At 62.4% G+C, this 83,569-nt stretch carries 81 protein-coding genes; 50 read left to right on the top strand and 31 right to left on the bottom strand.

Translation table 11 applies throughout. The annotated features are described in order from the left end of the window. Positions 1–272: 272 nt before the first annotated feature. Both A462_RS22900 and A462_RS22905 read right to left on the bottom strand, forming a co-directional pair. Positions 273–725 carry a winged helix-turn-helix domain-containing protein gene (locus A462_RS22900; RefSeq protein ID WP_008433180.1) on the bottom strand — a complete coding sequence of 151 codons (453 nt, stop codon included), beginning with the start codon at positions 723–725 and terminating at the stop codon, positions 273–275. Positions 726–797: 72 nt separating this feature from the next. Continuing rightward, positions 798–4,016: a type III effector HrpK domain-containing protein gene (locus tag A462_RS22905; protein ID WP_008433178.1), complete on the bottom strand. Its 3,219-nt coding sequence runs from the start codon at positions 4,014–4,016 to the stop codon at positions 798–800. A 563-nt stretch (positions 4,017–4,579) separates the two neighbouring features. Here A462_RS22905 and A462_RS34590 point away from each other — a divergent pair. From A462_RS34590 to A462_RS22935, 7 genes are all read left to right on the top strand, one after another. Next, complete coding sequence (locus tag A462_RS34590) at positions 4,580–4,741, top strand: hypothetical protein (RefSeq protein WP_003207273.1); 162 nt, start codon at positions 4,580–4,582, stop codon at positions 4,739–4,741. 115 nt (positions 4,742–4,856) lie between these two features. Continuing rightward, positions 4,857–5,750 carry a SctD/MshK family protein gene (locus A462_RS22910; RefSeq protein ID WP_008433176.1) on the top strand — a complete coding sequence of 298 codons (894 nt, stop codon included), beginning with the start codon at positions 4,857–4,859 and terminating at the stop codon, positions 5,748–5,750. Positions 5,751–5,778: 28 nt separating this feature from the next. After that, entirely contained in the window at positions 5,779–6,135 is a 357-nt protein-coding gene (locus A462_RS22915; RefSeq protein ID WP_008433175.1) for a hypothetical protein, read from the top strand. Next, positions 6,135–6,470, top strand: a complete 336-nt coding sequence (locus tag A462_RS22920) for a tetratricopeptide repeat protein (protein WP_003207267.1) — start codon at positions 6,135–6,137, stop codon at positions 6,468–6,470. Before A462_RS22915 ends, A462_RS22920 begins: the two co-directional genes overlap by 1 nt. Then, a complete protein-coding gene (gene sctV, locus A462_RS22925; RefSeq protein ID WP_008433174.1) occupies positions 6,467–8,605 on the top strand; it encodes a type III secretion system export apparatus subunit SctV in 2,139 nt (712 codons plus the stop codon). The genes A462_RS22920 and sctV overlap by 4 nt, the downstream gene beginning before the upstream one ends. Continuing rightward, a complete protein-coding gene (locus A462_RS22930; RefSeq protein WP_008433173.1) occupies positions 8,602–9,882 on the top strand; it encodes a type II and III secretion system protein family protein in 1,281 nt (426 codons plus the stop codon). The genes sctV and A462_RS22930 overlap by 4 nt, the downstream gene beginning before the upstream one ends. Positions 9,883–9,896: 14 nt before the next feature. Beyond that, positions 9,897–10,277 carry a hypothetical protein gene (locus A462_RS22935; RefSeq protein WP_003207261.1) on the top strand — a complete coding sequence of 127 codons (381 nt, stop codon included), beginning with the start codon at positions 9,897–9,899 and terminating at the stop codon, positions 10,275–10,277. 617 nt (positions 10,278–10,894) lie between these two features. Here the strand turns inward: A462_RS22935 and A462_RS22945 are convergent. Then, on the bottom strand, positions 10,895–11,659 hold the full coding sequence (locus A462_RS22945) for a tetratricopeptide repeat protein (RefSeq protein WP_008433171.1): 765 nt from the start codon (positions 11,657–11,659) through the stop codon (positions 10,895–10,897). Positions 11,660–11,707: 48 nt separating this feature from the next. Here A462_RS22945 and A462_RS22950 point away from each other — a divergent pair, with 48 nt between their 5' ends. The 13 genes from A462_RS22950 to A462_RS23010 all read left to right on the top strand — a co-directional run bounded on the left by A462_RS22950 (position 11,708) and on the right by A462_RS23010 (position 20,713). Beyond that, the gene (locus A462_RS22950) at positions 11,708–12,274 is read left to right on the top strand and encodes a hypothetical protein (protein ID WP_008433170.1); all 567 of its coding nucleotides are present in this window, start codon (positions 11,708–11,710) and stop codon (positions 12,272–12,274) included. A 31-nt stretch (positions 12,275–12,305) separates the two neighbouring features. Further along, on the top strand, positions 12,306–12,536 hold the full coding sequence (locus A462_RS22955) for a hypothetical protein (RefSeq protein ID WP_003208330.1): 231 nt from the start codon (positions 12,306–12,308) through the stop codon (positions 12,534–12,536). A gap of 9 nt (positions 12,537–12,545) precedes the next feature. Next, positions 12,546–12,983, top strand: a complete 438-nt coding sequence (locus tag A462_RS22960; RefSeq protein ID WP_003208328.1) for a hypothetical protein — start codon at positions 12,546–12,548, stop codon at positions 12,981–12,983. 4 nt (positions 12,984–12,987) lie between these two features. Continuing rightward, positions 12,988–13,770, top strand: a complete 783-nt coding sequence (gene sctJ, locus A462_RS22965; protein ID WP_008433168.1) for a type III secretion system inner membrane ring lipoprotein SctJ — start codon at positions 12,988–12,990, stop codon at positions 13,768–13,770. Continuing rightward, the gene (locus A462_RS22970; RefSeq protein WP_008433165.1) at positions 13,767–14,384 is read left to right on the top strand and encodes a hypothetical protein; all 618 of its coding nucleotides are present in this window, start codon (positions 13,767–13,769) and stop codon (positions 14,382–14,384) included. Before sctJ ends, A462_RS22970 begins: the two co-directional genes overlap by 4 nt. Beyond that, a complete protein-coding gene (locus tag A462_RS22975; protein WP_008433162.1) occupies positions 14,377–14,955 on the top strand; it encodes a FliH/SctL family protein in 579 nt (192 codons plus the stop codon). The genes A462_RS22970 and A462_RS22975 overlap by 8 nt, the downstream gene beginning before the upstream one ends. Beyond that, positions 14,952–16,274, top strand: coding sequence for a FliI/YscN family ATPase (locus A462_RS22980; protein ID WP_008433161.1), 1,323 nt, complete (start codon positions 14,952–14,954; stop codon positions 16,272–16,274). Before A462_RS22975 ends, A462_RS22980 begins: the two co-directional genes overlap by 4 nt. 192 nt (positions 16,275–16,466) lie before the next feature. Beyond that, positions 16,467–16,916: a hypothetical protein gene (locus A462_RS22985; protein ID WP_003208319.1), complete on the top strand. Its 450-nt coding sequence runs from the start codon at positions 16,467–16,469 to the stop codon at positions 16,914–16,916. Continuing rightward, positions 16,913–17,914 (top strand): type III secretion system cytoplasmic ring protein SctQ, encoded by a 1,002-nt coding sequence (gene sctQ, locus A462_RS22990; RefSeq protein ID WP_008433160.1) that lies wholly within the window; start codon positions 16,913–16,915, stop codon positions 17,912–17,914. The genes A462_RS22985 and sctQ overlap by 4 nt, the downstream gene beginning before the upstream one ends. Beyond that, a complete protein-coding gene (gene sctR, locus A462_RS22995) occupies positions 17,911–18,564 on the top strand; it encodes a type III secretion system export apparatus subunit SctR (protein WP_003208316.1) in 654 nt (217 codons plus the stop codon). The genes sctQ and sctR overlap by 4 nt, the downstream gene beginning before the upstream one ends. Before the next feature lie 10 nt (positions 18,565–18,574). Next, the gene (sctS, locus tag A462_RS23000) at positions 18,575–18,844 is read left to right on the top strand and encodes a type III secretion system export apparatus subunit SctS (protein ID WP_003208314.1); all 270 of its coding nucleotides are present in this window, start codon (positions 18,575–18,577) and stop codon (positions 18,842–18,844) included. A gap of 6 nt (positions 18,845–18,850) precedes the next feature. Beyond that, entirely contained in the window at positions 18,851–19,663 is an 813-nt protein-coding gene (gene sctT, locus A462_RS23005; protein ID WP_003208312.1) for a type III secretion system export apparatus subunit SctT, read from the top strand. A 3-nt stretch (positions 19,664–19,666) separates the two neighbouring features. Beyond that, complete coding sequence (locus tag A462_RS23010; RefSeq protein WP_003208311.1) at positions 19,667–20,713, top strand: EscU/YscU/HrcU family type III secretion system export apparatus switch protein; 1,047 nt, start codon at positions 19,667–19,669, stop codon at positions 20,711–20,713. A 146-nt stretch (positions 20,714–20,859) separates the two neighbouring features. Here the strand turns inward: A462_RS23010 and A462_RS23015 are convergent, their stop codons facing one another. From A462_RS23015 to A462_RS23095, 17 genes are all read right to left on the bottom strand, one after another. Next, positions 20,860–24,330 (bottom strand): hypothetical protein, encoded by a 3,471-nt coding sequence (locus tag A462_RS23015; RefSeq protein WP_008433159.1) that lies wholly within the window; start codon positions 24,328–24,330, stop codon positions 20,860–20,862. Between the two features lie 106 nt (positions 24,331–24,436). Continuing rightward, positions 24,437–25,168: a UTRA domain-containing protein gene (locus tag A462_RS23020; protein ID WP_008433158.1), complete on the bottom strand. Its 732-nt coding sequence runs from the start codon at positions 25,166–25,168 to the stop codon at positions 24,437–24,439. 82 nt (positions 25,169–25,250) lie between these two features. After that, entirely contained in the window at positions 25,251–26,624 is a 1,374-nt protein-coding gene (locus A462_RS23025; RefSeq protein WP_008433157.1) for an LLM class flavin-dependent oxidoreductase, read from the bottom strand. Between the two features lie 25 nt (positions 26,625–26,649). Beyond that, complete coding sequence (locus A462_RS23030; protein ID WP_008433156.1) at positions 26,650–27,480, bottom strand: amino acid ABC transporter permease; 831 nt, start codon at positions 27,478–27,480, stop codon at positions 26,650–26,652. Next, on the bottom strand, positions 27,477–28,295 hold the full coding sequence (locus A462_RS23035; RefSeq protein ID WP_008433155.1) for an ABC transporter substrate-binding protein: 819 nt from the start codon (positions 28,293–28,295) through the stop codon (positions 27,477–27,479). Before A462_RS23035 ends, A462_RS23030 begins: the two co-directional genes overlap by 4 nt. A gap of 139 nt (positions 28,296–28,434) precedes the next feature. Beyond that, positions 28,435–29,016 (bottom strand): nicotinamide riboside transporter PnuC, encoded by a 582-nt coding sequence (gene pnuC / locus A462_RS23040; protein ID WP_008433153.1) that lies wholly within the window; start codon positions 29,014–29,016, stop codon positions 28,435–28,437. A 15-nt stretch (positions 29,017–29,031) separates the two neighbouring features. Continuing rightward, positions 29,032–29,868, bottom strand: a complete 837-nt coding sequence (locus tag A462_RS23045) for a 5'-nucleotidase, lipoprotein e(P4) family (protein ID WP_008433151.1) — start codon at positions 29,866–29,868, stop codon at positions 29,032–29,034. 12 nt (positions 29,869–29,880) lie between these two features. Then, positions 29,881–32,028, bottom strand: a complete 2,148-nt coding sequence (locus A462_RS23050) for a TonB-dependent siderophore receptor (protein WP_008433149.1) — start codon at positions 32,026–32,028, stop codon at positions 29,881–29,883. A gap of 126 nt (positions 32,029–32,154) precedes the next feature. Continuing rightward, entirely contained in the window at positions 32,155–33,027 is an 873-nt protein-coding gene (locus A462_RS23055) for a sulfurtransferase (RefSeq protein WP_008433147.1), read from the bottom strand. Further along, entirely contained in the window at positions 33,024–34,142 is a 1,119-nt protein-coding gene (locus A462_RS23060) for a phosphotransferase (protein WP_008433145.1), read from the bottom strand. Before A462_RS23060 ends, A462_RS23055 begins: the two co-directional genes overlap by 4 nt. After that, positions 34,139–35,059 (bottom strand): ABC transporter substrate-binding protein, encoded by a 921-nt coding sequence (locus A462_RS23065; RefSeq protein ID WP_008433142.1) that lies wholly within the window; start codon positions 35,057–35,059, stop codon positions 34,139–34,141. The genes A462_RS23060 and A462_RS23065 overlap by 4 nt, the downstream gene beginning before the upstream one ends. Before the next feature lie 147 nt (positions 35,060–35,206). Then, positions 35,207–35,599 carry a Rid family hydrolase gene (locus A462_RS23070; protein WP_003208292.1) on the bottom strand — a complete coding sequence of 131 codons (393 nt, stop codon included), beginning with the start codon at positions 35,597–35,599 and terminating at the stop codon, positions 35,207–35,209. Positions 35,600–35,607: 8 nt separating this feature from the next. Next, on the bottom strand, positions 35,608–36,957 hold the full coding sequence (locus A462_RS23075) for an MFS transporter (RefSeq protein WP_008433139.1): 1,350 nt from the start codon (positions 36,955–36,957) through the stop codon (positions 35,608–35,610). Positions 36,958–37,048: 91 nt separating this feature from the next. Next, positions 37,049–37,762 carry an SDR family NAD(P)-dependent oxidoreductase gene (locus A462_RS23080; RefSeq protein ID WP_032899103.1) on the bottom strand — a complete coding sequence of 238 codons (714 nt, stop codon included), beginning with the start codon at positions 37,760–37,762 and terminating at the stop codon, positions 37,049–37,051. Positions 37,763–37,775: 13 nt separating this feature from the next. Then, positions 37,776–39,059 (bottom strand): flavin-containing monooxygenase, encoded by a 1,284-nt coding sequence (locus A462_RS23085; RefSeq protein ID WP_008433135.1) that lies wholly within the window; start codon positions 39,057–39,059, stop codon positions 37,776–37,778. A gap of 111 nt (positions 39,060–39,170) precedes the next feature. Then, complete coding sequence (locus A462_RS23090; protein ID WP_003208286.1) at positions 39,171–40,097, bottom strand: LysR family transcriptional regulator; 927 nt, start codon at positions 40,095–40,097, stop codon at positions 39,171–39,173. A gap of 59 nt (positions 40,098–40,156) precedes the next feature. After that, positions 40,157–41,362, bottom strand: coding sequence for a DUF1835 domain-containing protein (locus A462_RS23095; protein ID WP_008433131.1), 1,206 nt, complete (start codon positions 41,360–41,362; stop codon positions 40,157–40,159). Positions 41,363–41,555: 193 nt separating this feature from the next. Here A462_RS23095 and A462_RS23100 point away from each other — a divergent pair, with 193 nt between their 5' ends. From A462_RS23100 to A462_RS23110, 3 genes are all read left to right on the top strand, one after another. Beyond that, positions 41,556–42,020: a metallophosphoesterase family protein gene (locus tag A462_RS23100; RefSeq protein WP_003208282.1), complete on the top strand. Its 465-nt coding sequence runs from the start codon at positions 41,556–41,558 to the stop codon at positions 42,018–42,020. A 196-nt stretch (positions 42,021–42,216) separates the two neighbouring features. After that, positions 42,217–42,894: an ABC transporter ATP-binding protein gene (locus tag A462_RS23105; RefSeq protein ID WP_003208280.1), complete on the top strand. Its 678-nt coding sequence runs from the start codon at positions 42,217–42,219 to the stop codon at positions 42,892–42,894. Then, on the top strand, positions 42,891–43,685 hold the full coding sequence (locus A462_RS23110; RefSeq protein WP_003208279.1) for an ABC transporter permease: 795 nt from the start codon (positions 42,891–42,893) through the stop codon (positions 43,683–43,685). The genes A462_RS23105 and A462_RS23110 overlap by 4 nt, the downstream gene beginning before the upstream one ends. 61 nt (positions 43,686–43,746) lie before the next feature. Here the strand turns inward: A462_RS23110 and A462_RS23115 are convergent, their stop codons facing one another. Together A462_RS23115 and A462_RS23120 are read right to left on the bottom strand one after the other, a co-directional pair. After that, positions 43,747–44,793 carry an L-idonate 5-dehydrogenase gene (locus A462_RS23115; protein ID WP_008433128.1) on the bottom strand — a complete coding sequence of 349 codons (1,047 nt, stop codon included), beginning with the start codon at positions 44,791–44,793 and terminating at the stop codon, positions 43,747–43,749. A 13-nt stretch (positions 44,794–44,806) separates the two neighbouring features. Continuing rightward, positions 44,807–45,580: a glucose 1-dehydrogenase gene (locus A462_RS23120; RefSeq protein ID WP_008433127.1), complete on the bottom strand. Its 774-nt coding sequence runs from the start codon at positions 45,578–45,580 to the stop codon at positions 44,807–44,809. Positions 45,581–45,771: 191 nt separating this feature from the next. Between A462_RS23120 and A462_RS23125 the strand changes: the two genes are divergently transcribed. The 6 genes from A462_RS23125 (at position 45,772) to A462_RS23150 (ending at position 51,815) form a co-directional block, all read left to right on the top strand. Beyond that, positions 45,772–46,644: a LysR family transcriptional regulator gene (locus tag A462_RS23125; RefSeq protein ID WP_003208273.1), complete on the top strand. Its 873-nt coding sequence runs from the start codon at positions 45,772–45,774 to the stop codon at positions 46,642–46,644. A 125-nt stretch (positions 46,645–46,769) separates the two neighbouring features. After that, positions 46,770–47,390 (top strand): glutathione S-transferase family protein, encoded by a 621-nt coding sequence (locus A462_RS23130; protein WP_008433123.1) that lies wholly within the window; start codon positions 46,770–46,772, stop codon positions 47,388–47,390. A gap of 166 nt (positions 47,391–47,556) precedes the next feature. Continuing rightward, entirely contained in the window at positions 47,557–48,474 is a 918-nt protein-coding gene (locus A462_RS23135) for a LysR family transcriptional regulator (RefSeq protein WP_008433122.1), read from the top strand. After that, positions 48,474–49,373 (top strand): LysR family transcriptional regulator, encoded by a 900-nt coding sequence (locus tag A462_RS23140; protein ID WP_008433119.1) that lies wholly within the window; start codon positions 48,474–48,476, stop codon positions 49,371–49,373. Before A462_RS23135 ends, A462_RS23140 begins: the two co-directional genes overlap by 1 nt. 2 nt (positions 49,374–49,375) lie before the next feature. Next, entirely contained in the window at positions 49,376–50,341 is a 966-nt protein-coding gene (locus tag A462_RS23145; protein ID WP_008433118.1) for a pyridoxamine 5'-phosphate oxidase family protein, read from the top strand. A gap of 133 nt (positions 50,342–50,474) precedes the next feature. Next, a complete protein-coding gene (locus A462_RS23150; RefSeq protein WP_008433115.1) occupies positions 50,475–51,815 on the top strand; it encodes a PQQ-dependent sugar dehydrogenase in 1,341 nt (446 codons plus the stop codon). A gap of 271 nt (positions 51,816–52,086) precedes the next feature. Here the strand turns inward: A462_RS23150 and A462_RS23155 are convergent, their stop codons facing one another. Continuing rightward, positions 52,087–53,499 (bottom strand): amino acid permease, encoded by a 1,413-nt coding sequence (locus A462_RS23155; protein WP_008433113.1) that lies wholly within the window; start codon positions 53,497–53,499, stop codon positions 52,087–52,089. A 525-nt stretch (positions 53,500–54,024) separates the two neighbouring features. On the opposite strand from A462_RS23155, the gene A462_RS34585 reads away from it, so the two are divergent. Together A462_RS34585 and A462_RS23165 are read left to right on the top strand one after the other, a co-directional pair. Beyond that, positions 54,025–54,162 (top strand): hypothetical protein, encoded by a 138-nt coding sequence (locus A462_RS34585; protein WP_003175756.1) that lies wholly within the window; start codon positions 54,025–54,027, stop codon positions 54,160–54,162. Positions 54,163–54,239: 77 nt separating this feature from the next. After that, positions 54,240–55,199 (top strand): hypothetical protein, encoded by a 960-nt coding sequence (locus A462_RS23165; protein WP_008433109.1) that lies wholly within the window; start codon positions 54,240–54,242, stop codon positions 55,197–55,199. A gap of 211 nt (positions 55,200–55,410) precedes the next feature. On the opposite strand, the gene rluB is transcribed toward A462_RS23165, so the two are convergent. From rluB to A462_RS23195, 6 genes are all read right to left on the bottom strand, one after another. After that, complete coding sequence (gene rluB, locus A462_RS23170) at positions 55,411–56,658, bottom strand: 23S rRNA pseudouridine(2605) synthase RluB (protein WP_003220080.1); 1,248 nt, start codon at positions 56,656–56,658, stop codon at positions 55,411–55,413. Between the two features lie 143 nt (positions 56,659–56,801). Continuing rightward, entirely contained in the window at positions 56,802–56,993 is a 192-nt protein-coding gene (locus tag A462_RS23175; RefSeq protein ID WP_008433107.1) for a DUF1289 domain-containing protein, read from the bottom strand. Positions 56,994–57,124: 131 nt separating this feature from the next. Continuing rightward, positions 57,125–58,084 carry an SMC-Scp complex subunit ScpB gene (scpB, locus tag A462_RS23180; RefSeq protein WP_008433105.1) on the bottom strand — a complete coding sequence of 320 codons (960 nt, stop codon included), beginning with the start codon at positions 58,082–58,084 and terminating at the stop codon, positions 57,125–57,127. 12 nt (positions 58,085–58,096) lie between these two features. Then, positions 58,097–58,795 (bottom strand): segregation and condensation protein A, encoded by a 699-nt coding sequence (locus A462_RS23185; protein WP_173406103.1) that lies wholly within the window; start codon positions 58,793–58,795, stop codon positions 58,097–58,099. 120 nt (positions 58,796–58,915) lie between these two features. Beyond that, positions 58,916–59,545, bottom strand: coding sequence for an L-threonylcarbamoyladenylate synthase (locus A462_RS23190; protein ID WP_003220075.1), 630 nt, complete (start codon positions 59,543–59,545; stop codon positions 58,916–58,918). 13 nt (positions 59,546–59,558) lie between these two features. Then, a complete protein-coding gene (locus tag A462_RS23195; protein ID WP_008433104.1) occupies positions 59,559–60,422 on the bottom strand; it encodes a PHP domain-containing protein in 864 nt (287 codons plus the stop codon). An 87-nt stretch (positions 60,423–60,509) separates the two neighbouring features. Between A462_RS23195 and A462_RS23200 the strand changes: the two genes are divergently transcribed. From A462_RS23200 to A462_RS23230, 7 genes are all read left to right on the top strand, one after another. Further along, positions 60,510–61,106 (top strand): septation protein A, encoded by a 597-nt coding sequence (locus A462_RS23200; protein WP_003220071.1) that lies wholly within the window; start codon positions 60,510–60,512, stop codon positions 61,104–61,106. 1 nt (position 61,107) lies between these two features. Further along, on the top strand, positions 61,108–61,407 hold the full coding sequence (locus tag A462_RS23205; protein WP_003220069.1) for a YciI family protein: 300 nt from the start codon (positions 61,108–61,110) through the stop codon (positions 61,405–61,407). A gap of 106 nt (positions 61,408–61,513) precedes the next feature. Then, positions 61,514–61,921, top strand: coding sequence for a hypothetical protein (locus A462_RS23210; RefSeq protein WP_003220067.1), 408 nt, complete (start codon positions 61,514–61,516; stop codon positions 61,919–61,921). Between the two features lie 7 nt (positions 61,922–61,928). Beyond that, a complete protein-coding gene (locus A462_RS23215) occupies positions 61,929–62,606 on the top strand; it encodes a response regulator transcription factor (protein ID WP_003220065.1) in 678 nt (225 codons plus the stop codon). A gap of 244 nt (positions 62,607–62,850) precedes the next feature. Beyond that, positions 62,851–63,315: a Spy/CpxP family protein refolding chaperone gene (locus A462_RS23220; protein ID WP_003220064.1), complete on the top strand. Its 465-nt coding sequence runs from the start codon at positions 62,851–62,853 to the stop codon at positions 63,313–63,315. A gap of 65 nt (positions 63,316–63,380) precedes the next feature. Then, positions 63,381–64,724: a sensor histidine kinase gene (locus A462_RS23225; RefSeq protein ID WP_003220063.1), complete on the top strand. Its 1,344-nt coding sequence runs from the start codon at positions 63,381–63,383 to the stop codon at positions 64,722–64,724. Between the two features lie 40 nt (positions 64,725–64,764). Next, positions 64,765–66,114, top strand: a complete 1,350-nt coding sequence (locus A462_RS23230; RefSeq protein ID WP_008433097.1) for a CoA transferase — start codon at positions 64,765–64,767, stop codon at positions 66,112–66,114. A 123-nt stretch (positions 66,115–66,237) separates the two neighbouring features. Here A462_RS23230 and A462_RS23235 read toward each other — a convergent pair whose 3' ends face one another. Both A462_RS23235 and arcD (A462_RS23240) read right to left on the bottom strand, forming a co-directional pair. After that, the gene (locus A462_RS23235; RefSeq protein ID WP_008433096.1) at positions 66,238–67,101 is read right to left on the bottom strand and encodes a DNA-3-methyladenine glycosylase family protein; all 864 of its coding nucleotides are present in this window, start codon (positions 67,099–67,101) and stop codon (positions 66,238–66,240) included. Between the two features lie 2 nt (positions 67,102–67,103). Further along, entirely contained in the window at positions 67,104–68,531 is a 1,428-nt protein-coding gene (arcD, locus tag A462_RS23240; RefSeq protein ID WP_008433094.1) for an arginine-ornithine antiporter, read from the bottom strand. 413 nt (positions 68,532–68,944) lie between these two features. On the opposite strand from arcD (A462_RS23240), the gene arcD (A462_RS23245) reads away from it, so the two are divergent. The 12 genes from arcD (A462_RS23245) (at position 68,945) to A462_RS23300 (ending at position 83,436) form a co-directional block, all read left to right on the top strand. After that, positions 68,945–70,372: an arginine-ornithine antiporter gene (gene arcD, locus A462_RS23245; protein WP_003220056.1), complete on the top strand. Its 1,428-nt coding sequence runs from the start codon at positions 68,945–68,947 to the stop codon at positions 70,370–70,372. A 24-nt stretch (positions 70,373–70,396) separates the two neighbouring features. Continuing rightward, positions 70,397–71,653 (top strand): arginine deiminase, encoded by a 1,257-nt coding sequence (arcA, locus tag A462_RS23250; RefSeq protein WP_003220054.1) that lies wholly within the window; start codon positions 70,397–70,399, stop codon positions 71,651–71,653. Positions 71,654–71,722: 69 nt separating this feature from the next. Continuing rightward, a complete protein-coding gene (locus tag A462_RS23255) occupies positions 71,723–72,733 on the top strand; it encodes an ornithine carbamoyltransferase (RefSeq protein WP_003220053.1) in 1,011 nt (336 codons plus the stop codon). A gap of 172 nt (positions 72,734–72,905) precedes the next feature. Then, the gene (gene arcC, locus A462_RS23260) at positions 72,906–73,835 is read left to right on the top strand and encodes a carbamate kinase (RefSeq protein ID WP_008433091.1); all 930 of its coding nucleotides are present in this window, start codon (positions 72,906–72,908) and stop codon (positions 73,833–73,835) included. A gap of 18 nt (positions 73,836–73,853) precedes the next feature. Continuing rightward, positions 73,854–74,216, top strand: coding sequence for a DUF5064 family protein (locus A462_RS23265; RefSeq protein ID WP_003220051.1), 363 nt, complete (start codon positions 73,854–73,856; stop codon positions 74,214–74,216). Between the two features lie 199 nt (positions 74,217–74,415). Continuing rightward, positions 74,416–75,924, top strand: coding sequence for a sigma-54-dependent transcriptional regulator (locus A462_RS23270; protein WP_008433089.1), 1,509 nt, complete (start codon positions 74,416–74,418; stop codon positions 75,922–75,924). 402 nt (positions 75,925–76,326) lie between these two features. Further along, complete coding sequence (gcvH, locus tag A462_RS23275; protein ID WP_003220049.1) at positions 76,327–76,710, top strand: glycine cleavage system protein GcvH; 384 nt, start codon at positions 76,327–76,329, stop codon at positions 76,708–76,710. Between the two features lie 10 nt (positions 76,711–76,720). Then, positions 76,721–79,567, top strand: coding sequence for an aminomethyl-transferring glycine dehydrogenase (gene gcvP, locus A462_RS23280; RefSeq protein WP_003220048.1), 2,847 nt, complete (start codon positions 76,721–76,723; stop codon positions 79,565–79,567). Between the two features lie 141 nt (positions 79,568–79,708). Next, on the top strand, positions 79,709–81,085 hold the full coding sequence (locus A462_RS23285; protein WP_008433086.1) for an L-serine ammonia-lyase: 1,377 nt from the start codon (positions 79,709–79,711) through the stop codon (positions 81,083–81,085). Positions 81,086–81,124: 39 nt separating this feature from the next. Further along, positions 81,125–82,249: a glycine cleavage system aminomethyltransferase GcvT gene (gene gcvT / locus A462_RS23290; protein ID WP_003220046.1), complete on the top strand. Its 1,125-nt coding sequence runs from the start codon at positions 81,125–81,127 to the stop codon at positions 82,247–82,249. A 390-nt stretch (positions 82,250–82,639) separates the two neighbouring features. Continuing rightward, positions 82,640–82,852 (top strand): cold-shock protein, encoded by a 213-nt coding sequence (locus tag A462_RS23295; RefSeq protein ID WP_003220045.1) that lies wholly within the window; start codon positions 82,640–82,642, stop codon positions 82,850–82,852. 95 nt (positions 82,853–82,947) lie between these two features. Continuing rightward, positions 82,948–83,436, top strand: coding sequence for an RDD family protein (locus tag A462_RS23300; RefSeq protein ID WP_003220044.1), 489 nt, complete (start codon positions 82,948–82,950; stop codon positions 83,434–83,436). Positions 83,437–83,569 lie beyond the last annotated feature (133 nt).

The following is an 83,569-nucleotide window of genomic DNA, read 5'->3' as shown; positions in this document are numbered from 1 at the left end:
GCTGTGCTCTTGATCTGCTTTTGATCTTGATCTTAGGCGCCCCGTTAAACCACGCTGGCCGAACGCAGGCTTTGGAGCGTGGGTAACCCGGCAGGACGGCGGCCCACGGTCCAAAGCCGGAGTGAGGGCACACCGAGCCTAGGCGAGGTGCCGAGTGGTGGGGCAAGAGCGTTTTGCTTACTTTTGCGCTTTTCAAAAGTGAGCCGCTGTAAGAGCGGAACCGATATAAGCCATCACCCAAATAATGGATATGCCCCCGATCCAAATCCCCCTCAACTGTTAAGCCTCTCCTGCCGCACGCCGAGCACCGGCTTCACCTCACCCCCCAAACAACGCCGACAACTATAAACCCCCAACACCACCGGCTTTTTCTGCGCCCCACGCTCAACCCAGGTCGGCGCAACAAACCGATACCCCTGGCCCGTCGCCGTCGCGATATACACCGAATCATCATCCCCCAACGCCCGACGGATCGCCTTGATCTGCGCCCGCAGGTTGCACTCTTCCACCACCAACCGTGGCCAGGCGATGTCCAGCAATTGGGTCTTCTCCAACAGCTCACCAGGCCGCGAAGCGAGGGCAATCAGCAACGTCAGGGCCCGACTGCCCAGGCTCACCGGCTCACCGTTTTTCAGCAACAGATGACGTCGGGGCAGCAGTCGATAAGGGCCAAAGTGAATTTCAATAGCGCTGTCTTCAAGGTGGCCGCGGTGTGAATACGTCATGTGATTAACCTTTGTGCATGTTCAAAAACACAACCCCGCGCGGCTCCCTTCGCGCAAGGCTGCAAGGGAAGGTCAGGTGTTGATCGCCGGGATCGGGTCTTCAGGATAATCACCCGGCTCCGTAGGCCCGCCAGTCAAGCCGTATTGCTTGAGCACCGGCGCAAGCTGGCCATAGAACGCGTCCTGCGCCTTGCCATGGGCATCAGCCAGGGCGAAGGGCAGGAACGCGCTGCCGATCCCGCCAAGGATCGCCGTAGCCCCGCCGAGGATCCCGCTGATGGTCCCGGCCACCGCGCCGATTTCCGTGGCCCCGTACAACCCGGCCCCGGCTTCCACCAACCCGGCCACCGCCGCACCCGTACCCAGCACGCCGGTGGCAACCGAGAAACTGCCGCTCAGGTAGTCGCCTTTTTTCAACGAGTCGACACCGCCAATCACCCCGATCACACCGCCGATAATCCCGCCCGCCGAACCGATGATCTTGCCGGCCGCGCCGAGGTTGGCGATTTGCTGCGGGCTCAGCGGGCCCTTGCCCACCGGTACCTTGCCGGGGAAATCACCAATGGTGCCGCCATCCGGGCGGTTGACCCAGGTGATACCGTAACCCGCTTCCTTGGCGTATTTGGTGCCGCCCTCCATCAACAGCCCGGCAAATTGCAGCCCGGCGGATACCCGGTTCGCGTCCGCCACCGGCGTGTTGCTGCCGCTGGCCGAACGGGCCATCAGCACGCCGCTCATCAACACCGCACTGCCGATGTGCAGCAGGCCTTGCTTGAATGCCGGGCTGACGTCGCCGAACTTCATGCCTTCGATGGCCTTGGGCAGTGCGTCGGCGATCTTGTTGCCCTGGCGCCCGATGTCCCATACCGAACGCAGCATCGACACCACTTGCGCCGGGTCGATCTTGCCGCCATCCGAGGTGACGAACATCTCTGGGTCTTTTTGCTGGGCGTCGTTGATCGCGGCAGTGACCTTGGCTTCGTCGAAGTTGCCCTTGCCGTCCCCCAGGGTGATGTTCAGGGTGTCGGTGGTGGCGCCGCCGAGCAGGGCGTCGCCAAGGGCTTCGTTGAAATTCACCTGCAAGGTGGCGGCGTCATCCGCCGAGGCCTTGTCGCCGAGGAAGGCCTGGGCCGAGGCCGTGCTGGCGGCGAAGCTGCTGGCCGCCACGGTGGGGTCCATACCGCCGGCCACCGCGTCGGTAAAGGCCTTGCCGGTCACCAGTTGGTTTTTGTAGTACTGCTGGATGTTGTCGCTTTGCCCGGCCTTGTCGGCGATGCCGGTCAGGTCCACATGGCCGTTGCCCCCCAGCGCCAGGTTGGCGATGGTCGTATCGTTGGCCGCGTTTTGCAGGCCCATGCCCATGTCGATCTGCTTGCCGTTCTGGTCCTTGGCGTTGAGATTGTCGGTGAGGTTTTTGCCGGTCTCGATGTCGTCGGTGTAGTAGTTCTGCATCGCGACTTTCATCGCCGGGTTGCTGTCGACGATGTCGGCCAGTGCCGGGCCGCGATTGTTTTGCAGGAAGCCTTGCACGTCCGGGTCGGCCGAGAGGGTTTCGATGCCGCTTTGCAGCTGTGCCTTGATTTTGTCTTCGTTGGGGTTCAGGCCGTAGTGGGGCGAGGTGTACTTGTCCATCAACCCGGCGTGGGGCACGTAGTCGCTGACCAGCAGGCGGGTTTGTGCATCGGTCAACTGCACCAGCACCGCGGCTTTCTGTTCGCCGCTGTAGTTCTGCGGGTTGGCCAGGATGTCGGCGGTCAGGCCCGAGGTGTCGACGCCGGCGACGGCATCACGAGTGGCGGCACCGTCGAGGAAGGTCAGGGTGTCGCTGTCGGTTTTCGGTGCCTGTTTTTCGAGCCAGGCGCCGATGTTGTCGCGGGTGCCGATGCCGTCCGACTTGCCGGTGGCGGGGTTGTCGCCGCCGGTTTCCAGGGCGTGGAACATCCCGGGTCTGGACCACATTGCCGCTGCGCCGGTCAGCTCGGTGCTCAGGGCCGAATCGCTGCCCAAGGCTTGCAGGTTGTCGCTGCGCAGCATGCCGTCGTTGCTGCGCTGGTTGGCGTCACCGGGGCGCATCGCCGGACCTGCGCCAGCGGCCAGGCTCTCGTTGGCCATCAGGATTGCCGCCGACTTGGCATTCGCCTTGGCCAGGTCACCGGGTTTGCTGCCTAGGAAACTGCCATAGGATTTCGACGCGGCGCCGAGGTCCTTGCCGGCGTTGTCGATGAAATGGTCGACATCGGAATGGGTGATCACATTGTCGGCCTTGCCACGCCCGCCGGTATCCAGCGCGGCCATCAGGCTCGGGCTGCTGGCCACGTACTTGAGTACGGCCTGAGCCTCGGGGGGGAGTGTCGTGGGTGGGTTGGCGAAGTCGATCGGCGCGCCATGCAGGCCCCAGGCGTCCCAGTTTTGCGAGAGCAATTGCGCGGCCGCCTTGGGCCGGTTCAGGTCGAGTTCTTCCTTGGTCGGCGTGCCGCTGGTGTTGCCGGTGATGGTGTCCCAGTCCTTGGCACCCGACACGCCAAACGATGAGGTGTCGATCCAGGACGTGTCCGAGGCGCCCGCCGCGCCGGTGCTGCCGGCATACAGTTTGGCCACCTGGTCGTACAGCGCGGGGGTGATGTCCTGGGACACGATCACCTTGTCGCCCGACGCCGTGGTATAGCGAATCAGGCCCGGGCCGACTTCTTCGGGCGGGCCGATATTCGCTGCCGGGTCCATGGTTTCCATGGGGCCGGCCAGGCGGTAGCCCTCGGCCTGGCTGGCATTGATCGCAAAGAGCTTGGCCGAGTCGCCGCTGACCTGGGCGAACAGCGCGGGTGTTTCCTTCTGGCTGATCACGATTTTGTCGCCGGCACTGGTCTCGTAGCGGATCAGTCCCGGGCCCAATTCGGTGGTACTGCCGATCGCCTTGTAGTTGCCCAGGCCAGGCGCCACGGTGCTGGCGTCTGCCTCCTTGTAGCCGGCGCCTTTGCTGTCGGCCAGATTCTTCTCAAGGGTCGCGTCGCTTTGCTGTGCGTTGTACTGGTTGACCAATTGCTCAAACAGCCTGGGGTTGTCGATCTGCTTGAGGGTCACCGGTTTGTCGCTGCCCAGCGGGGTGTAGGTGATGCTGTTGTTCACCGGTGCCTGCACGTTCTGGTACGGCAGCGGAATGGACGGCCCGCGGATTTTCGAGGGGTCGAATACCGGCTTGTCGACGGCGGTGAACAGGGCTTTTTCGAACGTGCTCCGGGAGCCATCCGGGCCCTTGTTGTCGGCAGGGTCAAGGCCATTCGGGATCGCAGTCATAGATCACCTGGAAGTTGTTTTATATCAGTCGATATTTAGTGCAAGTGCACTAACTGGGGCGGGCGAAAGTTGCGAAGTGTTATTGGGTTAACCCGCGCCGAGCTATCAAACGCGATGATCAAGTCGGTTTTGTTACAAATGGAAATATCTGCAAAGTTGGGCAAATGGCTATTAGTTAAAAGTGTGAAGTTGTCGGATTTATTTTCTGGAATTGTTGAGTGATCAACGTTTTTACCCAGGGGTAACGGGCTCGTAAATTGTTCGAGTTGGTTCGTTTTTCAGGTTGTGTCCCCGTAAACATTGGGTCTCGTCGTGTATTGGTTTTTTAACAAAAGTTCCACGCCCGCGCGGCGATGAGATTTTCTCAACGGCACGTTGAGCCGGATTTTTCACAGCACCTGCCATGAACGTTTCACAAGCTTTCACAGCGAAGGCGTTTTGTTCGTGAGTAGTATGGTTCCCATGCAAACCGACGGCTGCATGGCCAACTCACTGTCTGACGCTGGGAGTTTGTTTCGGTTTGCATGCGGCTTAACTTCCCTATCGATGCAAGGAGATTGAACATGGCTACTACTCCACCAGTAAGTGCAGGCGGCGCCGACGACGCTATCGCGAAGATGGAAGCAACTTTCAACATGGCCATCGAGAAGTCGGCCAAGATCACCGAGATCAGCACCGCGAAAAAAGCAGAGCTCGACGCCACCAAACAGCGTCCGCAGAACTGATTCGCCATGCGGGCAGCGCCGGCGCTGCCCGTATACCTGCCTTACCCCGTTGCACCGTTGTTGATCGGCACAGGCGTCGTTGCGGCCTGTGATTCTCAAGGGGGCAAACCCAACCATGACAGCCTTGATTTCCCTGGGCCTGCCCGCCGCGAACGGCGCGCCGACCCTGCTCGTGACCCACGGTTTGCACCAGGGCAGTTCCCTGATGCTCGACCAGCCGGTCTACACCCTTGGCGCCGCCCTGGCGGCCGACCTCCAGCTCAGCGATCCCGGGATTGCCGAGTTGCACCTGCGCCTGCGTTTTGAAGGGGCCCAGGTGGCCGTCGAGGCCCTCGGCGGCGATGTGCTGATCACCGGCACTGCCGGCGATATCCGTATTCCCCAAGGCAGCGGCCATCGCGCGCGGCTGCCGCTGCAACTGCGTATCGGCACGGCGGGTGTGAGCCTGGCGCTGCCGGGCAGCCCTGAAAAAACGCCTGCGACGACACGCACATTAACGCCCTGGATCATCGCCACCGCGTTGCTCTTTGTATGCGCCGGCGCCCTGGCATTTCGCAACGATCCACCGCAAGCGCAAACCGTAATGCCGGTTGCCGAAACAACCGCAGCCAAGCCTTCCCGTGCCGAGGCCAAGGCCTGGTTCGAAGGGCAATTGCAGGCCGCCCACCTGGACGCCGTGAAGGTCAACGACATCGATGGCCAACTCAACGCCGGCGGCTCCTTTGAGCGCGCGCAAAAGCCTCAATGGGTCGCCCTGCAACAAGCCTTCGACCAGCGTTACGGCCAGCAGATCGTGCTTAACCCGCGGGTCGCCATGCGTGCAGATGCGGCCCGGCCACGGGTGCGCTTTCAAGCCGTGTGGTTCGGCGCCAACCCCTATGTGATCAATGACAGCGGCAAGCGCCTGTACCCCGGCGCGGCCCTGGCGGACAACTGGGTACTGGAGCGCATCGAGAACAACCAGGTGATCCTCGCCCGTGGCGAAGAACGCTTCACCTTTACCCTATGACGCTGCTTTTTTCAGCTAAGGCCCCGGGATGAAAGTCGAACCCCGTCCGTTGATTCCCAGTGACGTGCGCAGCGCGCCGGTCGAGGCGATCCGCCCGGTCAACTCGCGTCAGGCCACGGCTTTCGAAGCGTTGCTGAAAACCCGCAAGGTCCAGTCCCGCCGCTCCCTGCGCAGTGACCTGGAAGAACTCACCAGCGCCGCCGGCGTCGACTCGCTGCTGTTCGGCAGCGCACGTTCCCTGGAACTGCTGGAACACGTGATGCAGCACCTGTTGCCGAACCTCGACGCCGAGCCGCAGATCAAGGCGCTGGCCCATGAGCTGATCAGCGAGGAAATCGAGATGCGCCGCACCCTCGAACAACAACGCTCGGAGGTCCAGGCCTGATGCCCCGGGACAACGACGACGCGGTGCAATTGCTCAAGGGCATTGGCGAGCTGTACCGGCGCAACGGCCAGTCCCAGCGCGCGCTGGTGATGTTGCTGATTGCCGTGAGTGTCGCGCCCGACGATGGCCTGCTGTTGCGCTCGCTGGTGCTGGCGTTCACCGACAGCGGCGACTTCACCCGCGCACTCGCGGCCCTGGATCGGCTGGTCGCGCTGGAGGGTGAGTCTGCCAGCCTGTTGCTGCTGCGTGCCCGGGCGCTGTGGTACGGCGAACGCAAGGACGAAGCGCGCCAGTGCTTCAAACGCTACCTCGCTGCACGGAGAGCCGCGCCATGAACCTGCTCAATCGCCTGAACGGCATCGCGCGCATGGCCGCCCAGCGTACCGACGTGATCATCGTCGCGTTCATGCTGATGGCGATCGTGATGATGATCATCCCGCTGCCTACCTACCTGGTGGACATGCTGATCGGCTTGAACATCGCCCTGAGCATCCTGATCCTGATCGTGGCGTTCTACATCGGCCACTCGGTGGAATTCTCCGCGCTGCCGCCGCTGATCCTGCTCAGCACCTTGTTTCGCCTGTCGCTTTCGATCACCACCACCCGCTTGATTCTGCTGCACGGCGACGCCGGCCATATCGTCAAGGCCTTCGGTGACTTCGTGATTGCCGGCCAGGTGGTGGTGGGCATGGTGGTGTTCCTGATCATCACCGTGGCGCAGTTCGTGGTGATCACCAAGGGCGCCGAGCGGGTCGCGGAAGTGGCGGCGCGCTTCACCCTGGATGCGATGCCCGGCAAACAGATGAGCATCGACAACGACCTGCGCAACGGCGATATCGACCAGGCCGAAGCCCGCCGCCGGCGCTCACGCCTGGAGCGCGAGAGCCAGATGTTCGGCGCGATGGACGGGGCGATGAAGTTCGTCAAGGGCGATGCGATTGCCGGGTTGGTGATCCTCGCGGTCAACCTGCTGGGCGGCATGCTGATCGGCATGATCGAGCGCGACATGGCCTTCGGCGCGGCGGTGCACACCTATTCGCTGCTGACCGTGGGCGACGGTTTGATCGCACAGATCCCGGCGCTGCTTATCTCGGTAGCGGCGGGCACCGTGGTGACGCGGGTCAACAGCGACGGCGAAGCGGGTGACCTCGGCAGCGAGATTCTCAAGCAGTTGGGTGCCAGCTACCGCGCCCTCGGTTTGACCGCACTGATCATGGTCGGCGTCAGCGTGATACCGGGCTTTCCGACCTGGGTGTTCCTCGGGTTGTCGCTGGTGTTCGGTGGTGCGGCCTTCGTGATGTACCGCCGTCATACCCGTGAAAACCAGGTAGAGCCTGAAGCGCTGGTCGAGACCCTGGAACCGGTGGTTGAAGTGCAGGCCGAGCAGGATTATGGCGTGGCCCCCGACACTCGGGTATTGCTGACCCTCGGCAGTGCGTTGGCCCTCAGCGCCCCGCGCCAACTACTGAGCCAACGCATCGAAGCGCTGTGTCACGACATTCGCAGCGACCTCGGCGTCGATATGCCGGTGCCGGGCATTCACATGGACGCCAAGGCCACGCCGGGCAGCTACCGCGTGTCACTGGAAGGCGTACCCGTCAGCGAAGGCGAGATGCCGATCAACTGCCTGCTGTTGCAGGACGATCCAGTGCATGTGCAGTTGCTGGACATCGCCACCCTGCAAGCCGATTCGCCCCTCAACGGCCGTGCCGCGCACTGGATCGAGCGTCAGCACGAAGACGCACTGCGCAACGCCGGCATCGGTTTCCTGCTGCCGGACGAAGTCCTGCGTGGCGTGCTGGAACGCAGCCTGCGCCGCTATGCCGCAGACTTCCTCGGCATCCAGGAAACCCGCCTGCTGCTCGAACGCACCGAAGCCACCTACGGCGAACTGGTCAAGGAAGCCCTGCGCCTGGTGCCGTTGCAGCGGGTGGCCGAGACCCTGCGCCTGCTGGTGGGCGAGGGCGTGTCGATCCGCAATCAGCGGGCCTTGCTCGAAGCCATGGTGGAGTGGGGCGCCCGGGAAACCGATGCCGGCCGCCTGGCCGAACACCTGCGTGCAGGGTTGGCGCGGCAGATCAGCCATCAGTACGCCGACCGCAATCGGGTGATTGGCGCCCTGGTGCTGGCGCCGGGATTGGAAGACCAGTTGCGTGCGTCCCTGCGTCGCCAGGAGCCCAGCCGTGAAGTGATCCCCGAGGAAGTCAACCGCGCGTTGCTCGCCCAACTGCGCCAGGCCTGCGACAAAACCACTGAAGCCAACAGTGCGGTATTGCTGGTGCACCCGGAACTGCGCCGCAGCCTGCGGCGCCTGGTGCTGCGCGGTGAACTGGAGCTGGCGGTGTTGTCGTTTCGCGAACTGGCCACCGAATACAACCTGCAAGCGCTGGTGACCATCAGCCTTACCGATATCTCCAACCGCCGTGCACCTGCCGCGGCTTCCGTCACTTCCCTGGCGTCTGCCTCATGATCCGTTTTTGTCTGCTGTTGCTGACGTTGACCTCGTTTTTCTGCAGTGCCCAGGACATCGCCAACGGTGCCCAGGGGTCTATCAACCTGGCCTCCGGTGAAGGCCGGATCTTGCATTTTGTGGCCCCGGTGGAGTCGGTACTGGTGGCCGAGCCGGGGATTGCCGACCTGCAAGTGGTGTCGCCCGGGGTGATCTATATCTTCGGCAAGGCGCCGGGCAATACCAGCCTGATTGCCCTTGGCAGCGACGGCAAACAGCTTGCCAGCCTGAGCCTGGCGGTCAGTAGCGCGACCCAGGCAGTGACCGCGCCGATGCAGGAATTGCATCCCGGCAATGGCGCGCAGATCAGCGGTGCCGGTAACCGATTGATCGCCAAGGGCACGGTGCGTTCGGTTGGAGAAGCGACGGATTTGAATGCCTTGCTCAACCCACAGGGCCAGGGCTTCCAGAGCGCGGTCAACACCACTGAGTACGCCGGTGCAGCCCAGGTCAACTTGCGTGTGCGCTTCGCTGAAGTGTCCCGCTCGGAACTGCTGCATTACGGGGTTAACTGGAACGCCATGTTCAGCAACGGCACGTTCTCCTTTGGCCTGATCACCGGCGGACCGCTGGCAGCCGCCACCGCCGGTGGCCTGGCGGCGGCGGGCAGCGGCTCGGGCAATACCAATATCGACGGCATGCTCGACGCGTTGCAGGCCAACGGGATCCTGCAAATCCTGGCCGAGCCGAACATCACCGCCATGACCGGGCAAACCGCGAGCTTCCTGGCGGGCGGCGAAGTGGCGATCCCGGTGCCGGTGAATCGGGACCTGGTGGGGATCGAATACAAGTCGTTCGGCGTGTCGCTGCTGTTCAACCCGACGCTGCTGCCCAACGGCCGGATCGCCCTGCAAGTGCGCCCTGAGGTCAGCAGTGTGGTGAGTGGCGGCACGGTGGATTTCGGCAATTTCCATGTGCCGTCGTTCAGCGTGCGCCGCGCCGATACGCGGGTGGAAGTGGGCAGCGGGCAGACGTTTGCGATTGCCGGTTTGTTCCAGCGTGAGAGCAGCCAGGACATCGAGAAGCTGCCGTTGCTGGGGGACTTGCCGATCCTGGGCAACCTGTTTCGCTCCAAGCGTTTTCAGCGCAATGAAACCGAATTGGTGATTTTGATTACGCCGTACCTGGTGGAGCCGGTGCGCAGTCGCACCCTGGCCACGCCGCTGGATGCGCAGCCTGCGACCGCCGCAGCGGCGGGGCCGCGCAGTGGTGGGGCGTTTGGTTTCTACATGAATTGATGAGGGGGCATGGCATGAAAGTTTCGCGTTTGTTGATGTGTTTGCCCCTGTTGGTGGTGGGCTGCAAGACGCATCTGGCGCCGGTGTATTACTCGCCGCAGTATCAGGCGGACGGGGTGCCAAGCCAGTGCCAGCAGCCGCCGGCCAAGGACGAGATTGGACTGGACGAGGATTTCAAGGCGACCTTGCCGCTGGGCTGTGCCAACAATTTGAATTTGATGCAGATGGTGGAGCAGCGGCAGGATTTGAATCAGGGGCGGGCCACCGGGCCAGCGATGGCGGCGCCGGTTGGGCGGGCGGCGCAGGTGTATATCGAGGGGTTTGATCGGGAGCAGTTGCAGCGGCGTCAGGCTCAGCAAGAGGCCAAGGCGGGCGCTCCGGGAGCGGAGCAATGAACCTGCGTTCACATGTCCTCTGTGGGAGCTGGCTTGCCTGCGATAGCGGTATTCCAGGCCCAGCAGATCCATCTGTCACACCACAGTCCAACTGTGGGAGCTGGCTTGCCTGCGATAGCGGTATTCCAGGCCCAGCAGATCCATCTGTCACACCGCAGGCCCAATGTGGGAGCTGGCTTGCCTGCGATAGCGGTATTCCAGACCCAGCAGATCCATCTGTAACACCACCATCCAAATGTGGGAGCGGGCTTGCTCGCGAAAGCGGACTGATAGGCGACCCGGATCTTGAAGCTTACCGCGTACATATCCATTCCTGCGGTAACGGCCACTTAGGGTTCCGCTCTTACAGCGGGTCACTTTTGGCAAACGCCCCAAAAGTAACCAAAAGSTCTTTGCCCCACCACTCGGCACCTCGCTYAGGCTCGGTGTGCCCTCACTCCGGCTTTGGACCGTGGGCCGCCGCGATGGGCCATCCTTGGCCCAGCGCGGCTAACCCGGCGTCCTGCCGGGTTACCCACGCTCCAAAGCCTGCGTTCGGCCAGCGTGGTTTAACGGGGCCTGATAGATCAAAAGCAACGTCAAAAGCAGGGCAACAGCAAGATCAAAAGCAGTTGGATTTAGTGCGTATCCACCAGCCCCAATTCCCGCGCTTGCGCAATCGGATCGCTGATGGCTTTGATGCGGTTGGCCTCCGTGATCAGGCGTGCGCGCTCAGCCGCCGGTATATCGTCCAGCGGCAAGCTGGCCACTCGTTGTTCGTATCCCGCCAATACCAGCACCAGCAGCTCATTACGCTGATGCCGTGGCAACGCGCGGGGCGATTGGGTGACGGGGGCGATGGTGTCCAAGGCCTGCTGCGCCTGGCCGCCAAGGGCGTAGGCCAGGGCCAGGTTGCAGCGGCTGTCGAGGTCGTCGGGTTGCAGGCCCAGGCTTTTGGCGAACGCGGTTTGTGCCGCGACGGCCTGGCCGTTCAACACCTGGGCAATGCCCAGTCGGGTGTAGGCGACCGGCGACTGGCTGGCCTCGGCGGCCTGGCCCAGGGCGGTTACGGCGCGTTGGCTTTTGCCAAGGCGCAGTTGCGCGGTGCCCAGTCCCAGCAGGGCGTCGGCGTTGTGGGCTTGAAGGCCGAGGGCCTGTTGGAAGGCGCGCTCGGCACCGACCGCGTCGTTGCCGTCGAGCCGTGCCTGGCCGAGTTTGAGCCACAAGTCGATGCTTGCGCCCGGTTGCTGGGCCGCACGTTCGTACAGCGCCGCCGCGCTGGCGTAGTCGCCGCGTTTGTTCAGGTCGTCGGCCAGCTTCAGCGAGCGGTCGGAATCGCTCGGCGCAGTATTGGAACAGGCAGCCAGCAACAGGCTGCCGGCAAGCAAAAAGTGTTTGGTCATCGTCACAACTCGTTGGGCGAAGGCGGACGTCATGTAAGCATATTTTCCATGGCGCTCCTATGTCTGTCGGTGCTGTTGGGTGCCTCGATCGCCCACGCCGACGAAGAGCCCGAATGGTTCGCCAAACCCTACGCCTATGTGCTGGTGGACCAGGACGTGCGCGCCGCCCTCGAAGAGTTCGGCCACAACCTCGATATCCCGCTGGTGCTCTCCGACAAGGTCCGCGGCAAGGCCCGCAGCACGGTGCGTGCAGCCACCGCCGGGGAGTTTTTGCAGACGCTGTGCAGCACCAATGGCCTGACCTGGTATTTCGACGGCAACCTGCTGTACCTCAATGCCAGCGATGAAATCACCACCAGGCTGTTCAAGGCCAACGCCCTGAACCTGGATCAGTTGCAGGCCTATCTGAACAACCTCGATGTGTTCGGCCAGCAGTTGTCGATGCGTAACGGCCCCGAGGGCGGTGAAGTCTTCGTCTCCGGGCCGCCGCCGTACCTGGCGCTGGTCCAGCAGCATGTGGATCACCTGCAGCCCAAGGCCGCCGCGCCTGTTGTGGCGCGCGAGCACGGCGTGCGGGTGTTTCGCGGCGCCCAGGTGAGCACTGAAACCCCTTGATTCACCCCAACCCCAGTAAAGGAGCATGACCATGTCCGTAACCGCCGTAGACAGCAACCTCGCCCCCGGTGGCGCCAGCCCTGAAGCCAAGTTCAACGCCGCGGTGGACAACGCCAAGAGCGCCGATAAACCGGAGATGACCGACGCCGAATTCACCGATGCCCTGATCACCCAGGCGGTCACCATCGGCGGCCAATTCATCATCATGCCCAAGGCCCAGGAAATGCTGAATGACGCCATGTCCGATGACGACGAAGAGTAGGGCGCACCCATGACCATCAGTCTCGCTGCCAGCGCCACGGCCTTGCCGCCGTCCGCCGGCGCGGGGCCCGCCGGGGCCTCGCAGAATCTGTTCGAGCACATGGCCAATACGGCCAAGGGCATGCCCGAGGGCGCCAGCCCCCATCAGATCGGCTCGGGGCTGATGGAGCGCCTGAACAGTTTTATCGACCGCTCCCGGACTTTTTCCGAGCGGGCCGATTTGCTCACCAATAACCCCTCGGCGCCGCCGCAAGTGGCCGCTGCGGATATCCGCACCTCGGGTGCCTCGCCCACCGCAGAACCGGGCAAGAAAGTCGCCGAGCAGCAGGTCGACCAGATCGTCCATTCACTGGGCAAGATGTTCGACTACTCCATCGAAACCCAGATGGTGGTGCGCGGTGCGACGCAGATTTCCGGTTCCGCCAACACGCTGCTCAAGGGTCAATAACGCCATGCCAAGCCCGAATCGTGCCCTGCGCCTGCTGCTGATCGGCGTGCTCGCCAGCCTCTTGCAGGCCTGCGACATGGACCTCTACACCAACCTCAGCGAGCGCGACGCCAACGCCATGGTCGCGGTGCTGCTGCGCGACGGCATCCCGGCGACGCGCAAGGTGCAGGACAGCGGCCAGTTGAAAGTGGTGGTCGACGAACAGCGCTTCGCCGAGGCCATGACCCTGCTGGACAACGCCGGCCTGCCGCAGCAGAGCTTTTCCAACATGGGCGAGGTGTTCAAGGGCAATGGCCTGGTGTCGTCGCCGGTGCAGGAGCGGGCGCAGATGATCTATGCCTTGAGCGAAGAACTGTCCCACTCGGTGTCGCAGATCGACGGCATCGTCTCGGCGCGGGTGCACGTGGTGCTGCCGGACAATGACCTGCTCAAGCGGGTGATTTCGCCGTCGTCGGCCTCGGTGCTGGTGCGCTACGACCCGGGCACCGACATCAACACGCTGATTCCGCAGATCAAGACCCTGGTTGCCAACGGCATTTCCGGCCTGAGCTATGACGGTGTGTCGGTGACCGCGATCAAGGCCGCGGTGTCCATCAGCCAGAACCCGGCGCAACCGCGACTCGCGCGTTTCATGGGCCTGTGGCTGTTGGAAGACAACCTCAACCAGGCGCGGTTGCTGTTCGGTGGCTTGCTGCTGCTCGCCCTCGGCGCGGGTGGTGTGTTGGCCCGCCAGCAATGGGCGCGGCGCCAGGCCCAGGCGTTGTATGTGCTCAAGGAGGGTGAATGAGCCTGGTTGAGCGTTGGCAGGGGCTGATCGCCCAGCCGTTGCAGTTTGTGCGCGAGCAAAGCCTTGGCGAGTGTTTTGGCGAAGGCCTGCCGGTCGAGGTGCTGCAAGCCCTGCATGGGCAGCCGCGTTTTCGCTCGCGGCTGGAGCAACTGCTGGCCAGCCATTATCAGCTGGCGCCGCTGGCGCATCTGGTCACGCCGCCCGCCGCTGATTTGCCGGTGCTGCTGCTGAGCCCGGCGCAATTTGCGCGTCTGCCCAGGCTGTGTGGTGCGATCTGGCATGGCTCGACCCTGAGCCGGGAGATCCGCCGCGAAGTGGTCAATGAATTGCGCGAGGGCCTTGGCCAGGAAGCCTTTGCCCTGGCCCTCGCGCACCGGCAGTTGGGCGGCGCGGCCGACCTGCTGCGCGAGCCCGCCGAGTTGATCGACGCCATCGACCGCGATGGCCTCACCTGTGTCGCCGCCTGGCTGCAAGCCCAGCCTGCCGAGTTGCAGTGCTGGCTGCCCCTGCGGTTTGTCGCACCCAAGGGCTACAGCGGGCGCTTGCCCCGCGACCTGGAGATCGTCCAGACCGTCGCCGCCCGGTTACTCGCCGAGGAGCTTGCCCATGAGTGAATTACCCAGCCGTCCGGCCGCGCGGATTTTGCGCGCCGATGAAGCGGCGTTATGGACCGATGGCTTTGCCTTTGTGCAAGCCGCCAGGGCGCACGCCGAGCAGATCAAGGCCGACAGCGACCAATGGCTGCACACCGCCCGCGCCGAGGGTTTTGAAAGTGCGCGCCGCGAAGGTGCCGAACAGGTTGCACAGTTGCTGCTGGAAACCCAGGCCCAAGTCCAGCATTACCTGGCCGGGCTTGAGGCGTCGCTGGCGGACCTGGCCCTGGGCATCGTGCGTGAAGTACTCGGCGAACTGGATGACACCGACCGCGTGGTGCGTTGTACACGCCAGGCCCTGAGCGCGTTTCGCCAGGGCCAGGCCTTGACGTTGTGGGTGCCGCCCGCCGAAGTGAATGCCCTGCGCCCACAGTTGCTCAAGGACGGCATCGCCGTGGAGGCCGATGCGCAACTGGGCGCCGGCCAAGCCCGCCTGAGCAGCCCGGCGGGTTCGGTTGAGCTGGGGCTGGAGGCGCAACTGCAAAGCCTGCGCCGCAGCCTGTTGCCCTTTGCCGAAGAGGGCGTGGCATGAACCTCGATCAACTGCTGCCGCGCCTGACCGAGCGGCTGTCCCAGGCCCGCTTGCGTCCGATGCAGGGCACGGTGCTGAGCATTCGCGGGGTGTTGCTGCGGGCCAGCGTGGCGGGCGCGAGCATCGGTGAGCTATGCCACCTGCGCGACCCGGTCAGTGGTCGCAGCCTCAGCGCCGAAGTGATCGGTTTTGATGGCGACGAAGCGATCCTGTCGCCCATCGGTTCCATGGAAGGCCTGTCGACCCGCACGCAAATCACTGCCACCGGCGAAAGCCTGGGTGTGGCCGTGGGCGATGCGCAATTGGGGCGAGTGATCAGCCCCATGGGCGAGTTTCTCGACGGTGACGGTGTACCGCCAACCCTGAACCTGCAGACCTACCCCTTGCATGCCGAGCCACCGGCCCCGTTCTCCCGGCAATTGATCGTGCGCTCCATGGCGTTGGGCATCCGCTCCATCGACGGCTTGCTGACCCTCGCCCAGGGCCAGCGCATGGGCATCTTCGGCGAGCCCGGTGTGGGCAAATCCTCCTTGTTGGCGAGCATCATCCGCAACAGCGAGGCCGATGTGATTGTCATCGGTTTGATCGGCGAGCGGGGCAGGGAAGTGCGCGAACTGCTGGACGTGCAACTGGACGCCACGGCCCGCGCACGCACCGTTGCTGTCGTCGCCACCTCCGACCGCCCGGCCGCCGAGCGGGTGCGCGCGGCATTTGTCGCCACCACCCTGGCCGAGTACCACCGCGACCAGGGCCGCAATGTACTGCTGTTGATGGACAGCCTCACGCGGTTCGCCCGCGCCCAGCGCGAAATCGGCCTGGCCGTGGGTGAACCGCCGACCCGCCGCGGTTATCCGCCGTCGTTTTTTGCCACCTTGCCCAAGTTGCTCGAGCGCGCCGGCCCGGGCCCTGCCGGCAGCATCACCGCGCTGTACACCGTGCTCACCGAAGGCGACGCCGCCAGCGATCCGGTGGCGGAGGAAGCGCGTTCGATCCTCGACGGGCATATCGCCCTCAGCGCCGAACTGGCGCAGCGCAACTATTTCCCGGCGGTGGACGTGCTGCGCAGCCGCAGCCGCTTGATGGAGCAGGTCGCCGGTGACGAACACAAGCGCCTGGCGATGCGCATCCGTGAATTGATGGCGCGCTACGGCGAGATCGAAATGCTGATCCGCGTCGGCGAGTACTCCGCCGGCAGCGACCCCCTGGCCGACGAAGCGATCACCCGCCATGGGGCAATCGAAGCCTTCCTGCGCCAGAACGCCGACGAACCCAGCAGCCCCGAACAGACCTTGATCCGCATGCGCCAGGTGCTGGCATGAGCCCGAAAACGCAGCAAGCTCCAGTGTGGGAGCTGTCGAGCTTCAGCGAGGCTGCGATGGCGTCAGCACAGCCAACATCAATGTTGCCTGACCCACCGCTTTCGCAGCCTCGCCGGGGCTCGACAGCTCCCACATTCGATCTTCATGCACTCAGTGAGTGCGCTGTTGGTATGACGATGGAGAAAAGAACCGATGAAGACTGAACAACTGCGCACCCTGCAAACCCTGCGGGTGCTGCGCGAACAGCGGGCGGCGAGCCAGTTGGCGGCGCAACAGCAACGCTGCGCGCAAACCCACGGCGCCTTGACCGACGCCAAGGAACAACTGCGCCTGCACCGTGAGGCCGTTGCTCATGAAGCCGGCGAGATTTACGCCTCGCTGACCGAAGGCCTGTCGGTGGCCAGTTGGCAGGCCGCCCAGGATCGCCTGCGGGGCTTGGCCGACGATGAGCAGGTGCTTGAAGGCGACGTCAGCCACGTGTCCAGTACCCTGCAAACCCAGGAGCGCGAGCGTGAGCTGTTTCGCCAGGAGCGCCTGAGCCGCCAGCGCCAGTCCGATGCCTGGCAAAGCCTGCTGGACGGGCGTGAAAGCAGCGAACGGGTGGCCGGCGAGCTGCGTGAAGAACAAGGACTCGGCACATGATCGTGGCCCTTGCCGACCCGTTGGCGCCCTGGCTTGAGCACTACGACCCGGCGCTGCTCACGCTGCATAACCAATTGCACCGCCGGCGGCATGCGTGGCAGGGCCGCTGCGCCGGGCAGGATCTGAGCGTCGCCTGGGCCGCCGATCCCCAGCCGCTGAAAACACCCCGGGATGTGTTGCTGTTGCTCGGACAGTCACCGGTGCGCTTGCGACTCTCGGCTGCCGCCCTGGAACAAGTACTGGTGCCGCTGGCGTTGCAGTTCGACGCGCAAGTGCTGCCGGCATTACCGCGTTCGCTGCTGCTGGAACTGGCCGTGCTGGACCTGATCGAGCGCCTCGAACCGTTGCTCGGCCACCCCGTGCAACTGCTCGAAACCAGTGACGACCTGCGGCCTTATGCAGTGCATCTGGCGCTGACATTGACCTTCGGCAACAACCCGCCAATGGCCGCCCAACTGGACTTGAGTGAAAGCGCTGCAGTGCTGGTGGGCCAGTTGCTGGACCAGCACGGCCAGATCGACGCCGACCCGTTGCCGGCGTTGCGCCACACGCTGTCAGTAGTGGCCGGGCGGCAATGGTTGAGCCTCGGCGAGCTGCGCAGCCTGCAGCCCGGCGATGTGCTGATGCTCGAACCCGGCAGCGGCTGGCTGCTGGACCTTGAGGGCCGCCTGCAAGCCCGCTGCCAGCGCGACGGCTCGTCGCTGCAGGTGCAGGAACCTCTGAACACGCCCCTTTTGGACATGGAGAACACAATGACTGACGTCGATGCCGCCGCGGCCCTGGACGATTTGCCCCTCAAGCTGGTGTGCCAGGTCGGCAGCCTGGAACTGACCCTGGCGCAACTGCGGGAACTGGGGGCGGGCAGCCTGCTGCAACTGAATACGCCGACCGTGGATGGCGTCGACCTGATGGTCAACGGCCGTCGCGTCGGCCAGGGCCAACTGGTGAAAATCGGTGACGGCCTGGGCGTGCGCCTGCTGAGTTTCGCCACCCCATGACCGGTTATCAGCCGAACCTGATCGAGATCATCCTGGTGGTTGCCACCATCGGGTTGATCCCGTTGGCGGTGGTGACCCTCACCGGCTTCATGAAAATCTCGGTGGTGCTGTTCCTGATCCGCAACGCCCTGGGCGTGCAGCAGACGCCGCCGAACCTGGTGCTGTACGGCATCGCGCTGATTCTTTCGGTGTACGTCACCACGCCGTTGATTGGCGACATGTACCGCCAGGTAGAGGGCCGCGACCTGAATATCGAGCACGTCGAGCAACTCAAGGACCTCGGCGACGCCCTGCGCCCGCCGCTACAGGCGCACCTGGCACGGTTTGCCAACGAGTCCGAGCGCGGCTTTTTTGTGCAGGCCACCGAGACCATCTGGTCGCCGGAAGCCCGTGCCGACCTGCGGGATGACGACCTCGTGGTGCTGATCCCGGCGTTTGTCAGTTCGGAGCTGACCCGGGCCTTCGAGATCGGGTTCCTGTTGTACATCCCGTTCCTGGTGGTGGACTTGCTGGTGTCCAACGTGCTGATGGCGATGGGCATGTCGATGGTCTCGCCGAACCTGATTTCGATCCCGCTGAAAATCTTCCTGTTCGTGTCATTGAGCGGCTGGTCGCGCCTGATGCACGGTTTGATTCTGAGTTACGGCTGAGGCACGACCCATGGGCCAGGACGTTTTCCTGTCATTGATGAAACAGGCACTGATGACCGTGCTGATGCTCTCCGCGCCTGCGCTGGGGGTGGCGATCATCGTGGGTTTGAGCGTGGGCCTGTTCCAGGCGCTGACCCAGATCCAGGACCAGACCCTGCCCCAGGTGGTGAAGCTTGTGGCGGTATTGTTGACTATCGTGTTTCTCGGCCCGGTGCTGGCCGGGCAAGTGGCGGAACTCGGCAGCCAGGTGCTGGACAATTTTCCCTTGTGGACGCGCTGACCGCCCATGGATGCCAGCCTTACCGCACAGTTTCTCGAAGTCGCCTACCCGGTGATCAGCTCGGCCTCGCTGGCGGCCTGCCGGGCCATGGGCGTGGTGGTGATCACCCCGGCGTTCAACCGCCTCGGGCTCACCGGAATGATTCGCGGCTGCGTGGCCGTGGCGATTTCGATCCCGATGTTCATGCCGGTGTTCGACGCCATGACCTCGATGCCCAACCACGGCAGCCTGTTTATCGCCGGGTTGCTGATCAAGGAATTCCTGATCGGCATCCTGATCGGCCTGTTGTTCGGCATTCCGTTCTGGGCGGCGGAAGTGGCGGGGGAGTTGATCGACCTGCAGCGCGGTTCGACCATGGCGCAACTGGTGGACCCGTTGTCCACCGGGGAGTCGAGTGTGATGTCCACCTTGCTGACGGTGATGTTGATCACGCTGTTCTTCATGTCCGGCGGTTTTATCCTGATGGTCGACGGTTATTACCACAGCTACCAGCTGTGGCCGGTGACCGCGTTTACCCCGGTGTTTGCCAGCTCGGCGTTGCTGGCGGTGCTGTCGATTCTCGACCAGATCATGCGCGTCGGAGTGCTGATGGTGTCGCCGCTGATCATCTCGCTGCTGGTCACTGATTTGATGCTGGCGTACCTGTCGCGGATGGCGCCGAACCTGCATATTTTCGACCTGTCGTTACCGGTGAAAAACCTGTTTTTCTCGATCCTGATGGTGATCTATATCGGCTTCCTGATTCCGTTGATGCTGGACCAGTTGGCGGAATTTCGCGGCACGGTGGAGCTGCTGAAAACCCTCGCGGGCATGGAGTAGCGCATGGGCGATACCAGCGAAGAGAAGTCCCAGCCGGCCACGGATAAAAAACTCAAGGACGCGCGAAAGAAAGGCCAGGTCGCCAAGAGCCAGGACTTGGTCTCGGGCATGGTCATCCTGTTCTGCACCCTGTGCATTTCCATCCTCGCGCCCCGGGCCCAGGCCCAGGTCACGGCGCTGATCGACCTGACTGCGCAGATCTACATCGAACCCTTCGCCACGGTTTGGCCACGGGTGCTGGACCATGCCGAGCAACTGGTGATCGGCATTACCCTGCCGGTGATGGCGGTGACCACCGGGGTGGTGATCCTGACCAATATCATCACCATGCGTGGCTTTGTGTTTTCCGTGGAGCCGATCAAGCCGGAGTTCAAGCGTATCAACCCGGCGGAAGGCTTCAAGAAGCTGTTTGCCCTGCGCAACTTTGTGGAGTTCATCAAGGGCCTGATCAAGGTGCATGTGCTGGCTGTGGCGTTCTACGTGGTGGGGCGGCATGCGTTGCAGGCGTTGATGGAGTCGTCGCGGTGTGGCGCGGGGTGTATCGAGTCGACGTTTTTCCTGGTGCTCAAGCCGCTGGTGTTTACCGTACTCGCGGCCTTCATCCTGGTGGGCGGGGTGGATGTGTTGATGCAACGCTGGCTGTTCGGCCGCGACATGAAAATGACCCGCAGCGAGACCAAGCGCGAGCGCAAGGACATTGACGGCGACCCGTTGATCAAGAGCGAACGGCGACGCCAGCGCCAGGAGATGCAGGCGCTGGCCACCAAGCTGGGGTTGGGCCGGGCGTCGATGATGATCGGCACCACCGATGGCTGGGTGATAGGCGTGCGTTATGTGCGTGGTGAAACGCCGGTGCCGGTGGTGGTGTGCCGCGCTTCGCCGGAGGAAGCGTTGGGGATGTTGCAGGAGGCGTTTGATTTAGGGATACCGCAAGCGCCGGACAAGGGCTTGGCGGAAGCGATTGCGCGCAAGACGGTGCCGGGGGATCCGGTGCCGGATGCTTCGTTCCAGGCGGTGGCGGACTGGTTGGTGGCGGCGCGGTTGATCTGACGATCTTGAGCCGAACACCGATCAAAATGTGGGAGCGGGCTTGCTCGCGAAGGCGGTGTGTCAGTCACTGAAAATGTTGACCGACCCACCGCCTTCGCGAGCAAGCCCGCTCCCACATGGGTTCTGCCGGGTGTCAGGAAGTTCAGTTATGGCTTGTCCACATCATGGTACTCACCCCCATACCCATCCCCCACCCGCCAGATAATGTCGTGGTTCTCATTGGTCCATTCCGACGGTTTCAGCGAGTACTTGTAGTCCTCTGAGTTACGGTTATTCCCGTCCCCGATAAAGTCCGGGTGGTCCCGCCGATGGTCGCCCCCGCGGATACTCGACCGCGCATCCCACTCTTCCTTGCGGAAATCAAAAATACTCTGGTCCTGCGGCGCATCCCGCTGGCCCCAGTCGGACAGGTAGGTCTGCAACCACACGTACGCTTCATCCCCGTTGGGCTTGAGCAGCCCGTCCTGCTTGAAGTCCTGGATCTGGTCCCAGTTCTGCATCGAGATCTTGTGCAGCTTGTGGGACTGCACCGTGCTCAAGATCGCCCCGACAAACGACAACGCGCCGGAGATCAAGAAACCCACCGGTCCCAGGAACGGAATGATCCGCCCGGTCACCCCCAGCGTGCCCAGCACGCCGCCGGCCGCGCCCACCAGGCTGCTGACACCACCGGCCATCGACAGTGAGCCCGAGGCGATTTTCACCGGGTCTTTCTCGCGCACACCATCACGCAAGGTAAACGCCGCCTGCACCACACTGATCACGCCGCCTGCCACGTCGGTGGCCATGCCGATCACCTTGATCGCGCTGCTGGCGAACTTCGCGCCAAACCCGGCCCCGGCCACGCCGCCGCGGCTGGCAATGCCTTTTTCAATGCCTTCCTGGATCTTCGCCGCACCTTCGTCGCTCCAGCCGCCGCTGTTGAGGGCCTTGCCCACGTCCTTGCCGTCGTCCATGGCCTGGTCGACGATCTCGAAATACTTCTTCTGCACCGCCTCGGCGTCCTTGGGCAGCGCGTGGTACCCCTCGCCGGGCTTGGCCCACAGGTCGGGCAGGGAACGGTCGAAGCCCATCAGCTTGTACGCGTTGGTGCCGCGCAACTTGTCGTAGACCTTCAAACCCAGCGTGGCGAAGTGCGAGCCGGTGCCAAGGAAGCCAAGGAAGTCGTTGGCGATGCCCAGGCGTTTCATCGGCGTATCCGCCAGCTTGCCGCCTTGCCCGGCGAGTTGGTAGACGATACGGCCCATGCCGATTGCGCCGCCCACCGAGCCGAGTACGCCGTTGTCCTTGAGGAAGTTGAGGTTCTTCACGAACGCGCTGCGGTTCTCTTCGCTGAGGCCCGGCATGATCTCCTTGCTCACGGCCTTGTCGATGTCGCTGAAGCTGATCACGCCGTTTTTCTGCCAGGTGTCGCCAAGGGAAATCATCGCCTTGCCGAAATCGGCGGCGGCGTTTTTGTCCTTGAGCAGTTGGTCGACGAACTTCGAATACACACCCAGCGCCTGGCGCGGCAGGCCGTCGGCACTGCCCTTGAGCATCGACAGGATTGCCATGGTGTTGTCGGTGGTGGCCAGGGCGGTGTTGTCGTCTGAGATCTTGGTGGGATCGTCCATCAGCTTTTCAACGGCATCGGTGTAGCCGTCGATCTGCAGGTTTTGCAGGAAGTTGTCGGCCTTGGCCGGGTCGATATCGGCCAGGGCGGTGTAGGCGGTCTGGATTTCCTGGGTGGCCAGTTCGGTCTTGCCGCTGTCCTGCAGGGACTTGATGTACTGGGTGAAGTTCTCCGAGGAGGTGCTGTCGATCAGGCGCTGCCTGGTCTCATCGACCTTCGCCTGGCCGCCGTCGACCTTGCCCAGGGCTGCGTCGTGGTTGGCCTTGATGTCGTGCTGGATGGTCGAGTCGCCGAGCAGGTCGTTGATGGTCTGGTCGATGGCCTTGGTGTCGAAGATGTTGTCGCGTACATCCCGCGAGGTCACGTCGATGGGCGTGGTGGCGATGCCCTGGTTGCCGAAGCCGTGCTCGGGAATGATCGACATGCCGTTGTCGGCCATGCTCCTGGCTTCCACCGCCCGCAGGAACTTGGCGCGCGGGTCGTCCTTGCCGATGCTGCCGTCCTTGACCCCGGCGCGGTAGCTGTCCACCAGGGTCTTCATCGACAGGTCCTGCACCGACAGCGGGTTGCCGCTGTCATCTTTCTCGGTGGTGGTCAGGTTGTCGACGGAGACGTCCTTGAGGGGCGGCAGGCCGTTGTCGGTGCGCAGCTTGTCGACGTCGGTGGTTTGCGCGGCGATGTCGCTGCGGTAGCTGGAAATCTGCTCGAACATCTGTGGATTGCTGTCTTCCGACACCACGATTTTCTCTTCGCTGCCCCCCGGCTTGTGCTGGGTGAAGGCGATCAGGCCCGGGCCATAATCACCGGCGCCGCCGACGCTCATGATGTCTTCGGTGGAGGCCAGGTAAGCGTCCGGGGCGGCGAGGGTGTAGCCGTCGCCCTTGGCCTTTTCGATGCCGGCCAGGGTTTGGCCCTTGCTGGTGTAGGCGGCGAAGGCTTCGGGGGTGATGTCCTTGGACACCACCAGCAGTTTACCGTCGGCCTGGTTGACCACCAGGATGCCGTCCATGGGCGCGTCGACCTTGCTGATGTCGCCCAGCTTCAGGCTGGCCTCGTCCTTGCGCAGCAGTTCCTGGCCGGGCAGGGACTGGGCGTTCTTGATGTAGTCGAAGGCCTGCGAGCCTTCGCTGGCGTGCACGGCGTGGAGGAAGTTGTAGAAGGTGCCGCCCGCGTTGGGGTTGGGGTTGCTGAGGTCGGCGCCGGGCTGCGGCAGGTCGGCTTCGGACTTGCTGATCGCGTACTTGTGGCCCTGGTGTTCGAACAGGATCACTCCGGCGCTGCTGTCTTCGGACACCACTTTCAACTGGCTGAAATCGAGGTCGCCCGGCAGGCTGGTGACTTCTTCATAACCTTTGGATTTGCCGTCATTGAGGGCTTCCTTGGTCACCCCGGCCTGGGTGTAGGTGCTGAACGCCTGGGGCGTGAGCAATTCGGAAATGACCAGAGTCTTGCCGTTTTCAAGGCTGACCTTGAGGATGCCGTCTTCAGCCTTGCCCACGGATTTGATGTTGGCCAGGCGCACGCCGTCGCCGTCTTCGCGCAGCAGTTGCTGGTCGGGGTTCTTCAGGCTTTCGACGATGGCCTTGCCGGCCGGGGTGCCCTGGGTTTCGGCCAGGGTCTGGAGGAAGGTGTACAGCGGGGTACCTTCGTCGGGCCCGCCCTGGTTGACCGGGGCTACGGCATGGCCGAAGCGCAGGTTCTTCAATACGTCGAAGCCGTCCTGGGCGTTGGCCGCACCCTCGGCGCTGATCTTGTATTTGGCGCCGTCCTGTTCGAAGTAGATCACCCCGGCGTCCTTGTCTTCGGAAATGACCTTGAGCTTGTCGATGTCGAGTTTGGCCGGGAGGGCGGTGACTTCCTTGTAGTCCTCGGGCTTGACGGTTTTGTCGCCCGGCCCGGTGCTGGCAAGGATTTTGGCTTTGTTCAGGACGGCGTCGAAAACCCGCTCGGGAGCGTTGGGTTGATCGACGCGGGGCGACGCGGATTTTTCGGGGCGGGTGATCATCGGTTCAGTCCATGTGAGGGGCGCACGAGGACTCGATAGTAGGGGCTGCAAGCGAGTGAAAACGGGTTCGTTGGCAACAAGTCACAAGCTTTCACAGGTGTGAAATTCACGTCCCGGGGTAGCGCGTCTCCATCACGACGGACAATGCATCCGGACGCCAGAATTCCTGGTCGAACTCCACCGGCTGGTCATCCTCGCCGAAGTTCAAGCGTTCCAGATACACGCTGGTGGAACCGGTGGACAATTGCAGCAACTCCGCCTGCTCTTCATTCACCGTGCCAATGTGCATCTCCAGCTCACACCGCGACAGCACCCGGGAAAACCGCTCCCGCAGCAGTTGGGTCAGCGAGGTATTCAGGTCAGCCTCCAGCAGCCCCGGGCACCAGCTGGCCAGCAGTGCATTGAACTCCAGCAACACCGGCCGCCGGTCGATCCAGCGCCGCCGTTGCAGGAAAAACACCGGCTCATCCGCCGACGCGAGGCCCATCCGCCTGGCCAGCCAATCGCCCGCGGGGCGCAGCTCTGCGTGCAGGCATTCGGTGCGCGGCGTACGGCCTTGGGCACTTACGTAATCCATGAAGCCGCTGATGCGCGTCGGGTCATAGCGGATGCGCCGGGGGCTGACAAACCAGCCGCGACGGTTTTCCCGGTACACCAGGCCCTCGGCTTCCAGTTGCTGCAAGGCCTGGCGCAAGGTGACCCGGGTGCAGCCGAAGCGCTCGATCATCTCCCGTTCGGACGGGAATTTCTCATCCGCCTGCGGCACACCCGCCGCGATATCGTGGGCGATCTGTTCGCGAATGCGCTGGTAGTGCGGTGAAATCGGGTCGAAAGGCATCCTGGGGTTCCGTGTGCAGGCCTGGCGTGGGCGTGACTCTACCGTTCCTGTTGGCGCAGGTCACGCAGTGCCCACCAGCACCTTACTCAAAGCGGAACGAAGCCCCATGGGCCGAGGTTGGCAAGCGGTCACTGCCGTCGGCGCTGAGCCGCGAACGCAGGGTGCCGGTCTGCGGTGTGGTGCGATACAACCCACGTTTTTGCAGGGCCGGGATCACCAGTTCGACAAAGTCATTCAGCGAGCCGGGGCTGATCAACGGGTTGAGCATGTAGCCGCTGGTGCCGGAGATTCTGGCGTGTTCCTCGATTTTTTCCGCCACCTGCTCCGGCGTGCCCACCAGGATCAGGTCGCTGCCCCGCGTCACGTTGGCGAAGCGTTGCTTGACCTCGCCGGCGGTCAGCGGTTTACCGCTGCCATCGGGTTTCATCACGTAGGAGGTCATGCCTTCGGTGTGAGTGGACAGTGCTTCGCTGTCGGCGTAGCGGCTGATATCGATACCGGTGTCGCCAGCGTAGCTCACCAACTGCGCCTGCAGGTGATAGTTGCTTTGCAGGGTCTCGTATTTCTTTTGTGCTTCGATGGCGGTGGGGGCCGTGACGATGCGCAACACGGTCAGGGATTTGACGTCTTGCTGACTGCGCCCGCGGGCCTCGGCCTGGCGCCAGATATCTTCCAGCCCCTGGCGTATCTCCAGCGGGTTGGATTTGGCGATAAACACCAGCTCTGCATGTTTGGCCGCGAACTGCCGGCCACGGCCCGACCAACCCGCCTGGATCAGCAGCGGAGTGCGTTGCGGTGAGGGGGACGTGAGGTGCGGGCCGGCCACCCGGTAATGGTCGCCGGCATGCTGGATCGGTCGAACACGCGTGCCATCGGCATAGGTGCGTGCGAGTTTGTCGGCGAGCACCGCGTCATCGGCCCAGCTGCCTTCCCAGAGCTTGTACACCACGTCGAGAAACTCTTCGGCGCGTTCGTAGCGGTCGTCGTGCTTGATCATCTGCTCCAGGCCGAAGTTGCGTGCGGCGCTGGACAGGTAAGAGGTGACGATGTTCCAGCCGATACGCCCATCGGACAAATGGTCCAGGGTGCTGAAGCGCCGGGCGTGGGTGAATGGGTGTTCATAGGTGGTGCTGACCGTGACGCCAAAGGCGAGCTTTTCGGTCAGGGCCACCAGTGCGGGAATGATCGTCAGCGGGTCGTTGGCCGGCGCTTCCACCGCCCATTTCAACGCCGCCGCTTCGGACCCGCCAAACACATCGTAGAAGCCCAGCACATCGCCGAAGAACATCAGGTCGAGGTTGGCTTCATCTGCCGTGCGGGCCAGGTTCGACCAGTACTTGAGGGTGTTGATGCCCAGGCGTTCATCCGCCGGGTGGGTCCACAGGCTGGGCGCGCCGCCGCAGCCGACACTGGCTTGTTCGTACAGGCCGAATAACAACGGGGTTGGATCAGACATTGTGCTTCCTGCAGGTAAAAAGCGGTTATCGCCCGTGAAGGTAGGCCTTGCCGTAGTGCCGCTCCAGGCGTGCCTGGATCAGTTCCAGGCCAATGGAGAGCAGCCAGTAGATGACGGCAGCGGTGGTGAGCATTTCGATATAGCGGTATGAGGAGCGCCCGTAGGACTGCGCGAGGAACATCACTTCCCAGACGCCCATGACCGAGACCAGCGATGAGTCCTTGAGCATCGAAATGAACTGGCTGGTGGTCGGTGGAATGATGGTGCGCATCGCCTGGGGCAGCACGATCTGCCAGAACGTCACCGCCGGGCCCATACCCAGCGCCGCCGCTGCATTCCGCTGGCCCTGGGACACTCCGATGATGCCGGCGCGAAAGATCTCGCTCAGGTATGCCCCGTAGTTCAACGACAGTGCAATGATCCCGGCGCTGATGGCGCCCGGCACTACGCCCAACTGGGGCAGGCCGAGGTAGATCAGCAAAATCTGGATCAGCAGCGGCGTGCCGCGAAAGAACGAGGCGTAAAAACTGGCAATCCCGAACGCCACCGCGCTGTTCGACAAGCGCGCCATGGCCGTCGCAAACCCCAGGGCCAGGGACAGCCAGATCGAGCAGAAACACAGGAACAGCGTCAGCGCCGCACCCTGCAGAAAGCCGTTGGGCGACAGGTGCAGGCCCACCAGGTTTTGCCACTTGGCCGCGACGATCGCAAACTTCAGGTCGAAGCTCATGAACAGCCCGGCGAACAGGCACAGCATCACGCCCCAGGTCAGCCACAGGCGCACCTGGAAGGGCAACCACTGGTGTTTGACGGGCGGCGGTTTCACCACAGAGGTCGGGGTGGGAAAAACGCTCATTGGGTGATGTCTGCGCCAATCCATTTCTGGGAGATCTTCGTCAGCGTGCCGTCGCTTTTAAGGTCGGCCAGCACTTGGGTCAGCCTCGCGTCCCATTGGGGGTCGCCTTTTTCGGTGGCGACCACGTTGGGCTCGCTGTAAAGCTGTTTGCCGACGACCTTGAAGCGTGGGTCATGCTTGATTCGCTCATTGGCGGTCACCAGGTTGGTGAGCATTGCGTCCAAGCGTTTGCCGGTGCCGAGCGCCAAGTCCTGGAAGGCCACGATTTCATTGTCGTAAGGCACGGCTTGAATCTGGCTGAACGGGTATTCGATTGGCGTGTTGGCGCCTTCGATCACCAAGTCTTTGTTCAGGTAGGCCTCGTAGGTCGAGGCGCTGCCCACGCCGACTTTTTTCCCGGAAAGGTCACTGGCCGAGTGGATGGAAGATTCATCGGCGTTGACCACGATGACCGCCGGTGAGGCGTAATACTCGACAGGAAAATTGAACACTTGCCCACGGGCGGCACTTGGGGTCATGGAGCAGATGCACACGTCATAACGCCCTTGCCAGCGGCCTGCTGCGATTACTTCCCAAGAGGGTGTTTCCAACTTCAGGGTGACGCCAAGTTTGTCGGCCACGGCCTTGGCCACGTCGACGTCGAAGCCATCCAGCTGGTTTTGTTCATTGAGAAAAGAGAAGGGCGGATAGTTCTCCATCAGCACGCCAACCAACTGTTTGGATTGCGTGATGCGATCCAGCGTTGCCCCGGCGAACACCGCCGGGCTGGCCACTAACAGGGCCAGGCCCAAGGTCACGACAGTACGTAAATTCATAAATATACCCATGGGATTTTTTATATTTAAACGCGATAAGGGCTTTATGTTTAATGATTTTATGTACTGTAATGCGTTGTTTTAGTTATATGTTTTCCCAACTGTTGGCCTGGCAACAGTTGGGAAACAAACATCGTGTTCAAGCAACTGAAAGTTGCTGTTCCTGTTGGCGCAGGTCACGCTGCCATGACACCAACCCATACGCCGCCAGCACCACAAACCCGGCATACAGCGCAGCGGTCAGTTGCAGGTCCTTGTACACAAACAGGCCCACGTAGACCGTATCCAGCACGATCCACAGCCACCAGCTCACCACATACTTGCGCGCCGCCCACAGGCTGGCCACTAGGCTGAAAGCGGTGAGCAGCGAGTCCAGCCACGGCAGTGCGGCATCGGTGAAGTGGTGCATGGCGGCGCCCAGCAGCAGCGCGCCGATCACCCCGGCGAGCAGGTGCCGCCATGCTTCCTGGACCGGCAGCCGTTCCACCCGCACCTTGCCCGCGTCGATGCGCCCGGTGCTCCAGCGCCACCAGCCGTAGCCCTGCAACACAGCGAAGACCAGTTGCAGGAGCATGTCGGAATACAGCTTCACGTCGAAGAAGATCCAGCCGTACAGCAACACCGCGACCACGCTGACCGGCCAGCACCAGCGCACCCGTCGGGCGGTGAGCCACACCCCGGCGATATTGAAGATCACAGCGACTATTTCCAGCGGCGTCATACGGTCCCCTCAGGGTCAGTTTTGCAGGTGCAGCGCTTGTTGCTTGAGCTGGCGCTTGCGTTCAAAGGGCAGTTTTTCCTGGTCGCCATACGGCGCGCTGTACCAGTTGCCGTAAGTCGGGTTGGGCAGCACGAACCAGCGCTGGCCGAGCCAGCCCAGGTAGGGTTCGGCGGCCTCGCGCTGGGCGTCCAGGGTGTTGTGTTCGGCCTGCACGAAATCCCCCAGGGAATCACCCGCCAGGATCAGCACGCGGGCGTGTTGGGCGACCCATTGGCGTCGGCAGTTCTTGCCGTAGCCGGCGTGTTCGCAGCCGCCAATGGGCGTGCCGGCAGCCAGTACCTGCTGCTCGCTGTCCACCGGAAAGCCCCGCAGGCGCAGGTTGTTGACGGTGGCCCGGACCTGGCTTTGCTCGCGGTTGGTGATGTAGTACACCGTGATGCCTTTGTGTTTGGCGGCCTGCAGGAACGTCACGGCGCCCGGCAGCGCCTGGGCCTTGGCCTGGTCGACCCAGGTGTTCCAGCGGTCGTAGGAGTAGACCTGGTTGTTGACGACGTCCCGGGCATTCAGCGGGATGTTGTCGAGCACGGTCTCGTCGATGTCGACGATCACCGCTGGCGGCAGCCCGGCCAGATTGCGCGGTGGCAAGGGCAGGGCGTCCCAGTCCGGGGTCTTGAGGGCCACGTCCAGTTGGCGAGTGGCGTTGGCGAACACCTGGCGGTAGATCAGCTCGTGCTCGATGGAGGTCTGGGTCCACAGCACCGCATCCAGCTGGTCGTTGGCGGGCGGTTGCTGCTGGCAGCCGACGAGGGCGGTGGAGAGCAGGCACACACTGGCAAAAATCAGATTACGCATGAACAGTCAGCCTCAAAAATTGACGGTGGCGGATAACCGCGCGGTGCGTGGCGCGCCCAAGAACAGGTAGCCATCGCCCGCCGATTCACCCACATCGCGCCAGTAGCGTTTGTCGAACAGGTTGTCGACGGTCAGGCGCAGCACAGTATCGTAATCACCGACTTTGGTGCTGTAGCGTCCGCCGACATCGAACACCGCATAGTCGTCGACCTTCACGCTGGCCTCGCGGTTCGCGTACTTGCTGCCGCTGTATTGCACGCCGCCGAGCAGGGCCAGGCCCTTGATCCCGGGAATGCTGTAGTCGCCGTGCAGGCTGGCGCGCAGCTTGGGTACGTTGATCGCCTGGTGGCCGTCGTAGTCGTCGGTGCCGCTGCCGCTCACCCGGGCGCGAATCGCCGCCACGCTGGCCGACACTTGCAGGTTATCGGTCACTCGGCCGTTGGCAGAGAGTTCCAGACCCACGTTCTTCTGCTTGCCTTGCTGCACAAAGGTGAGGGTGCCGTCATCGTTGGGCCGGTTGTATTGCAGGTCCTGGGTGATCTGGAACAGCGCGGCGGTCAGGCTCAGGCGCTGGAAGTCACGCTTGATCCCCACTTCCAGCTGGCGCGAGGTGGTCGGCGGCAATACCTCATCGGCGTTGCTGCTGAACCATGCCGCGGTGCCGCCCAGGGGCAGGCCCTTGCTGTAGCTGGCGTACAGGGTGGTGTCCGGGCGCGGCTTGTAGATCAGCGCCACCTGGGGCAGGAATACGCTGCGCTGGGTATGGCGGGTGGTGTCGCCGGCCTGGTCGTAGGTTTCTTCGTCGAGGCGCACCTGGCGCCCGCCGAGAATGGTTTGCCACTGCTCGTTGAAGCTGATGCGGTCGCTGGCGAACAGCCCGTATTGGCGGCTGTCCAGGCGCCGGTAGGTATGGCCCAGCGGCCCCTCGTAGGGGTCAAGCACCGGCGGCTTTTCGTAGATATTGCCCTCGCCGATGTATTCGTTGACTGATTCACGCCGGTCCACCAGGCGGCGGTAGGCAGTGGTGCCGAAGGTCAGGTCATGCTTGAGAAAACCGGTGTCGAACTGGCCGTTGAGGGCGGCCTGGGCTTCTTCGTTGCTGCGGGTGTCATCGGGGCTGCGGTAGTCCGAGATGTCGTAGTCGCCCTCGGCGCTGAAGTGGTTGGGCACTGCGGTGTTGGCGCAACTGGCGGCGCCGTAGCAACCCCAGGCGAAGGTGCTGTAGTCGTCGATCACCACGCGGCTGCGGGAGGCGCTGAAGCTGGCTTTCCAGGCCTCGTTGAAGCGGTATTCGAACAGGCCGTCGAGGTTCAGCGACTTGATGCCCACCGGGTTCGACCAGCTCTGGTAGCCCAGCAGATCACGTGGCGACACGTTGTGGGGCACGGTGGTGCCGCCGAGCAATTGGTATCCGGGCACCGAGCGTTGCTCGCGGTTCTGGTATTCGGCGTTCAGTTGCAGCAGGGCGTTGGGGCTGATGTTCCAGTCGAGGGCCAGGGAGGCAAAGTCCCGCTGGCCGTCGGCGTGGTCGACGTAGGAACGGATGTCTTCGTGGGCCAGGTTGACCCGCACCCCCACCTGCTGCTCGGCACCGAGCCAGCCGCCGACGTCGGTGGCCAGGTAGCGCTCGCCGTGTTCGTTGGTGGAGACAGTCACCGAGCGCACGTTCTCCGGGCGCTTGCTTACGTAGTTGATCAAGCCGCCGGGTTCGGACACGCCGCTTTGCAGCCCGGACAGGCCCTTGAGCACTTCCACTTGCTGCTTGTTTTCCAGTGCGACGTTCTGTTCGCCGGTGATGGTGCGACCGTTGATCTTGTAGCTGCTGGCCGGGTTCAACGAGAAACCGCGCACCACGAAATTCTCGTAGTAACCCACCGGCGCATAGCTGTCGCCGACCGAGGCGTCGTTCTTCAATACTTCACTGAGCAGGCGGGCTTGCTGGTCTTTCAGGCGAGCCTCGGTGATCACCGCCACCGAGGCCGGGGTGTCCAGCAGCGTGGCGTTATCGAAGCCGGCGACAGCGGCCTTTTTCGCCTGGTAGTCGGTGGCCTGTTCACCGACTACGGTGACGGTGTCCAGGGTCGCGTCCTGGGCGTGGGCGGCCGTGGCGGCGAGGGTGATGCTCAGGGCGAGCAGGGTGTGACGGTACGGTGTTGCCATAAAAGGAGCGCTCCAAGGGCCTGCCCGCTGGCGCCTCGCGCTTTATTGGGCGCAAAGGGGCCCTGCGCTGCGCAACGGACGGGTTGCCAGTACGAAATTAAAAAGCCGGGGTCGCCGCAAAGGGCGTCAGGCCGGAGCTGCTCCGGTAGTCATTGGTAAGCGTGCGTCGGCGGCCCATTCCTGCAGCGAGCCGTCGTAGAGTGCGAGGTCCTGGCGACCCAGCAGGGTCAGGGCCAGGGCGTTGGCCGCCGCGGAAATTCCGCCGCCGCAGTACAGAATCAATGGACCGTCGCTGTGCAGCAGCGTGGGTCCGATAGCCACGGCCAGGGCGTCCTTGGGCAGGTAGCGACCCTGTGCATCAAACAGCGTGCGTGCCGGCAGGTTGTGGCTGCCGGGAATGTGCCCGCGCCGGGCGTAGCGGGTGGCTGCGGTGCCGTCGAACAAGGCGCTGCCCAACGCGCAGACGAGTACGCCGGGTGCTTGTCCTGCGGCCACCGCCTCAACGCCTGCGCGGTCGATCCACAGTGGTGCGTAGGTGCTGATCGGCCAGGGTTCGACGACGGGTGTGTTTGCAGGCTGCCCGCTGTGTTGCGGTAACCCCGCCCGTTGCCAGGCGTTGAAACCACCGTCCAGCACGCCGGCGTGAATGCCCAGCCCGCGCAGCATCCACCACAGGCGTGCGGCCCAGAAACCGTCGGCGCGATCGTAGATCACCACGTTGCTGCCGGCGCCTGCACCCAGATTCGCCAGTGCCTGAATCAGGCCTTGTGGTGTTGGCAGGGCGAAGCTGTAGCTCGCTTGAACGTCGGCCAGATCGGTCAGCAAATCGGCATGCCGTGCGCCGGGGATATGTGCGTGCAGCCAACCGGCATGACCGCTGGCGACCCGGTAATCACCGTCAAAACGCGGGGACGGCAGGACGACGGTGGCGTCCAGTATCACCAGCCCGGGCTCCCCGAGGTGGGCATGCAGCCAATCGGTATCGACCAGGATACTCATACGGATTTTCGCCGCAGGTGGTTGAGCAATCGTTGCCCCTGGGCACTGGCAAACCACTGCAGATGGCCCAGCAGGTAGGCGTGATAGGCCACGTCGGCGCTGCGGGTGGAACCCACTACGCCTTGGTAGTACGCGATTTCGGACAGGGCAAAATCCACATGCACCAACGGCAGCAGGGCGCTCAGGGTGTGCAGGTCCTGGGCGCTCAATGGCCGGCCCCGATGATAGCCGGTGAGCAATGCGTCGACGCTGTCGAGGTCCGCTGCTGCCAGTCCACCGCTGTCCAGGTCCAGCCAGGGCACGGCGTTGCGTTCGATGGCGGTCGCCAGGTCGTAGAGGGCGAAGGTGCGGTCGGCGAGGCCGAAGTCCAGCACGCTGGCGACGTTGCCGTCTGCATGCCACAGCAGGTTCGAGGCGTGCCAGTCGTTATGGGTCCAGAGCGCCGGTTGTTGGTGCAGCAAGGGTTGCAGGGGCGCGTGCCAGGGCAACAGCAACTCGGTCAGCCGTGCGTGCCAATCCTTGTCGGCGAGGTACTCGGTCAGCGCGGGGGTGTTGGCGATCGCGGCCAGTGGCGCGGGTTGATCGATCACCCGGGCATTGGCCAGCAGCACTTCTGTTTGACGGCGGGGTGCGCTGTAGTGCTCGGCTGCGATGTGCAATCGAGCCAGCGCCACACCCGCCGCCTGCGCATGTTGAGTGCTTTGGAAGGGCGACCACGACAGCGCATCGCGGTACAGGTCAAGGCCCTCGGCGACATGGTGAATCTCGTAGGTCCATTCACCTTGCGTCGTGGCCGTTGCACCGTGGCGGTTCGGCACCACTGCGGCAACCGGTGCGCCGTGGCGATGCAGGTGGGCGATCAGGCGGTGTTCTTCTTCCAGCCATGCGGCTTGGCGCACGTGTCGGTGATGCCGTTTGACGAACAGGGTGGCGCTGCCGGTATTGATCAGCCCGGCAGCGGAGAACGGTCGCGGGCTGTGCCAATGCAAACTGCGCAGTTGACCCAGTTGCGGGTACTCGTGCAGCAACTGTTGGATATCTGCTTCGTGCAGCGCTGGCCAGTCGGCAGCTACCGGATCAAGCCCCAGGCCATGGGCGGTGCGTTGTGGATTCATGCCGTCGCCCCGGGCAGATAGGCGTTGCTGGTTGCCCCTTGCCACACCTGCGGATTGTCGAGCACCGCGTGCTCGTGCAGCCACTCGGCATAAGGTTTCAGCAGCGCCTGGCGTTGCTCGCCCCAACGACCGTCATGCAGCCAGGTCGGAGCGATTTTGTGCAGGGATGCGCTGAGCAATTCCGCCGGGAAATACGGTGTGGTGTGCTCATAGGCCGCCAGCGCGATGGCTGGCTCTTCGGCCACGGCGAGATAGCCACGGGCGGTGGCCGCGAGGAAATCACGCACCAACCCGGGCTGCTCGGCGAGGGTTCGTTCGTGGGCGCCCAACAGGTAGCTGTGATACGCCGGTGCGCCAATCTGATCCACCGGCAACACCACCCGGCGTTCTGCTTCGATTGGGCTGTGCATCAACGCTTCCCAGGCCCAGTAGCCGCCGAAACTGGCATCGGCGATGCCTTCGGCCAACTGTTCGGGCCGCAACTCACGCACGCCGCTGTCCACCAGGATCACGCCATCGGGGTCGCCACCGTCGTTGCTCACCAGGTGACGCACCATCGCCAAACCCCGTGGCGTGGGGTTGAGCGCCAGGCGCTTGCCCACCAGGTCTCGTGGGCGGCGGATGCCGGAGTCGGTCAGGGTTTGAATCGACTCAAGGCCCGCATGATTGATCGCCGCGATGCCTTGCAGCGCTTGCCCCCGGCCGCGCCGGACCAGCAGGCGGTTGCTGGGGAAAATGCCGAAGTCCGCCGCGCCGGTCAGCAGGTGTTCAAGGGTGTCGCCACGGTAGGGGTCGTGCACCACCAACTCCACATCCAGGCCCAGCTCGGCGTACCAGCCGCGTTCCCGCGCCAGGTACAAACCCGCCGAATTCGGCCAGGGATGAAAGTACTCCAGCATTACCTTTACCGACACCATCGCTTGCTTCTCCAGCCTGCAGTCTTTTGATGGGGGCGATTTATAAGGGAGCAATCTGGTATATACCAATATCGTTTATTGCTATGGATATAACCGGGACCAAAAAAAACCGCGGCCCAAGCCGCGGTTTTTTACTCATCGCCTGGGTCAATCGGCAACGATGGCGTACGTTTCGATTTCGACTTTCTGCCAGGGGCGCAGCATCGAATCCACCTGAATCAGGCTGCTGGCCGGGCGAATGGCGTCGAACACCTCGCTGTGTGCCTTGGCGACGGAGGCGGCATCGTTGATATCCCGCAGGTAGACCACGGTGCGCACTACGTCTTCAGGGCCCATGCCCGCCTCGGCCAACACTTTGTTGACGGTGACGAGAATGGCCTGGGCCTGTTCGTAAGCATTGCTGTGTTCGTAATCGGGTGAGGCGCAGGTGCCGGAGATGTGCAGGTGGTTGCCAACGCGAACGGCGCGGGAATAACCGAACACGTTTTCGTACTGACCGCCCGAGGAAATAGTTTGCCGCGCTGTGGTTTTACTGGTCATGGTGGTTCTCATGTTGGGAGGGGTTTACCGGTGGAGTCCTTGACGAACAGGATCGAAATCAGGCCGACCACGGCACCGCCGATCAGGTACCAGGCGGGAATCATCTGGTTGCCGGTGATCGATATCAGCCAGGTATTGATCAGCGGGGCCGTGCCTCCGAACAGCGAGACCGCGACGTTGTAGCTCAAGGCGAGGGCGCTGTAGCGCACGCGGGCCTTGAACAGCGAAGTCATGGTGGCCGGCATCGCTCCTTCAAAAAACAACTGGGCGAGGGTCAGGATCAGCAGGGCGGCCAGCAGCAACCCGACACTCTGGGTATGCAGCAGCATGAAGCAGGGGAACGCCATGACGATCAGCAGCACGCAGCCGGTAATGATCATCCGGTTCCGGCCCAGTCGGTCGGCCAGCAAGCCTGAAACCGGGATCAACACCAGCATGAACAGCGTCGCGGCCATCCCCAGGTTCCTGGCGAACGTATTGCTGTACCCGAGTACGTTTTCCAGATAACCCGGGATGTACCCGAGGATGATGTAGTAGGTCACGTTGAACACGGTGACCAGGCCCATGCATTGCAGGATTTTCGGCCATTCGTTGACCAGTAAGCTGAACAGGCTGGGTTCGGCGCCCGTCGCCTTTCGCAGTTTTTCGTTGGCCTGGATTTCCTTGAACACTGGTGTTTCTTCCAGGCCAAGGCGCAAGTAGAGGGCGATCAGGCCGAGCAGGCCGCCAATCGCAAAGGGTACGCGCCAGCCCCAGTCCTGCATGGCTTGTTCGCCCAGGCCCAGGGTAAACAGGCTGACCACTGCACCGCCCAGCAGGAACCCGGAGATATTGCCGAATTCCAGCCAACTGGTGAAAAAGCTGCGTCGCTCGTCCGGCGAATGCTCGGCGATGAACGTGCAGGAACCGCCGTACTCGCCACCCGCCGACAGGCCCTGGAGCAGACGCATGAGAATCAACAGGACGGGCGCAAACAGGCCGATGCTCGCGTAACTCGGGATCAAGGCAATGGCGAAGGTTGCGACGGCCATCAGCGTGATGCTCAGCGACAGCGCCGTGCGCCGGCCAAACTTGTCGCCAATGGGACCGAACACCAGGCTGCCCAGTGGCCGAATCAGGAAGCCCGCCGCGAAGGTGGCGTAGATCGCCATCAACTGGGTGGTCGGGTTGTCGTTGTGGAAGAACGTCTTGCCGATGATGCCGGCGAGAGAGGAGTAGAGCGCAAAGTCGAACCATTCGACCATATTGCCCAGTGTCACGCCGACGACCGCTTTGGTCAGCCGTTTGCGTGAGGGTTCAGCCGATGCACGGTCGGCGGGAAACCCTTGATGAATCGAGGAAGCGTGAACTTCGCCCATGATATTGCCCTCTGGAATAATTGTAGTGAGGCAGCAGTCAATTGGGAGTGGCAGGCCCACGTCTGATGCGCGGGGCCTGCGGAGGCTGGGGTCATCGCATATACACGCCCCCGGCGATGCACAATGATTCGCCTGTTATGTAGGAGGGTTTGGCGCTCAGTTGCCAGACCCATTCGGCGATTTCTTCGACCCGCGCGGCGCGTTTCAAGGGGATCGATTCGATGGCGGCCTCGATGCGCCCGCCGGCACGGGTGCCTTCGGTATCCACCCAGCCCGGGGCCAGTGCGTTGACCACAATATTGTCGCCGGCCAGTTCGATGGCCAGGGAGCGGGTCATCGACACCACAGCAGCCTTGGAGGCGCTGTAGAGCAACTGGTTTTTCGACACGGTGAACGCATCCACCGAGGCGAAGAACACGATAGCGCCTCCGCCGGCGGCTTTCAGGTGACGGGTGCCGATACGTGCGATGTTCAGTGAGCCCAGCACGTTGATGTCGAATATCTTGCGGTACAGCGCTTCGCTGAAGCTATCCAGGGATGACGTGGGAAAGACCCCCGCCGCATTCACTACGGCTCGCAGCGGTGCCTTGCCGTCCAGGGCGGCATCGAGGGTACGGGCCAGTGTGGCTTCCTGGGTGATGTCGCCGACCACTGGCGAAAAAAAGGGGCTCGCCGGCTGTGTGCTGGGTGTTACGTCCACAGCGACGACGTGCCAGCCTTCAGCCTGAAAGCGCTGTGCGACGGCCTGGCCCATGCCCGAGGAAGTCCCGGTGACGATAACGCTGGAGTGCGGTGCAGTGTTCATAAGGGCTATCCGATCAGGCGTATTGAGGAAGAGGGGTGCCGGGTTGCAGAGCCAGTTCCAGCACATCCAGTTGGCGCTGGGTCTCCTGGTAGTTGCTCAGCCATTCGCGCTTGACGATATCGATGCGTGAGTCGGCCGGCTGCAACTGGGCAAACTTCGCCGCCAGGCCTTGCATGCCACGCTCGCGCAGGGTGAGAAAGCGCATCACTAGCCGGGTCTGCTCGCAATACACCGGCCATTGCGGGCCACGTGGGGCGCCCAGGCCGATGTAGAACAGGCCTTCCAGGTTGGTCGGCAAGGTCATCGCGGCGGTACGCAGCGGAACACCGTCGCGCCATTGCAGCAGGCGTTCATCGAGGAACGGCAGGCGCGTGTTGAAACCGGTAGCCCAGACGATGGTGTCGTAATCGACCTGGCTGCCATCGGTGAACGTGACAGTCTTGCCCTGGATGCTCTCGATACCCGGTGCGACCTTGATTCGGCCGTGCTGGATCCAGTACAGCAGCAAGGTGTTGACCACCGGCGGTTGCGCATCCAGGTCGTAGGTATCCGGTGCCGGTAGCCCGGGGTAATTCTTGTGGGTGCCGACGCTGGCCATGATCAGCATGTTCATGAGCATGTTCTGCTGTTCTGGCGGCAATTGCCCCAGCAGCGGCAGCTCGCCCCGGGGCAGGCCGAACAGGGTCTTGGGCTGGAACAGCTGGCCGCGTCGGATCGCAATGGTGGTGTCCAGGCGAGTCTGGGCGGCATCCACTGCGAGGTCGCATCCGGAGTTGCCAAACCCCACCACCAGCACCTTGCCTTGCACCTGCTGCACGTTGCGGTATTCGCCGGAGTGAATCGACACGCCGGTGAACCCCTTGCTTACTTGCGGGATCTTGCAATCCCACAGGTGACCGTTGGCCACCAGCACGCCGCTGTAGTGTTTGTGGGTGCCGTCTGCCAGGGTCACCTGCCAGCCCGCTTCGCCGTTCTCGTCCAGGGGCTTCAGGCTGCGCACTTCGGTGTTGAAGGTGATCTTTTCGCGCAGGCCGAAGGTGTCGGTGTAGGCGTTCATGTACGCCTTGACCTGATCGCGGCTCGGGTACACCGGATAGTCAGCGGGCATCGGGAACCCGTCAAAGAAGGAACTGCTCTTGGGGGTGATCAGGTGCAAGGCATCGTAGTCGCTGTTCCAGTGACCGCCGATGTTCGCGGACTTTTCGAAGCAGTCCACCTCGAAACCGGCGTCGGTCATGGTCTTCAGCGCCGCCAGCCCTGCGGCCCCGGCACCAATGATGCAGTAGTGATTGGACATGCTGGCTCCCCATTCAAGCGCCTGTTGTGGCGTCGCTGGCTGGAGTATCCCGCTCGGCAAGAGGTGGATGAATGGGCTAAGTCATGTGTTTCCTATAGGTGATCCCTATGGCTAGAGCGTCTCCAGGTGCGCATACAGGTTCTGGATGCGGCTCAAGTGGCTGCGCATCAGGTTGATCAGCACCCGGGTGGGCGGCGAAATAGGCGTGTCGTGGCGATGGATAAAGCCGAATACCTCGAAGATCGCCGGGCTGATCGGCACCCAGCCCAAGCGATCATTGAAGCCCAGCTGATGCAGGATCGGGCGCGTGGCAATCACATCGCCGAGCCCGCGCGCAGCCAGCTCGAAGCCGGTGATCTGGTGCTCCACTTCGATGATCGGGTCCAGCACCTCGCCGCCCTTGGACGCCAATTGCCCCAACAACCGGCGAATCGGGTCGGCGGTGCGCCAGCGCGCCTCGGTGAGAATCAACGGTGCCACCGCCAGGTCGCTGATGGTTTTCGGGCCCTTGAGTCGCTCCGGGTCGGCACTGATATAGCCGACCTGGGCCGACCAGACCGGCTCGCTGACGGTCAGGTTCTGCTGCTTGATCGGCAGCATCACCAGCCCCGCTTCAATTTCGCCCTGGCTCACCAGCTCGGCGATTTCCGAGGAGTTATAGCCGACGATCTTGATCCGCATATCCGGGTGCTGGGTGCGGAACTGCTCGATCAGGTCCGTGAGGAAATAGTGGTGGGCGGTGCCGAAGGTGCCAAAACTGGCCACGCCACCGGACAGTTCACGCACAGCCTGCACCGCTTCATAGCCCTGGCGTGCTGACGTCACCATGCCTTGTGCAAATGGCTGCAGGCGGCGTCCGGCTTCGGTGAGCATCAGTCGGCGATTGGTGCGGATGAACACGTGGGTACCCAGGTGCTCCTCCAGCCGCAGGATCTGCTCGGACAATGAGGGTTGGGAAATATGCAGGCTTTCCGCCGCCTTGGAGAACGTACCGTGCTCGATGGCGGCGAGAAAGTAGTTGAGCTGTTGTAAGGTCATCGCGCTGAACCGTTACCTGTTTGGCTCAACATGACACAGATCAAAGCTGTCGCGAAGAATCAATCACTCCACACGGGCATGCCATGTTCGTCAATTGTCCAGTGCGGGTGGCGCGGTCGCAGGCAGACGCCACCTACCCAGCGTTCTTCCGTTGCATGATCCGGCCAGTAGGCTGCGCCGTTCAGAACCTGGCGACCCAGCGCAGTCAGCGCCAACACCCGCTGTGGCCATGGCAACTGAGCCCCGGACTCGATCAACAGCGGATTCTCGCCATCGATCAACGGCCGCATCAGCGCATGGAACATCATGTCCCCCAGGTACGGCAGCGGTTCGCGCTTGCCCATCAACTCGGCAAACACCCGGCCAAACGGCACAGGCCCGGCCTCATCCACGTAGTGCAGGGACAGGCGCTCGGTCAGTGACAAACCGTCCCGCACACCCGGTAACTCCTGCAACTGCCGACGCAACGCCGGGGCCAGCAAGGGCAGGGCTGTATGGTTGCTCTGGGCCAGTTCCGCCAGCTTGACCGGCGAACTGTCGCAGTACGCCAGCCAGGCCTGCCGCGCCAGCTTCAGCATGTCCTCATCGACCCGCCGACGCTGCGGCCACAACCACGCCAATACTTCAGGCGCCAGTTGGCCGATGCCGATAAAACGCTGCACGCCGGGAATACGATCGACTTCGATCAACTCCAGTTTTTCAGGCAGATGCTCAAGCCCAGCCAGCGCGCGAATCAGGAACAACTGATCGTACGCATCCGCCTCACACCACAACACGCTGTGGCCGGCGCTGCCCAGTTGTTCAAGATGGTGATATTCGTCCGCATGCCGGCGCGCCACTTCGGCCTCATCCATGGCAAACACCTGGCTGATATAGCGGCTGCGAACGGCCTGGTATTGCTCGGCAGGCAGGTCCTGCACCGGGCCCATGCACAATGGGTCAATCAGCATCCGGAAGCGGCCCTTGAACCCCGCCACGCCCAGGCTGTGGGCGATATCGTTGCCACAGCGCCAGTGGGTGGTGCGGGCTTCATCGCTGGCGTCGAAACCTGGATGGCGGGCGGCAAAATCCACCGCATCGACGTGGGCCTTGAGCTTGGGCCAGCTGGGAAAACCGAGTTCCTTGGCGATCGACCATTGGGCGTCGGATAAGGTCGGGGTTGCGGCGGCATCGGCGCTTTTCAGGCGCTGCAAAAGTTCCTTGGCGCGCTTGCGCTGCTGCTCAAGGTTGATACGGCCGTTAGTGGACGAGAATGATTGCGACATACGATCTCCTTGTACAAACCTTGTCCGCTTTAAGGTTGGGAGTCGTAGAAATGTGATATTCAGTCAAGGTCTTGGGCGCAGCCCTTTCCGCGGATGGTGGCGTAGATGGCGCCAGGCGGGAAATATAGGCAGTGCAATGATTGATTGCAAGCCGCCCGGTGGATCGCGCCGGGGTTTTGCACAGGAGACGTTCATGAAAGTTGGTGTGATTTCCGATACCCACGGCTTGCTCCGTGCCGAGGCCCTGGCGGCCCTGGAAGGGTGCGAGCAGATTGTTCACGCCGGGGACATCGGTAGCCCGGAGATCCTTGAGTTGCTGGCCTCGATTGCGCCATTGCATGTGGTGCGCGGCAATAACGACCTCGACGCCGCGTGGGCAGAGCATTTGGCTGACCGGCTGGATTTTGACTTGAACGGCTGGCGGGCGTTGCTGGTGCATGACATTGCCGATGTGCCGAAGGAGCTTGATCCGGGCATCCGGCTGGTGATCACTGGCCACTCTCACAAACCATTGATCGAGTGGCACGGCGAGCGGCTGTTTCTCAACCCTGGCAGTGCAGGGCGGCGACGTTTCAAGTTGCCGGTGACCCTGGCGTTGCTTGAGGTGCGCGAGAAATCCATCAAGCCGCGCCTGGTGTCGCTGGAGCCCAAGCGCTGAAGAACGCTGAGGCGAGGGAGCTTGCTCCCGCTGGGCTGCGCAGCAGCCCCAAGAAATTAACGGTGTTTTTTCAGGTGTATCGCAGTGGCTTTATTGGGGCCGCTTCGCAGCCCAGCGGGAGCAAGCTCCCTCGCCACGGGGGACGTGCCCTGTCTTACCATTTGCGTCTGAATCAGGAACAAGGATCATCAACGCCATGAGCGTATTAGTCGAAACCCGGGCGCTCACGCGGATGGACGAGCGCCGCCAGCTGCAACTGCTGCAGCCCACGAACTTCCAGCTGCACCGCGCCGACCGCCTATCCATCACCGGTTCATCGGGCTCCGGCAAAAGTGTATTCCTTCGGGCACTCGCCTTGCTCGACGCGCCGACCTCAGGGGATATCCTCTGGAACGGGCAGCCCATCGCCAACGCGCAAGTCCCGCAGTATCGCAGCCGCATCAGCTACCTCTCCCAACGCCCGGCGCTGATCGAAGGCACGGTGGAAGACAACTTGCGTTTCCCCTACAGCCTCAAGGCCTTGCATCACTTGAGTTTCGACCCGCAGGCGGTCAAGGCGCTGCTGGCCCACGCGGGCAAGGAGTCGGGCTTTCTGGCAAAAAATGCCGGGGATTTATCCGGTGGTGAGTCCCAGGTGGTGTCACTGATCCGTACCCTGCAACTCAATCCCGATGTGCTGTTGCTGGACGAACCTACCGCCGCTCTCGACCCGGCATCGTCCGGGGAGGTCGAGGCGTTGATCAGTGCCTGGGCCGAAGCGGATAGCGCTCACGCCTATATCTGGGTGTCCCACGACCTTGAGCAGGCGCAACGCATGAGCACCACCCATTTGCATATGGACGCCGGCGTGCTGACGGGGGCCGTGCAGCCATGAATTATCACGACCTCACAGCACTGGACATGGCCATCGCCGCCTCGCTGATCCTGATCAACGGTGCGCTGTCGCTGTTGTTGCGGCTGGGGCTGGAGCGTCAGCTGTTCTGGGCGGCTGTGCGCACGGTGGTGCAGTTGTTGGCGATCGGTTACCTGCTGGGCTGGGTCTTTGAATTTGCCTACTGGTATGTGGTGCTGCCGCTGATGTGCCTGATGACTCTGATCGCCGGGCTCTCGGCTGCCGGGCGTGGGAAGCGGACCTATGCGGGGCAGCGGGCCGACAGTATTGTGTCGGTGTGGGGCAGTTCCTGGTTGGTGACGGCTGTTGGCCTGTTCGCGATTATCCGGATTCACCCGTGGTACGAGCCGCAGTATGCGATTCCGATCCTTGGGATGATTCTGGGTAATACGCTTACCGGGGTGTCTCTGGGGATTGAGCGTATGACTCAGGAGCTGACCTCCGGTCGCAATACCATCGAGATGATTCTGGCCCTCGGTGGTTCACGCTGGGAGGCGGCGCAGGATGCGATTCGCCAGGCTGTGCGGGCCGGGATGATTCCGACGCTGAACCAGATGACGGTGGTGGGGATTGTGAGCTTGCCGGGGATGATGACTGGCCAGGTGCTGGCCGGGGAAAGTCCGGTGGACGCGGTGCGTTATCAGATTGTGATTATGTTTTTGATCGCTGCGTCGTCGGCGTTGGGCACGGTAGGTGCGGTGTTGCTGACCTACCGTCGACTGTTTTCAGCCAGCCATCGTTTCCTGCGGTTCAGGCTCGAAGAGCGGGTGTAGCGCAGGCGCTATCGGATCCCCAAAATGCACCGCAACCCTGTGGGAGCTGTCGAGATCCGGTTCAATCACCCACACCAAAATCCAGCAACACCTTCATCGCCTGGCTCTTGTCCGCCGCCAGTTCAAACGCCTGCACCGCCTCGCTGAACGGCACGGTGTGGGAGATCACCGGACGCACATCAATCACCTGGCGATTGAGCAAATCCACCGCCTGGGCAAACTCCGAATGGAAGCGGAAGGTGCCCCGCAAGTCGATCTCCCTGCTCACCAGCATATTCAACGGCAGCGAGACCTCGCCACCCAGACCGACCGTCACCAGCACGCTGCGCGGGGCCATGCACTCCAGGCCGTTGCGCAGGGCCTGGGCGCTGCCGGAGACTTCGAACATCACGTCGAAGTAGCCTTTTTCGGCGGTATACCGCTTCAACGCGTCGGCGTCTTCCGCCAGGTTATGAGTACGGCTGGCGCCCATTTTTTCGGCGCAGGCCAAGGGCCCGGCAGCCAGGTCCACCGCAACAATTTCCCTCGCGCCCGCTGCCCGCAGGCTGCCGATCAACAGGTTGCCGATGGGCCCGCACCCGGTGACCAATACCCGTTTGCCGAACACCACCCCGGCACGCTGGATGGCATGCAAACCCACAGACAACGGTTCAGCCATTGCACCCTCGGCAAGGCTCACATGATCGGCCAACGGGTGCGCCTGGTGCGTTTCGATCACCAGGCTTTGTTGAAACGCACCCTGCACGTGAGGGAAGGGCATCGCGCTGCCGTAGAAACGCATGTTCAGGCAATGGTTCGGCAGCCCTTGATGGCAATAACGGCAACGCCCGCAAGGCCGCGACGGCGAGACCGACAAGCGTTGGCCAATCTTGAACGGCCCGTCTTCACGGCCCACCGCCTCGATCACCGCCGACACTTCGTGGCCGAGCACCATCGGCTCGCGCAACCGCACGGTGCCGAAGCCGCCGTGCTGGTAGTAATGAAGGTCCGAGCCGCAGATCCCGCCCCGGGCAATGCGCACCCGCAGTTGGTCGGGCGTCAGTGCCTGGGGTTCGGTTTGCGGTTCTACCCGCAGGTCTTTCGAGGCATGGCAGACAATCGCGTGCATGAAATTCTCCAGGTTACAGCGAGGCGGTGATGCCACCGTCCACGTACAGGATATGACCGTTGACGAAACTTGCCGCGGCGCTGGCAAGGAATACCGCAGCGCCCGCCAGTTCGGCGACGTCACCCCAGCGCCGGCTCGGTGTGCGCTGCACCAGCCAGTCGCTGAATTCGGGGTTGGCCACCAGATTGGCGTTCAGTTCGGTCTTGAAATAGCCGGGGCCGATGCCATTCACCGTCAGCCCGTGGGGGCCCCAGTCGATGGCCATGCCTTTTGTGAGCATTTTCAGCGCGCCTTTGCTGGCGGCATACGGGGCGATGCCCGGGCGCCCCAGTTCGCTTTGCACCGAGCAGATATTGATGATGCGCCCCCGCTTGCGCGGGATCATCGCCCGGGCCACGGCCTGGCCGACCAGGAAGGCGCTGTCCAGGTTGGTGCTCATCAACTCGCGCCAGTGGGTTTCGCTGTAGTCCTCCAGCGGCCCACGACGTTGCATGCCCGCGTTGTTGACGAGGATGTCCAGCGGGCCCAGGCGCTCTTCGATCTCCGCCACGGCGGCCAACACCGCCGCGCCGTCGGTGACATCGAACGCCTGGGTGTGCACCTCCAGGCCTTCCGCCGCCAGCAACGCGGCACTGTCACGCAAGGTGCTGCGGTTGCGCCCGTTGAGCACTACCCGTGCGCCAGCCTGGGCCAGGCCACGGGCGATGGCCAGGCCGATGCCGGCGCTGGAGCCGGTGATCAAGGCCAGGCGGCCATCGAGGCGGAAACTGTCTAAAACACGCTGCATGGGGCGATCTCCGAAGACTGAGACAGGTGATCAACACTATCAATCCGAGTGCGGGGCGCCGCTCTCATTGTTATACGTCAAACCCTGTCATATCGTGCATCACGGGCTTTACTTCAGCGCAGCCCGGGCCCGGCGTCCAATTTTCATTTGTGATGGGGTGATCAATAATCGTGATAACCGGAGCCAACCTGATGGAACTCAAGCACCTGCGCGCCTTTGTCGTGCTCGCCCAGGAACTGCATTTCGGCCGGGCGGCCGCGCAGTTGTCGATCGTGCAACCGGCGCTGAGCATGCAGATCAAACTGCTCGAAAGCGGCCTGGGCGTGCGCCTGCTCGACCGCAACCGGCACTCGGTCACACTGACGGAAGCCGGGCGGGTGTTTCTGCCGGAAGCCCTCGCCACCCTGCACCAGGCTGCCCGCGCCGCCGATGCCGCCCGGGCTTCGAACCGCGGGGAGATCGGCCGGGTGCGCCTGGGATTTGTCTCGTCGGTATTGCCGCAATTGCTGCCGGGGTTGATTCGTGCGGTGCACCAGCGCTACCCGCGAATTGAACTGGAGCTCAAGGACATGCCCGGCCCGGATCAGGCGGCTGCGTTGAAAAACGGCCAGCTGGATTTCGGCCTGATGCGTTTGCCGGCGGCCTATCCCGGCGTGCAGACCCTTGAGGTGCTGCAGGAAAGCTTCGTGGTCGCCTTGCCCGGCGAGCATCCGTTGGCGACCCAGGAAACCATTCAGCCGACGGACTTGCTCAAGGTGCCGGTGTTCATCCTGGCCCGGCGTTATGCACCGGGTTTCTACGATGAATTCGTGCAGGCGATGGGCGTGCCGCTGGAGATCGCCTCCGAACTCGGCGAGTTCACCACCATGCTGGCGCTGGTCTCGGCCGGGCTGGGTGTGGGTGTGTTACCGCTGCAGGCGGCCCGGGCGCTGCCGGCCAATTGCGTGTCCAGGCACCTGGCGTTGGGGGCGTTCCGGGCCAGGACCGGCCTGGCGTGGACCGAGCTCGACAGCCCGGTGAAAACCACCCTGTTCAACCTGATCGACGAGTTGTTTGGCGATTGATTGTTTCATCCGGTGAAATGCTGGATTGTAAAAACTGGCTATTCTGCTGCGTGCCGTAGCGGTGGAACATAAGCGTCATCGACCCGATCACCGGGTCGAGTCCCTGGCACATCGCGGAGCCCGTCATGATCAAACTGTACCGTTACCCCTTGTCTGGCCATTCCCACCGGGTTGAGTTGATGCTGTCGCTGCTGGGCGTGCCCGCTGAGCGGGTGCACGTCGATCTGAAGCAAGGCGCGCACAAAACCCCTGAGTTCCTGGCCACCCTCAACAGCTTCGGCCAGGTGCCGGTGATCGATGATAACGGCTTGGTGCTGGCGGACTCCAACGCGATCCTGGTGTACCTCGCCGGCCAATATGGCACCGCCCAGTGGCTGCCGACCGAGCCTTTGGCCCAGGCCCGTGTGCAGCGTTGGCTCTCGGCTGCGGCAGGACCACTGCACACCGGGCCGGCTGCGGCGCGATTGATCACTGTGTTCGGTGCCGCGCTGGATGCCGAGGCGACCATCAGCCGCTCCCACGCATTCCTCAAAGTGGTAGAGCACCAGTTGGAGCAGAGTCGTTTTCTCACTGGTGACCTGCCGACGATTGCCGATATCGCGCACTACACCTACATCGCCCATGCGCCGGAGGGGAATGTCGCGCTGGACGACTATCCGCAGGTTCGCGCCTGGCTGGGCAGTATCGAGGCGCTGCAGGGGTTTGTGGGTATGCAACGCACCGCTGTGGGCCTGGCGAAGGTTTGAAGATTTTGTGGCGAGGGAGCTTGCTCCCGCTGGACCGGGCTGGCGCTCCAGTGCGCAGCGCTCCCAGGATTTTGGGGCCGCTACGCTGCCCAGCGGGAGCAAGCTCCCTCGCCACAACCGCTCCCAAGCCACTGGTTTGGTGGACCACATTCGATTAAGGGGACCCATGGACCGTTTCCAGGAAATGCAGATTTTCCTCGCCGTCGCCGAAGAACAGGGCTTTGCCGCGGCGGCCCGGCGCCTGAACATCTCGCCCCCCAGCGTGACCCGCGCGATGGCCGCGATGGAGGCGCGTATTGGCACCCAGTTGCTTTCGCGCACCACCCGCAGCCTGCACCTGAGCGAGGCCGGCCAGCGTTACCTCGACGATTGCCGGCGTATCCTCGCGGAGTTGACTGAGGCCGAAGAAGCGGCAGCGGGCAGCTTCTCGATCCCGTGGGGGCACCTGACGGTCACCGCGCCGGTGTTGTTCGGCGAGTTGTTCGTCGCGCCAATCCTGGGGGAGTACCTGGACCTGTTTGCCCAGGTCAGCATCAACGCCTTGCTGGTGGACCGTGTGGTCAACATGACCGATGAAGGCGTCGATGTGGCCGTGCGCATCGGGCATTTGCAGGAACCCGGCCAGCAGGCGATCAAGGTCGGCGAGGTGCGTCGCGTAGTGTGCGCGGCGCCGGCTTACCTTGAGCGGCACCGGCCACTGCACCCCGGGCAACTGCGTGAGGCGAAGATTGTCACGTCGTCTTCCAGCCAGTTGGTCAGCGAATGGCAGTTCAGGGAAGGCGGCCAGCCGTTGAGCGTGGCCGTTGAGCCGCGCCTGGTAGTCACCGCCAACAACGCGGCGATCAACCTCGCGCGCCTGGGCTGGGGCGTCACACGGGTGTTGTCTTATCAGGTGGCCAGCGATGTGCGTGCAGGCGCACTGGAGATCATCCTGCAAGACTTCGAACCGCCGGCCTTGCCGATCCATGTGGTATTCCAGAACAACGCCCGGGTACCGGCGAAGGTCAACACGTTCGTGGATTTTCTGGTCAGCCGGCTGGGGCAGGATGCTGCGCTCAACCCATCGATGCAGCGGCCGGCCTGATGGACCGCTATCGCGACATGCAGATCTTCCAGGCGCTGTCCCGGCAGCCGAGCCTGGCCGCGGCAGCCCGCTGCCTGGGCATCTCGGGACCCACTGTGATCCGCGCGATTGACCGGCTGGAGACGCGCTTGCGGGTGCCATTGGTACAGCGCAGCACCCGGGGCATTCGCCTCACCGAAGCCGGGGCGACGTTCATGGCCGACTGTTCGCGGATCCTTGACGGCGTGAGCGCCGCCGAAGCATCTGCCCAGGGTGCGCACGCGCAGGCCGAGGGAAACCTGCGGGTGTTTTTTCCGTTGCTGTTCAGCCGTTATGTGATGGCGCCGCTGTTGGCCGGCTACCTGGAGCGCTATCCCGGAGTCCGCCTGTTTGCCCATTACCACGATCATTATCCGAACCTGAATGAAGACGGCCTGGACGTGGCAGTCCTGGTGGGGGAACTGCCCGGTTCATCCCTGATTGCCCGGCCCGTGGGCCATGTGCGCAACATCGTCTGCGCCAGCCCCGGCTATCTGCAAAGCCATGGCGAACCGATGCAACCGGAGGCGCTCAAGGAGCATCGGCTGGTCGCCAGCCAGGCGTATTCGAATTGGGTGCAGTGGGATTTCCAGGGCGCCAGCATCAAGGCCCGGGCGCGTCTCGGTTGCACCACGGTGCAGGGCGCGATCAATGCGGCGGTGCAGGGCGCAGGGTTGATCCGGTGCTTGAGCTACCCGGTGCACGAGCACCTGGCGAGCGGGCAACTGTGTCGAGTATTGCAGGCCCATGAACCGCCGCCGCTGCCGGTGCATGTGGTCTACCGCGAAGGGCGCAACGCTTCGATGCGGGTGCGCAGTTTTGTCGATTTCAGCGTGGCGGCATTGCGTGAACATCCGGCGTTTCATTCACCGAGGGCTTGATCATGAATCACCAGGACGCGTCCCCCGTTTCGCCATGGCATGCCGGCGAGCGGCAGTTGCAGCAAAGTGCCGGCGTGGCCGAGCGCATGGAGGTGATCGGCGCGAAGGTGATACGGGATCACTTGCCGGAGCAGCATCGGGCTTTTTATGAGTTGTTGCCCTATCTGGTCGTGGGGGCCGTGGATGAGCAGGGGCTGCCCTGGGCCACGCTGCTGGAGGGCACGCCGGGGTTTGCGTATTCGCCGGACCCCTACAGCTTGCGTATCGACAGCCTGCCTGCGGAGAGTGACCCCGCCGGGAGCGGGCTGAAACAAGGCGCGTCGGTCGGGCTGTTGGGCATTGACCTGAATACGCGGCGGCGTAATCGCATGAATGGGGTTATTGGGGCTGCCGGCGTCGACGGATTTACCGTGGCGGTGGTGCACACGTTTGGAAATTGCCCGAAGTACATCCAGTTGCGTGCGGTGGATCCGGGGGCCCGGGGGCAGCGCGCTGCGGGAGGTATTGTGCGGCGCGCGAACTCGCTCGATGACGCTGACCGGGCGCTGATTCGCAGCGCTGATACGTTTTTCGTCGCCAGCTATGTGGACCTGGAAGGAGATGCGGCCAAGCGTTCGGTGGACGTTTCACACCGAGGCGGCAACAGTGGGTTTGTGCGCGTGGAGGGAGAGGTGCTGACGATTCCCGATTTTACCGGCAACTCGTTTTTCAACACCTTGGGCAATGTGCAGGTCAACCCGGTTGCGGGCTTGCTGTTCGTGGATTTTGCTACGGGTGATGTGTTGCAGGTGGCCGGGCGGGCCGAGGTGATTCTTGAAGGAGATGAACTGGCCACGTTCGAGGGGGCTGAGCGGTTGTGGAAGGTGACCGTGGAACACGTGGTCCGACGGGATGCGGCGCTGGCGCTGCGTTGGCAGTTCGAGGGGTTTTCTCCCTACAGCCTGGCGTTGGGGCCTTGGAAAGCCTGAGAGTGCTGCCGAGCCACTCGTGCGACTGAGTTAAAACTCAATTGCGCGGTAGGCGGTGTTTGGTGTCGGGGAATGACGCGATACTCCGTCGGGTTTTTGCCTGCCCAATAAAGGGCTGTCCCGAGGTTTCCCAATGAATGCACCAAGCCGCCTTGCGCTGCTGATCACCGCCACGGCTGCCCTCAGCGCCTGTGGCGATTCCTCCAAACTGCCGTTTCAGGCCGGTGTGGGGCCAAGCCCGCAACTGCCCGAACCCACTGCATCACTGATCCCGACACTCAAGGTTTCCAAGGCTGTCGGCTGGCCCGGTAATGCCCAGCCAACGGCGCCCGATGGGTTCACGGTAACGGCGTTGGCCGCGGACCTTGACCATCCGCGCTGGGTGTACACCTTGCCCAATGGCGACGTGCTGGTAGCCGAGAGTAACCATCCGCCCATGCCTGAAGGTGCCACGGACGGCGGCACGGGTTTGCTCGCCTGGGCGCGTCGTAACGCGATGGGGTTTGTGATGGGGCGGGTCGGTGCCGATACGCCGAGCGCCGACCGGATCACGCTGCTGCGGGACGCCGACGGTGATGGGCGTGCCGAGGTGAAGAGTGAGTTTCTCGGTGGGCTGACGTCGCCGTTTGGCATGGCGTTGGTGGGGGATGAGTTGTATATCGGCAATGCCGATGCGGTGGTCAAGGTGCCTTATGTTCGGGGCCAGACTCACATCGATGCCGTGCCGGTGAAGGTCACTGATCTGCCGGCCGGGATCAATCATCACTGGACCAAAAACGTCCTGGCCAATCCTGAGGGTACCAAGCTTTATGTGACCGTCGGGTCCAACAGCAATGTGGGTGAGAATGGGCTTGACGCCGAGGAAGGGCGTGCTGCGATCTGGGAGTTGGATCTTGCCAGTGGGCAGAAGCGTCTGTTCGCCAGTGGGTTGCGCAATCCCAATGGGCTGGCGTGGAAACCCGGCTCTACGCAGTTGTGGACGGTGGTCAACGAGCGCGACGAGATCGGCAGCGATCTGGTGCCGGATTACCTGACGTCGGTGCGGGACGGCGCGTTCTACGGTTGGCCGTGGAGTTATTACGGGGCTCACGTTGACAGCCGGGTGCAGCCGCCGCGTCCGGACAAGGTCGCCCAGGCGATTGCACCGGACTACGCGCTGGGGACTCACGTTGCGCCGTTGGGCCTGACTTTTTCCGATGCGCGGGGGATGCCAGCGGTGTTTGCCGATGGGGTATTTGTGGGGGAGCATGGATCCTGGAACCGTAATCCGCAGGCGGGGTACAAGGTGGTGTTTATTCCGTTCCGGGACGGAAAGCCGTCGGGTGTGCCTGTTGATTTCCTGACTGGGTTTTTAAATGGTGATGGAGAGGCTCAGGGGCGTCCGGTGGGTGTAGCGTTGGACGGGCAGGGCGCGTTGCTGGTGGCGGATGATGTGGGGAACAAGGTGTGGCGGGTGGCACGGGTAAGGCCTTAGGGTTTTGCTCTTACAGCGGCTCACGGTCCACTGTAGGAGCTGGCTTGCCGGCGATGGCATCAACTGGGTGTACCTGATGCACCGAGGTGTCTGCATCGCMGGCAAGCCAGCTCCCACAGAAAAGCAGMTYTGCTTTTGCTYTTAACACTCAGGTCGGCTTTCAGGCCGCCGTGCTCTTGCYTTTGCTTACTTTGGGGCTTTTCCAAAGTGAGCCGCTGTAAGAGCGGAACCATAAGCAGCCGTTACCGCAGCAACGGATATGTACTCAAGATCACCCCCGGTCCAAGGCCACCCCCTCCCGAGCCTTGCGCCTGTTCTTGATCCCATAACAAACCCACATAAACACCACCCAAACTGGAATCGCATACACCGACACCTGAATCCCCGGAATCAGCAGCATCACCCCAAGAATAAACACCACAAACGCCAGGCAAACATAATTCCCATACGGATACCAAAGCGCCTTGAACAACGGCACCTGCCCCGTCCGATCCATATGCTGCCTAAACTTGAAATGCGAAAAACTGATCATCGCCCAGTTGATCACCAGGGTCGCCACCACCAGCGACATCAACAACTCCAGCGCATGCTGCGGAATCAGGTAATTCATCAACACCGCCACCAGCGTAATCGCCGCCGACGCCAGGATCGACCGCACCGGCACCCCACGCTTGTCGATCTTCGCCAATGCCCGCGGCGCATCACCCTGCTCGGCCATCCCCAACAGCATCCGGCTATTGCAGTAAGTGCCGCTGTTGTAGACCGACAACGCCGCCGTCAGCACCACAAAGTTGAGAATATGCGCTGCCGTGTTACTGCCCAACATCGAAAACACCTGCACAAACGGACTGCCGCTATAGGCGTCCCCGGAGGCATTCAGGGTCTCCAGCAAGCTGTCCCAAGGCGTCAACGACAACAGCACCACCAACGCGCCGATGTAGAAAATCAGGATCCGGTAGATCACCTGGTTGATCGCCTTCGGAATCACCGTGCGTGGCTTGTCCGCCTCAGCCGCAGTAAACCCGAGCATCTCCAGGCCGCCAAACGAGAACATGATGATCGCCATGGCCATCACCAAACCACCCACGCCATGGGGAAAGAACCCGCCGTGCTCCCACAGGTTGGTCACCGAGGCTTGTGGCCCGCCGGTGCCGCTCACCAGCAGGTAACTGCCCAGGGCGATCATGCCGACAATGGCGACCACCTTGATGATCGCAAACCAGAACTCGGCCTCGCCGAAGACTTTGACGTTGGAAAGATTGATCACATTGATCAACACAAAAAACGCCGCCGCCGACACCCAGGTCGGGATCTCGGGCCACCAGCAGTGCACATACTTGCCAACTGCCGTCAGCTCCGACATGCCCACCAGGATGTACAAAATCCAGCAGTTCCAGCCCGACAGGAAGCCGGCGAAACCGCCCCAATACTTGTGGGCAAAGTGGCTGAAGGAACCGGCCACCGGCTCTTCGACGATCATCTCGCCCAGCTGGCGCATGATCATGAAGGCAATAAAGCCGCAGATGGCATACCCGAGGATCATCGACGGCCCGGCGGATTTCAGCACGCCGGCCGACCCCAGGAACAACCCGGTGCCAATCGCGCCACCGAGGGCGATCAGTTGGATATGGCGATTTTTCAGGCCGCGCTTCAGTTCGCCTGAATGCGAGTTGGCTTCACTCATGGAAAGGGTCTCACGCAAGGTTTGAGGGTGCTCATGGAGGGGTGCTGCTTTGGTAACGGGCTACAGCAGCGCCGATCAAACCCCGGTCCAGCGTTTTTTCTTACGGTCATACGTCACCTGTTGTTTTTATCTGTGACGAAATCGAACCCGACGGGCTTGTGGCCAGGCGGAATGAACAAGGCGGATAGCCCTGAGAGAGTGGGATCACAGTAAAACGCGGCGCATTGTACACCGCCAAACCTGTCTGGGCTGACAGGATGCGGTGCGGCAGATAGGAGGGACATTAGGAAAATTCTTTCAGATAACGAGAAGTTGACGAAAGGACGATTCCTACAAAACCATGCAACCAACTCTCTGTTTCATCGACATAAACCAAATCGCCATCAAAACGGAATAAAAAATCCAAATGGAACCGTGTCAATAAAAATTTTGCAATCCCAAACACTCTCTTCTAGGTTCATCCACTTGCCCAGCGCAGCAAGCTGGCAAGCTCGTTCTCAAACAACGTCATCTAGGAGATTCACCATGCAAGCACTGGAAAATGACCTGGAAACCGAACTGCAACTCGACGATTGGTTTGAAGCGCCGACCCATGAGGCCGCCGTTGAAATGATGCAAGCCGACGCCGTCGTGCCGTTCGGCACCGCGATGTGGCCTTTCTAATCTGATCAGGCACCCCGGCAGGTGCGGGACGCCGCACCTGCCACTGCTCCTACCGAAGGCTTTGAAGGAAGGACGTCATGGACAAGGCCCGCGCCGTCGAACATTTTCTCTACTACCTCGCCCATCACCCGGCCCTCGCCGGCCTGCACCGCCCCACCATTTTGCTCGGCCATACCGAACGCTACGACGCCATCGCCCAATCGATCATCCAGGGCAGCGCCGCGCGTTTCGACTTCCAGGTACAACGCCTGGACCAAGCCCCCAGCGAAACGCTGGCCAAGGCCATCGAAGGCTGTGACCTGTACATGTTTCTCTACGATTCCTCGACCCTGCCCAACCCACGCGCCGAAGGCCCGGACTTTATCCGTGCCCTGCAAGACGTGATGGCCGAGCACTGGAAAAAATCCCTGCTGCTCAAGGACTACGGCGACTATTTCTACGACACCTTCAGCGTCGCCCCACAGCGAATTGCCGACCTCAACGCCACGTTGATCCGGCGCATGTCCCAGGCCCGCGTGCTGAGCTTCACCGACCAGCATGGCTCGCGCCTTGAAGCGCCCATGAGCAGCATCAAGAAGTGGACCAATATCAACGGCGTCGGCAACCACGACCTGGCGCCCGGCGAGATCGCGACCCACAGCGAGGCCATCAACGGCCAGGTGCGGTTCGTCGGCACCTTCCTCAGCACCATTCCCTTTGCGCGCAAATACGGCGTGCTGCAATCACCGCTGGAACTGTGGATCGAGAACTCGACCATCTGCACCGTGGCCAGCGAAGTGCCGGGGCTGGCGGATGACTTCAACAAATACCTGAATGCCAACCCGTCCAATCGCCGGGTGGAAGAACTGGGCATTGGCACCAATGAAGGCGTGAAGGATTTGTATGCGCGCAACGCCGGCTTTGAAGAGCGTCATTGCGGGCTGCACCTGGGATTGGGTGGCGGGCAGAAAGGCAGCCACCACCTGGACCTGATCTTCGCCAGCGGCGTGTTGGCCCTCGACGATAAACCCGTGTTCGATGGGGCTTTCATGTTCTGACACGCCCGCCAAAACAATGGAGATCAACTGTGGGAGCGGGCTTGCTCGCGAATGCGGTGGGTCAGTCACTGGATGTATCAACTGATACACCGCATTCGCGAGCAAGCCCGCTCCCACAATGGACCTGCTTTGCTCATAGAGCAGGCTCCAAATCCAGGCCCAAAAAAAACGCCAACCCAAGGGTTGGCGTTTTCATGCAGTGCTTAACGAATCACTGCGGCTTCTTGCGACCAAAACCTGGACGCTGGCCGGAACCGGCCGGTGCACCACGACGCTTGCCCGATGGCGCGTCATCGACCAGCTTCAGGCCCGGGCGCTTTTTCGGCGATGGCTTGGCTGGGCGTTTGGTGCTGGCGCTGTCGTCGGCACGGCCCGCAGCCGGAGCACCACGACCAGACTCGCCACGGTTACCGCGACCGCCGGCAGGTGCATCACCACGACCGGCTGGACGCGGTGCGCGCGGCGCACGTTCGCCATCCTGACGGGGCGGTGCCGAAGGACGACGCTCGCCTTCGATGTGCGGCTCGCGGGAGATGCGACCGCCCGTGGCCGGTGCATCCAGCGCAGGGCGCAGGGTGCGGGCAACACGGTCGGTACGCGCCACCGGACGCGACGATTTACGCTGCATACGCTCAAGCTTGTCTTTGCTCTTGGCGTTCATCTGCGGCATGGCCACCGGCGTCAGGCCGACTTCGGCACTGAGGATATCGACTTCGTACTGGCTCATTTCGCGCCAGCGGCCCATCGGCAGGTCGGAGTTGAGGAACACCGGGCCGAAACGCACGCGCTTCAGGCGGCTGACCACCAGGCCCTGGGATTCCCACAGGCGACGTACTTCACGGTTACGGCCTTCCATCACCACGCAGTGGTACCAATGGTTGAAGCCTTCGCCGCCCGGCGCCTGCTTGATGTCGGTGAACCTGGCCGGGCCGTCTTCCAGCACGACGCCGGCTTTCAGGCGCTCGATCATTTCGTCATCGACTTCACCACGCACACGCACCGCGTATTCACGGTCCATCTCGTAGGAAGGGTGCATCAGGCGGTTGGCCAGCTCACCGTCGGTGGTGAACATCAGCAAGCCGGTGGTGTTGATGTCGAGACGACCGATGTTGATCCAGCGGCCTTCTTTGGGGCGCGGCATCTTGTCGAATACGGTTGGACGGCCTTCCGGGTCGTCACGGGTGCAGATTTCGCCATCAGGCTTGTTGTACATGATGACGCGGCGCACCGATTCGGCGGCCTCTTCACGCTTGATGACCTTGCCATCAATGGTGATGGCATCGTGCAGGTCGACGCGCTGGCCAAGGGTGGCTTCAACGCCGTTGACCTTGATGCGCTTCTGGGTGATCCAGGCTTCTACGTCGCGGCGCGAGCCTACGCCGATACGGGCGAGGACTTTCTGAAGTTTTTCGCCTGCGGGGCCGATTTCCTGGGTGTCGTTCTGGTCTTGGTCACTCATCTTAAGCACCTCCCGGTGTGTCGATTCAGGCTTGGCCTGAAGATAGTAAAAGCTGGGCTTTTGGCGAACGCATCGCCAAAGGGTCGCGAATCATACGCTCATGGCGCGCGTTGCGCATCAGAGACTAGTCGATAAGTGCAGGCTCATTTGCCTTTCCGCCGACCGGTGGCACCCAGCGCCAGCAGGCGCAGCTCGGCTTCGGCGAGTACCGTGCGCTTGTCGACCTTGTCGAGTTTCTTCCAGGCACGGATCTCGCGCTTGCTGCGCCCGCAGCCCACGCAGATGTCATCGGTGAATTTGCAGACGCTGATGCAGGGGTCTTTGGTGGAGCTCATTTGAGTTCTCCTTGCTGGCGACAATCCAAATGTGGGAGCGGGCTTGCTCGCGAATGCAGTGTGTCAGTCGCCGGATGCTTGGCTGACCCACCGCATTCGCGAGCAAGCCCGCTCCCACATTTTGTTCTGCGTCAGTCTTCGAATTGGCGGCGCTCGTTTTCGATGGCTTCGGCCAGGGCGCGGGCTTCGTCTTCTTCGTCGCTCAGCGGCGGTTGTTCGAGCGCTGCGACGGCGGCCAGCAGTTTGGCACGGGCTTCGGCGACGCCGAGGATGTCCTCCTCGGGTTCAGGCTCGGGCTCATCTTCAACTTCGACTGGCAGCTCAACCTCAACGTTCAGTTGCAACGCAGGCTCCTGCTCACCGTCACTGACCGCACCATCACGCAGCAAGTCATCGAAGTCAGTCTTGATGCCCTGCTCCATGTCATCCAGTTCCAGCAACAATGTGTGGAAACTGGTTTCGTCCTTCGGCTCTTCCGGCTCGGCGCTGGCGTCGGCCAGCTCCTGCAACCCGGCGGGCACCGGTGCGTCGTCGAAATCCAGGACCGGGTCCGGCTCCATCTCCCGCAGCTCGGCCAGCGGCGGCAAGTCGTCGAGGTTTTTCAGGTTGAAGTGATCGAGGAACACCTTGGTAGTGGCAAACATCGCCGGCTTGCCGGGCACGTCGCGGTAGCCAACGATCCTGATCCACTCCCGCTCCAGCAACGTCTTGACGATATGGCTGTTGACCGCGACGCCGCGCACGTCTTCGATCTCGCCCCGGGTGATCGGCTGGCGATAGGCGATCAGCGCCATGGTTTCCAGCATCGCGCGGGAATAGCGCTGCGGGCGTTCTTCCCACAGGCGGCCGACCCACGGCGAAAACTTCTCGCGAATTTGCAGGCGATACCCGGAAGCCACTTCCCGCAGCTCGAAAGCACGGCCGTCGCAGGACTTGCGCAGAATCTCCAGGGCCTTCTTGAACACCGGCGGCTCAGGGCGCTCGGCTTCTTCAAACAGTTCGAACAGGCGCTCCAGGGATTGCGGCTTGCCCGAGGCCAGGAGAAAGGCTTCCAGCAGCGGAGCCAGTTCGCGGGGTTCAGTCAGATTCATCGATTCAGCTCTTTATTCGGCTCGCGCCCGCACGTGGATAGCCGCAAAAGGCTCATTCTGGACCAGCTCGACCAAGGATTCCTTGACCAGCTCAAGGATCGCCATAAAGGTCACGACTACCCCCAGGCGCCCTTCTTCCTTGGTAAACAGCTCGACAAACGGCACAAACCCGCCGCCCTTGAGGCGATCCAGCACATCACTCATGCGCTCGCGGGTGGACAGTGCCTCGCGGCTGACCTGGTGGCTTTCAAACATATCGCCACGGCGCAGTACTTCGGCCATGGACATCAGCAACTCTTCCAGGCTCACGTCCGGCAGCAGCTTGCGCGCCCGGGCTTCCGGGGCGTCGAGCTTGGGCACCACCACATCGCGGCCGACCCGGCTCAAACCGTCGATGCCTTCGGCCGCGGCCTTGAAGCGCTCGTACTCCTGCAGGCGGCGGATCAGTTCGGCGCGGGGGTCATCCTCTTCCGCCTCGATAGTCTCCGAGCGCGGCAGCAGCATGCGTGACTTGATTTCCGCGAGCATCGCGGCCATCACCAGGTATTCGGCGGCCAGTTCCAGGCGCACGGTCTGCATCAGTTCGACGTAGCCCATGTACTGGCGGGTGATTTCCGCCACCGGGATGTCGAGGATATTGATGTTCTGCTTGCGGATCAGGTACAGCAGCAAGTCCAGCGGACCTTCGAAGGCTTCGAGGAAGACTTCCAGCGCATCCGGAGGGATGTACAGGTCCAGCGGCATTTCCATGACGGCCTGGCCGTAGACCATGGCAAACGGCAGTTCCTGCTGGGCGCCCGCCTGGCTGTCGACGGTTTCCACGGCCGACATTCAGGCCTCGACCATGAACGGTGCCGGGTCGCCACACCCTACGCGCACCACTTCCGGCTCGCCGTCGGCCAGGTTGATCACGGTGGAGGCCTTGTTGCCGCCGTAGCCGCCGTCGATGATCAGGTCGACGTGTTTTTCCAGCAGCCGGCGCATTTCATAAGGGTCGTACAACGGCTCTTCTTCCCCCGGCAGGATCAGCGACACACTCATCAGCGGCTCACCGAGTTCGGCCAGCAGCGCCAGGGCGATCGGGTGTTCCGGCACCCGCAGGCCGATGGTGCGCTTCTTCGGGTGCAGCAGCAGGCGCGGCACTTCGCGGGTGGCGTTGAGGATGAAGGTGTAGGGCCCCGGCGTGTGGGCCTTGAGCAGGCGGAAGGTGCCGGTGTCGACCTTGGCGAACAGCCCCAGCTGGGACAGGTCGCTGCAAATCAGTGCGAAGTTGTGGTTCTTGTCCAGGTCACGCAGGCGTCTTACGCGCTCGACCGCATTCTTGTCGCCGATCTGGCAACCGATGGCGTAGGACGAATCCGTGGGGTAGATCACCACGCCACCGGCACGGATGATCTCCACGGCCTGTTTGATCAGGCGCGCCTGCGGGTTTTCCGGATGAATCTGGAAGAATTGACTCACGTGTTCTACCTGTTCAGACGGTGGCAATAATGGGGTCATGTTTGAAGCGACACCAAAGGGGCGGCAAATCTTCCGGAACGGCGCGGTACTCGCCAATCTCGGACCAGCCGCCGGGGCCATGAAAATCACTGCCGGCGCTGACCAGCAGACCAAATTCACGGGCAAGAATCGCCAGGCTGCCTACCTGCTCGGCGGGTTGATGCCCGTTGACCACTTCGATTGCGTGGCCGCCCGCTCCAATATAGTCGCCAATCAGCTTGCGACGCTTGCTGCGGGTGAAATCGTAATGCCACGGATGCGCCAGGCTGACCCAGGCACCTGCTGCCCGCAGTGTGCCAACGGTGTCTTCCAGGGTTGGCCAGTGTTGCTTGACGTCCCCCAGCTTGCCGGCACCCAGCCATTTGCGGAACGCTTCGGCGCGATCCTTTACAAAACCTTCACGCACCATCCAGTCGGCAAAGTGCGGGCGGGCCGGGGCGTTGCCGCTGTCACCCAGTTCCTGCTGGATGGCGCGGGCGCCTTCCAGGCCGTTGGGCATGCCCTTGAGGGCCAGCTTGCGGCTTATTTCTTCGGACCGCAGCCAGCGGCCATCGTGCAATTTGGCGATGGCCTCCACCAGCGGCGGCGCGTTGACGTCGAAACCGTAGCCCAATACGTGGATGGTTGCGCCGCCCCAGGTGCAGGACAATTCAACCCCGTTGACCAGTTGCACGCCCAACGCATGCGCCGCCTCGCGGGCCTCTGCCAGGCCTTCGAGGGTGTCGTGGTCGGTCAACGACAGGACTCGCACGCCTTTTTCAAACGCACGCGCAACCAGGACCGCGGGCGCCAGGGCGCCGTCGGAGGCTGTGCTATGGCAGTGCAAATCAACATTCACGGGAGTGTGTAACCTCAAGTCAGCTGGCGCTTTCGCTACCAAGGATGTTTGTTATTATGCCGCCACATCCAGCTTCTGGCTCTTACTGTGAAACAATTCATCGACTTCATCCCGCTGTTGCTGTTTTTCATCGTTTACAAAACCGACCCTCGCGTTATCGATCTTGCCGGCCACGAGCTGACCCTCGGCGGCATCTACAGCGCCACGGCGGTGCTGATCATCAGCTCCGTGGTGGTCTACGGCGCGCTCTTCATCTCCCAGCGCAAGCTGGAAAAAAGCCAGTGGCTGACCCTGGTCGCCTGCCTTGTGTTCGGCAGCCTGACCCTGGCCTTCCACAGCGAAACCTTCCTTAAATGGAAAGCCCCGGTGGTCAACTGGCTGTTCGCCCTGGCCTTTATCGGCAGCCACTTCATCGGTGATCGCCTGCTGATCAAGCGGATCATGGGCCACGCGCTGACCTTGCCAGACCCGGTATGGACCCGCCTGAACATCGCCTGGATCGTGTTTTTCCTGTTCTGCGGCGCCGCCAACCTGTTCGTCGCCTTTACCTTCCAGAGCTACTGGGTGGACTTCAAGGTGTTCGGCAGCCTGGGCATGACCGTGCTGTTCCTGGTCGGCCAGGGTATCTACCTGTCGCGCCACCTGCATGACACCGACCCTACCACGCCGAAAACCGAGGACTGACATGCTCTACGCCATCATTTCCACCGACGTCGCCAACTCCCTGGAAAAACGCCTGTCCGTACGCCCGGCCCACGTCGAGCGCCTGAAACAGCTGCAAGCCGAAGGCCGCCTGGTACTGGCCGGCCCGCATCCTGCGGTAGACAGCAACGACCCGGGAGATGCCGGCTTCACCGGTAGCCTGGTGGTTGTCGAGTTCGCCTCCCTGGCGGCGGCACAAGCCTGGGCCGATGCTGATCCGTATGTAGCGGCCGGCGTGTACGCCCAGGTGCTGGTCAAACCGTTCAAGCAAGTCCTGCCTTGATTCGTTGCGCGCTGAACCAAATGGCTTCAGCGCACTCCTAAACGCTCATTATTCCCGGTAACCTGCCGACAACGTTCTGAATATTCGTGTGGAATCAGGAGTTCCGATGCGCTTACGTCAGTTGTGTCTGTTGGCAGTGTTAATGATCGGGGCTACGGCCCACGCTGAAGAAACCTCGAACACCGGCAGTTCCACGCCCCTGTCCTTGAGTGCCGGCAGCCAGATCACCGATTTGCAGCAACGTTTGAAAGAAAGCGAACGCCAGCGCGATGAGCTGAGCAAGCAATTGCAAAGTGCTGACGCCACGCGGGAAAGCACCCAACTGAGTAAACTGCGCCAGGAGAACCAACGCCTGGTCCAGCAACTCAAAGAAGCACAGGGCAGTGCCTTGCCACGCTGGCTTACCGAGCAACAACAATGGTTCGTGACCGGCGGGGCAGTCGCGCTGATCGCCCTGTTATGCGGGATCTTCGCCAGTGGCGGGCACCGGCGCCGTCGACAATGGCTAAATTGAGTGAGTCATGAGCGAGCTGTTACTGATAGATGATGACCAGGAGCTCTGTGAGCTGCTGACCAGTTGGTTGAGCCAGGAAGGTTTCCAGGTGCGCGCCTGCCATGACGGCTTGAGCGCCCGCAAGGCATTGGCCGAAGCCGCCCCGGCGGCCGTGGTGCTCGACGTGATGCTGCCCGACGGCAGCGGCCTGGAGCTGCTCAAGCAATTGCGCAGCGACCACCCGGAACTGCCGGTGCTGATGCTCTCGGCCAGGGGCGAACCCCTGGACCGGATCCTCGGCCTGGAACTGGGCGCCGACGACTACCTGGCCAAACCCTGCGATCCTCGTGAACTGACCGCGCGCCTGCGCGCCGTGCTGCGCCGCAGCCACCCGGCCGCCGTGTCCACTCAGCTGGAGCTGGGCGACCTGTGCTTCAGCCCGGTGCGTGGCGTGGTCACTATCGATGAACAGGAATTTGCCCTGACCGTGTCCGAAAGCCGCCTGCTGGAAGCCTTGCTGCGTCAGCCCGGCGAGCCGCTGGACAAGCAGGAACTGGCGCAAATCGCCCTGGGCCGCAAGCTGACCCTGTATGACCGCAGCCTGGACATGCACGTCAGCAACCTGCGCAAGAAGATCGGCCCGCACCCGGATGGCCGGCCACGGATCGTGGCGCTGCGTAGCCGCGGCTATTACTACAGCCTCTAGCCCGCGTAGCAGCTGTCGAGCCTCGGCGAGGCTGCGACAGCATCTCCTCGGTACAGGTGTCAGACCGCAGCGCCTGCCTCGCAGCCTCGCCAAGGCTCGACAGTTGCTACGGTCGCCAATAGTTTTGTCAGCCCCGCCCAAAATCCTCTTTACCCAAGCTTTACCGTCCCCTGACTGCCGCTGACCTTGATCTCCGTAATCTACTCACATCCGGACTCACCGGAATAGAGACAGGAGAATCACCATGCGCAAGACCCTTATCGCTTTGATGTTCGCTGCTGCCCTGCCAACCGTTGCCATGGCCGCTGCGCCAGAAGGCCCAGGCCCGATGGGCGGTCCTGAAGGCCACATGATGGGTGGCCCAGGTCACGGCGGTGAACACGGCATGCGGGGCAAAGGTGGCCCTTTCAGCCAGCTGGACCTGAGCCCTGAACAGCGCCAGCAGATCGGCAAGTTGATGGGCCAGCAATGGCACGCTCGCAAAGAGTTGGTGCGCAAGTACCTGGACAAACTGCCAGCCGCTGATCAGAAAGCCATGAAAGACGAAATGGCGGCCGCCAAGCAGAAAACCCAGACCGACATCCGTGGCGTGTTGAAACCCGATCAACAGAAGAAATTCGACGAGATCGTGAAGAAACAAGCCGAGCGCCGCGCCGAGTGGAAGGAATTCCAGGCCTGGAAAGCCCAGCAGCCGCAAAAAGCGCAATAATGATCTAGCTTCACTCCCAGCCCAGTGGCCACCGCCGCTGGGCTTTTCCTGTTTGAGGATTTCTTGTGCGTTCATTGTTCTGGCGCGTCCTTGCCAGCTTCTGGCTGGCCATCGCCCTGGTTGCCGGGTTGTCGATCCTGCTTGGGCATATGCTCAACCAGGACGCCTGGATTCTCAGCCGCCACCCCGGGCTCAATAACCTCGCGCAGGAATGGACGCAGCTTTACGAGGCCCAGGGCGAGGACGCCGCCCAGGAGCTGCTGCAGCAGCGCAAGCGTCAGTACCACATTGACGTGCAAGTGCTTAACGAAAGCGGCGAGCCTGTGGTGCGCGGCACTTTCCCGCGCCGCGCCGCCGCCCTCGAAGCCCGGCAAAACGACAGCCAGGACCGCCACCTGCCCTGGCGCCGGCTGACCGCCGAGTACACCAGCGAAAAAACCGGCGACACCTACCTGCTGATCTACCGCATTCCCCACCCGGAACTGGACGCCTGGCACCGCAGCAGCCTGCTCTGGCCGTTAAGTGCCCTGGCGATTGCGCTGGTGGTGCTGACCCTGTTCAGCCTGTTGGTGACGTTGTCCATCACCCGCCCCCTCAGCCGCCTGCGCGGCGCAGTGCACGACCTGGGCCAGACCACCTATCAGCAGAACAGCCTGGCGCGGCTGGCCAACCGTCGCGACGAATTCGGCGTACTGGCCACCGACTTCAACCGCATGGGCGCCCGCCTGCAAAGCCTGATCGGCAGCCAGCGCCAGTTGCTGCGGGATGTGTCCCACGAACTGCGCTCGCCCCTGGCCCGCCTGCGGATCGCCCTGGCCCTGGCAGAACGGGCCACGCCCGAAGCGCGGGAAAAACTCTGGCCGCGCCTGACCCGCGAATGCGACCGCCTGGAAGCGCTGATCAGCGAAATCCTGGTACTCGCCCGGGTGGACGCTGATAACGCCAGTGCCGAAGACATCGACCTCAACCCGTTGCTCCGGACCCTGCAAAAAGACGCCTTGCTCGGCGCGCCGGACCAACCCGTGCAACTGGATGCCGAGGCCGGGCTGCACCTCAAGGGCTGGCCGACCATGATCGAACGCGCGGTGGATAACCTGCTGCGCAACGCCCAACGCTTCAACCCGCCCGGGCAACCGATTGAAATGGAAGCCAGACGCCAGGGCGAACGCATTGTGATCAGTGTGCGCGACCACGGCCCCGGCGTGGATGCCGAACACCTGAGCCAACTCGGCGAGCCGTTTTACCGCGCCCCGGGGCAAACCGCCCAGGGCCATGGCCTGGGCCTGGCCATTGCGCGGCGCGCCGCAGAGCGCCATGGCGGCAGCCTGATCCTGGCCAATCATCAAGGCGGCGGCTTTATCGCCAGCGTGGATCTACCGCTGGAGCCTGGGGTTGTCATTCAACCCTGATGATCTTCTATGATGGTCCTTCTCATTAGGAGGGCCTTTGATGACTGATCTGCTCACCCCCATCCAGGAAGCACTCGATTTACCCGTCACCCCACTGGCCGTAACCGAAGTCGGCGCCCTGCCCTCGACCTTTGCCGTCACCGAACTGGCCAGCGCCAGCATCGGTGCCGCGGGCCAGGCGGTCGCCCAGTTGCTGTTGCAGCAAACCGGGCGCCTGCCCTCGGTGACCGTGGACCGGCGCCTCGCCTCGTTCTGGTTCTCCTCCTCGCTGCGCCCCGACGGCTGGACCACCCCACCGCTGTGGGACCCGATAGCCGGCGACTACGCCTGCACCGATGGCTGGATTCGCCTGCACACCAATGCACCGCATCACCGTGCCGCCGCCGAGCGCGTACTCGGGCAAGTCGCTGACCGTGAAGCAATGGCCGCGAAGGTTGCGCCATGGACCGCTGCCGAGCTGGAACAGGCGATTGTCGAGGCGAACGGCTGTGCGGCGCAGATGCGCTCGTGGCAAGACTGGCAGGTGCATCCACAAGGCTTGGCGGTCAATCAGGAACCGCTGGTCCATCGCCAGACCTTTGCAGCCCTCAGCGACAAACCCTGGCTGGGCTCGGTGGCAAGGCCGCTGGCGGGCATCAAGGTGCTGGACCTGACGCGCGTATTGGCCGGCCCCACCGCCAGTCGTTTTCTGGCTGGCCTCGGCGCCGATGTACTGCGCATCGATTCCCCTGACTGGAACGAACCCGGCGTGGTGCCGGAAATGACCCTGGGCAAACGTTGCGCCCGCCTGGACCTGAAAAAACCCGACGACCGCCTGATCTTCGAAAACCTGCTCAAGGACACCGACATTCTGCTGCACGGCTACCGCGCCGATGCACTGGAACAGTTGGGCTACGGTGAGGCTGCGCTGCAAGCCCTCGCGCCTGGCCTGATCGACGCCAGCCTCAACGCCTACGGCTGGAGCGGCCCGTGGCGCAATCGCCGGGGGTTCGACAGCCTGGTGCAGATGAGCACCGGGATTGCCGAGGCTGGCAGGCAGTGGAAAAACTCGGACAAACCGGTGCCGCTGCCGTTGCAGGCGCTGGACCACGCCACCGGGTATTTGATGGCGGCCAGTGCGATTCAGGCGTTGAGTGAACGATTGAAATCCGGCCGCGGCGGTTCGGCACTGTTGTCCCTCGCGCGCACGGCAAAGCTGTTGGTGGACGCAGGACAAGTCCCTGAACAACTACCGCTGCGGGCCGAAGAACCGGGTGATCAAGGCTTGGTGGTGGAGCAAACCGCCTGGGGCCCGGCCCACCGCTTGCTGCCCCCGGTGACCATCAGCGGGACACCGTTGCAGTGGGATTTGCCCGCAGGGGAATTGGGCTCACACCGCCCTCAGTGGTGACCGAAGATCCTGTGGCGAGGGAGCTTGCTCCCGCTGGACTGCGCAGCAGGCCCCTGCTTTTGGGTCAATGGGGCCGCTTCGCGCCCCAGCGGGAGCAAGCTCCCTCGCCACAGGTATGCAGAATCAATCCGCGCGGCTCAGTGATGTCCACAAATGCTGCGCCGCATAGGCTCTAAGCGGTCGCCAGGCCTCAGCCCGCGCCAGCAACTGGCGCGGGCTCACCGGCCCGCCTTCCAGCGCCACCAGCGCATTGATCAAACCGATATCCCCCGAGGCAAACGCATCCTGCTCGCGCATCTGGCGCATGGCGATGTACTGCGCCGTCCAGTCACCAATCCCGGGTAATGCGACCAACCGCGCCACGCCTTCCTTCAGGTTCGCCTTCGCCTGGAAAATCTGCGGGTCATCCAGCAACGCCTGGGCCACGCCCGACAAGGTACGCCCGCGACTTTTCGGCATGCCGAGGGTTGCCAAATCTGCGGCTGCCAGCACCTCGGCCGAAGGAAACACATGGGTCACACCGGCATGGGGCGTCACCAGCGGCGTGCCGTACTGCGCCACCAGCTTGCCCGCCAGCTTGATCGCCGCCACCACGGTAATCTGCTGGCCCAACACCGCGCGGATCGCCAACTCCAGCCCATCCCAGGTTCCCGGCACCCGCAAGCCAGGACGCGCCGCCACCAAGCTCGCCATCAAGGGATCATTCGCCAATTGCCGGTTGATCCGTTTCGGGTCAGCCGACAGGTCAAACATGTCCCGTAACCGCCGCTCAATTTCCGGCAACGCTGCCGGGTCGGGGAAGTCCACCGTTACCTCAAGCCAATCACCGGCCCCGGGCGACACACTGAGCCAACCCTGCTGACCGTCGACACTGATACTGCGCGAGTAAACGCCTGCGTCCACCGTCTCCATCCCGCTGATCGCCCGCGCCGACAAAAAGCCCAACATCGCCGCCCAGTCATACGGCGCCTGATACGCCAGCTGCATTCTCACAACGACAATACCCCGCTGTACAACCCATACGCCGCCAGGCTCGCCCCGGCGATCACGCAGGCGAAAATGCCTTTTTCCAGATGGGTAAACAAGGGCTGGCCCTGCTCGCGCTTGGCCAGGGCAAACAGGATCACCCCCGGTGCATACAGCAGCGCCGACAGCAGCAAGTACTTCAGGCCACCGGCGTAGAGCAGCCACACCGCATAGGCCAGGGCGATCAGGCTCACCAGCAGGTCCTTGGTGCGTTCGCCATGGGCGCCTTCGTAGGTTTCACCGCGGCCGCTCAACAGCACCGCATACGCCGCCGACCACAGATAGGGCACCAGGATCATCGACGACGCCAGGTAGATCAGGGTGGTGTAGGTGCTTTCCGAAAACAGCGTGATCACCAGGAACAGCTGGATCATTACATTGGTCAGCCACAACGCATTGACCGGCACCTGATTGACGTTTTCCTTTTTCAGGAACGCCGGCATGGTCTTGTCATGGGCGGTGGCATAGAGGATTTCGGCGCAGAGCAAGGCCCACGACAGCAGCGCGCCCAACAGCGAAACCGCCAGGCCGATGCTGATCAACAGCGCGCCCCACGGGCCGACGATATGTTCCAGCACCCCGGCCAGGGACGGGTTTTGCAGGTTGGCCAGTTCCGGCTGGCTCATGATCCCGAGCGACAGCAGGTTGACCAATACCAGCAGCGCCAAGACCCCCAGGAAACCGATGACCGTGGCCCGGCCCACGTCCGAGCGTTTCTCGGCCCGCGCCGAGTAGACACTGGCGCCCTCGATGCCGATAAACACAAACACCGTGACCAGCATCATGTTGCGCACCTGATCCACCACGCCGCCGAAACTCGGATTACTCAGGCCCCAGATATCCCGGGTAAAGATGTCGGCCTTGAATGCCACGGCGGCGATCACGATAAACATCACCAGCGGTACGATCTTGGCCACGGTGGTGATCTGGTTGATGAACGCCGCCTCCTTGATCCCGCGCATCACCAAAAAATGCACGGCCCACAGCAACACCGACGCGCAGCCAATCGCCACCGGGGTATTGCCCTGGCCGAACACCGGAAAAAAGTAGCCGAGGGTACTGAATAGCAACACGAAGTAACCGACGTTGCCCATCCAGGCACTGATCCAGTAGCCCCAGGCCGACGAGAAACCCATGTAGTCGCCGAACCCGGCCTTGGCGTACGCGTATACGCCGGAATCCAGTTCCGGCTTGCGGTTGGCCAGGGTCTGGAACACAAAGGCCAGGGTCAGCATGCCCACGGCGGTAATGCCCCAGCCAATCAACACCGCGCCTACCTCGGCCCGCGCCGCCATGTTCTGCGGCAACGAGAAAATCCCGCCGCCGATCATCGAGCCCACGACCAGGGCGATCAAGGCATTGAGGCGCAGCTTTTCCGAGGATTGGGACATGAATACTCCTGAACAAAACAACCATTGAGCCAACAACTGTGCACTCAACTAACTTATTAAGCCGGCGCAGCGTTTATTAGATATAGCCAATAAAGGCGCCTGCTTCATAACTTAAAGGCATGACAATAAACAGCGTTAAGGCAAATTTATAATTTAAATACCGCTGCGCTGTAAAAGTTTGCATATCTGTAAATACGGGCTAGCTTCAAAGGTCCATGCTAATGAGAAAATCTGTTGTTTGAAACGCAGAACCGCTCTACGACGAGCCTCTGCGAGGCACTTGAGCGCCCGTACCTTTCATCATAAGTCATTAATTCACAATGGAATGTGCCAATGAAGTGATCTGAGTCAGCTGTTTGATTAGCGCACGGATTTATTCTGTGGTCTCTCTTCTCCTGCATTGGAGTCATGCGATGTCTGAATCTCCCGGAAAACTTCGACTCGGCGCACTGGTTGCACTTGTCGTGGGTTCAATGATTGGTGGCGGGATCTTCTCACTGCCGCAAAACATGGCGGCCAGCGCCGATGTCGGCGCGGTACTGATTGGTTGGGTGATCACCGCCGTGGGCATGTTGACCCTGGCGTTCGTGTTCCAGACCCTGGCCAATCGCAAGCCCGACCTCGACGGCGGGGTCTATGCCTATGCCAAGGCCGGGTTTGGCGACTACATGGGTTTCTCATCCGCCTGGGGTTACTGGATCAGTGCCTGGTTGGGCAACGTCGGCTATTTCGTGCTGCTGTTCAGCACCCTCGGTTACTTCTTCCCCATCTTCGGCGAAGGCAACACCCCGGCGGCGGTGATCGGCGCGTCGGTGCTGCTGTGGGCCGTGCACTTCCTGGTACTGCGCGGGATCAAGGAAGCCGCGTTCATCAACCTGGTGACCACCATCGCCAAGGTGGTGCCGCTGGTGCTGTTTGTGTTGATCGCGCTCTTCGCGTTCAAGCTGGACATCTTCACCGCCGACATCTGGGGCGTGAAAAACCCGGACCTGGGCAGCGTGATGAACCAGGTGCGCAACATGATGCTGGTCACCGTCTGGGTGTTCATCGGCATTGAGGGTGCGAGCATCTTCTCGTCCCGCGCCGAAAAACGCTCCGACGTCGGCAAGGCCACGGTGATTGGTTTTATCACCGTGCTGCTGTTCCTGATGCTGGTGAACGTGCTGTCCCTGGGGATCATGACCCAACCGGAATTGGCCAAGCTGCAAAACCCGTCGATGGCCGCCGTGCTGGAGCATGTGGTGGGTCACTGGGGCGCGGTATTGATCAGCGTCGGCTTGATCATTTCCTTGCTGGGGGCGCTGCTGTCGTGGGTGCTGCTGTGTGCGGAGATCATGTTCGCCGCCGCCAAGGACCACACCATGCCGGAGTTCCTGCGTAAGGAAAACGCCAACCACGTGCCGGCCAACGCCCTGTGGCTGACCAACGCCATGGTGCAGATTTTCCTGGTGATCACGCTGTTCTCGGCCAGCACTTACCTGTCGCTGATCTACCTCGCCACCTCGATGATCCTGGTGCCTTACCTGTGGTCGGCGGCCTATGCACTGCTGCTGGCGGTGCGCGGTGAAACCTATGAAAGCGCCCCGGGCGAACGCAGGAAAGACCTGCTGATCGGCGCCATCGCGTTGATCTACGCGGTCTGGCTGCTGTACGCCGGTGGCACCAAGTACCTGTTGCTGTCCGCCCTGCTCTACGCCCCTGGCGTGATCCTGTTCGCCATGGCCAAGCATGAATTGGGCAAACCGATTTTCACCAACGTCGAGAAGCTGATTTTCGCCGCAGTCGTCATAGGCGCCCTCGTGGCGGGCTATGGCCTCTACTCCGGCTTCCTGACCCTGTAATCATTGTTCACTGGAGGATCTGTAATGACCACGGAAAAAGTGAAGTACGGCGTACATTCCGAAGCCGGCAAACTGCGCAAAGTCATGGTGTGCTCCCCAGGTTTGGCCCACCAGCGGCTGACCCCAAACAACTGCGATGAACTGCTGTTCGATGACGTGCTGTGGGTAGCCCAGGCCAAGCGCGACCACTTCGACTTCGTGACCAAGATGCGCGAGCGCGACATCGATGTGCTGGAAATGCACAACCTGCTGACCGACATCGTCGCCATCCCCGAAGCGCTGGACTGGATCCTGGAGCGCAAGATCACCGCCAACCAGGTGGGCCTGGGGCTGGTCAATGAGGTCAGCTCGTGGCTGCGCAGCCTGGAGCCGCGCAAGGTCGCCGAGTACCTGATCGGTGGCGTGTCGGCCGATGACCTGCCGAGCAGTTTCGGTGGCAAGACCATCGAGATGTTCCGCGATTTCCTCGGCCACTCAAGCTTCATCCTGCCGCCGCTGCCCAACACCCAGTTCACCCGCGACACCACCTGCTGGATCTACGGTGGCGTGACGCTGAACCCGATGTACTGGCCGGCGCGACGCCAGGAAACCCTGCTGGCCAGCGCCATCTACAAATTCCACCCCGAGTTCACCAACGCGGACTTCCAGGTGTGGTACGGCGACCCTGACCAGGAACACGGCAACGCCACCCTGGAAGGCGGCGACGTGATGCCGATTGGTAACGGCGTGGTGTTGATCGGCATGGGCGAGCGTTCCTCGCGCCAGGCCATCGGCCAACTCGCCCTGAACCTGTTCAAGCACAAGGCCGTGGAGCGTGTGATCGTCGCCGGCCTGCCAAAATCCCGCGCGGCGATGCACCTCGACACCGTGTTCAGCTTCTGCGACCGCGACCTGGTCACGATCTTCCCGGAAGTGGTCAACCAGATCGTCGCTTTCACCCTGCGCCCGGACGAGACCAAGCCCGGCGGCATCGACATCCAGCGCGAAAAAACCAACTTCCTCGACACCGTCGCCGCCGCCCTGAACCTCAAGGCCCTGCGTGTGGTGGAAACCGGCGGCAACAGCTTCGCCGCCGAGCGCGAGCAGTGGGATGACGGCAACAACGTAGTGGCCGTGGAGCCTGGCGTGGTGATCGGCTACGACCGCAACACCTACACCAACACCTTGCTGCGCAAGGCCGGTGTGGAAGTCATCACCATCAGCGCCGGTGAACTCGGCCGTGGCCGTGGCGGCGGCCACTGCATGACTTGCCCGATCATTCGCGACCCAATCGACTACTGATATTCAAACCCTGGCCGCCGCTCATCAGGCGCCGGCCAGGGGGATAACCTAAACAGAAGGAGATCCACCATGGCTTTTAATATGCGCAACCGCAGCCTGCTGTCGCTGATGCACCACACCACTCGCGAGCTGCACTACCTGCTGGACCTGTCCCGCGACCTCAAGCGCGCCAAATACACCGGCACCGAGCGTCCGCACCTGAAGGGCAAAAACATCGCGCTGATCTTCGAAAAAACCTCGACCCGCACCCGTTGCGCGTTCGAAGTCGCGGCCCACGACCAGGGTGCCCACGTCACCTACATCGACCCGGTGTCGTCGCAGATCGGCCACAAAGAAAGCATGAAAGACACCGCCCGCGTCCTCGGCCGGATGTTCGATGCCATCGAGTACCGTGGCTTTGAACAGGAAATCGTCGAAGAGCTGGCCAAGTTCGCCGGGGTGCCGGTGTTCAACGGCCTGACCGCCGAATTCCACCCCACCCAGATGATCGCCGACACCCTGACCATGCGCGAGCACAGCGACAAGCCGCTGCATGACATCAGCTACGCCTACCTGGGCGACGCCCGCTACAACATGGGCAACTCGCTGCTGATGATCGGCGCCAAGCTGGGCATGGACGTGCGCATCGGCGCACCGAAAGCCCTGTGGCCCCATGCTGATTTCATCAAGCAGTGCCAGGCATTCGCCGAGGAAAGCGGCGCGCGCATCACCATCACCGAAGACCCGAAGGAAGCGGTGAAAGGCGTGGACTTCATCCACACCGATATCTGGGTGTCCATGGGCGAACCGGTGGAAGCGTGGGACGAGCGCATCGAGCAACTGCTGCCGTACCAGGTCAACGCCAAGATGATGAAGGCCTCGGGCAATCCCCGCGTGAAATTCATGCACTGCCTGCCGGCGTTCCACAACAGCGAAACCAAGGTCGGCAAGGACATCGCCGCGCGTTATCCGAACCTGGCCAATGGCGTGGAAGTGACCGAAGAAGTGTTTGAGTCCCCGGCCAACATCGCCTTTGAGCAGGCGGAAAACCGCATGCACACCATCAAGGCGATCCTGGTGTCGGCGCTGGCGGATATCTAAACCAATACCGCTCCCACTTTTGATACGCGGTCCAAAATGTGGGAGCGGGCTTGCTCGCGAAGGCGGCGTGCCAGTCGCTATATTTTTCACCGACACACCGCTTTCGCGAGCAAGCCCGCTCCCACATCTGGCCCGGTGTTCACAACGCTGGATTCTGGAAGGACAACCTTATATGCGTATCGTCGTTGCACTGGGCGGCAACGCCCTTCTGCGCCGTGGTGAACCCATGACCGCAGACAATCAACGGGCCAATATCCGCATCGCCACCGAACAGATCGCCAAGATCCACAAAGGCAACGAGCTGGTGATTGCCCACGGCAATGGCCCGCAAGTGGGCCTGCTGTCGCTGCAGGCTGCCGCCTACACCCAGGTTTCACCTTACCCGCTGGATGTGTTGGGAGCCGAAACCGAGGGCATGATCGGGTACATCATCGAACAGGAACTGGGCAACCTGCTGGACTTCGAAGTGCCGTTCGCCACGCTGCTGACCCAGGTGGAAGTGGACGCCAAGGACCCGGCCTTCCAGAACCCGACCAAACCCATCGGCCCGGTGTACTCCGAAGCCGAAGCGGAAAAACTGGCCGCTGAAAAAGGCTGGGCGATTGCCCCCGATGGCGACAAGTATCGCCGCGTGGTGGCCAGCCCACGGCCAAAACGGATCTTTGAAATCCGCCCGATCCAGTGGCTGCTGGAAAAAGGCAGCATCGTGATCTGCGCCGGTGGCGGCGGGATTCCGACGATGTATGGCGAAGACGGCAAGCTCAAGGGCATTGAAGCCGTGATCGACAAAGACCTGTGCTCCTCGTTGCTGGCCGGGCAACTGGACGCCGATTTGCTGGTGATCGCCACCGACGTCAATGCCGCCTTTATCGACTTCGGCAAGCCCACCCAGAAAGCCATCGGCCAGGCACACCCGGACGAAATCGAAAAGCTCGGCTTCGCCGCCGGCTCCATGGGACCCAAGGTCCAGGCCGCGTGCGAGTTCGCCCGCCAGACTGGAAAAACCGCAGTGATCGGTTCACTCTCGGACATCGAAGCAATTGTCCAGGGCAGCGCCGGCACCCGCATCAGTACCGCAAAACCTGGCATCACCTACCTGTGAAGTAGAGGAGAAACGCCTATGGCTACCTTTGAACCTGGTCACCTGCACATCGAACGCCACGCGCTGAACAAGGATGACTACAGCTACAACCTGTGCATCGACTACGAAGTCAGCCAGGACCCAAAGGAAGGCAAGGGAATGCTCTTCAAGATGCACGGCACGGTGCAGGGCAAGGAGCTCAAGGAAGAGTTCTTCCTGCCCAAGGACCAGTCGTTCGACTTCGCCCGGCAGGCGATGAACATCGCGCAGAAGTACGGCATGCCGAAGATTGCCGTGCTCAATGGCCAGATGCACAAGCAGTACGATTTGATGTTTGAGGATGTGCGCCATCAGTTGGATGTGAAGCCTGGGGATCCGGTCAAACCCGAACACCTCGAATAACCTGATTTCCCAGGCACCAACCATCAAATGTGGGAGCGGCGGTGCGACGATTCGACTTGCTCGCGAATGCGGTGTATCAGTTGATACATCCGGTGACTGACACACCGCATTCGCGAGCAAGCCCGCTCCCACATTTTGATCTCTATCTTCTCCAAGGCATACTTGCCACCTCTCGCTCGCCAGAACCAAAAACAGCCCCATGCGTATCCACGTCAGCTTCATCGACCGCGTCGGCATCACCCAGGAAGTCCTGGCCTTGCTCGGTGGGCGCAATCTGAACCTGGATGCGGTGGAAATGGTTCCGCCCAACGTCTACATCGACGCCCCGACCCTAAGCGCCGAGGTACTGGAAGAGCTGCGTGATGCACTGTTCAGCGTGCGCGGCGTGCAAGCCGTGACCGTGGTCGACATCCTCCCCGGCCAGCGCCAGCACCTGCAACTCGATGCCCTGCTCGCCGCCATGACCGACCCGGTACTGGCCCTGGACAGCGCCGGCAAGATCCTGCTGGCCAACCCGGCGCTGATCGCCTTGTACGGTCGTGAACCCGCCGGGGAAAGCATCAACGAACTGTTCGACGACCCAACCCTGCTGGCCACCCTGCTGGAACACGGCTTTCGCCTGGCCCTGCGGGAAATCAGCGTCAACGGCCAGACCCTGCTGCTGGACGCCACGCCGATCACCGACGCCGGCGCCCTGCTGACCCTGTACCAACCCAATCGCATCGGCGAACAACTGTCGGCGCTGCACCATGACCACGCCGAAGGTTTAGACGCGTTGTTGGGCGAGTCTCCGGCGATCCGCACCCTCAAGGCGCGGGCGCAACGGGTGGCGGCGCTGGATGCACCGTTGTTGATCCAGGGCGAGACCGGCACCGGCAAGGAGCTGGTGGCCCGTGCCTGCCACGCCATCAGCGCGCGCCACAGCGCGCCGTTCCTGGCCCTGAACTGCGCGGCGCTGCCGGAGAACCTGGCCGAGAGCGAACTGTTCGGCTACGCCCCCGGAGCCTTCACCGGTGCCCAGCGCGGCGGCAAGCCGGGGCTGATGGAACTGGCGAACCAGGGCACGGTGTTCCTCGACGAGATCGGCGAGATGTCACCTTACTTGCAGGCCAAGCTGCTGCGGTTTCTCAACGACGGCAGCTTCCGCCGGGTGGGCGGCGACCGTGAGGTGAAGGTCAATGTGCGGATCCTCAGCGCCACCCACCGCGACCTGGAAAAGATGGTCAGCGAAGGCACCTTCCGCGAAGACCTGTTCTACCGCCTCAATGTGCTCAACGTCGAAGTGCCGCCCCTGCGCGAGCGCGGCCAGGACATCCTGCTGCTGGCCCGCTACTTCATGCAGCAGGCCTGCGCGCAGATCCAGCGCCCGGTCTGCCGCCTGGCGCCGGGCACCTACCCGGCGCTGCTGGGCAACCGCTGGCCAGGCAACGTGCGCCAGTTGCAGAACGTGATCTTCCGCGCCGCGGCCATTTGCGAAAGCAGCCTGGTGGACATCGGCGACCTGGACATCGCCGGCACCTCGGTGGCGCGGCAGAACGATGGTGAAGTCGACAGCCTGGAGCAGGCCGTGGAGGATTTCGAGCGCGGGTTGCTGGAGAAGCTCTATGTCAGCTATCCGTCCACGCGCCAGCTGGCCAGCCGCCTGCAAACCTCCCACACCGCCATTGCCCATCGCCTGCGCAAGTACGGTATTCCCAACAAGCCCTGACTGACTGCACGCGATCAAAATGTGGGAGCGGGCTTGCTCGCGAATGCGTTGGGTCAGTCAATACATTCGGCACTGACATACCGCATTCGCGAGCAAGCCCGCTCCCACATTTGATCTACGGCGCCCTCAAAAGCGACCTCCGTCTGTACTGAAAGCGCTACAGTGGAACGATATCGATACACACCGTCGTAGGCGTCGCCATGCAAGGCTTTGATCCTCATAGTCTTTTTTTCAACGGTCCAGCTGTAGCGATATCGCTACAACCACCTTCCGAACATCACCCGCCATAATCAGTAACTAATTGTTTTATAACGATAAAAAAACATTGGCCGCAATTTTGCTAAGCAACTCCCCATTATTCCAATCCCGTCCACCAGACGAATCTGGCCCTGAGGAGTTTCCATGAGCGAGTTGCGCTTTACTGAAGATCACGAATGGCTGCGCGCCGAAGCCGACGGCAGCGTGACCGTGGGCATTACCGCTTTTGCGCAGAACGCGCTGGGTGATGTGGTTTTCGTGCAACTGCCTGAGCTGCAGTCCTACGACAAAGGGGCAGAAGCCTCCACCGTTGAATCGGTCAAGGCCGCCAGCGGCGTATACATGCCATTGGACGGCGAAGTCCTCGAAGTAAACGACAAGCTGGACGGCAGCCCCGAGCTGGTCAACGAAGACCCGATGGGCGAAGGCTGGTTCTTCCGCTTTAAACCGGCTGATGCCGACGCAGTAGCTAAGCTGTTGGATCAGGATGCGTATGACCGCCTGATCAAAGCCAACGCTGAAGCCTGAGGAGCGCGCCATGACTAATCTGACCACCGCCAACGAATTCATCGCCCGCCACATCGGCCCGCGCCAGGACGACGAGCAACACATGCTCGCCACCCTGGGCTTTGATTCCCTGGAAGCCTTGAGCGCCAGCGTGATCCCGGAAAGCATCAAGGGCACCGCTGTGCTGGGCCTGAGCGACGGCCTGAGCGAAGCCGACGCACTGGCTTCGATCAAGGCGATTGCCGCCAAGAACGAGCTGTTCAAGACCTACATCGGCCAGGGCTACTACAACTGCCACACACCGTCGCCGATCCTGCGCAACCTCCTGGAAAACCCGGCCTGGTACACCGCCTACACGCCGTATCAGCCGGAGATTTCCCAGGGCCGCCTGGAGTCGCTGCTGAACTTCCAGACGCTGATCAGCGACCTCACCGGCCTGCCGATCGCCAACGCCTCGCTGTTGGACGAAGCCACCGCCGCTGCCGAAGCCATGACCTTCTGCAAACGCCTGAGCAAGAACAAAGGCAGCAACGCGTTCTTCGCCTCCGTGCACAGCCACCCGCAAACCCTCGACGTATTGCGCACCCGTGCCGAGCCGCTGGGCATCGACGTGGTGGTGGGCGACGAGCGTGAACTGACCGACGTCAGCGCCTTCTTCGGCGCCCTGCTGCAATACCCGGCGAGCAACGGTGACGTGTTCGACTACCGCGAGCTGACTGAGCGCTTCCACGCCGCCAACGCACTGGTGGCCGTGGCCGCCGACCTGCTGGCCCTGACCCTGCTGACCCCGCCGGGTGAGTTCGGCGCCGACGTGGCCATCGGCAGCGCGCAACGCTTCGGCGTGCCGCTGGGCTTCGGTGGCCCGCATGCGGCGTATTTCTCCACCAAGGATGCGTTCAAGCGCGACATGCCGGGCCGTCTGGTCGGCGTCTCCGTCGACCGTTTCGGCAAGCCGGCCCTGCGCCTGGCCATGCAGACCCGCGAGCAACATATCCGCCGCGAGAAGGCCACCAGCAACATCTGCACCGCTCAGGTATTGCTCGCCAACATCGCCAGCATGTATGCCGTGTACCACGGCCCGAAAGGCCTGACCCAGATCGCCAACCGCATTCACCACCTGACCGCGATCTTCGCCAAAGGCTTGGGCGCATTGGGCCTGGCGGTTGAACAAGCCCACTTCTTCGACACCCTGACCATCAAGACCGGCGCGCAAACTGCTGCCCTGCACGACAAGGCTCGCGCCCAGCGCATCAACCTGCGTGTGGTCGACGGCGAACGCGTTGGCCTGTCGGTGGACGAAACCACCTCCCAAGCCGACATCGAAACCCTGTGGAGCGTGTTCGCCGGCGGTAAAGCCCTGCCGGACTTCGCCGCATTGGCTGCCAGCGTTGAAAGCACCCTGCCGGCCGCCCTGCTGCGCCAGTCGCCGATTCTCAGCCACCCGGTGTTCAACCGTTACCACTCCGAAACCGAGCTGATGCGCTACCTGCGCAAACTGGCCGACAAGGACCTGGCCCTGGATCGCACCATGATCCCGCTGGGCTCGTGCACCATGAAGCTCAACGCCGCCAGCGAAATGATCCCGGTGACCTGGGCCGAGTTCGGTGCCCTGCACCCGTTCGCCCCGGCCTCGCAAAGCGCCGGCTACCAGCAACTGACGACCGAACTGGAAGCCATGCTCTGCGCGGCCACCGGTTACGACGCGATTTCCCTGCAACCGAACGCCGGTTCCCAGGGCGAATACGCCGGCCTGCTGGCCATCCGTGCCTATCACCAGAGCCGTGGCGAAGAACGCCGCGATATCTGCCTGATCCCGTCGTCGGCCCACGGCACCAACCCGGCCACCGCCAACATGGCCGGCATGCGCGTCGTGGTCACCGCCTGCGATGCACGCGGTAACGTCGACATCGAAGACCTGCGTGCCAAGGCTATCGAGCACCGCGAGCACCTCGCTGCGCTGATGATCACCTACCCGTCCACCCACGGCGTGTTCGAAGAAGGCATCCGCGAAATCTGCGGGATCATTCACGACAACGGCGGCCAGGTGTACATCGACGGCGCCAACATGAACGCGATGGTCGGCCTCTGCGCCCCGGGCAAGTTCGGCGGCGATGTGTCCCACTTGAACCTGCACAAGACCTTCTGCATTCCCCACGGTGGTGGCGGCCCGGGCGTCGGCCCGATTGGCGTCAAATCCCACCTGACGCCGTTCCTGCCCGGCCATGCCGCGATGGAACGCAAGGAAGGCGCGGTCTGCGCCGCACCGTTCGGCAGCGCGAGCATCCTGCCGATCACCTGGATGTACATCAGCATGATGGGCGGCGCAGGCCTCAAGCGCGCTTCGCAGTTGGCGATTTTGAATGCCAACTACATTTCCCGTCGCCTGGAAGAGCACTACCCGGTGCTGTACACCGGCAGCAACGGCCTGGTGGCCCACGAATGCATCCTCGACCTGCGCCCGTTGAAAGACAGCAGCGGCATCAGCGTGGATGACGTGGCCAAGCGTCTGATCGACTTTGGTTTCCATGCGCCGACCATGTCGTTCCCGGTGGCCGGCACCCTGATGATCGAGCCGACCGAAAGCGAATCCCGGGAAGAACTGGACCGCTTCTGCGACGCGATGATCGCCATCCGCGAAGAAATCCGCGCGGTGGAAAATGGCTCGCTGGACAAAGACGACAACCCGCTGAAAAACGCACCACACACTGCTGCGGAACTGGTTGGCGAATGGAGCCACCCATACAGCCGCGAGCAAGCGGTGTACCCGGTGGCGTCGTTGATCGAAGCCAAGTACTGGCCGCCGGTTGGCCGGGTCGACAACGTGTTTGGCGATCGCAACCTGGTGTGCGCTTGCCCGTCGATCGAGAGCTACGCGTAACCTGATGTGGGAGCGGGCTTGCTCGCGAATGCGGAGTGTCAGTTGATACATCTGGTGACTGACCCGCCGCTTTCGCGAGCAAGCCCGCTCCCACATTGGACCGAGTACATCCGATCAATAATAAGAAACCGGAGAACAACCATGTCTTTAAGCGTGTTCGACCTGTTCAAGATTGGCATCGGCCCCTCCAGCTCTCACACCGTCGGCCCGATGCGCGCTGCCGCTCGATTCGTCGAGGGACTGAAGCGCGACAACCTGCTGGGCGCCACCACCTGCGTCAAGGTGGAGCTCTACGGCTCACTCGGCGCCACCGGCAAAGGCCACGGCAGTGACAAGGCCGTATTATTGGGCCTGGAGGGCGAGCACCCGGACACCGTGAACACTGAAACCGTTGCCGCCCGCCTGTTGGAAATTCGCGGCAACGCACGCTTGAACCTGCTCGGCGAACACAGCATTGCGTTCAACGAGAAAGAACACCTGGCGATGATTCGCAAACCCCTGCCCTATCATCCCAACGGCATGATCTTCCGCGCCTTCGACGCCGCCGGCTTGCAGATTCGCAGCCGCGAGTACTACTCGGTGGGCGGCGGGTTTGTGGTGGATGAAGACGCCGCCGGCCACGACCGGATTGTCGAAGACGCCACGCCCCTGACGTTCCCGTTCAAAAGTGCCAAGGACTTGCTCGGCCATTGCGCCACCTATGGGCTGTCCATCAGCCAGGTGATGATGACCAATGAAAGCGCCTGGCGCCCGGAAGCGGAAACCCGCGCCGGCCTGCTGAAGATCTGGCAGGTGATGCAGGACTGCGTGGACGCGGGCTGTCGCAACGAAGGGATTTTGCCGGGAGGGCTGAAGGTCAAGCGCCGCGCCGCCGCGTTGCATCGCCAACTGTGCAAGAACCCGGAATCGGCGCTGCGCGACCCGTTGTCGGTGCTGGACTGGGTCAACCTGTACGCCCTGGCGGTCAACGAAGAAAACGCCAATGGCGGGCGCGTGGTGACGGCGCCCACCAACGGTGCGGCCGGGATTGTGCCGGCGGTGTTGCACTACTACATGCGCTTTATCCCGGGGGCCAGCGAAGACGGAGTGGTGCGCTTCCTGCTCACCGCCGCAGCCATCGGCATTCTGTACAAGGAAAACGCCTCGATCTCCGGCGCCGAAGTCGGCTGCCAGGGGGAAGTCGGCGTGGCCTGTTCCATGGCTGCCGGCGCCCTTTGCGAAGTGTTGGGCGGTACGGTTTCCCAGGTGGAGAACGCCGCCGAGATCGGCATGGAACACAACCTCGGCCTGACCTGCGACCCCATCGGCGGCTTGGTGCAGGTGCCCTGCATCGAGCGCAACGCCATGGGTTCGGTCAAGGCCATCAATGCGGTGCGCATGGCCCTGCGCGGCGACGGGCAACACTTCGTGTCCCTCGACAAGGTCATCCGCACCATGCGCCAGACCGGCGCTGACATGAAAAGCAAATACAAGGAAACCGCCCGTGGCGGTTTGGCGGTCAACATTATCGAGTGCTGACGCCTATAAGCGCGTCCGCACGTTTTTCAGGAGCTGAATATGTCCACCGAAACCCTGTTGAAAACCCCGTTGCACGCCCTGCACATCGAACTGGGCGCACGCATGGTGCCCTTCGCCGGCTACGACATGCCGGTGCAATACCCGCTGGGCGTGATGAAAGAACACCTGCACACCCGTGAACAAGCCGGGTTGTTCGATGTGTCGCACATGGGCCAGATCCGCCTGACCGGCGCCGGTGCCGCCAAGGCCCTGGAAACCCTGGTACCGGTGGACATCATCGACCTGCCGGTGGGCATGCAGCGTTATGCGATGTTCACCAACGAGCAAGGCGGCATCCTGGATGACCTGATGGTCGCCAACCTGGGTAACGACGAACTGTTCCTGGTGGTCAACGCCGCCTGCAAGGACCAGGACCTGGCCCACCTGCGCCAGCACATCGGTGACCAGTGCACCATCGAGCCACTGTTCGAGGAACGCGCCCTGCTGGCCCTGCAAGGCCCGGCTGCCGTCAGCGTGCTGGCGCGCCTGGCGCCGGAGGTCAAGCACATGACCTTCATGCAATTCGCACCGACCCGCCTGCTGGGCGTGGATTGTTACGTCAGCCGCTCGGGCTACACCGGCGAAGACGGCTTCGAAATCTCGGTACCGGCCGCGAACGCCGAGGCCCTGGCCCGCAGCCTGCTGGCCGAAACCGAAGTACAGGCCATCGGCCTGGGCGCCCGCGACTCCCTGCGCCTGGAGGCCGGCCTGTGCCTTTATGGCCATGACATGAACACCGAGACCACGCCGATTGAAGCCAGCCTGTTGTGGGCAATTTCCAAGGCCCGTCGTGCTGATGGCGCACGCGCCGGTGGCTTCCCGGGCGCCGATGCGATCTTCACCCAGCAACAAACCGGCGTCAGCCGCAAACGCGTAGGCCTGTTGCCACAGGAACGCACGCCGGTCCGTGAAGGCGCAGAAATCGTCGACGAACACGGCACCGTGATCGGCAGCGTCTGCAGCGGCGGTTTTGGCCCGAGCCTGGGCGGCCCGCTGGCCATGGGTTATCTGGACAGCGCTTTCATCGCACTGGATACCGAAGTATCTGCGTTGGTACGTGGGAAAAAGGTGCCACTACGTGTAAGTAAAATGCCATTCGTGCCACAACGTTACTACCGTGGTTGATTGACTGTTCCTATAAGTAACGCGGTTGCGTTAACGTGCACTAATCTGTAACGCAACCGCCACATTAAAGTGCATTGACGATAGTCAATGTTATGTTCAGTCACCTATAACAAGTGACGAATTCTATCGAATAAACGCGTTCCACATTGTGGACAGAAGTGTAACGAGGCCGAGCAAAACCTGGGGTTTTGCCGGGGCTTGTTTTTTCTGTATTAGTTGGCGTAGAGTTTGCCCACTGTGTTTGCATGGGTCGCTTTGAACCTGGACCTGGGCAGTAGCCAAAGTTTGCTACAACCCGTTCGACGTCTCTTACTTTCCTGCAACCCAGCCCAGTACTCTTTCATGTGAAAGGGGCTGTCATTAATTTTTTTGCGTCAAGGAAATAAGAAAATGGCTGATCGTCAGAGCGGTACCGTCAAGTGGTTTAACGACGAAAAAGGGTTTGGTTTTATCACTCCAGAAAGCGGTCCGGATCTGTTCGTCCACTTCCGCGCTATTCAGGGCAACGGCTTCAAAAGCCTGAAAGAAGGCCAGAAAGTGACCTTCATCGCGGTGCAAGGCCAGAAAGGCATGCAAGCCGACGAAGTACAAGCAGAAGGCTGATCCTTGCTGCGACAAAAAGCCCCTGATATGACATCAGGGGCTTTTTTATGGGCGTTCTTCCGTAAAATGGCTTTTTTCCTGCCGAGAGCCATGCCATGTCGAAACACCTGCTGAGCCCCCAAGGCGAGTTTCCCGCCGTAGGCCTGGGCCGTCGTCTGGCAGCGATGTTCTATGACTTCCTGTTGTGCACCGCCCTGCTGATCGTCACGGCCTTCATCTACAAGCTGGTGTGGATGGGGTTTGTCGGTGAGGCCAAGTTGCGGGCGCTTTCCGAATCCGGCGCGCTGGATGGTGATCCGCTGTTGTCGACGATTTTGTTTTTTGTGTTGTTTGGGTTTTTTGCCAAGTTCTGGACGCACTCGGGGCAGACCCTGGGGATGCAGGTTTGGGGGGTGCGGGTGCAGAACGCTGATGGGTCGCGGATTAGTCTGTGGCAGGCGTTGTTGCGGTTTGTGGTGTCGATTGCTTCGTGGTTGTGCCTGGGGCTTGGGTTTATCTGGTCGTTGTTCGACAAGCAGAAGCGTGGCTGGCATGACATTTATTCGGACACGCGGTTGGTGCGGGTTCCGAAGAAAAAGAAGTAGATTTTTAGATTGGGGGGCATATCCGTTGCTGCGGTGATGGCCGCTATTGGTTCCGCTCTTACAGCGGCTCACTTTTGAAAAGCGCAAAAGTAAGCAAAACGCTCTTGCCCCACCACTCGGCACCTCGCTTAGG

It is taken from the genome of Pseudomonas sp. Ag1, from assembly GCF_000278565.1.
Lineage (GTDB): Bacteria > Pseudomonadota > Gammaproteobacteria > Pseudomonadales > Pseudomonadaceae > Aquipseudomonas.
Note: the sequence above shows the minus strand (reverse complement) of the source record. Positions and strands in the feature narration are given on the sequence as shown.

Coding starts and splice junctions, on each gene's coding strand:
- A462_RS23270 (WP_008433089.1), top strand. CDS start 74,416: ATGCGTATCCACGTCAGCTTCATCGACCGCGTCGGCATCACCCAGGAA.
- A462_RS23020 (WP_008433158.1), bottom strand. CDS start 25,168: ATGCCTTTCGACCCGATTTCACCGCACTACCAGCGCATTCGCGAACAG.
- A462_RS22920 (WP_003207267.1), top strand. CDS start 6,135: ATGCCCCGGGACAACGACGACGCGGTGCAATTGCTCAAGGGCATTGGC.
- A462_RS22915 (WP_008433175.1), top strand. CDS start 5,779: ATGAAAGTCGAACCCCGTCCGTTGATTCCCAGTGACGTGCGCAGCGCG.
- A462_RS23035 (WP_008433155.1), bottom strand. CDS start 28,295: ATGAATTTACGTACTGTCGTGACCTTGGGCCTGGCCCTGTTAGTGGCC.
- sctT (WP_003208312.1), top strand. CDS start 18,851: ATGGATGCCAGCCTTACCGCACAGTTTCTCGAAGTCGCCTACCCGGTG.
- A462_RS23120 (WP_008433127.1), bottom strand. CDS start 45,580: ATGCAGCGTGTTTTAGACAGTTTCCGCCTCGATGGCCGCCTGGCCTTG.
- A462_RS22980 (WP_008433161.1), top strand. CDS start 14,952: ATGAACCTCGATCAACTGCTGCCGCGCCTGACCGAGCGGCTGTCCCAG.
- A462_RS22985 (WP_003208319.1), top strand. CDS start 16,467: ATGAAGACTGAACAACTGCGCACCCTGCAAACCCTGCGGGTGCTGCGC.
- A462_RS23145 (WP_008433118.1), top strand. CDS start 49,376: ATGAATCACCAGGACGCGTCCCCCGTTTCGCCATGGCATGCCGGCGAG.
- sctV (WP_008433174.1), top strand. CDS start 6,467: ATGAACCTGCTCAATCGCCTGAACGGCATCGCGCGCATGGCCGCCCAG.
- sctS (WP_003208314.1), top strand. CDS start 18,575: ATGGGCCAGGACGTTTTCCTGTCATTGATGAAACAGGCACTGATGACC.
- A462_RS23130 (WP_008433123.1), top strand. CDS start 46,770: ATGATCAAACTGTACCGTTACCCCTTGTCTGGCCATTCCCACCGGGTT.
- A462_RS22960 (WP_003208328.1), top strand. CDS start 12,546: ATGACCATCAGTCTCGCTGCCAGCGCCACGGCCTTGCCGCCGTCCGCC.
- A462_RS23070 (WP_003208292.1), bottom strand. CDS start 35,599: ATGACCAGTAAAACCACAGCGCGGCAAACTATTTCCTCGGGCGGTCAG.
- arcD (WP_008433094.1), bottom strand. CDS start 68,531: ATGTCCCAATCCTCGGAAAAGCTGCGCCTCAATGCCTTGATCGCCCTG.
- A462_RS23215 (WP_003220065.1), top strand. CDS start 61,929: ATGAGCGAGCTGTTACTGATAGATGATGACCAGGAGCTCTGTGAGCTG.
- A462_RS23135 (WP_008433122.1), top strand. CDS start 47,557: ATGGACCGTTTCCAGGAAATGCAGATTTTCCTCGCCGTCGCCGAAGAA.
- sctR (WP_003208316.1), top strand. CDS start 17,911: ATGACCGGTTATCAGCCGAACCTGATCGAGATCATCCTGGTGGTTGCC.
- A462_RS23295 (WP_003220045.1), top strand. CDS start 82,640: ATGGCTGATCGTCAGAGCGGTACCGTCAAGTGGTTTAACGACGAAAAA.
- A462_RS23300 (WP_003220044.1), top strand. CDS start 82,948: ATGTCGAAACACCTGCTGAGCCCCCAAGGCGAGTTTCCCGCCGTAGGC.
- A462_RS23150 (WP_008433115.1), top strand. CDS start 50,475: ATGAATGCACCAAGCCGCCTTGCGCTGCTGATCACCGCCACGGCTGCC.
- A462_RS23050 (WP_008433149.1), bottom strand. CDS start 32,028: ATGGCAACACCGTACCGTCACACCCTGCTCGCCCTGAGCATCACCCTC.
- arcA (WP_003220054.1), top strand. CDS start 70,397: ATGACCACGGAAAAAGTGAAGTACGGCGTACATTCCGAAGCCGGCAAA.
- A462_RS22905 (WP_008433178.1), bottom strand. CDS start 4,016: ATGACTGCGATCCCGAATGGCCTTGACCCTGCCGACAACAAGGGCCCG.
- rluB (WP_003220080.1), bottom strand. CDS start 56,658: ATGAGTGACCAAGACCAGAACGACACCCAGGAAATCGGCCCCGCAGGC.
- A462_RS23205 (WP_003220069.1), top strand. CDS start 61,108: ATGCTCTACGCCATCATTTCCACCGACGTCGCCAACTCCCTGGAAAAA.
- A462_RS22950 (WP_008433170.1), top strand. CDS start 11,708: ATGGCGCTCCTATGTCTGTCGGTGCTGTTGGGTGCCTCGATCGCCCAC.
- A462_RS23175 (WP_008433107.1), bottom strand. CDS start 56,993: ATGAGCTCCACCAAAGACCCCTGCATCAGCGTCTGCAAATTCACCGAT.
- A462_RS22900 (WP_008433180.1), bottom strand. CDS start 725: ATGACGTATTCACACCGCGGCCACCTTGAAGACAGCGCTATTGAAATT.
- A462_RS23055 (WP_008433147.1), bottom strand. CDS start 33,027: ATGAGTATCCTGGTCGATACCGATTGGCTGCATGCCCACCTCGGGGAG.
- A462_RS23105 (WP_003208280.1), top strand. CDS start 42,217: ATGAGCGTATTAGTCGAAACCCGGGCGCTCACGCGGATGGACGAGCGC.
- A462_RS23125 (WP_003208273.1), top strand. CDS start 45,772: ATGGAACTCAAGCACCTGCGCGCCTTTGTCGTGCTCGCCCAGGAACTG.
- A462_RS23095 (WP_008433131.1), bottom strand. CDS start 41,362: ATGTCGCAATCATTCTCGTCCACTAACGGCCGTATCAACCTTGAGCAG.
- A462_RS23110 (WP_003208279.1), top strand. CDS start 42,891: ATGAATTATCACGACCTCACAGCACTGGACATGGCCATCGCCGCCTCG.
- A462_RS22930 (WP_008433173.1), top strand. CDS start 8,602: ATGATCCGTTTTTGTCTGCTGTTGCTGACGTTGACCTCGTTTTTCTGC.
- A462_RS22955 (WP_003208330.1), top strand. CDS start 12,306: ATGTCCGTAACCGCCGTAGACAGCAACCTCGCCCCCGGTGGCGCCAGC.
- A462_RS23115 (WP_008433128.1), bottom strand. CDS start 44,793: ATGCACGCGATTGTCTGCCATGCCTCGAAAGACCTGCGGGTAGAACCG.
- A462_RS23100 (WP_003208282.1), top strand. CDS start 41,556: ATGAAAGTTGGTGTGATTTCCGATACCCACGGCTTGCTCCGTGCCGAG.
- A462_RS23155 (WP_008433113.1), bottom strand. CDS start 53,499: ATGAGTGAAGCCAACTCGCATTCAGGCGAACTGAAGCGCGGCCTGAAA.
- A462_RS23090 (WP_003208286.1), bottom strand. CDS start 40,097: ATGACCTTACAACAGCTCAACTACTTTCTCGCCGCCATCGAGCACGGT.
- gcvP (WP_003220048.1), top strand. CDS start 76,721: ATGACTAATCTGACCACCGCCAACGAATTCATCGCCCGCCACATCGGC.
- A462_RS22910 (WP_008433176.1), top strand. CDS start 4,857: ATGACAGCCTTGATTTCCCTGGGCCTGCCCGCCGCGAACGGCGCGCCG.
- A462_RS23085 (WP_008433135.1), bottom strand. CDS start 39,059: ATGTCCAATCACTACTGCATCATTGGTGCCGGGGCCGCAGGGCTGGCG.
- A462_RS23140 (WP_008433119.1), top strand. CDS start 48,474: ATGGACCGCTATCGCGACATGCAGATCTTCCAGGCGCTGTCCCGGCAG.
- A462_RS23165 (WP_008433109.1), top strand. CDS start 54,240: ATGGACAAGGCCCGCGCCGTCGAACATTTTCTCTACTACCTCGCCCAT.
- pnuC (WP_008433153.1), bottom strand. CDS start 29,016: ATGACGCCGCTGGAAATAGTCGCTGTGATCTTCAATATCGCCGGGGTG.
- A462_RS23220 (WP_003220064.1), top strand. CDS start 62,851: ATGCGCAAGACCCTTATCGCTTTGATGTTCGCTGCTGCCCTGCCAACC.
- A462_RS23235 (WP_008433096.1), bottom strand. CDS start 67,101: ATGCAGCTGGCGTATCAGGCGCCGTATGACTGGGCGGCGATGTTGGGC.
- A462_RS23060 (WP_008433145.1), bottom strand. CDS start 34,142: ATGAATCCACAACGCACCGCCCATGGCCTGGGGCTTGATCCGGTAGCT.
- A462_RS34590 (WP_003207273.1), top strand. CDS start 4,580: ATGGCTACTACTCCACCAGTAAGTGCAGGCGGCGCCGACGACGCTATC.
- A462_RS22975 (WP_008433162.1), top strand. CDS start 14,377: ATGAGTGAATTACCCAGCCGTCCGGCCGCGCGGATTTTGCGCGCCGAT.
- sctQ (WP_008433160.1), top strand. CDS start 16,913: ATGATCGTGGCCCTTGCCGACCCGTTGGCGCCCTGGCTTGAGCACTAC.
- A462_RS22970 (WP_008433165.1), top strand. CDS start 13,767: ATGAGCCTGGTTGAGCGTTGGCAGGGGCTGATCGCCCAGCCGTTGCAG.
- A462_RS23075 (WP_008433139.1), bottom strand. CDS start 36,957: ATGGGCGAAGTTCACGCTTCCTCGATTCATCAAGGGTTTCCCGCCGAC.
- gcvT (WP_003220046.1), top strand. CDS start 81,125: ATGTCCACCGAAACCCTGTTGAAAACCCCGTTGCACGCCCTGCACATC.
- A462_RS22935 (WP_003207261.1), top strand. CDS start 9,897: ATGAAAGTTTCGCGTTTGTTGATGTGTTTGCCCCTGTTGGTGGTGGGC.
- A462_RS23010 (WP_003208311.1), top strand. CDS start 19,667: ATGGGCGATACCAGCGAAGAGAAGTCCCAGCCGGCCACGGATAAAAAA.
- A462_RS23065 (WP_008433142.1), bottom strand. CDS start 35,059: ATGGTGTCGGTAAAGGTAATGCTGGAGTACTTTCATCCCTGGCCGAAT.
- arcC (WP_008433091.1), top strand. CDS start 72,906: ATGCGTATCGTCGTTGCACTGGGCGGCAACGCCCTTCTGCGCCGTGGT.
- A462_RS23255 (WP_003220053.1), top strand. CDS start 71,723: ATGGCTTTTAATATGCGCAACCGCAGCCTGCTGTCGCTGATGCACCAC.
- A462_RS23030 (WP_008433156.1), bottom strand. CDS start 27,480: ATGAGCGTTTTTCCCACCCCGACCTCTGTGGTGAAACCGCCGCCCGTC.
- A462_RS34585 (WP_003175756.1), top strand. CDS start 54,025: ATGCAAGCACTGGAAAATGACCTGGAAACCGAACTGCAACTCGACGAT.
- scpB (WP_008433105.1), bottom strand. CDS start 58,084: ATGAATCTGACTGAACCCCGCGAACTGGCTCCGCTGCTGGAAGCCTTT.
- A462_RS23265 (WP_003220051.1), top strand. CDS start 73,854: ATGGCTACCTTTGAACCTGGTCACCTGCACATCGAACGCCACGCGCTG.
- sctJ (WP_008433168.1), top strand. CDS start 12,988: ATGCCAAGCCCGAATCGTGCCCTGCGCCTGCTGCTGATCGGCGTGCTC.
- A462_RS23285 (WP_008433086.1), top strand. CDS start 79,709: ATGTCTTTAAGCGTGTTCGACCTGTTCAAGATTGGCATCGGCCCCTCC.
- A462_RS23045 (WP_008433151.1), bottom strand. CDS start 29,868: ATGCGTAATCTGATTTTTGCCAGTGTGTGCCTGCTCTCCACCGCCCTC.
- A462_RS23015 (WP_008433159.1), bottom strand. CDS start 24,330: ATGATCACCCGCCCCGAAAAATCCGCGTCGCCCCGCGTCGATCAACCC.
- A462_RS23080 (WP_032899103.1), bottom strand. CDS start 37,762: ATGAACACTGCACCGCACTCCAGCGTTATCGTCACCGGGACTTCCTCG.
- A462_RS23210 (WP_003220067.1), top strand. CDS start 61,514: ATGCGCTTACGTCAGTTGTGTCTGTTGGCAGTGTTAATGATCGGGGCT.
- A462_RS23025 (WP_008433157.1), bottom strand. CDS start 26,624: ATGTCTGATCCAACCCCGTTGTTATTCGGCCTGTACGAACAAGCCAGT.
- A462_RS22945 (WP_008433171.1), bottom strand. CDS start 11,659: ATGACCAAACACTTTTTGCTTGCCGGCAGCCTGTTGCTGGCTGCCTGT.
- A462_RS23230 (WP_008433097.1), top strand. CDS start 64,765: ATGACTGATCTGCTCACCCCCATCCAGGAAGCACTCGATTTACCCGTC.
- gcvH (WP_003220049.1), top strand. CDS start 76,327: ATGAGCGAGTTGCGCTTTACTGAAGATCACGAATGGCTGCGCGCCGAA.
- arcD (WP_003220056.1), top strand. CDS start 68,945: ATGTCTGAATCTCCCGGAAAACTTCGACTCGGCGCACTGGTTGCACTT.